General features: G+C 60.7%; 114 protein-coding genes, 1 tRNA gene and 1 pseudogene (2 of these 116 cut by a window edge). 53 read left to right on the top strand and 63 right to left on the bottom strand.

The genetic code is table 11. The annotated features are described in order from the left end of the window. On the top strand, window positions 1-773 hold the end of the coding sequence (locus FHT73_RS18395) for a GumC family protein (RefSeq protein ID WP_183713624.1). It extends 904 nt beyond the left edge of the window; 773 of the gene's 1,677 nt are visible here — the last part of the coding sequence; its start codon lies off the left edge, out of view; the stop codon is at window positions 771-773. A 214-nt stretch (window positions 774-987) separates the two neighbouring features. Continuing rightward, window positions 988-2,970: a nucleoside-diphosphate sugar epimerase/dehydratase gene (locus FHT73_RS18390; protein WP_112609177.1), complete on the top strand. Its 1,983-nt coding sequence runs from the start codon at window positions 988-990 to the stop codon at window positions 2,968-2,970. Window positions 2,971-3,057: 87 nt separating this feature from the next. On the opposite strand, the gene FHT73_RS18385 is transcribed toward FHT73_RS18390, so the two are convergent. Then, entirely contained in the window at window positions 3,058-3,906 is an 849-nt protein-coding gene (locus tag FHT73_RS18385; RefSeq protein WP_210290398.1) for a glycosyltransferase family 25 protein, read from the bottom strand. A gap of 260 nt (window positions 3,907-4,166) precedes the next feature. Here FHT73_RS18385 and FHT73_RS18380 point away from each other — a divergent pair, with 260 nt between their 5' ends. The 6 genes from FHT73_RS18380 (at window position 4,167) to ugpC (ending at window position 10,102) form a co-directional block, all read left to right on the top strand. Then, window positions 4,167-4,499, top strand: coding sequence for a hypothetical protein (locus FHT73_RS18380; protein ID WP_112609179.1), 333 nt, complete (start codon window positions 4,167-4,169; stop codon window positions 4,497-4,499). A gap of 206 nt (window positions 4,500-4,705) precedes the next feature. Next, a complete protein-coding gene (locus FHT73_RS18375; RefSeq protein ID WP_112609181.1) occupies window positions 4,706-5,863 on the top strand; it encodes a Gfo/Idh/MocA family oxidoreductase in 1,158 nt (385 codons plus the stop codon). Window positions 5,864-5,876: 13 nt separating this feature from the next. Next, window positions 5,877-6,764, top strand: coding sequence for a sugar ABC transporter permease (locus FHT73_RS18370; protein ID WP_015338449.1), 888 nt, complete (start codon window positions 5,877-5,879; stop codon window positions 6,762-6,764). Continuing rightward, window positions 6,761-7,618, top strand: coding sequence for a carbohydrate ABC transporter permease (locus FHT73_RS18365; RefSeq protein WP_041677164.1), 858 nt, complete (start codon window positions 6,761-6,763; stop codon window positions 7,616-7,618). The genes FHT73_RS18370 and FHT73_RS18365 overlap by 4 nt, the downstream gene beginning before the upstream one ends. A 37-nt stretch (window positions 7,619-7,655) precedes the next feature. Continuing rightward, a complete protein-coding gene (locus FHT73_RS18360; protein ID WP_112336821.1) occupies window positions 7,656-8,885 on the top strand; it encodes an extracellular solute-binding protein in 1,230 nt (409 codons plus the stop codon). 83 nt (window positions 8,886-8,968) lie between these two features. Further along, window positions 8,969-10,102, top strand: coding sequence for a sn-glycerol-3-phosphate ABC transporter ATP-binding protein UgpC (ugpC, locus tag FHT73_RS18355; protein ID WP_112399702.1), 1,134 nt, complete (start codon window positions 8,969-8,971; stop codon window positions 10,100-10,102). A 193-nt stretch (window positions 10,103-10,295) separates the two neighbouring features. Here the strand turns inward: ugpC and FHT73_RS18350 are convergent, their stop codons facing one another. The 3 genes from FHT73_RS18350 to FHT73_RS18340 are packed head-to-tail and all read right to left on the bottom strand — an operon-like array spanning window position 10,296 to window position 13,385. Next, window positions 10,296-11,411, bottom strand: coding sequence for a D-TA family PLP-dependent enzyme (locus FHT73_RS18350; protein WP_183713621.1), 1,116 nt, complete (start codon window positions 11,409-11,411; stop codon window positions 10,296-10,298). Window position 11,412: 1 nt separating this feature from the next. Continuing rightward, on the bottom strand, window positions 11,413-12,888 hold the full coding sequence (locus tag FHT73_RS18345; RefSeq protein ID WP_183713618.1) for a M81 family metallopeptidase: 1,476 nt from the start codon (window positions 12,886-12,888) through the stop codon (window positions 11,413-11,415). 11 nt (window positions 12,889-12,899) lie between these two features. Further along, the gene (locus FHT73_RS18340; protein ID WP_183713686.1) at window positions 12,900-13,385 is read right to left on the bottom strand and encodes a hypothetical protein; all 486 of its coding nucleotides are present in this window, start codon (window positions 13,383-13,385) and stop codon (window positions 12,900-12,902) included. Between the two features lie 275 nt (window positions 13,386-13,660). On the opposite strand from FHT73_RS18340, the gene FHT73_RS18335 reads away from it, so the two are divergent. The 3 genes from FHT73_RS18335 to FHT73_RS18325 all read left to right on the top strand — a co-directional run bounded on the left by FHT73_RS18335 (window position 13,661) and on the right by FHT73_RS18325 (window position 17,417). Then, the gene (locus tag FHT73_RS18335; RefSeq protein ID WP_015338456.1) at window positions 13,661-14,524 is read left to right on the top strand and encodes a MurR/RpiR family transcriptional regulator; all 864 of its coding nucleotides are present in this window, start codon (window positions 13,661-13,663) and stop codon (window positions 14,522-14,524) included. Window positions 14,525-14,694: 170 nt separating this feature from the next. Further along, window positions 14,695-15,471, top strand: coding sequence for an SDR family oxidoreductase (locus FHT73_RS18330; RefSeq protein WP_183713614.1), 777 nt, complete (start codon window positions 14,695-14,697; stop codon window positions 15,469-15,471). 26 nt (window positions 15,472-15,497) lie between these two features. Next, window positions 15,498-17,417, top strand: a complete 1,920-nt coding sequence (locus tag FHT73_RS18325) for a family 20 glycosylhydrolase (RefSeq protein WP_183713610.1) — start codon at window positions 15,498-15,500, stop codon at window positions 17,415-17,417. A 217-nt stretch (window positions 17,418-17,634) separates the two neighbouring features. Here the strand turns inward: FHT73_RS18325 and FHT73_RS18320 are convergent, their stop codons facing one another. Then, a complete protein-coding gene (locus tag FHT73_RS18320; RefSeq protein ID WP_112336816.1) occupies window positions 17,635-17,817 on the bottom strand; it encodes a hypothetical protein in 183 nt (60 codons plus the stop codon). A gap of 356 nt (window positions 17,818-18,173) precedes the next feature. On the opposite strand from FHT73_RS18320, the gene FHT73_RS18315 reads away from it, so the two are divergent. Further along, window positions 18,174-18,440: a DUF982 domain-containing protein gene (locus FHT73_RS18315; RefSeq protein WP_183713607.1), complete on the top strand. Its 267-nt coding sequence runs from the start codon at window positions 18,174-18,176 to the stop codon at window positions 18,438-18,440. 56 nt (window positions 18,441-18,496) lie between these two features. Here FHT73_RS18315 and FHT73_RS29725 read toward each other — a convergent pair whose 3' ends face one another. From FHT73_RS29725 to FHT73_RS18305, 3 genes are all read right to left on the bottom strand, one after another. Continuing rightward, window positions 18,497-18,625: a hypothetical protein gene (locus FHT73_RS29725; protein ID WP_015338462.1), complete on the bottom strand. Its 129-nt coding sequence runs from the start codon at window positions 18,623-18,625 to the stop codon at window positions 18,497-18,499. A gap of 193 nt (window positions 18,626-18,818) precedes the next feature. Then, window positions 18,819-18,903, bottom strand: a tRNA-Leu gene (locus FHT73_RS18310). 92 nt (window positions 18,904-18,995) lie between these two features. After that, a complete protein-coding gene (locus tag FHT73_RS18305; RefSeq protein WP_183713683.1) occupies window positions 18,996-20,417 on the bottom strand; it encodes a phosphomannomutase in 1,422 nt (473 codons plus the stop codon). 189 nt (window positions 20,418-20,606) lie between these two features. On the opposite strand from FHT73_RS18305, the gene FHT73_RS18300 reads away from it, so the two are divergent. Then, window positions 20,607-21,035: a BA14K family protein gene (locus FHT73_RS18300; protein WP_112609197.1), complete on the top strand. Its 429-nt coding sequence runs from the start codon at window positions 20,607-20,609 to the stop codon at window positions 21,033-21,035. A 17-nt stretch (window positions 21,036-21,052) separates the two neighbouring features. Here the strand turns inward: FHT73_RS18300 and FHT73_RS18295 are convergent, their stop codons facing one another. Continuing rightward, complete coding sequence (locus tag FHT73_RS18295; protein WP_183713604.1) at window positions 21,053-21,346, bottom strand: SelT/SelW/SelH family protein; 294 nt, start codon at window positions 21,344-21,346, stop codon at window positions 21,053-21,055. Window positions 21,347-21,572: 226 nt separating this feature from the next. Here FHT73_RS18295 and FHT73_RS18290 point away from each other — a divergent pair, with 226 nt between their 5' ends. Continuing rightward, entirely contained in the window at window positions 21,573-22,307 is a 735-nt protein-coding gene (locus tag FHT73_RS18290) for a type 1 glutamine amidotransferase (protein ID WP_112609199.1), read from the top strand. Between the two features lie 84 nt (window positions 22,308-22,391). Beyond that, window positions 22,392-22,847: a GFA family protein gene (locus tag FHT73_RS18285; RefSeq protein ID WP_183713601.1), complete on the top strand. Its 456-nt coding sequence runs from the start codon at window positions 22,392-22,394 to the stop codon at window positions 22,845-22,847. A 2-nt stretch (window positions 22,848-22,849) separates the two neighbouring features. On the opposite strand, the gene FHT73_RS18280 is transcribed toward FHT73_RS18285, so the two are convergent. The 4 genes from FHT73_RS18280 to FHT73_RS18265 all read right to left on the bottom strand — a co-directional run bounded on the left by FHT73_RS18280 (window position 22,850) and on the right by FHT73_RS18265 (window position 25,689). Continuing rightward, window positions 22,850-23,149 carry a CcdB family protein gene (locus FHT73_RS18280; protein WP_183713599.1) on the bottom strand — a complete coding sequence of 100 codons (300 nt, stop codon included), beginning with the start codon at window positions 23,147-23,149 and terminating at the stop codon, window positions 22,850-22,852. Beyond that, the gene (locus tag FHT73_RS18275; RefSeq protein WP_112609205.1) at window positions 23,149-23,379 is read right to left on the bottom strand and encodes a type II toxin-antitoxin system CcdA family antitoxin; all 231 of its coding nucleotides are present in this window, start codon (window positions 23,377-23,379) and stop codon (window positions 23,149-23,151) included. The genes FHT73_RS18280 and FHT73_RS18275 overlap by 1 nt, the downstream gene beginning before the upstream one ends. A gap of 59 nt (window positions 23,380-23,438) precedes the next feature. Further along, the gene (lepA, locus tag FHT73_RS18270) at window positions 23,439-25,271 is read right to left on the bottom strand and encodes a translation elongation factor 4 (RefSeq protein ID WP_112336797.1); all 1,833 of its coding nucleotides are present in this window, start codon (window positions 25,269-25,271) and stop codon (window positions 23,439-23,441) included. Between the two features lie 106 nt (window positions 25,272-25,377). After that, complete coding sequence (locus FHT73_RS18265; protein WP_183713596.1) at window positions 25,378-25,689, bottom strand: hypothetical protein; 312 nt, start codon at window positions 25,687-25,689, stop codon at window positions 25,378-25,380. Between the two features lie 204 nt (window positions 25,690-25,893). Between FHT73_RS18265 and FHT73_RS18260 the strand changes: the two genes are divergently transcribed. Then, window positions 25,894-26,466 (top strand): XRE family transcriptional regulator, encoded by a 573-nt coding sequence (locus FHT73_RS18260; RefSeq protein ID WP_183713593.1) that lies wholly within the window; start codon window positions 25,894-25,896, stop codon window positions 26,464-26,466. Window positions 26,467-26,483: 17 nt separating this feature from the next. Next, window positions 26,484-27,005, top strand: a complete 522-nt coding sequence (locus FHT73_RS18255) for a GNAT family N-acetyltransferase (RefSeq protein ID WP_183713591.1) — start codon at window positions 26,484-26,486, stop codon at window positions 27,003-27,005. A gap of 2 nt (window positions 27,006-27,007) precedes the next feature. Here FHT73_RS18255 and FHT73_RS18250 read toward each other — a convergent pair whose 3' ends face one another. Next, window positions 27,008-27,613, bottom strand: coding sequence for an HAD-IA family hydrolase (locus FHT73_RS18250; protein WP_183713588.1), 606 nt, complete (start codon window positions 27,611-27,613; stop codon window positions 27,008-27,010). A 149-nt stretch (window positions 27,614-27,762) separates the two neighbouring features. Here FHT73_RS18250 and FHT73_RS18245 point away from each other — a divergent pair, with 149 nt between their 5' ends. Further along, window positions 27,763-28,788, top strand: a complete 1,026-nt coding sequence (locus tag FHT73_RS18245; protein ID WP_183713586.1) for a histone deacetylase family protein — start codon at window positions 27,763-27,765, stop codon at window positions 28,786-28,788. Window positions 28,789-28,886: 98 nt separating this feature from the next. After that, the gene (locus FHT73_RS18240) at window positions 28,887-29,801 is read left to right on the top strand and encodes an EamA family transporter (RefSeq protein ID WP_183713583.1); all 915 of its coding nucleotides are present in this window, start codon (window positions 28,887-28,889) and stop codon (window positions 29,799-29,801) included. Window positions 29,802-29,855: 54 nt separating this feature from the next. Here the strand turns inward: FHT73_RS18240 and FHT73_RS18235 are convergent, their stop codons facing one another. After that, window positions 29,856-30,440, bottom strand: a complete 585-nt coding sequence (locus FHT73_RS18235) for a TetR/AcrR family transcriptional regulator (RefSeq protein ID WP_183713580.1) — start codon at window positions 30,438-30,440, stop codon at window positions 29,856-29,858. A 139-nt stretch (window positions 30,441-30,579) separates the two neighbouring features. Here FHT73_RS18235 and FHT73_RS18230 point away from each other — a divergent pair, with 139 nt between their 5' ends. Further along, window positions 30,580-31,137, top strand: a complete 558-nt coding sequence (locus FHT73_RS18230; protein ID WP_183713577.1) for a DUF308 domain-containing protein — start codon at window positions 30,580-30,582, stop codon at window positions 31,135-31,137. Between the two features lie 159 nt (window positions 31,138-31,296). On the opposite strand, the gene FHT73_RS18225 is transcribed toward FHT73_RS18230, so the two are convergent. After that, window positions 31,297-31,764 carry a truncated hemoglobin gene (locus tag FHT73_RS18225; RefSeq protein WP_183713574.1) on the bottom strand — a complete coding sequence of 156 codons (468 nt, stop codon included), beginning with the start codon at window positions 31,762-31,764 and terminating at the stop codon, window positions 31,297-31,299. A gap of 253 nt (window positions 31,765-32,017) precedes the next feature. Here FHT73_RS18225 and mbfA point away from each other — a divergent pair, with 253 nt between their 5' ends. Together mbfA and FHT73_RS18215 are read left to right on the top strand one after the other, a co-directional pair. Next, complete coding sequence (mbfA, locus tag FHT73_RS18220; RefSeq protein WP_015338476.1) at window positions 32,018-33,001, top strand: iron exporter MbfA; 984 nt, start codon at window positions 32,018-32,020, stop codon at window positions 32,999-33,001. A 120-nt stretch (window positions 33,002-33,121) separates the two neighbouring features. Beyond that, on the top strand, window positions 33,122-33,310 hold the full coding sequence (locus FHT73_RS18215; RefSeq protein ID WP_183713571.1) for a hypothetical protein: 189 nt from the start codon (window positions 33,122-33,124) through the stop codon (window positions 33,308-33,310). A gap of 120 nt (window positions 33,311-33,430) precedes the next feature. Here the strand turns inward: FHT73_RS18215 and FHT73_RS18210 are convergent, their stop codons facing one another. Together FHT73_RS18210 and FHT73_RS18205 are read right to left on the bottom strand one after the other, a co-directional pair. Further along, window positions 33,431-34,030, bottom strand: a complete 600-nt coding sequence (locus FHT73_RS18210; protein WP_015338478.1) for a transglutaminase-like cysteine peptidase — start codon at window positions 34,028-34,030, stop codon at window positions 33,431-33,433. A gap of 235 nt (window positions 34,031-34,265) precedes the next feature. Next, entirely contained in the window at window positions 34,266-35,075 is an 810-nt protein-coding gene (locus FHT73_RS18205) for an alpha/beta hydrolase (protein WP_183713568.1), read from the bottom strand. A gap of 277 nt (window positions 35,076-35,352) precedes the next feature. Here FHT73_RS18205 and infC point away from each other — a divergent pair, with 277 nt between their 5' ends. The 6 genes from infC to pheT all read left to right on the top strand — a co-directional run bounded on the left by infC (window position 35,353) and on the right by pheT (window position 40,706). Next, a complete protein-coding gene (infC, locus tag FHT73_RS18200; protein ID WP_181476247.1) occupies window positions 35,353-35,889 on the top strand; it encodes a translation initiation factor IF-3 in 537 nt (178 codons plus the stop codon). 321 nt (window positions 35,890-36,210) lie between these two features. Beyond that, window positions 36,211-36,414 carry a 50S ribosomal protein L35 gene (gene rpmI / locus FHT73_RS18195; RefSeq protein ID WP_012759782.1) on the top strand — a complete coding sequence of 68 codons (204 nt, stop codon included), beginning with the start codon at window positions 36,211-36,213 and terminating at the stop codon, window positions 36,412-36,414. Window positions 36,415-36,451: 37 nt separating this feature from the next. Further along, entirely contained in the window at window positions 36,452-36,856 is a 405-nt protein-coding gene (gene rplT / locus FHT73_RS18190) for a 50S ribosomal protein L20 (RefSeq protein WP_112336785.1), read from the top strand. Window positions 36,857-36,887: 31 nt separating this feature from the next. After that, on the top strand, window positions 36,888-37,145 hold the full coding sequence (locus FHT73_RS18185) for a hypothetical protein (protein ID WP_246712147.1): 258 nt from the start codon (window positions 36,888-36,890) through the stop codon (window positions 37,143-37,145). Window positions 37,146-37,183: 38 nt separating this feature from the next. Further along, a complete protein-coding gene (gene pheS, locus FHT73_RS18180) occupies window positions 37,184-38,266 on the top strand; it encodes a phenylalanine--tRNA ligase subunit alpha (protein WP_183713565.1) in 1,083 nt (360 codons plus the stop codon). Window positions 38,267-38,282: 16 nt separating this feature from the next. Further along, window positions 38,283-40,706: a phenylalanine--tRNA ligase subunit beta gene (gene pheT / locus FHT73_RS18175; protein ID WP_183713562.1), complete on the top strand. Its 2,424-nt coding sequence runs from the start codon at window positions 38,283-38,285 to the stop codon at window positions 40,704-40,706. A gap of 250 nt (window positions 40,707-40,956) precedes the next feature. Here the strand turns inward: pheT and FHT73_RS18170 are convergent, their stop codons facing one another. The 4 genes from FHT73_RS18170 to FHT73_RS18155 form a co-directional block, all read right to left on the bottom strand. Beyond that, window positions 40,957-41,316 (bottom strand): nuclear transport factor 2 family protein, encoded by a 360-nt coding sequence (locus FHT73_RS18170; RefSeq protein ID WP_183713676.1) that lies wholly within the window; start codon window positions 41,314-41,316, stop codon window positions 40,957-40,959. A gap of 93 nt (window positions 41,317-41,409) precedes the next feature. Continuing rightward, on the bottom strand, window positions 41,410-43,497 hold the full coding sequence (pbpC, locus tag FHT73_RS18165; protein WP_183713559.1) for a penicillin-binding protein 1C: 2,088 nt from the start codon (window positions 43,495-43,497) through the stop codon (window positions 41,410-41,412). Window positions 43,498-43,506: 9 nt separating this feature from the next. Continuing rightward, on the bottom strand, window positions 43,507-49,029 hold the full coding sequence (locus FHT73_RS18160) for an alpha-2-macroglobulin family protein (protein ID WP_183713556.1): 5,523 nt from the start codon (window positions 49,027-49,029) through the stop codon (window positions 43,507-43,509). Between the two features lie 255 nt (window positions 49,030-49,284). Beyond that, entirely contained in the window at window positions 49,285-50,280 is a 996-nt protein-coding gene (locus FHT73_RS18155) for an aldo/keto reductase (RefSeq protein WP_183713554.1), read from the bottom strand. A gap of 129 nt (window positions 50,281-50,409) precedes the next feature. Between FHT73_RS18155 and FHT73_RS18150 the strand changes: the two genes are divergently transcribed. Continuing rightward, entirely contained in the window at window positions 50,410-51,303 is an 894-nt protein-coding gene (locus FHT73_RS18150) for a LysR family transcriptional regulator (protein ID WP_183713552.1), read from the top strand. Between the two features lie 55 nt (window positions 51,304-51,358). Here the strand turns inward: FHT73_RS18150 and FHT73_RS18145 are convergent, their stop codons facing one another. Then, window positions 51,359-51,853 (bottom strand): ferritin-like domain-containing protein, encoded by a 495-nt coding sequence (locus tag FHT73_RS18145; protein ID WP_112336778.1) that lies wholly within the window; start codon window positions 51,851-51,853, stop codon window positions 51,359-51,361. Between the two features lie 165 nt (window positions 51,854-52,018). Here FHT73_RS18145 and FHT73_RS18140 point away from each other — a divergent pair, with 165 nt between their 5' ends. Next, window positions 52,019-52,636, top strand: a complete 618-nt coding sequence (locus FHT73_RS18140) for a hypothetical protein (protein WP_183713549.1) — start codon at window positions 52,019-52,021, stop codon at window positions 52,634-52,636. On the opposite strand, the gene FHT73_RS18135 is transcribed toward FHT73_RS18140, so the two are convergent. Next, window positions 52,626-53,069, bottom strand: a complete 444-nt coding sequence (locus FHT73_RS18135; RefSeq protein WP_112609235.1) for a GNAT family N-acetyltransferase — start codon at window positions 53,067-53,069, stop codon at window positions 52,626-52,628. The two genes, FHT73_RS18140 and FHT73_RS18135, sit on opposite strands and share 11 nt — an antisense overlap. Before the next feature lie 13 nt (window positions 53,070-53,082). Beyond that, window positions 53,083-54,014, bottom strand: a pseudogene (locus FHT73_RS18130) (aldo/keto reductase). Between the two features lie 272 nt (window positions 54,015-54,286). On the opposite strand from FHT73_RS18130, the gene FHT73_RS18125 reads away from it, so the two are divergent. Then, the gene (locus FHT73_RS18125; protein WP_183713545.1) at window positions 54,287-55,273 is read left to right on the top strand and encodes a Gfo/Idh/MocA family oxidoreductase; all 987 of its coding nucleotides are present in this window, start codon (window positions 54,287-54,289) and stop codon (window positions 55,271-55,273) included. Window positions 55,274-55,338: 65 nt separating this feature from the next. On the opposite strand, the gene FHT73_RS18120 is transcribed toward FHT73_RS18125, so the two are convergent. Further along, window positions 55,339-55,725: a GtrA family protein gene (locus FHT73_RS18120; RefSeq protein WP_183713542.1), complete on the bottom strand. Its 387-nt coding sequence runs from the start codon at window positions 55,723-55,725 to the stop codon at window positions 55,339-55,341. Continuing rightward, window positions 55,722-56,735, bottom strand: a complete 1,014-nt coding sequence (locus tag FHT73_RS18115; RefSeq protein WP_183713540.1) for a glycosyltransferase — start codon at window positions 56,733-56,735, stop codon at window positions 55,722-55,724. The genes FHT73_RS18120 and FHT73_RS18115 overlap by 4 nt, the downstream gene beginning before the upstream one ends. Before the next feature lie 220 nt (window positions 56,736-56,955). Here FHT73_RS18115 and FHT73_RS18110 point away from each other — a divergent pair, with 220 nt between their 5' ends. Next, window positions 56,956-58,809 carry a hypothetical protein gene (locus tag FHT73_RS18110; RefSeq protein ID WP_246778830.1) on the top strand — a complete coding sequence of 618 codons (1,854 nt, stop codon included), beginning with the start codon at window positions 56,956-56,958 and terminating at the stop codon, window positions 58,807-58,809. An 83-nt stretch (window positions 58,810-58,892) separates the two neighbouring features. Here the strand turns inward: FHT73_RS18110 and FHT73_RS18105 are convergent, their stop codons facing one another. Next, entirely contained in the window at window positions 58,893-59,120 is a 228-nt protein-coding gene (locus tag FHT73_RS18105; RefSeq protein WP_112409757.1) for a homogentisate export protein, read from the bottom strand. Between the two features lie 238 nt (window positions 59,121-59,358). Between FHT73_RS18105 and xseA the strand changes: the two genes are divergently transcribed. Further along, complete coding sequence (xseA, locus tag FHT73_RS18100) at window positions 59,359-60,975, top strand: exodeoxyribonuclease VII large subunit (RefSeq protein ID WP_183713534.1); 1,617 nt, start codon at window positions 59,359-59,361, stop codon at window positions 60,973-60,975. Continuing rightward, the gene (locus FHT73_RS18095; protein ID WP_183713531.1) at window positions 60,975-61,565 is read left to right on the top strand and encodes an NAD(P)H-dependent oxidoreductase; all 591 of its coding nucleotides are present in this window, start codon (window positions 60,975-60,977) and stop codon (window positions 61,563-61,565) included. The genes xseA and FHT73_RS18095 overlap by 1 nt, the downstream gene beginning before the upstream one ends. Window positions 61,566-61,638: 73 nt before the next feature. On the opposite strand, the gene FHT73_RS18090 is transcribed toward FHT73_RS18095, so the two are convergent. The 5 genes from FHT73_RS18090 to FHT73_RS18070 all read right to left on the bottom strand — a co-directional run bounded on the left by FHT73_RS18090 (window position 61,639) and on the right by FHT73_RS18070 (window position 64,543). Next, complete coding sequence (locus FHT73_RS18090; RefSeq protein WP_183713528.1) at window positions 61,639-62,892, bottom strand: aminopeptidase; 1,254 nt, start codon at window positions 62,890-62,892, stop codon at window positions 61,639-61,641. 93 nt (window positions 62,893-62,985) lie between these two features. Next, entirely contained in the window at window positions 62,986-63,459 is a 474-nt protein-coding gene (ybaK, locus tag FHT73_RS18085) for a Cys-tRNA(Pro) deacylase (protein ID WP_183713526.1), read from the bottom strand. A gap of 28 nt (window positions 63,460-63,487) precedes the next feature. Then, window positions 63,488-63,715, bottom strand: coding sequence for a toxin-antitoxin system HicB family antitoxin (locus FHT73_RS18080; protein ID WP_183713523.1), 228 nt, complete (start codon window positions 63,713-63,715; stop codon window positions 63,488-63,490). Window position 63,716: 1 nt separating this feature from the next. After that, window positions 63,717-64,142, bottom strand: a complete 426-nt coding sequence (locus tag FHT73_RS18075) for a putative toxin-antitoxin system toxin component, PIN family (protein ID WP_183713519.1) — start codon at window positions 64,140-64,142, stop codon at window positions 63,717-63,719. A 50-nt stretch (window positions 64,143-64,192) separates the two neighbouring features. Further along, on the bottom strand, window positions 64,193-64,543 hold the full coding sequence (locus FHT73_RS18070) for an ArsC family reductase (RefSeq protein WP_183713516.1): 351 nt from the start codon (window positions 64,541-64,543) through the stop codon (window positions 64,193-64,195). A gap of 154 nt (window positions 64,544-64,697) precedes the next feature. Here FHT73_RS18070 and FHT73_RS18065 point away from each other — a divergent pair, with 154 nt between their 5' ends. Further along, window positions 64,698-65,219: a MarR family transcriptional regulator gene (locus tag FHT73_RS18065; RefSeq protein ID WP_183713513.1), complete on the top strand. Its 522-nt coding sequence runs from the start codon at window positions 64,698-64,700 to the stop codon at window positions 65,217-65,219. A gap of 129 nt (window positions 65,220-65,348) precedes the next feature. After that, window positions 65,349-65,501 carry a hypothetical protein gene (locus FHT73_RS18060; RefSeq protein ID WP_183713510.1) on the top strand — a complete coding sequence of 51 codons (153 nt, stop codon included), beginning with the start codon at window positions 65,349-65,351 and terminating at the stop codon, window positions 65,499-65,501. 6 nt (window positions 65,502-65,507) lie between these two features. Here the strand turns inward: FHT73_RS18060 and FHT73_RS18055 are convergent, their stop codons facing one another. The 3 genes from FHT73_RS18055 to FHT73_RS18045 all read right to left on the bottom strand — a co-directional run bounded on the left by FHT73_RS18055 (window position 65,508) and on the right by FHT73_RS18045 (window position 69,113). Beyond that, complete coding sequence (locus tag FHT73_RS18055) at window positions 65,508-66,569, bottom strand: succinylglutamate desuccinylase/aspartoacylase family protein (protein WP_183713507.1); 1,062 nt, start codon at window positions 66,567-66,569, stop codon at window positions 65,508-65,510. Window positions 66,570-66,687: 118 nt separating this feature from the next. After that, window positions 66,688-67,869: an MFS transporter gene (locus FHT73_RS18050; RefSeq protein ID WP_183713504.1), complete on the bottom strand. Its 1,182-nt coding sequence runs from the start codon at window positions 67,867-67,869 to the stop codon at window positions 66,688-66,690. A 269-nt stretch (window positions 67,870-68,138) separates the two neighbouring features. Then, window positions 68,139-69,113, bottom strand: coding sequence for a quinone oxidoreductase (locus FHT73_RS18045; protein WP_183713501.1), 975 nt, complete (start codon window positions 69,111-69,113; stop codon window positions 68,139-68,141). 58 nt (window positions 69,114-69,171) lie between these two features. On the opposite strand from FHT73_RS18045, the gene FHT73_RS18040 reads away from it, so the two are divergent. Together FHT73_RS18040 and FHT73_RS18035 are read left to right on the top strand one after the other, a co-directional pair. Beyond that, window positions 69,172-70,086, top strand: a complete 915-nt coding sequence (locus tag FHT73_RS18040; RefSeq protein WP_246712148.1) for a LysR family transcriptional regulator — start codon at window positions 69,172-69,174, stop codon at window positions 70,084-70,086. A gap of 89 nt (window positions 70,087-70,175) precedes the next feature. After that, window positions 70,176-71,816, top strand: coding sequence for a SulP family inorganic anion transporter (locus tag FHT73_RS18035; protein ID WP_183713498.1), 1,641 nt, complete (start codon window positions 70,176-70,178; stop codon window positions 71,814-71,816). 8 nt (window positions 71,817-71,824) lie between these two features. Here the strand turns inward: FHT73_RS18035 and FHT73_RS18030 are convergent, their stop codons facing one another. Further along, window positions 71,825-72,442 carry a 2'-5' RNA ligase family protein gene (locus FHT73_RS18030; RefSeq protein WP_183713495.1) on the bottom strand — a complete coding sequence of 206 codons (618 nt, stop codon included), beginning with the start codon at window positions 72,440-72,442 and terminating at the stop codon, window positions 71,825-71,827. A 215-nt stretch (window positions 72,443-72,657) separates the two neighbouring features. On the opposite strand from FHT73_RS18030, the gene FHT73_RS18025 reads away from it, so the two are divergent. Both FHT73_RS18025 and FHT73_RS18020 read left to right on the top strand, forming a co-directional pair. Next, a complete protein-coding gene (locus FHT73_RS18025; RefSeq protein WP_183713492.1) occupies window positions 72,658-72,795 on the top strand; it encodes a hypothetical protein in 138 nt (45 codons plus the stop codon). 139 nt (window positions 72,796-72,934) lie between these two features. After that, window positions 72,935-73,498, top strand: coding sequence for a methylated-DNA--[protein]-cysteine S-methyltransferase (locus FHT73_RS18020; protein ID WP_112609267.1), 564 nt, complete (start codon window positions 72,935-72,937; stop codon window positions 73,496-73,498). Window positions 73,499-73,544: 46 nt separating this feature from the next. Here the strand turns inward: FHT73_RS18020 and mug are convergent, their stop codons facing one another. After that, the gene (gene mug, locus FHT73_RS18015) at window positions 73,545-74,126 is read right to left on the bottom strand and encodes a G/U mismatch-specific DNA glycosylase (protein ID WP_183713488.1); all 582 of its coding nucleotides are present in this window, start codon (window positions 74,124-74,126) and stop codon (window positions 73,545-73,547) included. A gap of 129 nt (window positions 74,127-74,255) precedes the next feature. Further along, window positions 74,256-75,767, bottom strand: coding sequence for an FAD-dependent monooxygenase (locus tag FHT73_RS18010; protein WP_246712149.1), 1,512 nt, complete (start codon window positions 75,765-75,767; stop codon window positions 74,256-74,258). 315 nt (window positions 75,768-76,082) lie between these two features. Between FHT73_RS18010 and FHT73_RS18005 the strand changes: the two genes are divergently transcribed. After that, the gene (locus tag FHT73_RS18005) at window positions 76,083-76,523 is read left to right on the top strand and encodes a hypothetical protein (protein ID WP_112336759.1); all 441 of its coding nucleotides are present in this window, start codon (window positions 76,083-76,085) and stop codon (window positions 76,521-76,523) included. Between the two features lie 134 nt (window positions 76,524-76,657). Here the strand turns inward: FHT73_RS18005 and FHT73_RS18000 are convergent, their stop codons facing one another. After that, the gene (locus tag FHT73_RS18000) at window positions 76,658-77,551 is read right to left on the bottom strand and encodes an NAD(P)/FAD-dependent oxidoreductase (protein ID WP_112413414.1); all 894 of its coding nucleotides are present in this window, start codon (window positions 77,549-77,551) and stop codon (window positions 76,658-76,660) included. A 231-nt stretch (window positions 77,552-77,782) separates the two neighbouring features. On the opposite strand from FHT73_RS18000, the gene FHT73_RS17995 reads away from it, so the two are divergent. Next, window positions 77,783-78,430 carry a TetR/AcrR family transcriptional regulator gene (locus FHT73_RS17995; RefSeq protein WP_112399659.1) on the top strand — a complete coding sequence of 216 codons (648 nt, stop codon included), beginning with the start codon at window positions 77,783-77,785 and terminating at the stop codon, window positions 78,428-78,430. 142 nt (window positions 78,431-78,572) lie between these two features. Here FHT73_RS17995 and guaA read toward each other — a convergent pair whose 3' ends face one another. From guaA to FHT73_RS17975, 4 genes are all read right to left on the bottom strand, one after another. Continuing rightward, window positions 78,573-80,135, bottom strand: a complete 1,563-nt coding sequence (gene guaA, locus FHT73_RS17990; protein ID WP_183713485.1) for a glutamine-hydrolyzing GMP synthase — start codon at window positions 80,133-80,135, stop codon at window positions 78,573-78,575. A 162-nt stretch (window positions 80,136-80,297) separates the two neighbouring features. Further along, window positions 80,298-80,939 (bottom strand): 5'-methylthioadenosine/S-adenosylhomocysteine nucleosidase, encoded by a 642-nt coding sequence (locus tag FHT73_RS17985; protein WP_112336756.1) that lies wholly within the window; start codon window positions 80,937-80,939, stop codon window positions 80,298-80,300. Further along, window positions 80,936-81,397, bottom strand: a complete 462-nt coding sequence (locus tag FHT73_RS17980) for a PaaI family thioesterase (protein WP_112336852.1) — start codon at window positions 81,395-81,397, stop codon at window positions 80,936-80,938. The genes FHT73_RS17985 and FHT73_RS17980 overlap by 4 nt, the downstream gene beginning before the upstream one ends. Window positions 81,398-81,636: 239 nt before the next feature. Further along, window positions 81,637-82,434, bottom strand: coding sequence for an alpha/beta hydrolase (locus tag FHT73_RS17975; RefSeq protein ID WP_183713482.1), 798 nt, complete (start codon window positions 82,432-82,434; stop codon window positions 81,637-81,639). Between the two features lie 328 nt (window positions 82,435-82,762). Here FHT73_RS17975 and FHT73_RS17970 point away from each other — a divergent pair, with 328 nt between their 5' ends. After that, window positions 82,763-83,440 carry a GntR family transcriptional regulator gene (locus tag FHT73_RS17970; protein WP_183713480.1) on the top strand — a complete coding sequence of 226 codons (678 nt, stop codon included), beginning with the start codon at window positions 82,763-82,765 and terminating at the stop codon, window positions 83,438-83,440. A gap of 21 nt (window positions 83,441-83,461) precedes the next feature. Here the strand turns inward: FHT73_RS17970 and FHT73_RS17965 are convergent, their stop codons facing one another. The 9 genes from FHT73_RS17965 to FHT73_RS17925 all read right to left on the bottom strand — a co-directional run bounded on the left by FHT73_RS17965 (window position 83,462) and on the right by FHT73_RS17925 (window position 93,910). Next, window positions 83,462-84,550, bottom strand: coding sequence for a DUF1513 domain-containing protein (locus FHT73_RS17965; RefSeq protein WP_183713476.1), 1,089 nt, complete (start codon window positions 84,548-84,550; stop codon window positions 83,462-83,464). A 3-nt stretch (window positions 84,551-84,553) separates the two neighbouring features. Next, entirely contained in the window at window positions 84,554-85,765 is a 1,212-nt protein-coding gene (locus tag FHT73_RS17960) for an imelysin family protein (protein ID WP_246712150.1), read from the bottom strand. Next, window positions 85,765-87,324 (bottom strand): di-heme oxidoredictase family protein, encoded by a 1,560-nt coding sequence (locus FHT73_RS17955; RefSeq protein ID WP_183713664.1) that lies wholly within the window; start codon window positions 87,322-87,324, stop codon window positions 85,765-85,767. The genes FHT73_RS17960 and FHT73_RS17955 overlap by 1 nt, the downstream gene beginning before the upstream one ends. A 45-nt stretch (window positions 87,325-87,369) precedes the next feature. Beyond that, window positions 87,370-88,659, bottom strand: coding sequence for an imelysin family protein (locus FHT73_RS17950; RefSeq protein ID WP_183713473.1), 1,290 nt, complete (start codon window positions 88,657-88,659; stop codon window positions 87,370-87,372). A gap of 254 nt (window positions 88,660-88,913) precedes the next feature. After that, window positions 88,914-90,203, bottom strand: coding sequence for an RsmB/NOP family class I SAM-dependent RNA methyltransferase (locus FHT73_RS17945; RefSeq protein ID WP_112609283.1), 1,290 nt, complete (start codon window positions 90,201-90,203; stop codon window positions 88,914-88,916). Between the two features lie 206 nt (window positions 90,204-90,409). Then, window positions 90,410-90,778 carry a septal ring lytic transglycosylase RlpA family protein gene (locus tag FHT73_RS17940; protein WP_015338531.1) on the bottom strand — a complete coding sequence of 123 codons (369 nt, stop codon included), beginning with the start codon at window positions 90,776-90,778 and terminating at the stop codon, window positions 90,410-90,412. Window positions 90,779-91,175: 397 nt separating this feature from the next. After that, on the bottom strand, window positions 91,176-92,048 hold the full coding sequence (locus FHT73_RS17935; RefSeq protein ID WP_183713661.1) for an SDR family oxidoreductase: 873 nt from the start codon (window positions 92,046-92,048) through the stop codon (window positions 91,176-91,178). Then, the gene (queG, locus tag FHT73_RS17930; protein ID WP_183713471.1) at window positions 92,048-93,205 is read right to left on the bottom strand and encodes a tRNA epoxyqueuosine(34) reductase QueG; all 1,158 of its coding nucleotides are present in this window, start codon (window positions 93,203-93,205) and stop codon (window positions 92,048-92,050) included. Before queG ends, FHT73_RS17935 begins: the two co-directional genes overlap by 1 nt. Before the next feature lie 12 nt (window positions 93,206-93,217). Next, window positions 93,218-93,910, bottom strand: coding sequence for a glutathione S-transferase family protein (locus FHT73_RS17925; RefSeq protein ID WP_015338534.1), 693 nt, complete (start codon window positions 93,908-93,910; stop codon window positions 93,218-93,220). Between the two features lie 151 nt (window positions 93,911-94,061). On the opposite strand from FHT73_RS17925, the gene FHT73_RS17920 reads away from it, so the two are divergent. Continuing rightward, complete coding sequence (locus FHT73_RS17920; protein WP_112336748.1) at window positions 94,062-94,859, top strand: undecaprenyl-diphosphate phosphatase; 798 nt, start codon at window positions 94,062-94,064, stop codon at window positions 94,857-94,859. Between the two features lie 68 nt (window positions 94,860-94,927). On the opposite strand, the gene FHT73_RS17915 is transcribed toward FHT73_RS17920, so the two are convergent. The 7 genes from FHT73_RS17915 to dnaN all read right to left on the bottom strand — a co-directional run bounded on the left by FHT73_RS17915 (window position 94,928) and on the right by dnaN (window position 100,050). Continuing rightward, window positions 94,928-95,092 (bottom strand): hypothetical protein, encoded by a 165-nt coding sequence (locus FHT73_RS17915; RefSeq protein WP_015338536.1) that lies wholly within the window; start codon window positions 95,090-95,092, stop codon window positions 94,928-94,930. A 288-nt stretch (window positions 95,093-95,380) separates the two neighbouring features. Beyond that, window positions 95,381-96,361 carry a complex I NDUFA9 subunit family protein gene (locus FHT73_RS17910; protein ID WP_183713468.1) on the bottom strand — a complete coding sequence of 327 codons (981 nt, stop codon included), beginning with the start codon at window positions 96,359-96,361 and terminating at the stop codon, window positions 95,381-95,383. A 112-nt stretch (window positions 96,362-96,473) separates the two neighbouring features. After that, a complete protein-coding gene (locus FHT73_RS17905) occupies window positions 96,474-96,761 on the bottom strand; it encodes a DUF1330 domain-containing protein (protein WP_075856622.1) in 288 nt (95 codons plus the stop codon). A gap of 27 nt (window positions 96,762-96,788) precedes the next feature. Further along, on the bottom strand, window positions 96,789-97,481 hold the full coding sequence (pyrF, locus tag FHT73_RS17900) for an orotidine-5'-phosphate decarboxylase (protein WP_183713465.1): 693 nt from the start codon (window positions 97,479-97,481) through the stop codon (window positions 96,789-96,791). A gap of 1 nt (window position 97,482) precedes the next feature. Further along, the gene (locus FHT73_RS17895) at window positions 97,483-98,070 is read right to left on the bottom strand and encodes a histidine phosphatase family protein (protein WP_183713462.1); all 588 of its coding nucleotides are present in this window, start codon (window positions 98,068-98,070) and stop codon (window positions 97,483-97,485) included. Window positions 98,071-98,089: 19 nt separating this feature from the next. Further along, window positions 98,090-98,683 carry a phospholipid N-methyltransferase PmtA gene (gene pmtA, locus FHT73_RS17890; protein ID WP_183713459.1) on the bottom strand — a complete coding sequence of 198 codons (594 nt, stop codon included), beginning with the start codon at window positions 98,681-98,683 and terminating at the stop codon, window positions 98,090-98,092. A 248-nt stretch (window positions 98,684-98,931) separates the two neighbouring features. Then, a complete protein-coding gene (gene dnaN, locus FHT73_RS17885; RefSeq protein WP_112399709.1) occupies window positions 98,932-100,050 on the bottom strand; it encodes a DNA polymerase III subunit beta in 1,119 nt (372 codons plus the stop codon). A gap of 252 nt (window positions 100,051-100,302) precedes the next feature. Between dnaN and rsmI the strand changes: the two genes are divergently transcribed. From rsmI to FHT73_RS17855, 6 genes are all read left to right on the top strand, one after another. Further along, window positions 100,303-101,211, top strand: a complete 909-nt coding sequence (gene rsmI / locus FHT73_RS17880; protein WP_112609293.1) for a 16S rRNA (cytidine(1402)-2'-O)-methyltransferase — start codon at window positions 100,303-100,305, stop codon at window positions 101,209-101,211. After that, window positions 101,204-101,584 carry a YraN family protein gene (locus tag FHT73_RS17875; RefSeq protein WP_183713456.1) on the top strand — a complete coding sequence of 127 codons (381 nt, stop codon included), beginning with the start codon at window positions 101,204-101,206 and terminating at the stop codon, window positions 101,582-101,584. Before rsmI ends, FHT73_RS17875 begins: the two co-directional genes overlap by 8 nt. Window positions 101,585-101,686: 102 nt before the next feature. Then, window positions 101,687-102,682, top strand: a complete 996-nt coding sequence (locus FHT73_RS17870) for an endonuclease/exonuclease/phosphatase family protein (RefSeq protein ID WP_183713453.1) — start codon at window positions 101,687-101,689, stop codon at window positions 102,680-102,682. 98 nt (window positions 102,683-102,780) lie between these two features. Further along, the gene (locus FHT73_RS17865) at window positions 102,781-103,284 is read left to right on the top strand and encodes a cupin domain-containing protein (RefSeq protein ID WP_183713450.1); all 504 of its coding nucleotides are present in this window, start codon (window positions 102,781-102,783) and stop codon (window positions 103,282-103,284) included. A 92-nt stretch (window positions 103,285-103,376) separates the two neighbouring features. Beyond that, a complete protein-coding gene (gene gshB / locus FHT73_RS17860; RefSeq protein WP_112399642.1) occupies window positions 103,377-104,324 on the top strand; it encodes a glutathione synthase in 948 nt (315 codons plus the stop codon). Window positions 104,325-104,516: 192 nt separating this feature from the next. Next, window positions 104,517-106,049 (top strand): YifB family Mg chelatase-like AAA ATPase, encoded by a 1,533-nt coding sequence (locus FHT73_RS17855; protein ID WP_183713447.1) that lies wholly within the window; start codon window positions 104,517-104,519, stop codon window positions 106,047-106,049. Between the two features lie 99 nt (window positions 106,050-106,148). Here the strand turns inward: FHT73_RS17855 and cysK are convergent, their stop codons facing one another. Next, on the bottom strand, window positions 106,149-107,117 hold the full coding sequence (gene cysK, locus FHT73_RS17850) for a cysteine synthase A (protein ID WP_112336737.1): 969 nt from the start codon (window positions 107,115-107,117) through the stop codon (window positions 106,149-106,151). 374 nt (window positions 107,118-107,491) lie between these two features. Between cysK and FHT73_RS17845 the strand changes: the two genes are divergently transcribed. From FHT73_RS17845 to FHT73_RS17835, 3 genes are read left to right on the top strand one after another with little or no spacing between them, the layout of a single operon-like run. After that, window positions 107,492-108,049: a cysteine hydrolase family protein gene (locus tag FHT73_RS17845; RefSeq protein WP_183713444.1), complete on the top strand. Its 558-nt coding sequence runs from the start codon at window positions 107,492-107,494 to the stop codon at window positions 108,047-108,049. A gap of 24 nt (window positions 108,050-108,073) precedes the next feature. Further along, window positions 108,074-108,706, top strand: coding sequence for a LysE family translocator (locus tag FHT73_RS17840; protein WP_112609305.1), 633 nt, complete (start codon window positions 108,074-108,076; stop codon window positions 108,704-108,706). Next, window positions 108,706-109,332, top strand: a complete 627-nt coding sequence (locus FHT73_RS17835) for a hypothetical protein (RefSeq protein WP_183713441.1) — start codon at window positions 108,706-108,708, stop codon at window positions 109,330-109,332. Before FHT73_RS17840 ends, FHT73_RS17835 begins: the two co-directional genes overlap by 1 nt. 2 nt (window positions 109,333-109,334) lie before the next feature. On the opposite strand, the gene FHT73_RS17830 is transcribed toward FHT73_RS17835, so the two are convergent. After that, a complete protein-coding gene (locus tag FHT73_RS17830; protein WP_015338553.1) occupies window positions 109,335-109,637 on the bottom strand; it encodes an NIPSNAP family protein in 303 nt (100 codons plus the stop codon). Beyond that, window positions 109,634-110,517 carry the 3' portion of a DMT family transporter gene (locus FHT73_RS17825; protein ID WP_183713438.1) on the bottom strand. The gene runs 31 nt beyond the window's last position, so 884 of the gene's 915 nt are visible here — the last part of the coding sequence; the start codon falls outside the window, past its right edge; the stop codon is at window positions 109,634-109,636. Before FHT73_RS17825 ends, FHT73_RS17830 begins: the two co-directional genes overlap by 4 nt.

Genomic DNA, 110,517 nt, shown 5'->3' with positions numbered 1-110,517 from the left:
AGGTGCTCTCAGCCGAAAAGGCTGTCGAGACCTACCGCGCCGACAACGATATGGTGGCCGTCGAGGGCAATCTGATTTCCGACAAGCGCCTGACCGCGCTGAACGACCTGCTTATCACCAGCCAGCAGAAGACGATCGAGGCGAAAGCCCGAGCCGATGCAGCCGGAAAGCTCAGTTTCGAGGAAGTCGTCTCCAACAATCCTTCGTCGGGGGTGACGTCGACCGCATTGAGCAGTCTGCGGCAGCAATATGCGACGATGGCAGCCAATGTCGGAAGCCTGCAAAGCCTGCTCGGCGCCCGCCACCCGCGCCTGCTCGCCGCGAAGTCCTCGCTGGAAAGCCTCGCCGCGGAAATCCGGGCGGAGCTGCAACGGCAGATGACATCGGCCCGCGCCGATTACGAGCAGGCGCAGAAGGCCGAGCAGGATATCGCCAAGGAACTTGCCGTGCAGAAGGCCTCGCAGGTCAACACCTCGGGCAAGCTCGTCAGCCTGAACGAGCTGCAGCGCAAGGCGACCGCGGCGCGCGATCTTTATGAATCGCTTCTGAAACGGTCCGGACAGGCGAGCGATGCTCACGATCTGTCGCAGAGCAATATCCGCGTCATCTCCGAGGCGGAAGCGCCACTGAAGGCCGATGGGCCGAGCCGCAAGGTGATGATGGTGGCCGGTCTTATCGCCGGAGCGATCTTCGGTGCCGGTCTCGGCATGGCGTTTGCCATTCTCATCGGTCTGTTTCGGCATCCGATTATCCGCAGCTATTTCGGCAAGTGACCGCCGTTCCATCTTTTCGTTTCGGCGGCTTTTTCAGCATTGAGGATGCAATTGCGCGCCGACTGTTCTAAATGTAAATCGGCGCTGCAGATGATCGGATCTTGCTAATGGAAGCGCGATCTGCTCATTACGCGTTGTATGATAATTTGTGAGACAATCTATGCGAGAAAAGCGGTGCGCTGCTCCGATGACTGGCGCCAGGGAAAACTGACCGATGGTGCCCGCGGATAAACTCGTTCTGCCGTTTCTGGCTTTGCCGCGCTCTACCAAGCGCGCGCTTGCGCTGCTGGTCGATGCCAGCCTATGCGTGCTGACGGTCTGGTTTGCTTACTGTCTCCGCCTCGACGATTGGGTCATTCTCGAAGGCGTCGAGTGGCTGCCGGCCATCGTCTCCCTTCTGCTCGCCATTCCGATCTTCATCGTTCTCGGCCTTTATCGTGCGATCTTCCGCTATGCCGGTCTTTCGGCGTTCGTGACGGTCGTCAAGGCGGTGGCGATCTATGCGCTCGCCTTCATGACGGTTTTCACCGCGATCAGCGTGCCGGGCGTGCCGCGCACGGTCGGTATCTTGCAGCCGCTGCTATTGCTGATCGCGATCGGCCTGTCGCGCATGTGGACGCGCTACTGGCTCGGTAACGCCTATCAGCGCCTTCTCAACCGCAATCAGCTTGGCAAGGTGCTGGTCTACGGCGCGGGTGCTTCCGGGCGCCAGCTTACAGGCGCCCTTGCCAACAGCGCCGAACTGAACGTTGTCGGTTATCTCGACGACGATCGCAATCTGCACGGCAGCATCATGGGCGGCCTGCCGATCTACGATCCTGCCGATCTGCCGGCGCTCGTTGTCTCGGGCGAGATCAAGGGCGTATTGCTCGCCCTGCCGAACGCCACGCGGCAGCGGCGCAACGAAATCCTCGAAGACATGCGCAAGGCCCGCGTCACCGTGCGGACCATGCCCGATCTGACGGCGCTTGCGCAGGGCCGCGTCGCGGTTTCGGATCTGCGTGAGCTTGACATCGAAGACCTGCTCGGCCGCAACGTGATCGCTCCCGACCGCGGCCTGATCGAGAAGAACATTCGCGGCAAGGTCGTCATGGTCACCGGCGCCGGCGGCTCGATCGGCAGCGAACTCTGCCGCCAGATCCTGAAGAACGGCCCGTCCGCCCTGCTGCTGATCGAGCAGAGCGAGTTCGCCCTTTATGCCATCCATGGCGAACTGGAGAAGACGGCCGCTTCCGCCGGTTATGCCGATATACGGATCATTCCCTTCCTGGCGTCCGTGCGGGATGGCCAGCGGATGAGGCAGATCATGCAGGCCTGGCGGCCGAAGACCGTCTATCATGCCGCCGCCTACAAGCATGTGCCGCTCGTCGAATACAATCCCGCCGAAGGCATCCGTAACAATGTGCAGGGAACGCAGATAGCGGCCGAGGCTGCGCGCGATCATGGTGTCGAAAATTTCGTCCTCATCAGCACCGACAAGGCAGTGCGCCCGACCAACATCATGGGTGCGAGCAAGCGGCTGGCGGAAATGGTGCTGCAGGCTATGGACGCCGATCGCAAACCCGGCACCGACAGTACCAATTTCGCCATGGTGCGCTTCGGCAACGTGCTAGGCTCCTCCGGTTCGGTCGTGCCCCTCTTTCGTCAGCAAATCCGCGACGGCGGGCCGATCACGCTCACGCATCCCGATATCACCCGTTATTTCATGACAATTCCCGAGGCGTCGCAGCTTGTGATCCAGGCGGGCGCGATGTCGGGCGGCGGCGACGTATTCCTGCTCGACATGGGCGAACCGGTGCGCATTGCCGATCTCGCACGCCGCATGGTGGAACTGTCCGGTCTGACCGTGCGGGATCAAGACGAGCCTGACGGCGATATCGAGCTCGAAATCACCGGCCTGCGGCCGGGCGAGAAGCTCTATGAAGAGCTATTGATCGGCGACAACCCGCAGCCGACCAGTCATCCGCGCATCATGCAGGCCAAGGAAGACTTTCTCCCATGGCCGGAGCTGTCGAAGCGGCTTGCCGCACTTGAGGCGGCGCTGGATGAAAACGACATTCCTCTGGCCAGAACTCTGCTGCAAAATCTCGTTTCCGGCTATACGCCAAGCAGCGAAGTGGTCGATCTGGTCTATCGTGAGCGCGAGACGGATCTGACGGTCGACCAACCGAACCTTGATAACGTCGCGCAGCTATAGACGCGTGCCCTGTCACGATACCGGCGCCTCCTGGAGCAATTCCAGGAAAAGTGCGCAGCGATTTTCCGGTCCGGCTTGGCGCCGCTGCTACCGCTTCGTCGCGATGGCGTAGTACCAGCGGCGCACCTGATCGCAGGTGCGGAACCAATGTGCCGTCAGCCGCAACAGGGGGTGCCGCTTTACGGCGCGGTAATGTACGCGCTTGCCGATCGTGGTATCGGCGCGATGGGGGCTGAAGTCGACAAGATTTTCAAAGGTCGTGAATGTCTCGACGCCGGTGGACCAACCGCGTTCCAGGGCGACGTCATAGGGAAGAAGCATGGGCTTCAGCGTCGTCAGCAGCTTCTTGGCAGCCTTGCGGTTGACGATGTAACAGGCAGCTGAGCCCTGCGGACCATGCATGCAGCGGCCGACAACGTCATTTTCACTGGTTCCGTGGATCGGTTTGAAGCCGACGAGACGATGGTTAACGAGTTTGACGAGACGGGCGCCTTTAGCGCCGTCCATCGCCGCGATCGCGCGCGGTATCAGCCTCTCGTTGAGCTCGACATCATCTTCGATGATGATCGCCATCCTGTCGCCGCTGGCGACAAATTGCTCGAGGGCGATGAGATGGCTGCGATAGCATCCGTATTCTCCCGGCAGGAGCTTACGGCCGTTATGATACATGAATGAAGGTGGGTGGAAATCGACGCGATCCGCGTCAGCGATGACGCGGCCGTCGACAGCGGGAATGCGGGTAATATGCAGATCGAGTTCGACAGCCTGCTTGCAGAGCCGCTCCCACCGATCACGCGAGCGATCGAGGTTGATGACATAGATGGAAACCTGCTGAGCGATATCGTCAGCAGTCCCGGGATCAGGGAAGGGAGGAACACGATTAGTCTGTTCGAGAATGACTGTTACTCCTGCAAACAGAAATCGCGGCGACTGCAACTGAGATGACAATTTCCGTACTATATAACATGCTTATGACTTGTCGCAAACGGCTGCCGCACGTCTGTGTTGTATTTGCAGATAAAAGCATTTTTTTTGGTGTAACGTAGCGTGAATGGCCGGCCGCGGCTGGAGGGAAGCCGCCGCTTATGCGCGATTTTGGTCCTAGAACCCGTTGGCGCATGACTGCGGCCCCACTATATCTATTGTATGCGGCGTATGATCGTTGCGCTCGCATCTGCAAAGGAGCGTAGCAGTTCATGTGGGTCAAATCGAAAATCGCCATTGCTGTCCTGTCCTTTGCAGCCTTGATGCCGGCGGTCGCCCTTGCCGACAATCCGCTCCTGCCCAAGCCATATGTCGCTCCCGTCTATCCTTACAAGGACCTTCCCGGAGTTACTGCGCCCAAAATGGCTGATGACGAGAAGTTTCAATGTCATACTGCCACTGTCTACGCGGATTATTTTCACGAAGGACCATTCTATCGTGGCCTGCCGCGCCTCGGTTACGTTTGTGATCAGAATGGCGTCATTTCCAGCAGCACCAGAAAACCGAACTACCAATATTGGCAGTATAACGGCCCGGACAGATAGGTCGCAGGCACTTTGCCGATTTAAGCAGCAGCGTTGAGCGCCATCGCAATCAAAGCGAGCGTGGCTTGCGCGTCAATGTCGCGCAAGTTTTGTCATTTTCTGAAAATAAATTTCATGTTTCTCGTAAAATGCGCGAACGTCGTTGACGAATGCGAAAATTTGTCCCAAGCTTACGAAAATAAATTACGTAATGGGAACTCAAAAGCATGCGCGTTGGAATCATTGGGCTGGGATTCCGCCTGGGCTACCTGGGCTATGTCTTCAAGGCGATCGATGAGAGCTTCGAGATTGCCGGCTATGTCGATCCGGCGCCGGCGGGCCTGCTCGGTTTGACCGAACGGGGCATATCGGCGGGGAAGGCCTATGCGACGCCCCAGGAGCTGATTGCCAACGAGAAGATCGATCTCCTGATGATCGGCTCTCCGAACCACATGCATCTCGATCACATTCGCGTCGGCCTCGAAGCCGGCCTCAAGATCTTCTGCGAAAAGCCGATCGTCACGACGATCAAGGACAGCATCGAGCTCGCCCGCCTGATGGCGAAATTCGGCCATGAGCGCTTGAACGTGGGCCTGGTGCTGCGTTATTCGCCGATGTACCGCGATCTCCTGGCCGCTCAGGCCGAAGGAAAGCTCGGCCATGTGGTTTCGATCGAGGCGGCGGAGCACATCGAGCCCTATCATGGCGCCTTTTTCATGCGTGACTGGCGCCGCTACGAACATTATTCCGGCAGCTTCATGCTGGAAAAATGCTGCCACGACCTCGATCTCTACAATGGTGTGGTCGGTGCGCGGCCGGAGCGGGTCGCAAGCTTCGGCGGCCGCAAGAGTTTCATTCCGGAAAACGATCCGGCACGGGAAGGTATCAACGATCTTGAGCTCTTCCATCGCAAGCCGAGCGGCTGGATGGGATCGGACAAGGTCTTCGACAGCGACGGCGATATCATCGATTATCAGGTGGCGATCGTCGAATATGCCAATGGCGTCGGCATGAACTTCCACACTAATCTGAACGTGCCGGACCAGTTCCGCCGTTTTGCCATCATGGGCTCGCGCGGCATGGCCGAAGGTGATTTCATCCGCGGTTACTTCAATGTCCACGAGATGCTGACCGGCAAAAAGGTGATCGAAAACACTTACGCGGCCACCACGCTTTCGCAGCATTATGGCGCCGACGAGCAGATGGCCGCCGATATCATCGCGCACGTCAAGACGGGCCTGCACCTGCCTGTGTCGACCCAGAATGCGCTGGAGGCAGGCATTCTCGCGCTATCGATGGACGAGGCGCGCATGAAGAGAGCTGTCGTCGATCTCCGACCGATCTGGGACGAGTTCGACGAAGCGCTTCATTCAAGAGCCGCCTAGGGAGGGGCGCGGGATGGGTGTTCAACGCAGCACGGTCATCTTCGCCTGGCTCCTGCTTTTTCCGGCTCTCCTCTATGTCACCGTCATCGTCGCCTATCCGCTGGTCGACACGATAATCCTGTCCTTCACCGATGCGTCGTTGAAGAAGGTGACGAATTGGGTTGGGTTCGAGAACTACGCGAAGATCTTCAACGACACTTTCGCAGGCGTCATCGTCCGCACCTTCATCTGGACCTTCTTCTCCGTGTCGATCAAGATGATCATCGGCACTTTAGGGGCCGCGCTCCTGAACTCGGCCGTTCCGGGCCGCGCGCTCTTCCGCGTGCTGACCATGCCGCCCTGGATCGTGCCTATGGCGATCGGCATCTTCATGTGGGGCTGGATGTATAATGGCCAGTTCGGCATGATTTCCGGCCTGCTGCAGCGCTTCGGCATCGTTGACAGCCCCGTCGCGTTCCTGGCCTATGGCAGTACGGCCTTCTGGGCGACGATTGTCACTGACGTCTGGATCGGTGTGCCCATGGTTACTCTTTACATGCTGGCGGCCATGCAAGCGATTCCGCACGATCTCTATGAGGCGGCCTGGACTGATGGCGCCGGCCGCTTCTATCGCTTCCGCCGCATCACGCTGCCGCTGCTGGTGCCGTCTCTGGTCACCATGTCGATGCTCTCGCTGATCTCGACCTTCAATTCCTTCGACATCATCTGGATCCTGACCCGCGGCGGTCCGAACGGCGAGACGACGACGATGATCATCGACACGTATCGAACGGCGATCGGCTCCTACAAATATGGCGAGGGCGCTGCGCGTGCGGTGCTGATCTGCATCTTCCTGTCGCTCTTCTGCCTTGCCTATTTCCGCCTGACCAGCCGCTTTTCCACGGGAGCCAAGCAGCGATGAGCCACCCTTCGATGATCCATCGCTACAAGTGGTATGAGCTTATCGGCATCTATGCCGGAATCCTGCTCTTTCTGGCTTTCGTGCTGGCGCCCTTCATCGAAGGGTTCCTGGTGTCGCTGAAGCCGCTTAGCCAGCTCTTTTCGTCGCCTTACCGCTTCATCCCCGAGAACGGCTCTTTTACGGCCTATCGCACGATGTGGACGAGCGTGCCGGGTTTCGGCTGGTATATCTTCAACTCGTTTCTGGTTTCCGGATCGATCACCATCATCGTGCTGATCCTCGTCGTGCCGGCCGCCTACGCCTTCGCCCGTTTTGAATTCAAGGGATCCGGCCTGCTGCTGGGCGCGTTCCTTGCGGTCAAGATGTTTTCCGGCGCCGTGCTGCTCATCCCGCTGTTCCGGCTCATGCGTTCCTTCGGTGTGCTGAACACCTATTTCGCCATGATCGTGCCGGGTGTGGCCTTCATCATTCCCACGGGAATCTGGCTGCTGCACACCTATATCCGCCGCATTCCGCGCGAGCTGGATGAGGCGGCCTATGTGGATGGCGCAAGCCAGCTCTATACGCTGCGTCGCGTCATCTTGCCGATCGCCATGCCCGGCATCGTCGTCGTTGCGATTTCCTCGTTTATCGAGGCCTACGCGCAGCAGTTCATCTATGCTCTTACCTTCAATTCGAAGACGGAATACATGCCGCTGCCGGTTGGGCTCTTTGCCTATTTCGGCCGGCAGGAGGTCGTCTGGAATGAACTCATGGCCGCAAGTTTCGTCGGCATCGCGCCGGCTCTGGTCGTGATCTTCTTCCTGCAACGGTATCTCGTCAGCGGTCTGACCGCCGGCGCGGTGAAGCAATAAAATCAAATCAACCACCAGAGAGAACGGGAGCTTAAACGTGACATTCCATTTCAAGACAGGGCTTCTCGCCCTTGCTTTGCTCGGCTCCACCGCGCTTGGCGCCGTGAACGCCCAGGCGGCCGACAAGGAAATCAGCTGGATCTATTGCGGCGACAGCATCGATCCGATCCATGTGAAGTATATCAAGCAGTGGGAAGACAAGAATCCGGGCTGGGCCGTCAAGCCAGAGCTCGTCGGCTGGGAATTGTGCCAGGATAAGGCGACAACACTGGCTGCAGCCGGCACGCCGGTCGCCATGGCCTATGTCGGTTCCCGCACGCTCAAGCAGTTCGCTGACAACGATCTGATCGTTCCGATCCCGATGACGGACGACGAGAAGAAGGCCTATTATCCGGGGATCGTGAATACGGTCACCATCGATGGACAGCAGTGGGGCACGCCGATCGCCTTCTCGACCAAGGCGCTCTATTGGAACAAGGACCTCTTCAAGAAGGCCGGCCTTGACCCCGAGAAGCCGCCGACCACATGGGCCGAGGAAATCGCCGACGCCAAGGCGATCAAGGAAAAGACCGGCATTCCCGGATACGGCCTCTCGGCCAAAACCTTCGACAACACCATGCACCAGTTCCTGCATTGGGTTTACACCAACAATGGCAAGGTGATCGACGGCGACAAGATCACCCTCGACAGTCCCGAAGTTCTGGCAGCTCTCCAGGCCTACAAGGACATCACACCTTATTCGGTCGAAGGACCGACGGCCTACGAGCAGAACGAAATGCGCGCTATCTTCCTCGATGGCAAGGTCGGCATGCTCCAGGCTGGTTCCGGCGCTGCCTACCGCCTCAAGGAAACGAAGATCAACTGGGGTGTGGCACCGCTGCCGCTCGGCCCGTCGGCCAAGGGTCCGGGCACGCTGCTCATCACCGACAGCCTTGCCGTCTTCAAGGGGTCTGGCGTTGAGGACAAGGCGATCGAATTTGCCAAATTCATCACCTCTCCCGGCCCGCAGGGCGAATACGAACTCCAGGGCGGTGCCGGCCTCACGCCGCTACGCCCGTCTCCGATGGTTGACGAGTTCGTCAAGAAGGACCCTTCCTGGAAGCCGTTTATCGACGGCATCGCCTATGGTGGTCCGGAGCCGTTGTTCAAGGACTATAAGGGCTTCCAGAACGCCATGATCGCCATGGTCCAGTCAGTCGTGACCGGCCAGGCCCAGCCGGCGGATGCGCTGAAGAAGGCCGCGGCCGATCTCGAGCAGTATAAATAAGTCTGCAAGTAACCGGGCCGCGCGCATCGCGCGCGGCCTTTGGAGCCCTGCCCGCCCCTGGCGGCGCCGCGCGGAGACAGAGTTTGGGAAAGCTGCACCTTAATCAGGTCAAAAAATCTTACGGTCATTTCGAGGTCATCAAGGGCGTGGAGCTCGACGTCAATGACGGTGAATTCATCGTTTTCGTCGGCCCCTCCGGCTGCGGCAAGTCGACCTTGCTGCGCATGATCGCCGGTCTCGACGATGTGACCAGCGGCGACATCAAGATCGATGGTGCCCGCGTCAACGATCTGCCGCCCGTCAAGCGCGGCATCGCCATGGTCTTCCAGTCCTATGCTCTCTATCCGCACATGTCGGTGTTCGAGAACATCGCCTTCCCGCTGCGGGTGGAGAAGATGGCGGAGGACAAACTCAAGGCCAAGGTCGAGAATGCTGCCCGCATCCTGCACCTCGATAAACGCCTGCAGGAAAAGCCGGGCCAGTTGTCCGGCGGCCAGCGCCAGCGTGTCGCCATCGGCCGCGCCATCGTGCGCGAGCCGAAGATCTTCCTTTTTGACGAGCCGCTATCGAACCTCGATGCTGCGCTGCGTGCCGATATGCGCATCGAGCTCGCGAAGCTGCACCGCCAGCTGCAGGCAACCATGATCTATGTGACGCATGATCAGGTCGAGGCCATGACCATGGCCGACCGGATCGTCGTCTTGAACGCCGGGGAGATATCGCAGGTCGGTGCGCCGCTGGAGCTCTATCATAAGCCGGCCAATACCTTCGTTGCCCGCTTCATCGGCAATCCGAAGATGAACTTCCTGCCTGTCACTTGCACTGGCGTCAGCGATGCGGGTGTGGAGGTGGACTACAAGGGACAGAAGGCCCTGCTGCCGGTGACGCCGCGTCCCGGCTTTGCCGGCAAGCCGCTGACACTCGGCGTCCGCCCGGAGCATGTCCAGCTCGGGGACGGCGATCTGACGTTGACAATCGTGCCGACGGTCGTGGAGCGGCTCGGCGCTCAAACGGTCGCCTATGCCACAGCTGATGGCATCGATGAGAATTTCTGTGCGACGCTCGAGGGCAGTGCGGCTATCCGCATGGACGCCCCGCTCAAGACCGGCATCCGCCTCGGCGATTGCCATCTGTTTGACGAGAATGGCCAGGCCTTCGAGCGGCGGGTGGAACTGGCCGAAATCGACATGGACCTGCTGAACCGGGCCGCCTCCTGACGGGAGGTGGCCCAAGAAGCAGCCATCCGCCCTCTTGGTTCGAGGCTCCGGCCCCCTCGACAAGCTCAGGAGCCTGCGCACCTCACCATGAGGGCTAGCCTCGTGGCCCGGTCGCATAGCTTGCTCCACCCTCATCCTGGGCCCGTCGAAGGACGAGGGTGGCCCCGATGCGACCCGCCAGTGGCAGATCGCCTTACCAGACCAAACCGCGAGCGGCCACCTCTTCGACGCGCGTCACCACGCCATCGCGATGGAACACCATCTGGTCGAAGAGATTGGAAACGACGCAGGTATGGTTCGGGATAATGCGGATCTTGTCGCCGATCTCAGGACGAGGGCCGATGCAGTTCGATAGGTCGATGACGCCATGTTCCTCCGATAGCCCCTTGATGACGGCTTCGGGATAGCCGACCACCTGGCCATAATCGGCAAAACCAAGAAGGTCTGAGGTCAGAGCCTTGGAGCCGGCATCTATGACGGCACGGTCTTCGGTCGGGCGCGAAACGACGGTGGCGAGAATGTGCATGGCGCAATCCTCTTCCCGGCAATGGCCCGCACGCACCATGGAGCGGTCATTATAGATATAGGTCCCGGCGCGGTGCTCGGTGGCGGCCGTGACGAGATGCGCCTCGAAAAGGCTCGGCGTGCCGCCATTGCTGACGATCGGGCATTCGATGCCATCATTCTTCAGCAGCGCTACCGCTTCAACGAGGAAAGCCTGTGTCGCGGCGGCGTCGTTCGGCTTCGGATAGTTCATCAAGCCGCCGAAGACGAGACCGGGCTTGCCGGCTATATGCTTGCCGAGAGCGGCTGCCTGCGCGGGCGATTGCACACCGCAGCGCGCGCCGCCGGTATCGCATTCCACCAGCACGGTCAGCGGCTTGCGGACGGCGAACCAGTCGGAGAGTCCGTCAACCGTCACCATGCTATCCGCCACGACCTTGAGGCCGGCAATGCGGTCGTTCAAAGCCGAAAGCCGTGTCAGCTTTTCCGCCCCGAGAATATTGAAGGTGATCAGAATATCCTCGAAACCTGCCTTGGCGAAGACTTCCGCCTCGGTGATCTTCTGGCAGTTGATGCCCTTTGCGCCGGCGGCGACCTGGGCATGCGCCAGTGCAGGGATCTTGTGCGTCTTGATATGCGGGCGGAAATTCAGTCCATGCGCATCCATATAGGACTGCACGCGGGCAATGTTCGCTGCCAACCGGTCTTCGTCGATGATTGGGCGAGGCGTCGAGAGTTCTTCGATCCGGTCGCCTGGCTTGGGGCTGATTTCCAAGGCGATGTCGTGAGCGATACTGGAAGCCATGTCAGGCGTCTTTCCGTTCTTCTGCAAAGGGGTCCGCCACCATCGGCCAGATATCCTTTCGCGCGCGGCGGTAGGGCGTGCGCGCCGGATTGTTGGGATAAGGCGTTCCCGCGGAGCAGTAAAGGATCTGCGATGCGATCTTGGAGAAGGATGCGTAGAAGTGATTGGTCGATTTGATGACCAGGATCTTCTTCGTTCCGGGATCGATGCCCATGACGGAAAACAGGCTCGGATCGAAGCTCTGCGCGCGCGTCGAGTTCAGGATGATGTCGATACCGTCGAGCTGAATGTGCGCGGCATCGCCAAAAGGAGCGAAGCTCTCGCCGAAACGCATTTCGGCATTCGGGACGATACGAACGATCTTGACGAGACCGTCGATCGGATTACCCGTGCCCGGCGCGGATTTCGCACCGAAGCGCAATGGAATTTCCGCACCTTCGCCGGCCGCCATGCAGATCTGAACGGCCATTGGGTCCCAGATCGTGCCGATCGCCGTATCGGTGGCGCCGCAGTCGAGCAGTTCCTGCAGGATGACCGTAGCATCACCTGCCGTGCCGCCGCCGGGATTATCCCAGAGATCGGCGATGACGACGGGCCCTGAGGCAGCGGCCATCGCCTCGCTCACCGCCTGTTTCTCATCGATCTGCGGCATGATGAAGGTGCCGCGCTTCGAAAAGAGTTCCAGGCCAAGATCGCGGGCGATTGCAGAGCCTTTATCCGGCTTATTATCGGTGACGACGAGCAGCTTTGTGCCCATTTCGGGCACGTCGCCCGCCATGAAGCCGTGAATGACGGAGATGGACAGAATGTCCGCATCGCTCTTTTCCATCGTCATGATCTTGTCGACGAAGGAGCGCATGGGGTCGCGCGAGGTCGGAAACACATCGATCATGCGGCAGTCGAAGACGGACATGACTGGCTTGACCCGGCCTTCCAGCGTATCGATGGCGATCCGCCAGAGGTCCTCGGCGCGATCGACGAAATCAGTATGCGGGAATTCCTTGAAATAGACGAAGAAATCAGCGGCTGCGCGACGCTTCGCCGTCAGATGGCTGTGGGGATCGAGCTCGGCGCACACCAGGATATCAGGCCCGACGATCTCGCGCACGCGCGACAGGAAATCACCCTCCGTATCCTCATAACCGTCCGCAACCATGGCGCCATGCAGCCCGAGAACGACGGCATCGACAGGCATCGCCGCGCGCAATTGCTCGAGAATTTCGTCGCGCAGTTCCTCATAGGTACGGCGATTGACAAGCCCGGCAGGGTCGGCCCAGGTGGCGGTGCCCTCGATCACCTCCCAGCTCTTTTCCGCCGCAATGCGACGACCGACGGTGATCGGCGCCGTACACAGCGTCGGCGTTTCCGGATGCATGCCGGGCGGCGCATAGAGAGAGGCTTCGAAAGCGCGCCGATCAACGCAGATGGGGGAGAAGGTATTCGTCTCGGTCGCAAGGGCCGCGGTGAAAATGCGCAACGCTGTCGCCTCTATTCCATGGGATTCGGCAGGTAACCGGTAAAGCCGCAGATCTTCCAGTGTCCCTCATGCAGGCGGCAATAATAAAGTGTCTGCCACCTCAGAACGTCGATGCCGCCGTCCGACTTCTTCAGGCTGCCGTCGAACTTCTTGCGCACCAGCGCCATATCGCCTTCGATTTCGATGTCTTCGAGCGTCGTGGTGGTGAAAATGGCCGTGCGCGGATCTTCCGCGAAGGATTGCGTGGCGAAGTCGCGCGCCTGGCGCAGCCACTCGTCACGATAAGCCGACAGCGTTGGGAAGGCGAGACGCCATTTATCAGGGCTGACCTCGCGCTTTCCGTCGATGCCGATGAAGCCTTCCTCGACGAAATCACCCGCGACCTTCGACCAGTCGGCGGTAAGAAAAGCATCGATGTCACGCGGAACGAGCATCTCCCAGATCGAATGCCTGGCGGTATCGCTGGCAGGGAAGGGATTCTTGAAAGGATCACGCATAGTATCCGCCGTCATTTAAATTCTTTTCATAATTTGCGATTTTCACTGGTCAAATTCTGCTTTCTATGGTCATTTGTCAACGTATCAAGAAAATAATTTGCAGGAACCGCATGCTGGCCATCACATGTCACGGTTCCGACGAAATGGGAACGATTGACAAGCCGCATCTGTGCCCGCGCCAGTCCACAGGCGCCGGCGGGATCGGGAAGATTGAGATGGATCGTGTCGCCGACTACGTGTCAAACGTGGGTGAACCAGCGACAAAGGGGAGGCTGATGGATATCTTCACGACCATGCAGGACGAGAGGGGCCGGCTTTCGCAATCGGAAATCCGCATCGCCGATATCGTCCTCAATGATTTCGAATTCGCCGTCAATGCTTCCATCATCGAGCTGGCGGGCAAGGCGGATGTCTCGCCGCCGACGGTGACGCGCTTCTGCCGTCGTCTGGGCTGCGAGAGCTTTTCCGATTTCAAGGTGCAGCTCGCGCGCACCGCCTATGTGGGCATGCGTTATCTGAAGCCGGAGCCAAAGAGCATTGCCCCGGCCGACGTCGCACAGGACATTATTACCAAGGCGCAGAACGCACTCTTCCTGCTGCATCGCGGTCTGGACGTTGCGGCGATCGAACGGGCGGCAAACCGGCTTGCCGGCGCCGAGATGATCTATGCCTTCGGTTCCGGCGGCAATTCCTCGATGATCGCGACCGAGCTGCAGAACCGCCTGTTTCGGCTCGGCCTTCGTATTACCGCGAGCTCCGATCACAGTATGCAGCTGATGATGGCGGCGGCCGCCAAGCCGACGGACGTGTTGATCGGCTCGTCCTTCTCAGGCCGTAACGCCGAGCTGGTGCGCGCCTTCACGCTGGCGCGCGAAGCCAAGATTCCGACCATAGCGCTGACGCAGAGCAATAGCCCGGTCGCCCAGGCCGCGGAAATCACATTGCCCGTCGATCTTCCGGAAGGTGACAATATCTATCGGCCGACATCGACCCGCATCGCCTATCTCGCCGTAGTGGACATTCTCGCCAGTCTGGTCGCCTATCGCATCCAGCCGCAGGCTACGGTGACGCTGCGTCGCATCAAGCAGCAGCTCGTCGCTCACCGCGATGGCGACGATCGCCAGCTGCTGGGGGACTAGAGCATGTCGCGCAAAAGTGTGCAGCGATTTTGCGACAACGACATGCGCAAAATCAAAGACCTAAAGCGCGGGAAGCGAATCTGAAAGATCGCGACGCGCTTTAGACTGGAGCTACCGGCAAACAACAATGAGCGGCAACCTCCGCTCGGGAACGAACTAGAGGAAACCATATGAGCAGATCCGTTGCCATCGTCACAGGGGCGGCCGGCGATATCGGCCGTGCCATCGCAAAACGCCTGGCAGATGACCATGACTTCATCCTGCTCGTTGATATCGACGAGGCGGCAGTGCAGACGGCGGCGCAGGCTCTCGGCCCTGCGGAACGTTTCATGCCATTCAAGGCGGATATCACCAGCGACGGCGATGTTGCCGCCATGGCCAAGGCGGCATCGGGATTGGGTGGATTGAGGACGCTGGTCAACAATGCCGGTGCTGCTCGCGCCGTCAGTCTTCATGATACGACGCCTGCCATATGGCGCGCCGACAATGCCCTTAATCTAGAGGCGGCTTTCCTCTGCTTCCGCGCCGTCGAGGACATGCTGAAGGCGTCGAAGGGGTCGGTCATCAATATCGCCTCCGTCAACGGCATGGCCGTCTTCGGCCATCCGGCCTATAGCGCCGCCAAGGCCGGGCTCCTGCATTTCACCCGGCTGGTTGCCGTCGAATACGGCAAGTTCGGCATCCGCTCGAATGCGGTCGCGCCCGGCACCGTTCGTACACAGGCCTGGGAAGTCCGCGCCGCAGCCAATCCCAATGTCTTTGAAGAGGCGAAGCGCTGGTATGCGCTGCAGCGCGTCGTCGATCCCGTCGATGTCGCCAACGCCGTCTCGTTCCTCGCAAGCCCGCTCGCCGCGGCGATCACGGGCGTGTGCCTGCCTGTTGATTGCGGCCTGACGGCGGGGCAGGCGGAGCTCGCCCACACCTTCTCTCAGTCCGAACATTACTGACGCACGCTGGTAAAAAGGGGAACATTATGCAGCCGTCCTCCTATCATCTCGAAAACACCTGGTCGCCCGAAGGCGGGAAGCATGGTCGATTGACACTGACCCTCTTCAATTTCTCGGATGCGCCTCTTGAGAATTTCCGTCTCGCCTATACGACCCTGACGCGCCTCGTTGATCCCCAAGCCTGCGACAACGCCGTCTTCGTCCGCCGCAATGCCAATTTTCATGAGTTTGCGCCGCCGGCCGGCCTCTCCATCGCACCCGGAGGAAGCTGGACGTTCACCGTCTCGGCACTTCACCGCATAGCGCGCCATTGCACCGACGGCGCCAAATCCGCCTATGTAACGCTCGAAGACGGCACTCATGTCACCATCTTCACTTCGGATCTGTTGCTCGCCGATCGCGTCAGCGAGCCGCCGCCGGTGCTGCTGCCGGAAGGCAGGCTTGAGCTTCCCTACGCGATCCAGCCGTGGCCGGCAGAGATCGACGTCAAGCCGGGCGAAGATTTTCCGGTTGCGCTCTACCCGGCCGAGGGTTCTGATGCCGCGAGCATCAAGGCGCTGGCTGCGGCGCAGGCGCTCTTCCGCCGCCTCTTTCCGTCCAATCACATCCCCTTCAGCCTTATTGCGGCGCCACAGGGCAGGGCGCTGCGGTTTGTCGAACGGCCGGCACTGGCCCGGGAAGCCTATGAGCTTTCCTTCTCCGGGGATGAAGTGGTACTTTCCTTCTCTGCCGAGGCAGGCCGCCTCTACGGTCTGACGACGCTGGCACAGCTTCTCGATGGCGCACGGCGCGAGCCCGGCAAGTTTCGCTTTCCGGTCGCGGGCTCGATCGCCGACCGGCCGCGCTATGGCTGGCGCGGCTGCCATCTCGACGTCTCCCGGCAGTTTACGCCAAAGGACGACGTCCTGCGCTTGCTCGACATTCTCGCCTGGCTGAAGCTCAATATCTTCCACTGGCATCTGACCGATGACGAGGCCTGGCGGCTGGAGGTCCGCGCCTATCCGCAGTTGACCACCACGGGCGTGCTGCGCGGGCCGGACGAGCCGCTGCTGCCGCAGCTTGGCAATGCTGCCGAGCCGGTCGGTGGCTTCTATTCGCAGGATGATGTTCGCGAGATCGTCGCCCACGCCACGGCGCTCGGCATCGAGGTGATCCCGGAAATCGACATTCCCGGCCACAGCACCGCCACCCTCGTCGCCCTGCCTGACCTGACGGACGGGCAGGAGGCTCCTGACAGCTATCATTCCGTTCAAGGCTTCCCGAACAATGCGCTGAACCCCGCCATCGAGCTGACCTACGAGTTTCTCGCCAAGGTCTTCGACGAAATGGTCGAGCTCTTTCCGTCCGAATATATCCATATCGGCGGCGACGAAGTCGCCAATGGTTCCTGGCTTGCTTCACCGCTTGCACGCAAGCTCATGGAGCAGGAGGGCATATCGGGGACGTTCGCGCTGCAGTCCTATTTCCTAAAGCGCATCAAGGCCATGCTTACCGAGCGCGGGCGCAAGCTTGCCGGCTGGAACGAGGTCGCCCATGGCGGCGGCGTCGATCCGGAAGGCACTTTGCTCATGGCCTGGGAAAAGCCGGAGGTCGGCATCGATCTGGCGCGCGAAGGCTATGAAGTCGTGATGACCCCGGGCCAGGCCTATTATCTCGACATGGTGCAGGCCGATGCCTGGCAGGAGCCGGGCGCGAGTTGGGCGGGCACGGTGCCGCCGGCACATACCTATGCCTACGAGGCCGAGGGCGATTTCCCGGATGAGCTGAAGCACCTGATGAAGGGCGTGCAGGCCTGCATCTGGCAGGAGAATTTCATCTCCCGCGACTATTTCAACCGCCTCGTCTTCCCGCGCCTGCCGGCCATCGCCGAGGCAGCCTGGACGCCCAAGGCGCAGAAGGACTGGCTACGCTTTGCCGCCATCGTGCCGCTGAGCCCGAAGCTTTAAGGCATGTCGCGCAAAAGTGTGCAGCGGCTTTGCGACAACGACATGCGCAAAATGAAAGACCTAAAGCGCGGGAAACGAATCTGAAAGATCGCGACGCGCGGCTCCGTCCTGCGATCACGCTCCAAGCCGCCGAAAGAGATTTTCGGCGGTTTTTTCGCGTCTGCGACGCATTGAGGTGGTGGCTGCGAGGGGGTGGCATGGGATTGCGGCCCGCAGATTAGCCGGCCCGCAGGTTCGCCATATCGGTCGGGAAGAAGCCTGCCCAGGCCATCACGGTCACAGCTGTGATGACGAGCAGATACCACATGGTGACGAAATCTCCGGCCAGCCGCCGGTTCAATGCGGCGAAGAGAAGAGCGACGCTGAAAGCAAGCCAGAGCAGATTGTAGACGTGGTCCATTTTGTTGTTCCCCTTATTCGTCTCACCTCCCTGCTTCAAAAGTTAACCAGTTGGAAGCGGGGAAGCTAGCGCCGTAATGGGATGGAGGTTTGCGCACAGCGCGAAGCGCAGGAGGAGTGATCGGCGCCAATGCATGGCAAGAAGCTTTCGGTGAGCGCGCCGGATCCGATGAGGCTCAAGAAAAACTGGCGGCAGATCCGCGGCCGGGAACATCTCGCCGCCGCTGCCGTTATCGCCTCATGGCGTCAGCGAGGAGTTGATTTCATGCATTATTCTAGGACAGCGGCCGCATGGGACGGTACTGGATCGCTTCTGATTGCAGCATTGGTCGCGCTCAACATTTAGGAGGCGTGACGATGGAATATGGCGATTGGAACAATCCCGTCATAGTCGATCTCGGCGGCGCCGGGCATTATGCGATCATAACCAGCGCGCTCGATGCAGCGAACTGCATGAGTGAGGAATGGCCTGTTGTCAGCGGACCTGTTGTGGATGAGGCTGTGCTCGTATGCCTCGATGCCGTACTTGGAATGGCCTCCGCCGAGGAATCGCGGAAGGCTTTTCTGGAGGCGGCGCAGGAGGCGGGGCTTAGCGTCAGGCCGGATCTTGGAAGCCTTCATTAGATCGATATGTACCAGAGGGCGCGACGACGCGGCCAGGCCACCCAAAGCGGGAGCGCTCAGATCATCCAAAAGATCAGGCTGAGAATCACGATCACGGCGAGGATGAAACCTATTATCCTCCCGAGCCCTTCATTGACGTTGCCGTTGCCGACGATCAGATCGTACCAGTCGCTCTTGTGGTCCATCGAACATCCCTCAGGGTTTGCCCCATTAGGTCGCTCTCTTCCTCGGTAGTCAATGATTTAAAGATGGCTTCGGAGAGGCTGCCGCCATGTTTCAAAACCAGCCGAACGCGCTTCCGGCGAACCGGAATGCGTATCGAAAGCATCTGTTATGTTTTGAAATCTTTGAGAAATCTACGTTTCTCAAGAAAGGAAATGGTGCCCAGAAGAGGACTCGAACCTCCACGCCTCGCGGCACAGGTACCTGAAACCTGCGCGTCTACCAATTCCGCCATCTGGGCGACGGACACGCATGTAAGGGGGTGGCCGTCCGGTGTCAACAGGGTTTTTGAAGTTTTAGTGTCAATCGCGAAAAAAGCGGGTGAAGCCCGGGTCAAGCCCGGGCTGCGGCCCATGCGCTGATCAGGCCAAGTCCCTGTTCCAGCAGGGCCTTTGCCTCGCTTTCCCTCGATGCTTCCACATAGCAGCGCATTTCAGGCGCATTGCCGGAGGGGCGGAAATGGATGATTCGGTTATCCACAAGTGTCACCCGCAGGCCGTCGATGTCGCTTTTCGAGGCGACCGCCGCGATGGGCTCCAGGAAATCCGCAAGATTGGCATCGGAGGCGCGCAGATAGGCCATCAGCGCTGCGCTGGTTTCCACGGGGAAGTTCTCCAGGCGGTCGGCGGCTGCAAAGGGCAGGCGGTAGCTACCGGCGACGGCCGAGAGCGGATTGCCTGCCTTGGCGGCGGCATAAAGCGTAGCGAGAATCGGAAGGAAGCTGTCGCGGGTCGGCAGCGGCTCGAAGGGTTTTCCCTCGACGGTGAAGCGGCTGGCTGTCAGCGTGCCGCCATTGGCCTCAAAGCCCATGACATTGGCCTTGCCCGCCGCAATGGCCTCGTCCATGCCGGCGATCACATAGGGGGAACCGACGCGGGTACGAGTGACGGCATAGGAGCCGGCGGCCTCAATGCCCGAATTGGAGGTAACAGGCGTAACGACCACTTGTGCACCGAGGAAATTTGCGGCGATGAGGCCGAGCAGATCGCCGCGCAGCGGCTCGCCGGTTTCGTCCGCGACCAGCGGCCGATCGCCGTCGCCATCGGCGGAAACGATGGCATCCAGCCCGTGTTCCGGTGCCCAGGCTTTCATCAGGCGGATCGTCTCGGTCGAGACCGCTTCCGTATCCACCGGAATGAAGCTCTCGGAGCGGCCGAGCGGCACGACGCGGGCGCCGTAATGGGTTAGCACCTCACCGAAGAGATCACGCGCCACCGTGCTGTGCTGATAGATGCCGATGGTGAGGCCGGCGAGGCTGCCTGCTGGCAGCAGGCCCTTGTTGCGCTCCAGGAACAGCGCCTCAGTCTCCGCCGTGCGGCTTTCCGCCTCGGCGGGGGTTTCGTCGAGTGGGGAATTGCCGATCGCAAGCGCTTCCTCGCTGATCGCCACCTCGTCGCGCTTGTCGATCTCGCCGTCCGGCCGGTAGAATTTGATGCCATTGCGGTCGGCTGGGATATGCGAGCCGGTGATCATCAGTGAGGCCGCCTTCAGCTGCAGGCCGTAAAGCGCCAGCGCCGGCGTCGGCAATGTGCCGCAGTCGATCGGCGTCAGGCCAGCCCGCTTCAGCGCGCCGATGCAGGTGGCGGAGATCGCCGGGCTCGATTCGCGGAAGTCGCGGCCGACGAGGATGAAATCGCCCGGTCTGGCATGGCCGTTTTTCAGCAGATGGCGGGCAAAGGCCGTCGCATAGAGCGCCGATGCCCGACCGGTGAGGTCTGCGGACAGGCCGCGAAGGCCGCTGGTGCCGAATTTCAAGCTGCTCACTGGCAATCTCCCTTGCAATGGTTGGGCTGTTATGGCGCAAGCGGCGGCAGCGATCAACTCATCGTGGGTCGAAGCGTTCCGGTTGCGGCGGCACTGGTTTTGCCATCGTCATGACCCCAACTAAGATAAGAGGTGTGGCGGCCCGCCATAGGTTAGCAGCGTGCGGAACAGGAGCATGTCATGGCTGTTTTTCATAGGATCGCGTTTGGCTGCGTCCTCGCGCTTGCCTCGCTGTCGCAGGCGGATTTCGCTGGCGCCGCTTCGGATTCCCGGAAGCTGATTACGCCGCCGCGCACCAATACCGTCATCTGCGATTCCCGCGGCTGCTTTGGTTTCGGACAGCGGCAGTTCTACACCCGGCCCGGCCAGCCGCTTCCCGTCACACCGCCCTATACCGGAGGCCTCAATCGCGATGACAGCCCGCGCGTTCATATCCTCCCGCGCGAGACCTCTGCACCGCCGCCAAGGGCACTCTATCCTTCGCCGGCCCAGAAGCTGAGGCAGCACCAGACTTGGTGTGCCGAGCGCTATCGCACCTATAATCCCGGCACCAACAGCTATACGACGATCAATAATGGAACCAAGCCCTGCCGTTCGCCCTTCGACTGATGCCTGAGCAGCAGAGCCTAGCTTTCCAGCGATCCGCGATCGGCATGGCCGAGATCGCGCTCGGGGTCGATGATATCCCGCACCCGCTGCTTCAACTCCTTCGGCCCGGGAAAGCCGCCGTCGCGCTTGCGCTCCCATAACAGCTCGCCGTCGATGCGGATTTCGAAGACGCCGCCGGTGCCGGGGATCAGCGCCACTTCGCCTAGACTGTCGGTAAAGGTCTGCAACAGCTCCTGCGCCATCCAGCCGGAGCGCAGCAACCAGTTGCATTGGGTGCAATAGAGAATGGTGATGCGGGGCTTGTCGCTCATCGTCCTGATCCTTCGTTGTTTGCTGAGATTTAGGCTCAACTTTAGTCTGCTGCAAGCCAAAGCAATTCCAGGAAATGTGCCAGGCGGTTTCCGTTAGGAATTGCGCCGGGATTAGACGGCCGGAGTCGTTCGGCATTTCCGTGGAATGTAGACGCGCTCTGGCCACTTGCCTCTCCCGCCGCCTCATGCTCATCTCCGGTGGTAACATCGCTCGGGAATCAACGGTATGCGCGTCGCCATCATCGAGAATATGAAGAACACCCCGCTCGGCGCGCTTGGCATTGCGCTGGAGGAGGCTGGAGCCGAGATCGGTTGGTTCCGCCCCTGGAGCGGCGAGGCCCTGCCGAAGGAAACGTCATCCTGGGATGCGCTGGCCGTGCTCGGTGGCGAGCAGAGCGCCCGCGATGACGACACCCATCCCTATCTGCCGGAGCTGGCGGGGCTGATGCGCCGTTTCGAGGGTGAGGATAAGGCCGTGCTCGGCATCTGCCTCGGCAGCCAGATCCTGGCGCGCGCCTATGAGGCGGAAAACCGTCTCGGCACCGCCCATGAATTCGGCTGGAAGACGGTCGGCCTCACGGAAGAGGGTAAGGCAGACCCGCTGCTGGCCGATGTCGGCGACGAATTCACCATCTTCGAATGGCATGGCGACACCTTTACCTTGCCTGATGGAGCCACGCGCCTTGCCGCCAATGGCGTCACGCCGAACCAGGCCTTCCGCATCGGCCGCGCCACCTATGGCACGCAGTTCCACTTCGAGGCCAATGCCGCCGTGGTGGAGCGCTGGCGCGGCGAATTCAGGGAAACGATCGAGCGCAAGGAGCCGGGCTGGCTCGACCGCTATCCGGAGCTCGTCGCCAAGCATTCCGCAGCGGCTGAGACGGCCGGCCTTGCGATCGCGCGCGCCTGGGTGCGGACGATCAAGGTGCAAGCAGAGCTTCCGCAGGCGGCAGAGGCCTGAGCATCGGCGATGATCGGGCACATCCGATCAATCAGATGGCGATGTGTTATACACTGGCAGTTTGAAATAGGAGGAAATGACATCATGAGTGCACTGGAATTACCATGCGAAGGCGGTTGTCGTTGTGGACAGGTGCGGCTGAAGATCAGCGCCAAGCCGATACTCACCATGGCCTGCCATTGCACCGGCTGCCAGCGCATGACGGCCGGACCCTATTCGCTGAGCGCCGCCATACCCACGGAGGGTTTCGAGGTGACTGAGGGCGAACCCGTCATCGGCGGCTTGCACGGCGATGTCATCCATCACTATTTCTGCCCGCATTGCATGAGCTGGATGTTCACGAAGCTCGAAGGGGTCGATTGGTTCGTCAACGTCCGCGCCACCATGCTTGATAACGTCAGCTGGTTCACGCCTTTCATGGAGACCTGGACGAGCGAAAAGCTGCCCTGGGCGACGACGCCAGCCAAGCACAGCTACGCCGCAGTGCCGGCGATGGAAGAGTATGAGGGTTTGACGAAGGAATATATGGCTGCGAACTAAGATCAGAAGCCTTGAAAAAGAAAGTCGGTTGCGGCGGTAATCTGATCGCCGTGCGAACTTAGATCAGTAATCAACTCTCCGATTTCGGCGAGCGGTATCGCCGCCATAAGCTGGGTCGCCATGATATAAGTCTCGTCGGCGATAGTGAATTGCGGGTTGAGCCTCGCTATTGGCGTCAACACATCTTCCGCGCGAAGCAATGGAGCCATTATCCGCGTGCTTAGCCTATCCAGTAAATCAGCTTGAAGATCGAGTACGAGAGTTCGACTCTGCCTCAGACCATAGACGCGGAATCTTGCCATCAGAACTGCCGATATTTTCCAAACGGCAGGCCATGTTTTTCAACGTAGGAATTGGCTTGTTCGATTGCCTCAGCATTTTCCATAAGCCATAGTCGTTCGCGCTCAACCTTGATGGCGCGCGCTATGCCGTCTTCTGCAGCACGTGAGATATTGATTTTCAGGCCACGTGCCTCTGAAACGAGCTTCTCGTCGAGAGATAAATTTGCAGCTTTTCGTGCGGTCTGGGTCATGAGGAACTCCTCAAATTATGCACAAATTATATGCGCATAATTTGTATTTGATAAGAGCCTCACTCATCCCCCATCTTCAGCGCGGCGATAAACGCTTCCTGCGGGATTTCGACCTTGCCGAACTGCCGCATGCGCTTCTTGCCTTCCTTCTGCTTGTCGAGCAGCTTGCGCTTGCGGGTGGCGTCGCCGCCGTAGCACTTGGCGGTCACGTCCTTGCGCAGTGCCTTCACCGTTTCACGGGCGATGATGCGCCCGCCGATGGCGGCCTGGATCGGGATCTGGAACATGTGCTGCGGGATCAGGTCCTTCAGCTTCTCGCACATGACGCGGCCGCGCTTTTCGGCGGCGGAGCGGTGCACGAGCATGGAGAGCGCATCGACCGGTTCGGCATTGACGAGGATCGACATCTTGACGAGATCGCTCTCGCGATAGTCGGTCAGACTGTAGTCGAAGGAGGCATAGCCCTTCGAAATCGACTTCAGGCGGTCGTAGAAGTCGAAGACGACTTCGTTGAGCGGCAGGTCGTAGGTGATCATGGCGCGGTTGCCGACATAGGTCAGCTCGGTCTGGATGCCGCGGCGGTCCTGGCAGAGCTTCAGGATCGAGCCAAGATAATCGTCCGGCGTCAGGATCGTCGCCTTGATCCACGGCTCGCGGAATTCGGAAATCTTGACGACGTCGGGCATGTCTGCCGGGTTGTGCAGCTCGATCTCCGTGCCGTCGGTCATGGTGAGCTGGTAGACGACGGAAGGTGCCGTCGCGATCAGGTCGAGATTGAATTCGCGCTCCAGGCGCTCCTGGATGATTTCCAGGTGCAGCAGGCCGAGGAAGCCGCAGCGGAAACCGAAGCCGAGAGCGGCGGACGATTCCATTTCGAAGGAGAAGCTGGCGTCGTTGAGGCGCAGCTTGCCCATGGCCGAGCGCAAGTCCTCGAAATCGGCGGCATCGACCGGGAAGAGGCCGCAGAACACGACAGGCTGTGCCGGCTTGAAGCCCGGAAGAGCCTCGGCGGTCGGGCGTTTGTCCTCGGTGATGGTATCGCCGACGCGGGTGTCGGCCACTTCCTTGATCGAGGCAGTGATGAAGCCGATTTCGCCAGGGCCGAGGCTGTCGACGGCGACCATCTTCGGCGTGAGAACGCCGACGCGCTCGATCTGGTACTTCGCGTCAGTCCCCATCATGCGGATGGTCTGGCCCTTGGTCAGCGTGCCATCGATGATGCGCACGAGAACCATGACGCCGAGATAGGTGTCGTACCAGCTGTCGACCAGCAGCGCCTTCAGCGGTGCCTTTTCGCCGCCCGGGCTCTTGGGCGCCGGCAGCTTGTGGACGATGGCTTCGAGAACGTCAGGAATGCCGAGGCCGGTCTTGGCCGAGATCAAAACGGCGTCGGAGGCATCGATGCCGATGACCTCTTCGATCTGGTCCTTGATGCGGTCGGGTTCGGCCGCCGGCAGATCGATCTTGTTGAGGACGGTGACGAGCTCGTGATTATTGTCGATCGCCTGATAGACGTTGGCGAGCGTCTGCGCTTCTACACCCTGAGAGGCGTCGACAACAAGCAGCGAGCCCTCGCAGGCCGACAGCGAGCGCGAGACTTCATAGGCGAAGTCGACATGTCCGGGCGTGTCGATCAGATTGAGGATATAGGTCTCGCCATTGTTGGCCTTGTAGTGTAGGCGCACGGTCTGAGCCTTGATGGTGATGCCGCGCTCGCGCTCGATCTCCATATTGTCCAGCACCTGCTCCGACATCTCGCGTTCGGCAAGGCCGCCCGTCGTCTGAATCAGGCGGTCGGCCAGCGTCGATTTGCCATGGTCGATATGGGCCACGATCGAGAAGTTGCGGATGTGCGAAAGCGGAGTGGTGGAATTGGTGCTCATGCGCGCCATATAGCAGCGCCGCCCCGCGCCGCAAAGCGGAAAAGCGGGGTTCTGATGAGGTTATCTATCGCTAGGCTTGCGCCTGCAAACGTTTCGGCTGGTACCTGAGATGTCTTCAGTGTCCCTTGAGGAATCTGAACTTCGCAGTCAGCTGCCCGGTCTCAATCAAACCGTTGATGTCGCTTTGATTGATACGGCCACTTGCAACTCCATCCGCCAACCGGCTGCACAACGCGCCCGGAAGTCTTTCCTGCGTCACGCTCATGTAGGCCGTAGCATGCTCTTTAAACTTGGCGTTCGACAATTCGACGCGCTTCACGCAACCGGCTATTGCTCCATCGCGATTATTTTTAACATCGTCTTGAACTGTTGTGCAGCCGGACAACCCCGCCAGTGCGGCCAGTGAAACTACGTAGAACAATTTCATTTGAATCCCCCAACTCTTTGATGCGTTCATGAGCGAGCGACCTTGTGCCAAGCTTGAGTTGTAGGGCGTCGGCAAATTAGTTGAAAAGTAGTGCTCACGCTCGGGAACATGTCGCCTTCGCAATCAACGACTCATGATGCTTGATTCCATCATCAGAACGTGTATTTCTCATATAGTAGAATTTTGAAATGAGAGACACAGAGAATGGCGGTTGATGATCTGGAAATGGCGATCGGCGCGCGTATCAAGGAGCTGCGCATCGCCCGGGGCCTGACGCTGGATGAGCTTGCCAATGCCTCGGCCGTCAGCCGTGCCATGATCTCGCGCATCGAGCGGGCGGAGGCGAGCCCGACGGCCTCGCTGCTGTCGCGGCTTTGCGCAGCGCTTGGCCTTTCGCTCTCGGCCTTCTTTGCCGAAGAAGACGAGGAGGTGTCGCCGCTTTCCCGCCATGCGCAGCAGGCGATCTGGCGCGATCCTGGAACCGGCTATGTCAGACGTGCCGTCTCGCCGCCGGGCACGGGCTCGAAGGTCGATGTCGTCGAGGTTATCTTCCCCGCCGGCGCGCGCGTCATCTTTCCGCCGAACACGGCAAGCCTCGCGATGACCCAGCACGTCTGGCTGTTCGAGGGCGAGATGGAGGTGATGCATCGTGATGTTACCCATCGCCTGATGCCAGGCGATTGTCTCTTCATGGGCGTCGGCGACGGCCACGCTTTCCGCAATCCCGGCGAGGTGCCGGCGCGCTACAGCGTCATCCTCGATCGCGGCCGTTCATAACATCCAAGGATCTCTTCATGCCTGATATTCGTCTTCTCTCCGCCGCCGAGGCTCGTGCTGCTCTGCCGGATCTTTGCGATGTGCTCGCCGATTGCGTCAATGGCGGCGCTTCCGTCGGCTTCATGCAGCCTTATGGGGCGGCCGACGCATTGCCGTATTGGCAGGGCGTGGCCGACAGCGTCGAAAGTGGCGCGACACTGCTTTTCGCCGCCGCAATTGAAAGCAGAGTGGTCGGAACGGTGCAGGTCGGCGCCGCACAGATGCCGAACCAGCCGCATCGTGGCGATCTAAAAAAACTGCTGGTGCACAGCTCCGCGCGAGGCAAGGGGCTTGCTCGGCTGTTGATGGAAGCCGCTGAGCGCGAAGCCGCACGTATCGGCAAGACCTTGCTGGTGCTCGACACGGCGACGGGCAGCGACGCCGAAGCCATCTACCCCCGCCTCGGCTGGGAGCGCGTCGGCGTCGTCCCCGATTACGCCTTGTGGCCGCAGGGCGGGTTGTGCGACACGACCATCTTCTACAAGCGGATTTCCCTGTGATTTCAGCGCGAAAAGGCCGCGAGCGCATCTTCCAGCTTCGAGCCTGGCGCCCAATGCATTGCTTTCCAGCCGAAATGCCGGGCGGCTTCGATATTGGCGGGGTAATCGTCGATGAAGACGATGTCGCCGGGCGCGATGCCGACGCGCTCGGTCGCCAGCCGGAAGAACTCCGGCGCCGGCTTCTGGTAACCCAGCATCGCGGAATAGAAAATGCCGTCGAAATAGTCGGAGAGCCTGAGATTCTCCATCAGATAGGCGGCGCGCATATGCTCCTGATTGGTGGCGAGGAACATCTTCGTTCCCCCGGCCCTCAGTGCGGCGAGGTCCTCGAGCAGGCCGTGGTCCAGGCGAGAGTCATTCTCGAACCAGTAGTCGATCAGGGTTCGGGCGCTAACGTGGGGCGCAATCTTCCCGAGAACCTCAGCAAGCCTCGGCTCGAGCGCATCGCGGCCGGTGACGATGTCAGGCCAACAGGTTTTGAAGAATGCCTCTTGCAGCGCCTCAAGCCGCAAGCCCAGATCGCGCTCCAGATAGGTGAACAGCGGCAGTCCGTCACCCGGGCGGCCATGCACCAGCACGCCGTCGACATCGACCATCAGGAGTTTCATACCGCCGCCTCCAATTCCTCGAACGTGGGCGGAAGGTGCAGTTGTTTGCAGCAGCATTCAAGGCCACATCCCGCTCTTTTTTCCGGGGCGCGATGCATGTAAGCCTTCGTGTCATCTGCAGAACAATGCCGGCGATGGAGGAGGGGACGATGCGCGTCATTTATTCGGAGGATCACAAGCTGAGGGATGCCAAGACCGAGCTGCATGACGGCCAGCTCGTCACGCCCTTCGAAGCGCCCTTCCGCGCCGAATGGATCCTGGCCGCCGTGAAGGAAGCCGGCTTTACCGATGTGGTTGCGCCTGAAGCCCATGGGCTGGAAACGGCGCGCAAGGTGCATGATCCGGCCTATCTCGATTTTCTCGGTGTGGTCTGGGAGCGCTGGGTCGCCGCTGGTTACAAGGGCGAAGCGATCGCCAACTCCTTTCCCGTCAGGCGCACCAGCCAACGCGTGCCTAACAATATCGTCGGCATGATCGGCCATTATGCCAATGCTGCCGATACCTCCATCACCAAAGGCTCCTATGAGGCTGCGCTCGCGTCCATGCGCTGCGCCCTGACCGGCGCCGATTGGCTGCACGCCGGCAATCGCTTCGCTTTCGCCCTCTGCCGCCCGCCCGGCCATCACGCCGGCATCGATCTCTTCGGCGGTTATTGCTTCATAAACAATGCCGGCGTCGCGGCGCAGCGCCTGCGTGATCATGGCGCCGCCAAGGTTGCCGTGCTCGATGTCGATTTCCATCACGGCAACGGCACGCAGGACATATTCTACCGGCGCGGCGATGTTTTCACGGCGTCGCTCCATGGCGATCCCATCCATGCCTTTCCCTATTTCCTCGGCCATGCCGATGAGAAGGGCGAGGGCAATGGGTTGGGCGCCAACCGCAATTACCCCATGCCGCGCGGCACGCCATGGGAAGTCTGGTCGGCGGCGCTCGATGATGCGCTCGCCCGCATCAAGCTATTCGGCGCGGAGGCGATCGTGCTGTCGCTCGGCGTCGATACGTTCGAGCGCGATCCGATTTCCTTCTTCAAGCTGACCTCGCAGGATTTCGTCCGCATGGGTGAGCGCATCGCGGCCGCCGGGCTGCTCGTCCTCGTCTGCATGGAGGGCGGTTATGGCGTGCCCGAAATCGGCCTGAACGTCGCCAATGTGCTGAAAGGTCTCGAAGCCTGAGCGGCTTTTGCATCAAAGCGCCTGATCGCAGGATGAAAAGTTTGAATTTGTCAGCATAAGTCTAAGCTTCTAAAAAGCCTCGCCGGGTGGGAGAGGTTATGGAACAGAAGCTTGTCGAGAGTGGCACGGATGGCGGCTCGGCCTCGATGCCGCATCCGGATGTTGCGCCATCGACCGGTGGCATTGCCGCCGGCGTGCTGATGTGCGTCATGTCCATGTCGTCAATCCAGTTCGGCTCGGCGCTGTCCTCCCCGATCATCCATGCCTATGGGCCGGCGGGCGCGACTTGGCTGCGGCTCGTCTTCGCCTCCATCGCGCTGGCAATCATCGTCCGGCCCAAGATCATGAGCTACAGCCGCTCGCAATGGCTCGGCGTGCTGGCGCTCGGCACCGTATCGGCGCTGATGACGACCTCCTTCTTTTCGGCGATTGCCCGCATTCCCCTAGGCCTTGCCGTCGCTATCGAGTTTCTCGGGCCGTTGCTGGTCGCGACCCTCGGCTTCGGGCTCAGCCGCCAGCTTCTCTGGCCGATCCTTGCGGCAATCGGCGTTCTGCTGCTGGCCTATAATGGCGAAGAGTGGGTCGGCAATCTTCCCGGCATCCTCTTTGCCATCGGCGCCGGAGCGGGATGGGCCTGCTACATTCTTTTGACGAAGAAGGTCGGCAATGCCTTTGAGGGACTCGAGGGTCTTTCCATGTCCCTGCTGATCGCAGCGGTCGTCTCCACGCCCTTCGGCTATGCCTCTGCGGTCCCTAATCTGACGGCCTTCGGCCTTCTTGAAATAGCCGGCTTGGCGTTGCTCGTGCCGCTGCTACCCTATGTGCTGGAAATGGTGGCGCTCAAGCGCATGCCAACATCTTCCTTCGGCATCCTCATGAGCCTCGAACCCGCCATCGGCGCCGTTGCCGGGTTTGTCATTCTGTCGCAGCCGATGACGCCGTCTCAGATGTTCGGCACCGCGCTCGTGGTTTCCGCGAGTATCGGGGCGACCGTTTTCGCCACGAAAGCCTGAGACTGGTGGGCGTAAGCCGTCGTCGCTTTGAGTTTGGTCCCGGCAACTTCTCCGTCAATCCGGGGCTTGAAGCCTGGCGATCTGGGGTGCGACGATTGCGATGAACAGTCCTGGATCGCCGAAAGCTCTCGCCGAGAGCATTGCCCCATGAACCGAGGCCATCAGGATTTGCGCCTCTTCCTCGGGTTGCTTGTCCAGCTGGAAGAAGCCATTCTCGGTTCCAGCCTGCAGCACCGACGCAAGCCATCCGGCAAGGCTATGAAAATGGCCACGTACCTGGGATGCGACATCCTCCGGCAGCATCTGCATCTCGCTGGCGAGCATCGCACAGACGCAGAAGGGCAGCGAGGCGTCCCGAATGCATGAGTGCCAGTAGCTCACATAGGCCTGCAGCTGTTCCGCAGGGCTCGAGATCCCTTCGCGCAAAGACTTCAGACCCGTTTCCGTCTGCTGCCTGTAACGGCCCACGAGCACCGAAACCAGTTCGGCCTTTGTTGGAAAGTGATGGTGGATGCTCGCCTTCCGGATACCGATCGCGGCGGAGATGTCGGCATAGCTGAAGCCGTTGTAGCCTCCGGCCACGATAAGAGACTGCGCGATGTCGAGAATTTTTTCTGAAGTCGAAGCTATTGATTTCATGTCGCTGCCTACCTTTTGGTAGGCGGATTGTCAAGAGTGCCACACCACTTCTGGCTCTCACGAAACCGTGTTCGAACCCGCGTTGACTCGGTGAGTTTGTCTCCCTACTAGTAGGTAGTCAAATACAAGGAGCCTCCCGATGCAAAGCCGCATTTCACCCCAGCCCAACTGGCTGCAATCCTACTATTTTACACGTGCCCTGTTCTCGATCGCCTGGATTGCAGCCGCGATCCTGCTCAGTGCAAACCCGCCATCCGTCGCGTTTCTGCTCGTTATCTATCCTGTGTGGGATGCCCTCGCCAATCTGGTCGACGCCCGGGTTAACGGCGGCCTGAAGGTCAATCCGTCCCAAACGTTAAATGTTTTCGTCAGCATCATCACGGCGCTCGCCGTTGTGGTAGCCACCGACAATAGCACCTATGCCGTTCTGGCCGTGTTTGGGGCTTGGGCGATCCTCTCGGGCCTGCTGCAACTCTACACCGGCGTAAGGCGCTGGCGTATCTATGGCGCTCAATGGGTAATGATCTTGAGCGGTGCGCAGTCGGCGCTTGCCGGCGGTTTCATGCTCAGTCGATCCCTCGGCACCGTCGCGCCGACAATTCTGGATATCGTTCCCTATGCGGCATTCGGAGCCTTCTACTTCCTGCTTTCTGCAATCTGGCTTGCGGTCGCAGCCTATCGCAAAGCACATGCATAGGTGCTGCCTGATCTGGCGGCGGGTTTGAAGCGGCTTGCCGCCGTCAAGAGAATCGTATCGATCACTCATGCCGCAGTTGATGCCGACGAAGTTCCGAACTTCATCGATCGCGTGCCCGTCGGCATCTGCTGTCGAATTCCGTATTTTCGCCGGCCTGCCTTAAGCCGTCGTCCTCGCGGGATCGTCCAGCGCAGGATTATAGAAGAGCGAGAGCGTCAGGCTCTTGGCGATGCGTTCGGCTGTCGCCATGAACCAGGTTTTGGCCTCCGCCGAAGGTGCGATGTCGCCAAGCGTTTCGGAGAAAAGCGCCAGCCACTCAGGAAAGAGATCGGCGCTCATTCCTCCGACGCCGAGATGCGCCTGCACCGGTTTGCCGCCATAGGCGCCGTTCTTGAAGGCGACGGAGGACCAGAAGCGTTTCATCTTCTCCATATGATCCGGCCAGCGTCCGGCAAGGCGTCCCTCGAAGACTGGCCCGAGCCGCGAATGTGACTGAACGCGTCCATAAAATGTATCGACCAGCCTGTCGATGAAGGCAGCATCGATGCCTATGCGTGCCATTTCCGCCTCGGCTTTCTCGCGAATGCCGGCGAGGTGAGCTGCGCGGGCTTGTCGTTCCTGTTCCATAATAGTCTCCTGGCTCGGGCTAGACATCGCCGCAAGCCGCATCTGTCTGCATCTATGTAAGCAATTTGCCGGCCACGCCAAGCGTCATCGGAATGTTGCGGCAATCTGTCAAACCATCTCGCGATTGCTGATGTTGTCGCGATAAACCGTGAATTCTTCGGCGCGCAGCCCAGACGGCAACACATCCGCGCTTGACCAGCGCAATCACTGACTTTAGATTTAGAATAATTCTAAAGTCATAAGGTTGCCCCCGATGCTGCTCGGCCTGTTTCGCCCGTCCAAACGTCCTTTCACCTCGCTTTCCGAACAGGAGATCCTCGCGATCGCCATTGCGGCGGAAGAGGATGATTCGCGCATCTATCTTGCCTATGCAGATACGCTCCGTCCGCACTATCCTGAGTCCGCCAAGGTTTTCGAGGATATGGCCGAGGTCGAGGACAGCCATCGCAAGACGCTGATCGATATGCATCGCCGCCGCTTCGGCGAGCGTATCCCGCTGATCCGGCGCGAGCATGTGCATGGCTTTTACGAGCGCAAGCCGGATTGGCTGCGCAAGAACCTCTCCCTCGATGCCATGCGCAACGAAGCCGAGGCGATGGAGCAGCAGGCCTATAATTTCTATGTCGAGGCGGCCAAGCAGGTCTCCGACGCCTCGACACGCCAGCTTCTCGGCGATCTTGCGCTTGCCGAGCAGGGCCACGAAGACGTCGCCCGCATGCTGGGCGAGAAGCACACGCCGGAAGAGGTCAAGCACGAGGAGGATGCACAGGCACGCCGCCAGTTCGTGCTGACCTACGTGCAGCCGGGTCTCGCCGGGCTGATGGACGGTTCCGTCTCGACGCTCGCACCGATCTTCGCCGCCGCCTTTGCCACGCAGCAGACATGGCAGACCTTTCTTGTCGGCCTGTCGGCGTCGGTTGGCGCCGGCATTTCGATGGGTTTCACCGAGGCGGCCCATGACGACGGCAAGATCTCCGGCCGCGGTTCGCCGATCAAGCGCGGCCTTGCCTGCGGCATCATGACGGCGCTTGGCGGCCTCGGGCACGCCTTGCCCTATCTCATTCCGCATTTCTGGACCGCGACGATTACTGCGGCCGTGGTTGTTTTCTTTGAGCTCTGGGCCATCGCCTTCATCCAGAACAAGTATATGGAAACGCCGTTTCTGCGGGCTGCCTTCCAGGTCGTCCTCGGCGGCTCGCTTGTGCTGGGTGCCGGCATTCTGATCGGAAATGGGTGAGGTAGGGCGAGGACATTCTCAGATCACGAAATGTTAAAAGTCGGAACGCCTTCCACTGCCATCGGTTAGCAATACGAGGCCGCTCTTGGCCTCGTATTGCTAACCAAAGGAGATAATCCAATGGCAAACCAAGGTGGAACTCACGAGCAGCATGTGAAGGCTGGCCAACAGAGCCACAAGAACATGGACAACGATAATACGAGGAATGCTTCGGCGAGCGGCTCCCGCGAGCAGCACTCTGGCGGCTCGCGCGGCGGCACGCATGAGCAACACGTCAAGGCAGGCCAGCAGAGCCATAAAAACAGCTGACATTCGTGCTGATGACCAATTCGCCCCTTGCATGAAAGTAAGGCGCGTTTTCATACATGATGAAAAAACGAAAGGCCGGTCCGAGGGGCCGGCCTATCTGCGTTTGACAGTTTGGCTTTCTTACTTGACGGCGCCGACGAGGACGTCGTTGCCGTTCTCGATGGTCACCCAGCGGCCGGCATTGAAGCTCGCTTGGCGCTTCAGGTACGAATAGGGGGTCTGGTTCCAGACCTTGATCTCGTCTTCGAGATTGTCGAGGATGAAATCGCCCTGCTTGGTGCGCAGCGTCAGCACCGCATGTCCCTCGCCATCGGGCTTGCGTACGACCGTCATCAGCAGATTGGATGCGGAAATGCCGCTCTGCATCAGCATTCTGCGCTTTAGAAGGGCAAAATCCTCGCAGTCACCGGCGGTTTTCGGATATTCCCAATATTCCTCCTGCCCGTAGACTTCCATGTCTGTCGCTGGATGGATGGTCTTGTTGACGCGCAGGTTGACCTGATTGACCAGCGCCCAGGCGGCGGCGTTCATGTCGACAGGGCCGATATTGCGGGTCGGGCCGCACTCGTCGGTATGTCTCTGACAAAAGTCGTAGTGCCCGATCGGCTGGGAGGTCACGTTGCCGACGGTCATCGAAGCGCCCTGCTGAGGTGCTGGCATCGCCGCCGACGACATCGCAACTATAGCAGCGAAGGCAATCAACAAGCCCTTTATACGCACGCCCACTATCCTTGTATCGTCCCTGCATTTGTTAACAAATTGTTAATGTAGGGGGGTGCGCGAAGTCAATCGTTACTTAAGTGTTAACGCGGGAACCGGCTCATATGGTTAATTTCGGCACAATCAAGGGAATAGCTGCCACAATCCTCTGCTGCCTGCGATTATGCGGCCGCGCGCATGCGGCGGCGGCCAAAGGAGGCCGCGCACTAAGAGGCCTGCAGGTATCTACTTGTTTTTACGGCGTATTATGCAGCGCCAATGTCTCGGCCACGGCGAGCATGCGCTCCAGATCCTGCGGTCGCGACAGGCGGTGATCGCCATCGCGCACAAGTGTTAACACCACATCGTCGGCCGGCAGGTGCTCGACCAGCTTTAACGAATGCGAAAAAGGCACGTCGGCATCCTCCATGCCCTGCAATATATGTACGGGGCAGCCGGTCTCGATGATGCCGGTGAGCACGCGATTGGCTCGGCCGTCCTCGATGAGCGCGCGGGTGAAGATGTTCGGCTCGGGGCTATATTTCGAAGGCTCGTCAAAATAGCCGCGCTCTGCCAGGGAGCGCCGCTCGACGTCGGAAAGATTGGGTTCGATGAGGTCGATGGTGAAATCGGGCGCGGGCGCGATCAGCACGAGGCCTGCAATAGTGGGTGCTTTCTTGCGCTTGCGCAGTTCCTGGATGGCCCTGAGCGCGATCCAGCCGCCCATCGAGGAGCCGACGAGAACGATCTTCTTCGGCTTGGTATGGTCGATGACGGCAAGCGCCTCTTCCAGCCAGCGCGAAATCGTGCCGTTGGTAAACTTGCCGCCGGATTGGCCGTGACCGGAATAGTCGAAGCGGATGCAGCCGATACCGAGCCGCGCGGCCAGCGCATCCAGTTCCAGTGCCTTGGTTCCGCTCATATCGGATCGATAGCCGGACAACCAGACGAAGCTGACATTCCTGTCGCCCTTACCGGCTGCGCGCTGAATGACGGCGATCTGGCGCTCGCTGTCGCCCGTGCCAACGGGAAGAAAGATCGGTCGGATAGTTGCGGTCTCGGACATGGAAAGCTCCCGGATTTTCTGCCCTATAAAACAGATTCGCGCTCGCGTGACCTGAAAAATCCTCGATCTTTTGGCTGGGCTCTCTATATAAATGCGCAGGATACTGTGTCCTTCGCGCATCTCGCGCTTCCGCGACACTCTATTGACACGCGGGAGGTGCTTTTTTCCTGCTGTCATGCTATTGACTTCAACACAGCTTTTACGACATTTCCGTCAGTTGCGCCGACGGGGAGCGAGAGGCTGCAGCTATCCGAAACAATTCGTGGAGAATACGACCATTCGCAGACCCTTTAAAACCGATGCGCCCGTAAAGGACGGGCCACGTTCCAACAGGGAAATTCGCGTTCCCAAAGTTCAGCTCATTACAGCTGACGGCCAAAATTTGGGCGTTGTGCCGATCGACCAAGCATTGAGAATGGCAGAGGAGGCCGGTCTCGATCTGGTGGAAATTTCCCCCAATGCTGATGCGCCTGTGTGCAAGATCCTCGACCTGGGCAAGCTGAAATATGCCAACCAGAAGAAGGCCGCCGAAGCGCGCAAGAAGCAGAAGATCGTCGAAGTCAAAGAAATCAAGATGCGTCCCAACATCGACACCCATGATTATGAGGTGAAGATGAAGGCGATCGGCCGTTTCTTTGAGGAAGGCGACAAGGTGAAGGTGACCTTGAAGTTCCGTGGCCGCGAAATGGCCCACCAGGAACTCGGTATGAAGCTTCTTCAGCAGGTCAAGGAAGATACGCTCGAGATCGCCAAGGTGGAGGCCGAGCCCAAGCTCGAAGGCCGCCAGATGATGATGGTGCTTGCGCCCAAGTGAGGCGCAAGTCGGAGTAGAGAGGCCGGAGCCGTCCCTTGGACGGCTTTTTCCTTTTGTGCGGCATGGGCCTGCCTGTCATCGATCTGCAAAGATTCCCGCATTGGCACCGTTGCACTCGAAGGCAAGTGCGGTTATAAGCGCGCGTCCGAACTGACCGGCAGGGCATGCCGTGGCAGTTCAGAATGCTGGTGGAGCGGTTCGTCACCGTATCCGCCGTTCAACAACAAACGCTCCGGCACCTTGTTGCAGCCCGGTCAGTTCCGGATCTGTGGGAAGGGCTTTTAAGCAAAGCAGGCCAGGAAGCATCGAAGGAGTAGCAAAATGCCCAAGATGAAGACGAAGTCCTCTGCCAAGAAGCGGTTCAAGATCACCGCATCCGGCAAGGTCAAGGCAGCCGCTGCTGGCAAGCGCCACGGCATGATCAAGCGTAGCAACAAGTTCATTCGCGATGCCCGCGGCACCATGGTTCTCGCAGAACCGGATGGCCGTAAGGTTATCAAGAACTACTTGCCGAACGGTCTCTAAGACTATTCGTAACGCTATAGACTAAGGAGATCATGAAATGGCACGCGTAAAAAGAGGCGTTACCGCCCACGCCAAGCACAAGAAGGTTCTGAAGGCAGCCAAGGGCTTCTACGGCCGTCGCAAGAACACCATCCGTACCGCCAAGGCCGCCGTCGATCGTGCAAAGCAGTACGCTTATCGCGACCGCAAGGTTAACAAGCGCAACTTCCGCGCCCTCTGGATCCAGCGCATCAACGCTGCCGTCCGCGAGCATGGCCTGACCTATGGCCGCTTCATCGACGGCCTGACCAAGGCTGGCATCGAAGTTGACCGCAAGGTTCTTTCCGACATGGCAATCCATGAGCAGGAAGCTTTCGGCGCGCTCGTCGTCGCTTCGAAGAAGGCACTTGAATACCTCAAGGAAGCCGGCACGAAGAACGAGTTCGAAGCAGCCGTTAACTAACGCTGCCTCGCACGTCTTTCGTAAATTCATTATGAAACCCGCGCTGGCGAAACCGGCGCGGGTTTTGTGTTTTGCAGCATATGCTTTTCCATCGTGTCAGGCTGTCTTGTTGGGCGAGGCTCGAAAATGGGTCGCGCGTCGGGCGACAAATACCGAGGACCGTATTCTTGGCGTGTTTTTGTCATTTGCCCGGTTGATTGGCCGCTTCCACATGGGTAGTGATCTGCAGCGCCTCATCGTTGCCACAAGCAGTCTGATGTGGGCGTTCATCCATTATTCCGCGGAATGAGCGGCGTTCCAAGCCCGCAGCCCGCAAGGCAGGATCAGATGACGGAACTCGTAACACTCGAAACCCAACTCATGGCCGAGGTGGCTGCGGCGAACGACGAGCAGGCGATCGAAGCGGTCAGGGTTGCCGCGCTCGGCAAGAAGGGCTCGGTTTCGGAACTGCTGAAGACGCTGGGCTCCATGTCGCCGGAAGAACGGCAGACACGCGGCGCAGCAATCAACGCGCTGAAGAACGCCGTCACCGACGCGATCAACGCCCGCAAGAGCGAGCTGCGCGATGCGGCTATCGAGGCGAAGCTGAAGGCCGAGACCGTCGATGTCAGCCTGCCGGTCCGCTCCTCGCCGACTGAGCGTGGCCGCATCCATCCGATCAGCCAGATCGTCGACGAAATCACGGCCATCTTCGGCGATATGGGCTTCTCGATCGCCGAAGGCCCCGACGTCGAGACCGATTATTATAACTTCACGGCGCTGAATTTCCCGGAAGGGCACCCGGCCCGCGAAATGCACGATACCTTCTTCTTCCAGCCGGATGAAAAGGGTGAGCGCAAGGTGCTGCGCACGCACACCTCGCCGGTGCAGATCCGCACCATGGAAGCGCAGAAGCCGCCGATCCGCATCATCATCCCCGGCAAGACCTACCGCCAGGATAGCGATGCAACGCATTCGCCGATGTTCCATCAGGTCGAAGGCCTCGTCATCGACAAGACGGCGAACGTCGCCAATATCCGCTGGGTACTCGAAGAGTTCTGCAAGACCTTCTTCGAGGTCGACAATGTGACGATGCGCTTCCGCCCGTCCTTCTTCCCATTCACGGAACCCTCTTTCGAGGTCGATATCCAGTGCGACCGCTCCGGTCCCATCGTCAAGTTCGGCGAGGGCACCGACTGGATGGAAATCCTCGGCTGCGGCATGGTGCATCCGAACGTGCTGCGCCATGGCGGCCTCGATCCGGACGAATATCAGGGCTTCGCCTGGGGCATGGGCCTCGACCGCATCGCCATGCTGAAATACGGCATGCCCGACCTGCGCGACTTCTTTAACGCCGACGTCCGCTGGATGAACCATTATGGCTTCCGCCCGCTCGATATGCCGACTTTGTTCGGCGGTCTGAGCGCGTAAGGAAGGGATAAAGCACATGAAATTCACACTCTCCTGGCTGAAAGAGCACCTGGAAACCGACGCCACGCTCGACGAGATCTGCGCCCGCCTGACGATGATCGGGCTGGAAGTGGAAGAAGTGGACGACAAGGCCGCGTTTAAGCCCTTCGTCATCGCCAAGGTTCTCTCGGCCGAAAAGCACCCGCAGGCCGATCGCCTGAAGGTGCTGATGGTCGACACGGGTAGCGGTGCGCCCGTTCAGGTGGTCTGTGGCGCCCCCAATGCGCGCGCCGGCCTCGTCGGTGCCTTCGCGGCCCCCGGCACCTATGTTCCCGGCATCGATGTGACGCTCGCCATCGGCAACATTCGTGGCGTCGAGAGCCGCGGCATGATGTGCTCGGAAAAGGAACTGGAAATCTCCGACAGCCATGACGGCATCATCGATCTGCCGGAAGATGCGCCCGTCGGCACGAGCTTTGCTGCCTATGCCGGCCTCGACGATCCGGTCATCGAGATCAACCTCACACCGAACCGCCCGGATTGCACCGGCGTCTATGGCATCGCCCGCGATCTCGCCGCCTCCGGCCTTGGCACGCTGAAGCCCCGCCTCACGCCAACGTTTCCTGTCCAAGGTGAAACGCCGACCGAACTCAAGATCGAGCTCGACGATATCAGCCTTTGCCCGGGCTTTGCGCTTCGCCTCGTGCGTGGCGTCAAGAACGGCCCGAGCCCGAAGTGGATGCAGCAGCGCTTGCTCGCGATCGGCCTCCGTCCGATTAGCGCGCTGGTCGATATCACCAACTACATGACTTTCGACCAGGGTCGGCCGATGCACGTCTTCGACGCCGCCAAGGTCAAGGGCAATTTGGTTGTCCGCCGCGCAAAGGAAGGTGAAACCGTGCTGGCGCTGGACGAGCGCGAATACAAGCTCAACCCCGGCAACGTCGTCATCGCCGATGGCAACGGCGTCGAGTCGATCGGCGGCATCATGGGCGGTGAACATTCCGGCTGCGACGAGAACACGACCGACGTGCTGATCGAATCGGCACTTTGGGACCCGATGAACATTGCCAAGACGGGCCGCAGCCTCGGCATCATCACCGACGCGCGCTATCGCTTCGAGCGCGGCGTAGATCCGGAATATATGGTGCCCGGCCTTGAGCGCACCACGGAGCTGGTGCTTGCCTGCTGCGGCGGCACGGCTGCCAAAGCCCGCGTCGAAGGCTACAAGGGTTATGAGGCGAAGGTTATCGATTTCCCGCTGTCGGAAGTCAGGCGCCTGACCGGCCTCGAAGTTTCGGCCGATGAGAGCAAGTCGATCCTGACGAAGCTCGGCTTTTCGGTTTCCGGTTCGGGTGAGCGTGTCTCCGTCGCGGTACCCTCCTGGCGCCCTGATGTCGATGGCAAGGCCGATCTTGTCGAAGAGATCATGCGCATCCACGGTGTCGATAACATCAAGCCGCAGCCGCTTAGCAGCCACGCCGCCGTCAACGGCAAGATCCTGACGACGCTGCAGATCCGCACGCGCACCGCCAAGCGCGCGCTGGCATCACGCGGCATGCTGGAAGCCGTCATCTGGTCCTTCATCTCGGAAGATCAGGCCAAGCTCTTCGGCGGCGGCTCCAATGCGCTGAAGCTTGCGAACCCGATCGCCGCAGACATGTCCGACATGCGTCCTTCGCTGCTGCCGGGCCTGCTGTCGGCCGCGCAGCGCAATGCCGACAAGGGTTATGGCGACGTCGCGATCTTCGAAGTCTCGGGCACGTATGAGAACGACACGCCCGAGGGCCAGCGACGCGTTGCCGGGGGTATTCGCCGCGGCACGGCATCGCTTGCCGGCGCCGGCCGCATGTGGTCGAACGCCACCAGGGGCGGCGGCAAGCCCGTCGATGTCTTCGACGCCAAGGCCGATGCTCTGGCCGTCATCGAGGCCTGCGGCCTGCCGATGGGCAATATTCAGATCGAGCAGGGCGGCCCGGCCTGGTATCATCCCGGCCGCTCCGGCACCATCAAGATGGGTCCGAAGGTCGTGCTCGGCTATTTCGGTGAATTCCATCCGAAGACGCTGGAAGCGCTCGACGTGTCGGGCGCTCTTGCCGGCTTCGAAGTCTACATTGATGCCATGCCCGAACCGAAGAAGAAGGCGACCCGCACCAAGCCGGCGCTGGAGCTTTCTCCCTTCCAGGCCGTCAAGCGCGACTTCGCCTTCGTGGTCGACAAGTCGGTGGAAGCCGGCGCCATCATCCGCGCCGCCGCCGGTGCCGACCGCAAGCTGATCACCGGCGTTAACGTCTTCGACATTTTCGAGGGTGCGTCGCTCGGCGAAGGCAAGAAGTCCATCGCCATCGAGGTGCAGATCCAGCCAGCAGAGCGCACGCTGACCGACGAGGATTTCGAGGCGCTGACCCAGAAGATCGTGGCGAACGTCACCAAGTCGACGGGTGGGGTGTTGAGAGCGTAATCGGCTGCGGCCGAGTTCGCGGAGGGTCTGTCACCCCCTCTGTCGCTGCCGCGACATCTCCCCCACAAGGGGGGAGATTGGTAACTCGCGGAACTCCTCTGCCTCAATCAAATATCGAAGCTGCAGACGCTGAAGCTCTTAGATTTGGAAGAGCGTGCGGCATACTTCCAACGATCTCCCCCCTTGTGGGGGAGATGTCACGAAGTGACAGAGGGGTATCAGGGGCACGGCCTCCTCGATGCCGCCTCACCTACCGATGCAGATGATAAACCTTGTTCACCACACTCCACCGGCCATCGATCTTCACCAACGACAGATAATCCGAAAACCGCATGCCGGCGAATTCGTCAACGACTTTGACGCTGGCCGCATCGCCTTCGATGTCGATCAACTCGATCTCCATCAGCGGTATGGTTCCGAGCGGCGCACTGCCTTCCTCGACGATCGCGGCAATGAACTCATCCCGCGTCATCCATTCCACCGCGCCTTGATAATTGCCGATGATCGCTGCTCGCGGATGGAAGGCCTTGCGCAGCGCCGGTTCGTTCGCGAATGCCATGCCATCGACGTAGAGATGAACAACCGCGCGGATTGCCTGCTCTTCCGACATCTTGTCATTCCTCGTTTGCGTCATGTCTAACATATCATAGACACCGCCGACTGCCAAAACGCTGGCACCATGATCGCAATGATTTGACGGCGTCTATTCCACGAAGACGCGCACGCTTGCCGCGCGCCCGGCGGCATCGATGACGGTTAGCGTCGAATAGCCGGCGCCATCGGGTGTCCATTGGTTCGTGCGGCGGCGCGACATGTCGGGCAGCGGCTTGCCGTTGGCGAGCCAGCGGAACGGCGCCCTGCCGCCCTGCAGCTTCAACGCCAGCGGCATGATCTGATCGTTGCCGCCGCTGGCGCCGAGATCGACGCGTGCACCTTCCGGCGGATAGACGATCTGAGGCGCCGGCTCGCGGCTGGAGGCCGCCAGCAACCCGGCGGCGGTCACGGAAAAGCGTCGCTGACTGATCGGCAGCTCGGTCGGCGCGATGCGCACGGCGCCCATCGGAGCGGCAGGGAAGGGGGTTATGGCAACGCCCGATTTGGCGAAGGCCTCGAACAGGATGGGTGCGGCCGAAACATAGCCTGCCAGCCCCGGTACGGCGCCATTGTCCGGACGGCCGACCCAGACGCCGAGCACATGCGTGCCGTCATAGCCGATCGACCAGGCATCGCGATTGCTGTAGCTGGTTCCGGTTTTATAGGCGATGCCGAGCTGCTTGCTGCCGCGCGGGGCAATGATGCCGGAGAGAATGTCGGTGATGTTCCACACCGCGATCGGCTCCATCAGTGGCTCGCCGTCGATCGGTCCCGGCTCGTCCTGCACGCCATCGCCGATCCGCATGGCCTTGCCGCGATTGGCAAGGCCCGCATAGAGCTGCACGAGATCCTTCAATGTCACGCCGACGCCGCCGAGGCCGATGGCAAGGCCCGGAGCTTCGTTCGGCGGAAGTTTCGGCTTCACCTCGGCGCGGCGGAAGCGCACCAGCAGCCGCGTCGGCCCGACCGCGTCGAGCAGGCGCACGGCCGGTACATTGAGCGACAGCTGCAGCGCCTGGCGCACGCTGACATCGCCCTGGTAGCTCATGTCGAAATTGCGCGGGCGATAGCCGTAGAAGTCGGCGGGGCGATCCTCGATGATCGTCTCCTGGGCCACATAGCCCTGCTCGAAGGCGAGGCCGTAGATGAAGGGCTTCAGCGTCGAGCCGGGCGAGCGCAGCACGCGGGTCATGTCGACCCAGCCGGCACGCGAGGAATCGAAATAATTGGCCGAGCCCACTTCACCGATGATCTCGCCGGTCTTGGCGTCGGCCATGATCATGGCGACAGACACCTTCGGCCCAAGCCGCTTTGCCGCCGCATCCGCAACGGCTTCCAGGCCCTGCTGCACATCGCGTCGCAATGTCGTCTTGTGCTTGATGACGCCGGGCTGCTTACGAAGCGCCAGCTCCGCCAGATGAGCGGCATAGGCCGGCAGTTGCCGGCGCTGAGCAGGAATTGGTGAAAGCGAGGCGCGCTCCGCTTCGCCTTCGCCGATCACGGTAGCCACGGCGGCACGCTCGAGCACGCGATGGCGGGCAGCCCGGGCGGCGGCGAGATTGCGGTCCGGCCGGCGCTTTTCCGGAAGTTGCGGCAGGGCAACGAGAAGGCCAGCCTGCGCGACCGTCAGATGCTTCGGCTCCTTGCCGAAATAGGCAAGGCTTGCGGCGCGCACGCCCTCCAGATTGCCGCCATAGGGGGCATGGGTCAGATAGAGATCGAGGATCTGTTCCTTGGTCAGCCGCCGTTCGATCTGAATGGCACGGATGACCTGCAGGAGTTTCGCCGTCATCGAGCGCTCACTGCGGGGCTCGATCAGGCGCGCCACCTGCATGGAGAGTGTCGAGCCGCCCGAGACGATGCGGCCATGCGTGACGAGCTGCAGAAAGGCGCGGCCGATCGCCATGGGATCCACACCGTGATGATCGTAGAAGCGCCGGTCCTCATAGGCGACCAGCATACGCAGAAATTGCGGATCGACATCGGCAACGCCGGTCTTCAGCCGCCAGCGCCCCGCGGGCGTGGCGAAGGCGCGCAGGAGATCGCCGTTGGCATCGAGCACTTCGACGGACACCACGCGGGCATTGTCGAGCGGCGGCGGATAGGCGTGGTCTGCGGCTTCCAGTCCAAAGACCAGAGCCACCGCCGTCAAGACGGTGGCTCCAAAGCCGATCGCAATTTTCCACCGCGCCTTCATGGCTGCTTCTTACTGCTGGGCGCCCAGCACCTCCATGCGACCCATCGCCGTGCGGGCCGAAAACTGGGGACGATACATGTCCTCGACGCTTGCGGCCGGATGATCGTAGACACCGGGGGTCACGGCGCGCACGACATAGGCGAAGGTCATGTCGCGATCTGCCCCGGAATTCTGATCGAAGGCAGCGACGAAGCGGTCGTTGCGGAATTCGACATGAGCAGGCTGAATGTCGCTGAGCCAGTCGAAGTTCGAAAGCTGGGCGCTGTTGACGATGCTCGGATTGTCGATCTCAAAGCCTGCCGGCAGGAGATCGGTCACGAGGATGCGCTGCGGCCAGTCGTTATTTTCGGTCACGTGCAGCACGACCACGTAGCGTTCGTTCTGCTGTGCCTGGCTGACATTCGCCTCCTCGCCGTCGAGCGTGTAGTACTTGCGCTCGATCTTGAAGCCGTTGCCACCGGCCGGCAGCTGTGCCACCGGAGCCGCGACGGTGGTCACGGCAGTCGACAGCGGCTGGCGCGTCGTATTGGTGACGGTCAGCGGGTGGCCCATCAGGGCGTCGCCGCTCATCTGCGCCATGTAGGTGCCACTATGGGCAGCGCCGTTGACATCGAGCGTCAGGCCGTCATCGCCGTTCTGCAGGGCGCGGGCGGCGAGCAGCATCCAGGTCTGCTCCTGGGTGCTGGTATATTTCCGGCTCTGCCAATCCTTGGCGACGACGCTCGCGAGTTCCGGAATGATCGGCGGCACGGGGCGGCTTTCGGCGGCCAGCGCCAGTACGGCGGCGCCGTCGCGCAGCGACGAGCCGTAGTCCGAGCGGACGAAGCTGACCTTTGTCACCGCCGCCTTTTGCGACATCTGCAGCGAATCCACGAAGATGTTGCGCGAGCGCTGAGCATCTCCATAGAGCGCCAGAGCGGAGGCCAGATGTGCTTTGGAAAGGGGCGTCGGGAAGTCGTTCAGCATGGTGTCCGCATAGTAGCGCAGATCGCTGATCGAAGCCTTCTTGTTGCGCGCCAGCACGTAGAGCGCATAGGCGATCTCGTTGCCGTTATCCTTGACGTTGGTGTTGGCGCTGAGTGCGTTCTGAAGATTTTCGAGACCCTGCACCATGGCCTGATCCGGCACGTTGTACTTCTGCTCGCGGGCGCGGGTCAGAAAGTCCATGACATAGGCGTCGAGCCAGAGATCGCCGGAGCCCGGACCCCAGAGGCCGAAGCTGCCGGTCGAGGACTGGTAGGACAGTTCGCGATAGATCGAATCCTGCACGCGCTTCTGGATCTCGGCGTCATTGGCCAGGCCGTTCTTGATGGCCATGTCGCTGAAGTAGAGCAACGGCATGGCGCTGCTCGCCGTCTGTTCCGCGCAGCCATAGGGATAGTGGCTGAGGCTCATCAAAAGCGCCGGCACGTCGAAGGCGCTGGAACGGCTGACATTGACGCTGACCGAGGCGCCGGGCAGCACGCTGTCGGCGAGAAGGTCGGCATTGACGGTCAGACTCTTGCCTGGCGCAAGCGCAATGACACGCCGTTCGGTGACCGGCAGCTGCGACGGGCGAACGGGAATATCGACCGATTGGTCGAGTGACATGCCTGATGCATTCGAGAGCTTGATCGAGATCGTGCCGTCGCCTGGCTGTCCGCCGGTCAGTGGCAGGGTGATGGCGTATTTGCCGCCGGTCTGCAGGTTGACCTTCTGCTGCGTGGCGCTTGCATCCATGGTCACGGCGCTGTTGCCTGTTACCGCGAGGGTGTATTCGCCGGCTGGTGCGTCCGTGTTGGCGACATCGAGACGCAGATTCGCCTTGTCTCCCGGTGCCAGGAATTTCGGCAGGCTGGCGGTGACGACGACGGGATCACGAATGATCACGTCCTGTGTCGCGTGACCGACGCCGGCCTTCGACCAGGCGACTGCCATCAGCCGTGCCGTGCCGTTGAACTGCGGAATATCAAAGCTGACATTCGCCTTGCCGTTGGCATCGAGCTTGATCGGACCGGAGAAGAAGGCGATCAGTTTTTCCTTCGGCGGGCTCGCCTGCAGGGCTGCCTGTCCGCCGTCGCCTCCGGTACGCAGCTTGCCCGTCGCGCCGAGCGAGCCATCGATGAGGCGGCCGTAAATATCGCGGATTTCGAGGCCGAGCTGGCGTTGGCCATAATACCAGTCATCCGGTGCCGGCGGCTGGTAGCGCGTGAGATTGAGGATGCCGACATCGACGGCGGCAATCGTGACATAGGCGTCCTCATTGGCGCCTGCACCCGCAACCTGCAGGGCGATGTTGAGCGGTTGGCGTGGCAGCGTCTTCTGCGGCGCATCGATCTTGATCTGCAGCTTGCGCTCGCCGGGATCGACGGGGGCCCATTTGATGCCGATGGCGCGCATCGGCATGCGGCTTTCCTGGGCGTCGCCGGGGCGGAAAAGAGTGGCCGTCAGATAGGTGCCGGCGCCCCAATCCGCCGTTACGGGAACGTCGACTTCGCCGCCTGTCGCGCCGATATCGGCATTGGTGACCGAGATCAGCGTTTCGGAGCCTGCCGTTACCATCAGCTGACCGGCATAGCGCGAAGTGACCTTCAGTTTAGCCGTGTCGCCGACATGGTAGCTTTCCTTGTCGAGTGCGATCTCCAGCGCATCCGGCGTTTCCGTCGAGGTGGAGGCGACATACCAGCCGGCATTGAACTCGACGCTCGATTCCGGGCCGTTCGCATCGGCGGTGGAGACTTCGAGGCGGTAGCGACCCCAGGTGACCGGCATGGAAATCGCCGCACCGTCCGTCGTGGCGTTGACCGTGCCGACCGCCACCTGCTTGGTGGATATGATAGGCTCGAACTTCCAGCTGCTGCCGTCGCGATACCATTGATAATTGCGCTCGACGCTCAGCAGCTTCCAGGTCAGGCCCTGCATGGCCTGCTTCTGGCCATTGGCATCGACAACGATGACATGGAAGTTGCCGACGGAATTTTCACCGAGATCGCCGTCGAATTCCGGCTTGATGCCGATGCGTGGGCCATCCGCCTTGACGGGCAGCGTCAGTGAGCGCTCGACAGCGCGGCCGCCGGCTTCCTGCATGCGCACCGTAATATTGGCGTTCAGCAGCTGCGTGGTCGAAGGTGTGTCGTTGATCGTGACATTGAAGGTCGTCTTGCCGTTCTCGTCCAGCGCCTGCAGGTCTTCGAGCGGCACTTGCGTGCTCTCGGCCTTGCTGTCACCGCTGCTGCTGTCATCGTCATCATTGCTTGCGTTTGCCTTGCCTGCACCCTCATCGGCGAGGCCGAACTGATAGCCCTTGAAGGCATCGCTCTGGCGCGTCGGCTTCAGCGTCACTTCGCCTTCGAGGTTGAGGCCGGCGGCCGGCGCACCATAGAGATAGCGTCCATCGACATTAACCGGAGTCGGCTGACCGACTTCGATCTCCTTGGCGTCACTCTTCATGTCGAATTCGATGCGATCCGGCACGAAGTCGTCGACGAGGAAGGTTTGCGAGCCGATGGAGGAGCCCTTCGGGTCGGTGTAGATGTTCATCGTCCAGGTGCCGCGCATCGAGGTCTGCTGCAGCGGCAGATCGACATTATAGCCGCCGAGCTTGCCGCCGTCGGTGACGATGCGGCGGTCCTCGACGCCGTCCGGCCGCAGGAAGACGAAGGTGACCGGCAGGTTTTCGACCGCCGTCGAGCTGACGTCGCGGGCAAGGGCGGAAGCATGCACCGTCTCGCCGGCACGGTATATGCCGCGTTCCGTCCAGGTCAAAAGGTCGATCGCGCCCGGTGCGGTTCTACCGGCAACGCCGCGGTCGGAAAGATCGAAGCCGGCGCGGGTCATGTCGAGGAAGACATAATCCTGATCGCCGTTTTGGGCGGTGATGACGGCCGGCGTCATACCCGCCGTGCCGCGCATCAGGCCGGCGCTGAAAATCGCCCGGCCGTTATCGTCGGTTTTGGCCGTGCCGAGGATTTCGTTGTTCTTGGCAAGCAGCTGCAGCTGAATGCCTGCGAGCGGCTTGGCGCCGCCGAGCGAGCGGCCGAAGACGTTCAGCCCGTCGGTGCCGGCATAGGTGGTGAGGCCGATGTCGGAAACGACGAACCACTGTGTCGCCTGCGGGTCCCATTCATGGCCGCCGCTCTCGGCCGCAACCGCCGTCAGCACATAGACACCGGGTTTGCGCTTCGGCAGCGCCTCGTCCACAGGGAAGCTGGTTGCGACTTCCTTGTTGAGTTCCTGCTTGATCTCGATGGAGCCCTGCCAGACCAGTTCGCCATTGGTGTCCTGGATGGTCTGGGCGCTGTAACTGTCCACCTGCGTCAGGAACTGCGAATTGTTCAGAAGCTGCGCAATATTGCGGTCGCCGATGCGATAGAGTTTGAGATTGGCCGTAGTGGCATTGACCGAAATGATCGGGATGCCGCGGCGCGCGGTCGAAGGCAGGACGAAATTGTCGCCCGTAAAGCGCAGCGAAGCCGTGCGATCCTTGACGTAGATATCGACATTGACCTGCGAGGCGAGGTTTTCATCCACCGAGGAGGGCAGGCCGGCGCGCAGCGAAATGCGGTAGTGCTGGCCGAATTCCAGCCCTTCGACGCAGATCTGGTTGTCCTTGGCGTCGACGCCCTTTGGTGCTGCCCCATTGAGGGTGACGAAGGGGGTATAGTCGACGCCGCTCTTCACCAGCTTTTCGGAGAACTGCACGCAGGCGCGCGGCGATGCATTGTCGTTGTCGAGCGTGTTGCCGGTCACGCGGAAGCCCTGGCGGGCCAGAAGATCGTTATAGGCTGCCTGGACGGCGGCCGAGCTGACGAGATTGAGACTTGCCTTGTAAGCGCTGAGCGCGGGGCGATAGTTCTGCGCATTCTTCAGCGCCTCGGCAAGCACCGCCAGCGCATCGGCGCGGCTGCTCGTCGTGCGGGTCAGCTGATAGCCGTTGAGTGCGGCATAGGCGGCGCGCGTAGCGACAGACGTGTCGTTCGTGATCGTATTGGCGGCGCGCGCCATCTCGACCCACAGGTCGCCATCGTCGGGGCTGAGCGAGAGCGCACCCTGGAAGGCGTTCAGCGCATCGTTGACATTGCCCGAGGTCAGTTCGATGCGGCCGAGCGCAATCAGGCTTTCGACGCCCTGGCCCTTCAGTTCATTGCCGAGCGTCAGCGTGTTCTTTGCATCGCGCGCGCTTTGGACGAAATTGTCGGAAAGGAAGGAAAGGGCGGGGGCTGCGCCGATATCCGGCTCGCTGGTGGCCGCCGTCTCGACGATCTTGCCGGCGATCGCGCCGGGGAAACTATTGAGCTGATTGAAGTCCGACTTCATGAAGCACCACTTCACCTTCGGATTGTAGGTGAAGGCCTTGCAGGACTTGTCGCCGATGCAGGAGGCGGAGCACTGGTCCAGCGTCACATTCTGCTCCGTGCGCAGATCAAAGCCGAAGTAGTCGCCATCCTTCGTGGTGACCACCTGGCGCTTGACGTCAGCCGCCAGCGAAGGGGTCAGAGAGGCAAAAGTGGCAAGAAGAAAAGCAGAGAAGCCGATAAACGCGCGCCTAGACATAAGTCCTCCCCACGCTGCCCGTTTTTGATGGCGGCAATCTTCAAATTTCGGACCCGTTTGTCAACCGAGCGTCGAGCTTCTGAATGAGCTTCGCGTCCATGACGATCAACTTAGGAGTTTGAAAAAGCCCGCAATTCAGGCAATTTGCATGTTCGGCCACTCCCTTGAGGATGCTTCAATTTTCTTTTCGGTCCCAAAATAACATCGGCCTTTATGGCCGATGTCGTCGCTTGGGCGGAAGAGGCGGCCCATTTGTCATATATTCGTCATCGCCAATGCGGCATCCGAATACCGCTTTCCAGTGACGGTCTCGGGCGTGATGATATCACCGAGTTCCTTCACCTCCTGTGCTGAAAGAACGATATCGGCAGCCGCGGCGTTCTGCTCGAGATGATGCAGCTTGCGGGCGCCGGGGATCGGCACGATGTCGTCACCCTGGTGCAGCACCCATGCGAGCGCCAGTTGTGCCGCGGTGACACCCTTTTCTTCGGCCAGTGCCTGAAGTTTTGCGACAAGCGCCGCGTTGGCATCGAAATTCTCGCTCTGGAAACGCGGAAGCGAGCGGCGGAAATCGTCGGCGGCGAGATCGTCCGCCTTTTGGATCGCACCGGTCAGGAAGCCGCGGCCGAGCGGGCTGTAGGGCACGAAGCCGATGCCGAGTTCGTGGCAGGTGGCAAGCACTTCTTCTTCCGGATCGCGGCTCCAAAGCGAATATTCGCTCTGCACGGCGGCGATCGGATGCACCGCATGGGCGCGGCGGATGGTGGCGGAGCCTGCTTCGGAAAGGCCGAGTGCGCGCACCTTGCCCTCCCGCACCAGCTCGGCCATGGCGCCGACCGTATCTTCGATCGGCACATTCGGATCGACGCGATGCTGGTAGTAGAGGTCGATGACATCGGTGCCAAGTCGCTTGAGGGAGGCTTCGGCAACTTCCTTGACATGCTCGGGCCGGCTATCGACGCCGATCATGGCGGCGGGGCCCGATTTCGTGTGATCGAGCTTGAAGCCAAATTTGGTGGCGATGACAACGCGGTCGCGCACAGGCTTCAGTGCCCGGCCGAGCAGCTCCTCGTTGGTAAATGGGCCATAGGTTTCGGCGGTGTCGAAAAAGGTAACGCCGAGATCGACAGCGCGATGGAGCGTCTTGACGGATTCGGCTTCGTCAGCGGCGCCATAGGCAAAGCTCATGCCCATGCAGCCAAGTCCAACGGCAGAAACGGTGAGATCCTTGCCAAGCCTGCGGATTTTCATGGTGTGTTCCTCTTGAGACGTATGGGAGCGGCAGGGTTTGTGTCCCCTGCCTACGAGCCCAAGGTAGGGCTCTGGATAATGAATGAAAATCCATGCAAATTCTTACAGGCTGTTCTATAATTTAGATCAATGAACCGGACACAGCTCTCCCAACTCGCGGTTTTTGCCGCCGTCGCCGCCCATCGCAGCTTCCGCGCTGCCGGCAAGGAACTGTCGATCGCGCCGTCTGCGGTCAGCCATGCCGTGTCCAGCCTCGAGGAAAGCCTCGGCGTGCGGCTGCTTGCACGCACCACGCGCAGCGTATTGCCGACCGAGGAAGGTCAGGCGCTGCTTCAAAGGCTGGCGCCGGCTCTGGAGGAAATCGATATTGCATTGGAGGATACGCTTGCGACCCGTGGCCGCCCGGCGGGGACGCTGCGCATCACTGCCCCGCGCTTTGCTTCCGATCTTCTCATGGCGCCAAGGCTGGGTGACTTCCTCAATACCTACCCGGACATCACACTGGAGATCGCCAACGAGGACGGCTTCAGCAATATCGTCAAGGAGGGCTATGATGCCGGCATCCGGCTGGCGGAGAGCATCGAAGGCGACATGATCGCGGTCAAGGTCTCGCCTGACATCCGCACCGTCATCGCCGGGTCGCCGGCCTATTTCGAGAAAAATCCGAAGCCTCTGCATCCCCGCGACCTCGTTCATCACCGCTGCATCAAGCGGCGATTTACCGATGGCTCGATCTATCGCTGGGAATTCGAGAAGGATGGCCACGAGCTCGTCGTTGCCGTCGATGGCCCACTGATCGTCATCGAGGATAGGCTCGGGGTTCTGGCGGCCGTCAACGGTGCCGGCCTTGCTTATCTGTTCGATATCCGCGTGCAGCAGGAACTGGCCGAGGGCAAACTCGTCCGCGTACTCGAGGATTGGTGCCCGCCCTATCCCGGCTTCTGCATCTATTATCCGAGCCGCCGCCAGATGCGCCCGGCGCTCAGGGCCTTCATCGACTTCTTCAAATATACGGGACCGTGAGGGGCGGCGGCGGGGACCGGTCCGCCGCCCCATCCTTGGGGGCAGGCAAGCGATGTCAGGCGGCGGCCTTCTGATTGGCTGCGGTCATCGCCAGCTTCGAGAGGTTCTTGTCGGCATTTCCCTCTTCCTGCAGCGTCTGGTCGAGCAGTTCGACGACCTTCTTCTGGCCGAGCGTGTTCGCCCAGGTGCGCAACGTTCCGTAGCGGGCGATCTCATAGTGCTCGACGGCCTGCGCCGCCGATATCAATCCGGCATCGAGAGCCGGCGTTCCCTTGAATTCCTCGATGATCTCCTCGCCTTCGGCAATGATCCCCTGGATGGCTTCGCAGGTCTTGCCCTGGGCGCGCTTGCCGATCAGGTCGAAGATCTGCTGCAGGCGTTCGACATGGCCTTCGGTTTCCTGCAGATGCTTTTCGAAGCCGGCCTTCAGATCCGGCGATTGTGCCTCGCGCGCCATCTTGGGCAATGCCCGCACGATCTGCCTTTCGGCATAGTAGATGTCTTTCAGCGTGTCGTAGAAAAGATCTTCCAGCGTTTTTTCCTTCGGCATTGTTTCTCTCCATATTCGGGAACCCGATTTTCAAGGGCTTGCCGCAGTCAGCGGCCCTTACGAAAGTCGGCGCGGGTCGAATTGTTCCCGTTGCTGACGGATTCGGGTGGCGATCCGGTTTAAAGTCGGCTGAAATGCAGCGATGGCGAGGAGGCTTTTCAAGCGATGAGAAAACCGGGATCGATGAAGGGGCTTGAGGATCTCGGCCGCGTCAGGCTATCGAAGAACTTCTTCTTTCGCGATTTCCTGCATTCGGAAATATCAGATTTCTATCGCATCCCCAATATTCCGGAGGATCCCGATCTGGCAATCGAGGCCGGACGCCATCTTTGCGGGGAATTGCTGGAGCCGCTGGAGGCGACCTTTGGCCGGCTACATATCCGCTCGGGCTATCGCTCGCCGGAGGTCAATGCCTTCGGCAACCGGAACGGGCTGAACTGCTCGACCAATCCCCATACCGCCGCGCACCACATCTGGGATATGCGCGATCTCGACGGCTGCATGGGGGCGGCCGTCTGCATCGTCGTGCCCTGGCTGATCGATCACCATAGCCACGAAGGCGATTGGCAGAAACTCGCCTGGTGGATCCACGATCATCTGCCCTACGCCTCGCTCTGCTTCTTCCCGAAGCTCTGGGCCTTCAACATCCAGTGGCACGAGCGGCCCAAGCGAACCATCCAGAGCTATGTCAGCCCACGTGGCATGCTGACCAAGCCAGGCATGGCCAACTGGGAGGGCGACCATTCCGCCCATTATGAGGGCTTTCCCAAACTTAGAAGCTGATGCGATAGCGAATATGCCCGTCGCTCTTAACGTAGCTGTCATAGAGCTTGCGGGCGGTCGCATTTCCTTCTTCTGTGTGCCAGTAAAGCCGTGCCCAGCCGTTTTTCTTGCACAGCGCGACGAGATCGTCGAGCAGCGCCCGGCCGACGCCGTGGCCCCTGGCACTTTCATCGACGAACAGGTCTTCCAGATAGCAATCGGGTGCGCGCACCCATGTGCCTTCATGCGTGAGGCTGAGGGTAAAGCCCTTTACCTCGCCATCGACTTCGGCCACGCGCATGAAGATCGCCGACGCCGGATCGAAGACCCGGCGCCACGTCGCATCGGTGATGTCGGGCGCGACGGTGACGCCGTAGAAGGCCAGATAGCCGTTCCATAGCGCGCGCCAGCGCGCTTCATCGTCGGGTCTGGCGTCTCGGATCGTCACGGTCATTGGCTTGTCTCTCTTATTCGCCGGCTGCGTCGAGCAGGCGCATGGCGTCATCGGAAAGCGAAAGCTTCGCCGAATTGATGAGCGCGTCTAGCTGGCTGAGGCTGGTCGCACTGGCGATCGGGGCGGTAACGCCACGCTTGCGCAAGAGCCAGGCAAGCGCGATCTCGGCGGGCTTCGCGCCGGTTTCGGCCGTGACCTTGTCGAGCGCTGCGAGAATCCGCAGGCCCTTGTCGTCGAGATAGGCGGCAACCCGGTTCTCGCGTGCCCGTCCCTCCGTATCCGCCTTGGTGCGGTACTTGCCGGTCAGGAAGCCGGCCGCGAGGCTGAAATAGGTGATGACGCCGATGTCTTCCCTGACGCAAAGATCCGCCAGCGGCCCCTCGAAGCTGTCGCGGGCGTAGAGGTTATATTCGGGCTGGAGCACGTCGTAGCGCGGCAGGCCGGCCTTGGCGGCAGCATCGAGCGAAGCCTGGAGCTGCGTCGCGTCGAGGTTCGAGCAGCCGACATGGCGGATCTTGCCCTGTTCCTTCAGCTTGGCATAGGCGGCAAGCGATTCCTCATGCGGCGTCTCGGGATCCGGCCAGTGCGAGAGATAAAGGTCGATGTGATCGGTCTGCAGCCGCTTCAGCGAGGCTTCCGCCGCCTCGATGATGTAGTCGGCCGCCCCATCTCCGATCCGACCTTGGTGATGATGATGGCCTTGTCGCGCGAAACGCGGCTCTGCTTCAACCACTTGCCGATAATCTCTTCGGAATCGCCGCCCTTATTGCCGGGAACCCAGCGGGAATAGACATCGGCCGTGTCGATCGTGTTGAAGCCGGCATCGAAGAAGGCGTCGAGCAGTGCGTAGGAGGTTTTCTCATCGGCCGTCCAGCCGAAGACATTTCCGCCGAAAACAATGGGGGCGACAAACAGATCGGTTCGTCCAAGCTTGCGCATGTCCATGATATCACTCCAAATCACTTGAGGGGCAGCTCGGCGAGCAGGCGCCGGCGCGAAGGGACAGCGCAGGCTAACGACCTTTGCCGACAAAGACCACTAACGATTTCTTTATTTATGGGCGAAAGACACTTAGCCGAACAGCGTTGCGCCCGTTGCGACCGCCGCTTAAGGTCAGCGCCGCTGCTGCGGCGTCGAGTCGCCAGCTCTGATTTTCGATTTTACCGGTTCCTGTGGCGCGGCCAGCGTCTGGAATGCGATGCTTAAGGAGAGAGATCATGCTGCGTTTCGGAATTCTGTCGACGGCCAAGATCGGTCGCGATCTGGTGGTGCCGGCCATCCAGGATGCGGAAAACTGCGTCGTGACTGCCATTGCCAGCCGCGATCTCGCCCGTGCCCGCCAGATGGCCGACCGCTTCTCCGTGCCGCATGCTTTTGGCTCCTATGAAGAGATGCTCGCCTCCGACACGATCGACGCCGTCTATATCCCGTTGCCGACTTCCCAGCACGTCGAATGGACGATCAAGGCTGCCGATGCTGGCAAGCACGTGCTCTGCGAAAAGCCGATCGCCCTCAAGGCGGATGAAATCGACAGCCTGATCGCCGCGCGCGACCGCAACAAGGTGCTGGTGACGGAAGCCTATATGGTTACCTATGCACCGGTCTGGAGGAAAGTTCGCTCGCTGCTCGCCGATGGCGCCATTGGCCGCCTGCGCCACATCCAGGGCGCCTTCACCTATTTCAACCGCGATGCCGGCAATATGCGCAATATCCCTGCGCTCGGCGGCGGCGGCCTGCCCGACATCGGCGTCTATCCGACGATCAGCACCCGTTTCGTCACCGGTCGCGAACCCCTGCGCATTCAGGCAGTCACTGAGCGCGACCCGGAATTCGGCACCGACATCTATTCCAGCGTCAAAGCGGATTTCGGCGACTTCGAACTGAGTTTCTACATCTCAACGCAGATGGCGAACCGTCAGGTCATGGTCTTCCACGGCACTGAGGGTTTCATCGAGGTGAAGTCGCCCTTCAATGGCGATCGCTATGGTGCCGAAGAGCTGGAGCTGACCAATCGCGGTCATTCGGAATCGAAGATTTTCCGTTTCCCCGACAGCCGCCAGTACAGGCGCGAGGCTGAAGCTTTCGCCTCTGCCGCGCTTGGTCAAGGCGCCGAGGTCGTGTCGCTGGAAAGCTCGAAGCTCAACCAGAAGGTCATCGACGCCATCTACCGCGCCAGCGAGAAGGACGGCTGGGAACCGGTCTGAGGGTTTCCTTATTTTCTGACGTAATTCCGGACGGAAAACCGCTGGACACTTTTCCTGGAATTGCTTCAGGAATTTTGCCGGTGGCGGAAGACGAAGCGCGAATAGCCGAAGAAGCTGAATGCCGTTGCCGCCGCCGATGCCAGCGTCAGCGCGATGATCGGCCGCAATGACGGCTCGGTCATCAGCAGCGAGCTGAAGAGGGTGTAGTTCAGCAGAGCCGAGGTCAGCCCGACCGAACCGTAGCGGAAGCCCTCCGCCGCAAGCGAGCGGTCGGAGCGGCCGAAGGTGAAGTTGCGGTTGAGTACCCAAGTGGCAAGCAGCGCGCTCGGGATCGATATGGCGCGGCCGACGAAGGGGCCGAAGGGCGTGAACCAGAGCAACAGATGCAGCACGCCGGCATCGACCACGAAGCCGACACCGCCGGCGATCAGGAAGCGAAAGAGCTTCTTCATGCAGCCTTGGCCCTTTTCTTCCGGCTTCCCGGCTTGTCGATCTCAGCCATGTAAACCGTCCTGTCATCTTCGCTTTCGCGCGAGGAGGGCCTGGGCAGGCTCATATAGTGAATGCGCAACTGTTCGGCGCGGGCGCGCGCCACGGAATCGAGGATGATACCGGCTGTGAACAGCATGAAGGCGATCATTGTCAGCGCCAGGGAGAGCATCCAACTCGGCATGCGCAAGACCTGTCCGGTTTCGAAATATTCGATGAAGACCGGAATGGAGAAACCAATGCTGAGCTCCATCGCAACGGCGCTCAGGATGCCGAAAAAGGCGAAAGGCCGCGTTTCCTTCATCAGCATCGCAAACATCCAGAGGATCTTGCCACCGTCGCGGAAGGTGGAAAGCTTCGAATGCGAGCCTTCCGGCCGCCGACCGTAATCGAGTTCCAGTTCGCTGACGGGCAGCTTCAGCCTGGAGGCATGAACCGACATTTCCGTCTCGATCTCGAAACCGCCAGACACGGCAGGAAAGCTCTTGACGAAGCGGCGCGAGAAGCAGCGGTAGCCGGAAAATATATCGGTGAAATCGGCGCCGAAGATGCTGCGATAGAGCCAGTTGAAAATGCGGTTGCCGAAGGCATGGCCCTGCCGGCCTGCGTCGTTTCGAACGTTGCGACGGGTGCCGACCACCATGTCGGATCCCTCGGTCAGCAACGTGCGGATCAGCTCTTCTCCGTCTTCGGGCGCATAGGTGCCGTCGCCATCGGCCATCAGATAGATGTCAGCTTCGATATCGGCGAACATGCGGCGCACCACATGTCCCTTGCCTTGCCGGCGCTCGCGCACGACGGTCGCGCCGGCCAGCATGGCATGCAACGCGGTGCCGTCTGTCGAATTATTGTCATAGACGTAGATCACAGCCTGCGGCAGCGCCTTGCGGAAACCGCGCACGACCTCGCCGATCGTTGCGGCTTCATTGTAGCAGGGCAGGAGGACGGCGATATTCAGCTTCTCATTCGACATGGTCTTGGCCGGTTGCTGCGTGTGAAGTCAAGTCGAGGCCCGATTGACGATCCGGGCGAGAGCTTATCCCGCTGGCTGTTAATAAGACCCTATGACTGCCCAATAAAAAAGGCGGGATACCGTGCGAAAAACATTATCGTGATAAAAGCGGCTGTAGGCAGCGGCTTTACTTTTTTTTGATCGGCAACCGTTAGCGTATCGCCCCGACTATCCTTCCAACATGAGGTTCATCGAGATGGCGCAAACGCTGGCAATGCCGCCCGAGGCAACCGGAACGGCAGAGAAGAAGGCACCCCTGCGCTGGTCTCATCCTGCTCTCGCTGCGCTCGTCTATGCCGCCATCGTCATCGTCGCGCAGCTCATCATTCATCGCAACCTCGCAGACTATGTCGGGCCTGATAATGACGACGCCATGCGCCTTGTCGAAGTGCGGGATTTTCTCGCCGGCCAGGGCTGGTTCGACATGATGCAGTACCGTCTCGGCCTTGCGGGCGGGACACTGATGCACTGGTCGCGCTTCATCGATCTGCCGATCGCAAGCCTCATCCTCTTCTTCCGGATGTTCCTTTCACCGGAAGGCGCCGAGGCGGCCGCGCTGACGGTATGGCCCCTCATGCTCGTCCTGCCGTTGATGTTCTTCATGGGTCTTGCAGGTCGGCGCATCGCCGGCGTGGAGGGCATGCACTTCTCGCTGATCCTAACTGCGCTGTTCGTCCTGCTTTCGCCGCGTTTCGTGCCAGGGTCCATCGATCACGACAATGTTCAGCTCGGCCTCGTCGCGCTTACCGTCGCAATGCTCGTCGACGAAAACTATCGCCCTCGCAATTTCGCCATTGCTGCTATCGCCCTTGCCATCCAGCTGGGTATCGGCGCGGAGACAACGCCCTTTGTCGCCGTCGCCTGCATGTCGGTTGCCTGTTTGTGGGCCTGGAAAGGCGAGATATTTGCACCCGCTGCCAAGGCCTTTGCCCTGACCCTGACGATCGCCGTCAGCGCCGCCTTCTTCTCGCTGGTGCCGCCGCGTCTTTACTCGATGGTCACATGCGACAATCTCTCGCTCGGCTTTTACGGCATCACCAGCGCAGGCTGCGTCGGGCTTCTCCTGTCGTCCATTTTTACCAGCCGTCTCTCCCGGCCCTGGCGCATTGCAATTCTCGCGGTCAATGGCGCATTCGTGTTTGCGATAACCGTCGCACTTGCTCCGCAATGCCTGCGCAATCCGCTTTCCGATCTGGACCCCATGCTGGTGGATTTCTGGCTCAGCAGGGTGACCGAGGCACAATCGATTATCTCCGTGGCCCACCGTCAGCCGGATACGCTCGGCGTCTTCTACGCAACGGGTCTTCTGGCGATGCTCGTCTGCGCCTTTCGTATCCTGCGAGGCACCCGGCCGAGCCTCCACGCAATGCTGATGGCGCTGATCGCGATTAATTGGGTGATCACGCTGGTGCAGGTACGCGGCACAGAATTCGCCAATCTCCTGGCCATACCGCCACTGGCATTGATGATCGCCGAATTGCGAAAAAACTACATGGCCGATCCCAGAAATCTGCGTGCGATCCTGCTCTATGCGGGGACGTTATTAGCCTCTGTCCCAGCCGTTTGGGCCGTGGGCGGCGCGCTTGCAAGCAAGGGGGTCGTCAATGGTCTTATGGTCGCGGCGCCAGTTAAGGCGGAGGAGACTGCCAACTGTATATCCCAGCAGGCCCTGCGACCGATCGCGGGTCTTGCGCCGGGGGTGGTCGCGGCGGCCTCCAACCTGGGAGCGCCGCTTCTGCGCTTCACCCCCCATCGCACCCTCTCCGGTCCCTATCATCGCGATCCTGATGGAATGATGGCCGAGCTGCTTATTGGCCTTGCGGAGCCGCAACAGGCAGAAGCGCTTTTGCGTGAGGCAAAGGTGACGATTGTCGCCTTCTGCAAGGGAGATCCGCAGGTAGAGCTGGTGAGTGAGCGGGCGCCGAAGGGGCTTTATGCGCAGCTGAGCGCCGGGCATGTCCCGGCTTATCTGGAGCCGATTGCGGCGCCGGCGGAATCGGATGTGCAGTTCTTCCGTGTCACGCCGCAGAATTGAGCTGAAGCCGTTCAGCTCTGCGCGGAATCTCCAAACCACGCCATTACGAGCGGGAAGCCGCAGAATACTCTTTGATATTGTGTCTAAGCCCGGCGCTGTTCCAGCATATCGGCGGTCATGAGATAGCCGATAAAGCCGAGATTGTAGCCGCCGAGCGCGATAAACAATATCGTCAGCGGCGGCGGAACGATCGATATCGCAACGGCCGCCATGAAGGCGATGCTCACCAATGCCACGCCGAGCAGGGCGCCGATCGTCGAGCGCTGCAGGCCGGCGGCAATTCCGATGATCGTGGCGGTCACGAATATCATCGCTCCATATCCTTTTTACTAAGAACCAGTTTGCACAGGTTTACGCGCGGATGGCTAAGAAAGGCTTTGTCGGTAAGGTTAACGCTTGATGAAGCAATACGCTCCACGCCCTTTGTGGGACATGTAAAGGAGGCGGCAGTACCTCAAGTATGCGCACAATCCTGTCGTTCGATCGATTCAAACTTAAGCGGTATGCGCAAGGCTCCGCATTTTCCGCGACATCGGCTAGAAAGAGGACATGAGCAGCTTTTTTGAGAATGATTCGCCCTCGAACCTGACGGAATACTCCGTCTCGGAACTATCTGGATCGATCAAGCGCACGGTCGAGAATGCGTTCGACCAGGTGCGTGTGCGCGGTGAAATTTCCGGCTATCGCGGTCCCCATTCCTCGGGCCATGCCTATTTCGCGCTGAAGGATGATCGCTCGCGGATCGATGCGGTGATCTGGAAAGGCACATTTTCCAAGCTGAAATTCCGCCCTGAAGAGGGAATGGAAGTCATTGCAACAGGCAAGGTGACGACTTTCCCGGGCTCGTCGAAATACCAGATCGTCATCGAAACCTTGGAGCCTGCCGGGGCAGGCGCATTGATGGCATTGCTGGAGGAGCGCAAGCGCAAGCTCGGTGCCGAAGGCCTCTTCGATCCCGAGCGTAAGCGCAGGCTTCCTTTCATGCCCAAGGTGATCGGCGTCGTGACGTCGCCGACCGGCGCCGTCATTCGCGATATCCTGCATCGCATCTCCGATCGTTTTCCCGTGCACGTCCTCGTCTGGCCGGTGAAGGTGCAGGGCGACGGCTCCGGCGATGAAGTGGCCAACGCCATACGCGGCTTCAACGAGTTTGCGCCTGGCGGCCCGATCCCGCGCCCCGATGTGCTGATTGTCGCGCGCGGCGGCGGCAGCCTCGAGGATCTCTGGAGTTTTAACGACGAGGCTGTGGTGCGCGCCGCAGCCGCGAGTGAGATCCCGCTGATCTCGGCTGTCGGCCACGAGACAGACTGGACCTTGATCGACTATGCCGCCGACGTGCGCGCCCCGACGCCGACAGGTGCGGCGGAAATGGCCGTGCCTGTTCGGGCCGAATTGGAGGCGCAACTCGCAAGCCTTGCAGCCCGGCTGCAGGGGGGGATGACGAGACAGATGGATCAACGGCGGCAGGCCGTTCGCGCGCTGCTGCGCGCCTTGCCTTCCCTCGACCAGATCCTCGCTTTGCCGCGCCGGCGCTTCGACGAAGCGGCCGCCGGCCTTGGCCGCGGGCTGGAGCTGAACACGCTCAACAAGCGCCGCTCCTTCGAGCGCACGGCGTCGCATCTCCGACCCGATATTCTGTCGAATCGGATCGCCGAGCGCCGCCAGCAATTGGGCGAACGGATGACTCGGGCCGAGCGGACCATCGAGCGCATGCTCGACCGGTCGCGTGCCCGCATCGAGCGAGCCGATGCCGTCTTTGCCACTTTGCCATCGCGCCTCGAAGCGCAGACGGGCAGGGCGCGTGATCGCCTCGGCAATCTCGTCCGTCACGCCGATACGGCCATCCGTCATCAGCTGACCCGCGCCCGCAGCGAACTTACGGCGCAGGAGCGCATCCTGCAGTCGCTCTCCTACAAGAATGTTCTGAAGCGCGGCTATGCCGTTGTGCGCGACGAGGATGACCGCCCGGTTTCGCTGGCGGCAGCACTTTCGGTGGGTGCGGCCATTTCGATCGAATTCGCGGATGGCCGGATCGGTGCGGTCACCGGCGACGATGCCACGCCGCCTTCGTCTTCATCCACGTCATCAGGCGCTACGCCTGCGAAGAAGCGGGCAACCAAACCGGCAGAACCTGCCACTCCACCGAAGCAGGGAAGCCTCTTCTGATGCGCATCCTGCTGGTGCTGGCTCATCCCCTGGAGGATAGTTTTGCCGCCGCTGTGGCCAAGCTTGCGCAGGAAACGCTCGTTGCTCGCGGTCACCAGGTCGATCTGCTCGATCTCTATCGCGAAGGCTTCGACCCATGTCTATCCGAAGCCGAGCGGCGCGGCTATTTCGACCAGCCCTATGATACCTCTGGCGTCGATGCCATGGTCGCACGGCTGCAGGCGGCGGAGGGACTGATCCTCGTCTTTCCGCAATGGTGGTTCAATTTCCCGGCGATCCTCAAGGGCTTCTTCGATCGCGCCTTTGCGCCCGGTGTTGCCTTCACCCACGATGCCGCCGGCGGGCGTATCGTGCCGAAGCTCACCAATATCCGCCTGTTCTGGGCGCTGACGACGACTGGCTCGCCCTGGTGGATCGTGCATTTCTATATGGGCAATCCGGTGCGGCGCCTATTGAAGCGCGGCATAGCTGCCTTCTGCGCCAAGCGGCTGAATTTTCGTATGCTGGCGCTGCATGACATGGACCGCGTGACCGATGCCGGGCGCAAGGCGCATCTCGAACGCGTGAAGCGAGCGCTGGCGACGATCTGATCTCACGATTTCCAAAAAAATATGCCGCGGCAGGAATACCGCGGCATGATCGCATTCGAATATCCGAACTTGGTTATGCCCATTCGCCCTTGCGCATGACGGGCACACGCGAGCCATCGGCATTGATGCCGTCGATATCGACCTTGTCGGAGCCGATCATCCAGTCGATGTGGATCAGGCTGGAATTGCCGCCCTGCGCCTTGATCTGCTCCTGGCTGAGCTTGGCGCCGTCGATGAAGCACTTGGAATAGCACTGGCCGAGCGCAATGTGGCAAGAGGCATTTTCGTCGAAGAGGGTGTTGTAGAACAGGATACCGCTCGCCGAGATTGGCGAGGAATGCGGCACCAGCGCCACTTCGCCGAGCCGGCGGGCGCCTTCGTCGGTGTCGAGCACCTTGTTCAGCACTTCCTCGCCGCGCGTTGCCTTGGCCTCGATGATCCGCCCGCCTTCGAAGCGGACCTGGATATTGTCGATGAGCGTGCCCTGATGCGACAGCGGCTTGGTGGAGGAAACATGGCCTTCGACGCGCAGCGCATGCGGCGTGGTGAAGACCTCTTCCGTCGGGATGTTCGGGTTGCAGGTGATGCCGTTCTTGGCGGTGGAAGCGCCGCCGTGCCATTCATGGCCGTCTGCCAGACCGACTGTCAGATCGGTGCCCGGTCCCTGGAAATGCAGGGCGGAAAAACGCTGGCCGTTCATCCAGGCCGAGCGCTTGTGCAGATTGGCATTGTGCTCGGCCCAGGCCGCGATCGGATCTTCGACATCGACGCGCGAGGCGGAAAAAATCGCCTTGGCGAGCTTGGCGACTGCGATTGCCTCCGGGTCGTTCGGGAAAACCAGTTTTGCCCAGGACGGGTTCGGGTAGGAGACGATGTTCCAGTTGGTGTCGAAGTTCGAGATCTTTTCGAGCGCCGGCTTATAGGCGGCCGAGTTGGCGCGGTTGGCACGCGCGACCTTGTTGGGGTCCTGGTTAGACAGGAGCATCGGATTGTCGCCGGCAATCGCGAGGCGTGCCGTATTGTTGGAGAAGGCCTTGGCCATGCCTTCATAGAGCCATGTGGCGGCGCGGTCGAAGCTGGCATCATGGCCGTATTCATAGCGCACGAGCGTGGTCTCTTCGTCGGAGTAGAAGGTCGAGACGAGGCCGGCGCCGGCCTTGTAGGCTTCGCGCGTGATCAGCCGAACCAGCGGCATCGCCGCGACCGGCGCTGTCATCAGCAGATCCTGGCCTGCCTGCAGCTGCAACCCGACCCTTACGGCTACTTCCGCAAGCTTTTCCAGCTTGGCGTGATCGACGGGATGATGGTTGGGGATGGCTAACGTCATGACAAAACCTGCTTGGCTGATCTCGAAGATGGTCTGAAGACTTAGACCGGTTTGCGGCGAAATTGAAGGCGCTTTGTCCGATCTTGCAGATCGTCAGGCAATCAGGGAAGCAGCCTTGGCTTTGAGAGTGGTCAAGGCATCCTGCGGACTGAGGCGCACCTGCAGCCCGCGCTGGCCGCCGTTGATATAGACGTACGCTTCGGTCATAGCCTGCGCCTCTACGGCGGTCGGCACAAGCTTCTTCTGGCCGAAGGGGCTGATGCCGCCGACATGATAGCCCGTCAGGCGCTCGGCATCTGCAGGCTTCATCATACTGGCCGATTTGCCACCGAAGGCCGCTGCGAGCTTCTTCATGCTGACTTCGTGGTCGGAGGGCACGACGGCGCAGACCGGCTTGCCGTCCACCTCAGCCATCAGTGTCTTCAGCACGCGATGCGGCTCTTCTCCAAGCGCCTCCGCCGCCTGCAGGCCGACACGCTCCGCATTCGGATCGTAGTCATAGGCATGCACGGTGAAGGCAACCTTCGCCTGGGTCAGCACTTGCGTGGCGCGGGTGGTTTTGGACATGGGAAACCGATATATTCTGCAGTGAAACTTATCCGCGTTCGGAGTGAGCTTGATCCAGCTTTTCTAGAATTTCGATACCGCGAGTTTTGTCACCCTTGGCCGCTCTGAGCCGAAATCGCGTCTCCGCATCGAACTCCGTGAGCGCTTTTGTCGTCAGTTCTTCGAAAAGCTTGTTGAGGCTCGTGCCGCGGGATGCAGCGAGGGCTTTCAGCCGTTCGTGCTGGTCGCTTGGAAGACGAATGGTCAGCGTGCTCATATCAAGACTTCCTCCTAATAAGGAACTCACCTGCTGTAAGAATTTCCAGCTGCGGAAATAGCAATTCTGCTTGGGCTAAATCTTTCTTATTTGCTGTTATCAATGCCGAAGCGCCGCCACCAACCGCGAGTTCGATTAAATGATTGTCTCCTTCGTCGCGCAAGTTTGGACGCCATAAATAATATATGGGGACCCACAGGCAGCTTGAAAGGAACGCATCGAGAAGAGCTGTGCGTTCTTCTTTCGATATGAATCGATCATCGAAAAGGGCATCTCTTCCGCAAACGTCCTCGTATTCCGCAAACAAGGCATTGCTGATCAGTGGAACCAGATGATCTTCAAGACACAGGCGGATGACCTGTCGCGGCGCGCCATCGGCATTCATGATCGCGGAAACGAAGATGTTCGTGTCGATGACAACTTTCATTGAAAAGTGATAGCATATACGCTATCACTTTAAAAGGGCGTCACGGCCGGTCAGGCCTTGAAGAAGTCTGCATAAATATCCGGCTTGAATCCCACCAGCAACTTTCCGTCCGCTTCCAGCACCGGGCGCTTGATCATCGAGGGCTGCGCCATCATCAGCGCAATGGCCTTGTCCTTCGAAAGATCGGCGCGGTCCGTTTCCGGCAGTGCCTTGAAGGTCGTGCCGGCGCGGTTGAGCACGACTTCCCAACCGGCTTCCTTCGTCCAGCGCTCCAGATGATCTCGGTCGATGCCGGCTGTCTTGTAGTCGTGGAAATCATAGGAGATGCCATGGCCCTCGAGCCAGGTCCGGGCCTTCTTCATCGTGTCGCAGTTCTTGATGCCGTAAATGGTGATCGTCATGTCGAATCCGTCTTTTGCTGTCTGATAGCGCATACCATGCGAACAACGGCGGATGAAAGCCGATCTCGGGGCGAAGCCGTTCTCTCTTCCGTTGCAGTCGCCACACATCATCCTGTAAATATGCAGTGTGCATATTTATGGCGCGGGTTGGAGCATGGCGACGGACAAGGAAATATTGCGGCTGGAGAATCTTTTCGGCGCCATGAGCCTCGCTCTCGTGGACAAGATGGAAAAGGCCTTCACGGATGAAACCGGCCTCGGCCCGAGCGCAATCGCCGCCATCGTTCAAATCGGCACTGAGCCTCGCCTGACAATCGAGACCTTGCGTCGAATGATCGCGCTCTCCCATTCCGCCACCGTGCGCCTCGTCGACCAGTTGGTCGCGTCCGATCTCGTCCTGCGGGCCGGCGGTGTCGACGGCGATAAGCGCGCTCGCTCGCTGCAGCTGACAAAAAAAGGCCACCTGCTTTTTGACAGAAGCCTCTTCGCCCGCCGGGCCGTCATCCATCGGGCTTTTGGCGTTCTCAATTCGGAGGAGACGGCTGAGTTCGGCCGCTTGGTCGAAAAGCTGCTGCCGGCCTTGGTCGATCTCGGCGATGACCAGGACGTGGTCTGCCGCGTTTGCGATCAGGGCGCCTGTGACCAGGATCGCTGCCCGATTGCCTTCATGACATAGGCGCGGGTAGGGTCTTGACATTTTTATCATATATATGCACACTGCATACATATATCTCGAAAGGCGATGGTTCCCGCCTTCGATGATCTGAACATTGCCTGCATCAATTCGATCGGAGGCATGATCGTGATGGAAAATCGTTCAATTCTTGCCCGGCTAATGGGTATCTGTCGTGCTGCTCTTGCAAGCACATCATATCGCGTGGGTCGCTTCGGCATTCTTCTACGGGAATCGGCAGCGATCGCCTTCACCATGCGCTGCAAGGTGATCGATCGCCGCTAAGAAAAATCAATCCTCAAGTGTTCCCGGCTTGCGGGCGACGGAACTCGGCTTATCAGCGCCGATCTTCATAAGATCGCCGCGCCGGCGCACCAGCCGGTCCGATACGCGGGTGACGATCAGACCTGCTTGCGGCGCGCGGACGTCGATGGTCCCGTTCTCCATGCCCGGCGTGGTGATGATGGTCGCGAGCAGATCGCCCTCTTGGACGCGCTCGCCGATATTGCGATGGAAGAGCACGGTGCCTGCCTTTGGCGCGCGGATCATCTCGACATTGTCGAGCGGCACGGCCGGGCCATCGAATGCAGGAAGTGCAACGCTGTCATCACGGACTGCGCCGCGCGCGGCCAGGAAGCGCCAGAGCCCTTCGGCATCGTTCTTTGCCATCTCGGGATAGACATCGCGGGTGCCGCGCAACTCGACCGTCACAGAGAGCTTGCCCAGCAGCCTTGCCTTCTTTTCCCCCGGCACTTCGTATTTCCAGGCGAAGCTGACGGCCTCCTCGAAGGCTGAGCTTTCGCCATCCGACAGCAGCACGGCATCCATCTTCAGCGCCGCGGCAAGATCGGCGGCTTCGGGCCAGAATGCCTCGTCGATATAGGCATATTGCAGGGATTCGTCATCGCAATGCAGGTCGATCACCAGATCGGCACCAAGCGCCATATGGATCAGCTGGCGCTTCAGCCGGTCGACGGCGGGGTAGCGTTCCAGATTTTCGATGAGGAGATCGCGGTCGCGCAGCGAGATCAGCGGAAAGTCACGGTTGAAGTTGGTGCGCGAGCCCAAGTCGAAGCGCCCTTGCATCTCGCCGAAATGCGATTGCGCCGCGCCGATCGGATTGGCATGCGGCACCACGACGATATCGCTGAGGATCGCGCCTTCGGCTTCCGCTTTCCGAAGCCGCTCGCAGAGGAAATGCACCAAGGCCGTGCCCGGCAGCTCGCCGGCATGCAATGCGGCCTGAATGTAGATCTTCGGGGTATCCGTCTTGTTGCCGGAAAAATGCAGGACGGGCAGCCGCCAGGCGATCCCCGGAGTGTCGCCTTCGATGACGATTTCGGTGATGTTCATGGGCGCGCCTCCTGCTGATGATAATCAGAGACCCATATCAAGCCCTGCAGGCGGTCCGCAACCGTTTGTCGCCACATGCCAGAATCAGGATCGGGGACAAACAGCGCCAAAACAGCTTTCAGCGGCTGCCATTCCTGCGCAGGCAGAAGCTCAGGAGCAGGCTGAGCAGCACCGCACCAACACCGAAGGAGAAGGGTGCCGCATAGCCGAGATGATCCGCGAACAGGCCGGCGATCGGGCCGGTCGAACCGAGCGACACGTCGAGAAAGATCGAATAAAGCCCGAGCGCGACGCCGCGATTCTGCGGCGGGATGCGCTCCATGGCCTCGTTGCCAAGTGCGGGAAAGACGGGCGCGAAGCCGGCTCCGGCAAGAGCCGCGCCGATGATGGCAACGGTCGGAGATGGCGCAAAGGCAAGCGCAGCCAGGCCGACGATCTCGATGACAAGGGAAATACGCACCAGCGGCAGGCCGCCGAAGCGTGCGACTGCCTGGGCAAGACCCAGTCGCACGCCCATGAAGGCAAGGCCGAAAGCGCTGAGCGCAAAGGAGGCGCCGTCCCAGCCGCGGCTATGGAAGAATAGCGCGACGAAGGCCATGACGACGCCGAAGCCGCTCGAGGCAAGCGCAAGCGCGACGCCGTACGGTGCAACGCGGCTCAGCACCTGGCCCGTGCCGATGCCCTTTTCCTTGACGCCGGGGACCGGCGGCCGCGTTTGCGCTAGCATGAAGCCGGCAACCGCAAGGATGATGGTGACGACGCCGATGGCGAAGAAGCCGTATTGCCCCTGCAGCCAGGCGCCGAGCGGGGCGGCGAGCGCAATGCCGCCGTAGGTGGCAATACCATTCCAGGAGATGATGCGCACGGTTTCCCGCGATCCCATCAGGCCGATCGCCCAGGTGATCGCCGCCGTGCTCACCCAGCTCTCGCCGATGCCGAGCGCCAGCCGGCCCGCAAGCAGAAGAGCAAGGCTTGCCGCCGGGACTTGGATCGTAAAAGTGGAAGCGATGGTGAGTGCGCCCGACAGACCATAGGCCAGGAAGCCCAGGAAGACCGAACGGCGCGGCCCGTATTGATCGCAGAGCCGGCCGACATGGGCGCGGCTGACGATGGTCGCCACATATTGCGTGCTGACGGCGATGCCGGCCCAAACAACGCCGAAGCCGAGGCTGCTGTCGACATAGGTCGGCAGAACCGCAAGCGGCAATCCGATGGCAAGGTAGCCGAAGAATGTCAGCGCGACGATCGAGATGAGAGACAGGGTCGAGGTGGACCGGATGGTCTGGGAAGCAGTGTTCACGGGATATCGCCTGCGGGCACCGGCAGCGGTGTCCATGCTGTTTGCCACGAAGGAAGCGGATTCGGATCGGATAGCAGTGACGGCGAAGGCCCGAGGGCCGTGCGTCGCCATGGGTAATGGCTATCAGGCAACAGCAGGCGAGGTCAACGAATTGCTGCCTTGCAGCAAAGCCCATTGACGGGATGAATTGATTGTGCCTGGACGATTGTCCATGGGGCGTGCCAGCGGTGTAAACCCATTCTTCCCGAAGGAAGAATGGGCAGAAGGCATCACATCGTTAGTATGACGCTGGCTGTCGTTCTTCCTGCTTCGAGGTCGACATGGGCTCGGGCGGCATCCTTCAGCTCGTATTCCGCGCCGATCGGGTTGACGAGCCCGGCCTGCAGTGCGGCTATAAGCGCCGTGGCGCCTTCGCGGTAGAGTTCGGGATCGTTGGCATAAGCCAACACGCTCGGACGCGACAGGCCGATCACGCGGGGCGCGGTCAGCTCCTCTATGTTGATCGGCGGAATGGCGCCGCTGACCTGCCCGAGGCTGGCGACCATGCCGAAGGGGCGCACCGCAGCAAGCGTCTGTGACAACATGGTCCCGCCGATCCCGTCGACGGCAAGATGGACGCCACGGCCATCGGCGATGCGGCGCGTTTCCTCGACCCAATCCCCGGATGTATGCAGGAGAACTGCGTCCGCACCTGCTTCATGGGCGATGCCGACTTTGGCTTCGGATCCCACGGTAGCGATGACCTTCGCGCCAATCTTCTTGGCAAGGCGTGTGACGAGTTGGCCGAGCCCGCCGGCTCCCGCGTGCACCAGCACCCACTCGCCCGCCTTCACGGGATAGGTCTTTTGCAGCACCATCTGCGCCGTCAGTCCGCGCAGCATCGTGCTGCCGGCAACGCGTTCGCTGACACCATCGGGTAATTTCACCAACCGGCTTGCAGGCAGCGTGCGCATCTCGGCATAGCTGCCGATCGGATGACCGATATAGGCGACACGGTCGCCGACCTTCAGATCGCCGACATCGGCACCGAGCGCTTCGATAATGCCTGCACCCTCAAAGCCCAACACATTGTTGCCGGGTTGCAGCGGGTAAAGCCCGGAACGGACATAAATGTCGACGAAATTGACGCCGGAGATGCTTTGGCGGATCAGCGCCTCGCCGGGGCCGGGTTCGGTAGCTGGGAGATCGACGGCTTTCAGGACTTCAGGGCCGCCGGGGCTGGTAATGGCAATCGCTAGGGGCATGGGGAAATCTCCTTTCGGACAATTTTTGACCATGAATCGCTGTGCGAATAAATTCGGTATGAACTCACCATATCTGTGCAATAATGCACCGATGATCGACTGGCAGGACCTTCACCATTTCGCCGCTCTCGCGCGAACCGGCTCCCTCTCTGCGGCGGCGCGCGAGTTGGGTGTCGACCACGCAACTGTCGGCAGACGTATTGCGGCGTTGGAGTGTGCGCTTGATCTGCGCCTCATCGATCGGCGGCCACGCACCTCGCCGCTGACGGCTGACGGTCGTGCCATCGCCGAACTGGTGGCGGGTATGGAGGAAAATGTCGAGGCGATCAGACGCTATTCGAAAAGTGCCGTGTCTGGGCTTTCCGCTGCAGTCAGGGTCAGCGCACCGCCGTCGATCGCTGCCCATCTCCTAGCGCCGAAAGCCGCGCTGTTTCATACCCATCATCCGAACATCACGCTGACCATTGCCGGCATTGCACGCAGCGTCGCGCTCAATTACGGCGAGGCTGACATCGCCGTGCGCATGATCAGGCCGGAGGAAAGCGATCTCTTGGTCCGGCGTATCGGCGCCATGCGCTTCGGTCTCTACGCGATCCCGCCCTTAGCGCAAACGCCAGAGGAGGACTGGGTGTTCATCGGCTATGATGCGGCGATGGAGCATCTGACCCAGCAAACCTGGCTTCGCAGTCTGCTGAATGGTCGTCCGATCGTCTTCCGCGCCACCGATGTTTTCGGCCAGCTCGAGGCCGCTCGTGCCGGACTGGGGGTCGTGGCACTTCCGAGATTTCTAGGCGATCGCGAGGCAGGATTGGTGCGCCTGCCGGCGGAGATCCCATCACCGACGCGCGACCTCTGGCTCGTCATCTATCCCGATCTCCGTCGCTCGCCTGCCATCCGTGCGGTTATGGACTTCGTGGCGGATGTGGTCGGTCAAAGTTGCCCGTTGCGGGACGCCTCGGACAGCTCCGTATAAGTACCGATTCCAACCCGTATTTTTCTGTTGCGGCCTCGTGGCGAATCTCTATCCATAGACGGATGGACCACACTTACGGTCGGTGATCGATGACGAAGCTGGGCAGTTGGTTCCTGGTGGACAGGGCGGATCTGGTCGCGGGCATATCGGTTGCCGGACTGATGCTGCCGGAAGCGGTCGCTTACGCCGGCATCGCCGGCCTGCCGCCGCATCGTGCCATCCTCGCCGGTATCGTCGGATGTCTCATCTATGCCATATTCGGCCGCAGCCGCTTCGCCATCGTCTCCCCCACATCCTCATCCGCTGCCATTCTCGCCGCAACATTGGCCGTCGTGCCGGGTGATGCGACGATCAAGGCGGGGCTTGCCACGGTTGCCGTGGCGCTCGCCGGCATTCTTTTCGTCATCGCCGGTACCTTGCGCCTTGGCGGCATCACCGGTTTCATCTCGCGGCCGGTCCTACGCGGCTTCGCACTCGGATTGGCGATCACCATCATCCTGCATCAGCTGCCGATCTTCGTTGGTGTGGCTGTGCAAGGCTCGAATATCCTGGCTTACGCGGCCGCACTCTTCGGCGCGATCCTCCAGTGGAATCCGATCAGCGTCGCCGTCGGCGTGGTCGCGCTGGTGGCATTGCTGCTCTTGAAGCGATTGCCGGGCATTCCCGGCGCTTTCTTTGTGCTGGCCGCCGGCATCTTCGCCTCCTATCAGTTCGGCTTGGAAGGCCATGGGGTCAAGCTGGTCGGACCGATCGAGATACTGCCGCAATGGCCGTCGCTGCCGGACGCCGACTGGACCGCCTATTCCCGGCTGGTACAATTCACCGTGCCCCTTGTCCTCATCCTCTTTGCTGAATCCTGGGGTACGATGCGTGCACTCGCCCTGCGTTATGGTGAGACGCTGGAGATCAATCGCGAGCTTGGTGCGCTGGGTGCAGCCAATATCGCCAGCGCCGTCGTTCAGGGCATGCCGGTCGGCGCGGGTTTTTCCGCAGGCTTCGCCAGTGAGGCGGCGGGGGCAAAGACGCGGGCGACAACCGTCTTTGCCGCCATCGGCCTCGCGATCCTGATTGCCTGTGCCGGACCGCTGGTGGCGCTTCTGCCGGAGCCGGTGCTGGCTGCGGTCGTGATCGCTGCTCTGACCCATGCGCTCGACCCCAGCCCCATCCTGCGGCTGCGCCGTCTGCGTCGCGATTTCTACGTGGCACTAGGCGCCGCCGTCGGCGTGCTCGCTTTCGGCGTGCTCAATGGCATGCTGCTGGCAATCGCCCTTTCGCTCGCTGCCATGATGCATCGCCTGGCATCCCCGTATATCGCCCGTTTGGGACGGCTCGACAACAGCCATGACTTCGTCGATGTCAGCAGGCATGACGACGCCGCCGAGATACCGGGCATCGCCATCTGGCGCCCCGGCGAAACCCTGTTTTTCGGCAATGCCGATACGATCTTCGGCGACATATTGTCCGGCAGCCGCAGCCAAGTCGGATTGCGGGCCGTCATTCTCAGCCTGGAGGAAAGCTCCGATATCGACAGCACGGCGATGGACGCCTTGATGGAGTTCGACAGCGCCATGCAGCGAGCCGGCCTCCGCCTACAGTTTGCTCGGGTGCATGACCGGGTTCGCGATCTCATGATGGTCGCGGGCGTCGCCGATGTCGACAAGCGCTGCAGCTTCAGCGTCGATGATGCCGTCGCGGCGGTGATAGCTGAAGGGAAACCTCCAAAGGCGTGAGCGCCCGCTCAATCATGCAAAGTCCAATAGCAGAGATGATCGTGCCTGGCCTCTCCCTGCAGGCTGTTGATGAGGACGAAGTCCCTGGCGGTCCAACTCACGGGTTCCTCGAGCATGATGTCGGGAACGAGATGTCCCTGATAGAGCAGCGTCATATGCGGTTCGACGGAGCTCTCCTTGGCTGGCGTAATGCCTGTGAGCCGCATAGCATCGGCCAGTTCCTGATGGAGCGCCTTCAGTTCGGCGTTTCCGTCCTTGCTCCAAAGGACAAGTGGGCGGTTGTCGCCATTGCCGAAGCTGACTGCTCGATCGAAGACGACGGGAAAGGGCGGCTTCCTCACCCGAGAGGCAGCTTCCATCGCCGCAAATGCCATTTCCTCGGGCAAGCAGCGAAACGAGCCGATCGGGTAGAGCGTCACATGAAAGAGATCGGCCCGACGCGGCTTCGTGGAAAAGCGGTGCTGCCGGCGAAGATGTCCTGCAAGCTCATGACTGCGTGCAGCAATTGCCGCATCGGGCAGGAGGGCGAAATAGAATTTATTGATCGGCCCTTGATCGATTGGCGGCGGTGTTCGCGTATGCGCTCCGCCCGCAAGATAGAGTGAAAGCTGCCCATTGTTCTTCATGGTCACTTCAAAGCGCGTATCGCTTTGTCCTCCTGCTTTTTGACCGCAAAACGATAGGATAAAGCAGTTGCTAATTCAAGAACAAAACAAGAACAAATCTTGAAGGCTTTCCGTCGCAAGCGTTACCAAAAAAGCGATCGAATAAAAGGACGACCTGATCTGTTCATCCCAGGTTCGGGCATGCGTGCCCATTTTCACTCAAAGGAATCACGATCATGTTCAACAGATCAGTCTTTGCGGCCGTTGTTTTCGCTCTCATCGGCTTTGGTATCGCTTCCTGCTCGACATCCGGCGAGCGCAATAGTGGCGGCGGCATGACGCTGAACGCGCCTCCAACCGGCGGCGGATATTGATATCCGCGCTCGCGATTGTCTCAGAGCCGCGCCGCCGACATCAAAACGGTGGCAATTCTCCTTCCTCGCAAGAAACGGGTTGAATTCGACGCTTCCGAGGCCGATTTTCATGGCAAGTGGAAACACGGGAGGTTTCGTCATGAACGAGACAAGCCAGAATTACCTGATCTTCGAGACCGCCGGCGGCTTCTGCGGCATTGCCTGGAATGATGTCGGCGTGCTGCGCTTTCAATTGCCGACGAAGGATGCGGGCGCGACCGAGCGTCTGCTTCGGCGCCGCCTGCCGAATGCGCAGCCCGGGACCCCAAGCGCGGACATCGCGGCAGTGGTTGCCAAGGTGAAGCGCTATTTCGCGGGCGAGGAGATCGACTTTTCCGACGTCACGCTCGATCTCGGCGAGCAGGATGCCTTTTTCAGGCAGATCTACGATGCCGCCCGGCAGGTCGGCTGGGGCCACACGACGACCTACGGCACATTGGCCAAGCAGCTCGGCGCAGGGCCGGAAGCTGCGCGCGATGTCGGGCAGGCTATGGCGAAGAACCCGGTGGCGTTGATCATTCCCTGCCATCGCGTTCTGGCGGCTGGCGGCAAGATCGGCGGCTTTTCCGCGCCGGGCGGTTCCAACTCCAAGGCTCGCATGCTGGAGCTCGAAGGCGTTCAGCTCGCGCCGCCAAAACCGGTGCAGCAGTCGTTGGGGTTTTAGGCCACAAAGCGGCCCGAGGATTAAGCAAGATGGACCGGGAGGGCGGTTACTGAGTGAAACCGCTCTCCTGTTCAATCGCCAATTTCACCTCGCGATAGTGCTCTGTCAGTTTCGCCAGATCGAAGGCCCTGTTGAGGCCGCTCGGGTTCGGTAGCACCCAAATCGAAGCGCCCGCAAATTTTTCCGCTTGCCGCCCCCATTCGACATTGGCCCGGAGGCTGATGGCGACATAGGCCGCTTTGCCGAGAAACGCCAGATTAGCCGGCGCAAACTTCCTGATCTTTTCTTCGAGCACTGGAGCGGCGGCAATATAATCGCTCCTTTTCAGCTCGCTGGCGCTTTTCGTCGGGCGGGAGACCGCCGATGTCAGGCCGAGGCCATATTGCAGCATCTCGCGCTCTTCCTCCGCCCGCAGCAGGCGAGGGGTGAAGCCGGCAAGGTGCAGGACCCGCCAGAAGCGGTTGCTGCGGCTCGAGAAGTTATGCCCGTCGCGATGCGCTGTAAGCGCGGGGTTCAGCCCGCAAAAGACCACGGAAAGATGAGGTGCCAGGATTTCGGCAAGCCCGCTCACCTGCTCTGCTGTTTCGGTCGGTTCATTCATGGTCTTCGTTGAGGCATCATCCTGCATGTCGGATTTCCTGCGAAAGCGGCGGCGAGCGCGCCGCCTTCGTCACGCTAGCCGATAAGCGCCCGGCCGGCCAAGGGATAAGAGGCCTGATCCGCCCTTGCCTGCCCGAATCCTGCCGGCCTTCACGCATCACACAACAGTGGGCGGGCCGAACCACGTGGTCAGCGCCTCCGGAAGCTCCAACTGCGTCTCCTCTCCAACCCAGGCAACATATCCATCCGGCCGTATCAATACCGCAGTGGGTGCATCAACCGCGCCGATCGCTGGAAGCTCCCACGGCCCGGCATATTGGGCGTTGATCGATTGCACCCGATCCGCCCAAGGGGCGATATCGAAGCTCTCGGGCACGCCGAGATTGAGCAGCAAAGGCTGGCCTCCGTGCAGCAGGTCGAAGAGCCGCAGCGGACCATGGGCGGCGGTGAGGTCAAGATCGGGCATGCGGCGGCCGAGCAGCGGATGTCCCTCGCCAAGATCGTAGTGGATATCCAGGCCGGACATCATCGCGGCGTAGCGCCGGCGCGGCTCGTCCATGGCGAGGCATTCGGCCATGGTCTCCCGGAGGATCTGCGTGCGGTCGTCGGGGCGGCGGAGCGCGACCGAGACCAGGATATTGCGCAGCACCCGGGCAGCGATCGGATGACGCTCGGCGTGATAGGTATCGAGCAGGCTTTCCGGCGATATGCCCTTGATCACCTGGGCCAGTTTCCATCCGAGGTTTACGGCATCCTGCACACCGATATTGAGACCCTGTCCGCCATCCGGGGGATGGATATGCGCGGCGTCCCCGGCGAGCAGCACACGGCCCTTGCGATAGGATGCTGCCTGTCGCACTGCATCCGTAAATCTCGAAATCCAGTGGGGGTTATGCGCACCATAATCGGCGCCAAAGACGGCGATAAGAGCGTCGCGGAGATCGCTGAAGCTCGGCTCGCTCGAGGTTCTCAACTGCCGCTCCGTCAGCATCACGCCGATCGGCCCTGTCTTAGGATAGATGACCTTCCCGTCGCGGATTTCGTATTCGAACCTGCCGAGGGAATGCATGCCGAGCGCATCATGACGAATGCCCAACTCCGGCTCCTCGGTCATGTCCACCTCGGCGATCAGATTGCTGACGGTCGCATCCCATCCGGGAAAATCGATGCCGGCTGCCTTGCGGATCAGGCTGCGCCCGCCGTCGCATCCAACGAGATAATCCGCTCGCAGCGTCGTCCCGTTGGACAATTGAACATCGACGCCACCGTCGTCCTGCGCGAAGCCGGTAACTTCCATGCCGTAGTGGACCGGCACGTCGAATTCGCCGACCCAGTCGGCGAGGATGCGCTCTATGTGTTTCTGGCGCAGCCCCAGGCCATAATTGTGTCCGGTGGGAAAATCGCTGATATCGAGGCGCACCGAGGCGAAACTTGCCACCTGCGCTATATGTCCTTGTGAAAGGAACCGATCGGCAATGCCGCGCTGGTCGAAAATTTCGATGGTGCGCGCATGTAGCCCGCCGGCGCGCCAGCCGACAAGCTCCTGATTGGCACGCCGCTCGATGATCGCGACGTCTATGCCCGCCAAGGCCAATTCGCCCGCCAGCATGAGCCCTGTCGGACCGGCGCCGGTAATAACCACCGCATGTTTCGTAACAGTCATGTTCATGTCCATGCTCCGCTTTTCGGTTTGTGCCGGCATTTGTACGGGAGGAGCCGGGTCTTGACGCAAGTCCCTTGTGCGCCACATATGTAGACTAGAGAGAGCGAATATCTGCTCTCGTGGTCGAATATTGACCTGCGAAATCCCTCACGAAACGGCTGCCTCCCCATCCCATAAGATATTTGATCCGCGCCCTAACGCGTTGTTATTGCGCGCTTTGGAACCAAAGGTCGTGCGAGATCGTTTACCCCTGACTTTGACACGACGCTGACGTCGTGCCCGGCCGGCTGGGTAAGCGGCGTATTTGAGGAGCAGCTCATCATGAATATTTCATCTGGATTTCGGTCGGTCGCGGTTGCCGCCATCGCCGCTGCAGGAATTGGCTTCGCCAGCGCGGCACATGCCGATAGCGGCACCATCCGCTTCTCCGTCTACAAGGCGGCTTTCTTCGTCGGCGGCTCCGGAGGCGAGGGCACCTTGACCTTCCACGGCAAGCGCTATCCAATCTCGATTGGCGGCATTTCGGGCGGTCTCGCCTTCGGTGCCTCCAAGACCTATTTCCAGGGCACTGTGCGCAATATCCGCCGCGCCCGGGATGTGGCCGGCGTCTACGGCGCTGCCGGTGGCGGTGGCGCGGTGGGCAAGGGCGCCCAGATGATCGTCATGACCAATGACAAGGGTGCCAAACTCGAGCTCACGGGCAGGCAGGTCGGCCTGCAGGTCAATGCCGATATCAGCGGCTTGAGCGTCACAATGAAATAAGAGCGCGTTCAGCTCTGATAATTATTGCCCGAAGGCCTGATCTGCAGGAATGGCGATCAGGCCTTCGTTGCGAAGCAAGCTACCCATGAGGGCGAAGTCGATCGCATTCCGCGGGTCTTAGGGAATCAATGCTCTCAAGCCAGCATCGACTGTTGGGCGAAGATCCCCGCCATCGTGCCTTGCCATGATGCCGTGGTGACCGAGGGGATGAGGGGGTTGGTGAGGTCCCCTGCGGCGTAGATGCCGGGCATGCTGGTTTCACGGCGCTCGTCGACCTTGAGGACGATGCCGAGGGGCGTGGCGGCCGTGGCGAGGCCTAGTGGTTCATGCAGGCTTGCAGACGGCTTGTTGCGCGGATGGGCGAACAGGATGTCGACCGCGACATCGGGGCCGGTATCGAGCTTGACGGTGGCGCCATGGACCCCGTGACGGGCGATTTCAGTGATCCGACCATCGATGATAGGTGTGTTGCGACGCTCCAGATCGGCCCGGATATCGGGCGGAATGTCGTGACCATCGGCGAAGACCGTCAGCTTGTTGGTCCAGTCGTGGAACAGCCTGACCTGATTATGCGACTGCGGGCCGGACCAGACGAGGCCCCAATGTTGGCCGGCGACTTCAAAGCCGTCGCAATAGGGGCAGGGCACGATGGACGTGCCCCAGCCTTCGGAAAAGCCCGGAACAGCAGGCATCTGGTCGGTGATGCCATAGCTCAGGATTAGGCGGCGCGCCCCAAGGCTTTCGCCATCGCCAGTGAGGACGGAGAAATCGTCGATGGTGCCGGAGACGCCGTCGGCCCGGGCATTGACCAGCTTGATCGTGGGATAGCGCGCCAGTTGCTGCCGCGCCTCGGTCAGGATGTCCAGCGGCGGCTTGTGATCGTGGCCGAGCATACCATGCGAGTGGCCGGCGAAGCGATTACGCGGCAGGCCGGTATCGAGAACGGTGACCTTGCGGCGGGCACGGCCGAGCTGAAGGGCGGCTGCGAGGCCAGCAAAGCTGCCGCCGATGATGATGACGTCATCCATGGTGATGGACTCCTTGTTGTGGATGGAAGAGGATGGGCCGGACTTGGCGGGGCCGGGGCGCGGGCGATGCCGATGGCGGAAAGCGCCGCGGCCAGCTTCAGCAGGGTTCGTCGCTGCATGGATCTCTCGCAGTTCAGGCCGTCGATCGTCCGACAAATGCGCTTGCGTATTTTAGATACTACATGGTATCGTAATTCAGCCATTACGATACTGTCAAGGACCATAATTGTCGTGAACGAAAACAGTCAGGGCCGGCGCGGGCGGCCCGCCAACGAGACGCTTGGCCAAACCATAGTCGTCGCCGCGGGCGAACTCTTTGCAGAATTGGGTTTTCAAGCGACGACATTGGACAAGGTCGCCCAGCGAGCGAAGATATCCAAGCTCAGCATCTATCGCCACTTCGAGAACAAGGAGGCGCTGTTTGGCGCGGCGTTTGCGGCCCGCTGCCAACAGTTAATACCACAGGCCCTTTTTGAAGGCGTCGACGGTTCGGCGGAAGATCAGCTCATGGCGGTGGGATCGTCGCTGCTTCGCACGCTGTTGCGCCCTGACGTCCGCAATGTCGAAGCCATGGTCATGGCCGATATGACAAGTCAAAAGTCGTTGAGCAAGCTCCATTACGAAGCCGGCCCCGCCCATATCATCGCCCAAATCGAGGCCCTGTTACGTCAGTTGCACGCGAAGGCGGTTCTGAACGTGCCCGATCCTCTCCGGTCCGCCCGCTTGTTTGCCGCGCTTTTCAAAGGCTCCGATCTCCTGATTATCGCACGCTTCGATGAGGCGAGAGCAGAGGACGACAACGAGATCGAATCCTATTGCCGGTCGGCCGTCGCCATGTTCATCGCCGCGCACGGGGGCAACGACCACGCGGGGGGATAGCCTAGACGGGCCGTGAAGGACGGTGACGCAACCAATAACGCCCGCTTTTTTGGGCGACGCCATTCAAGCGCCGCTCAAATGGACGAAGCAGGCGCGGCAGCGAAAATTGGCGCTTAGACTGCGCGATCACCACCGTTCCCCCTCACTCCCATTCGATCGTGCCGGGCGGCTTCGAGGTGACGTCGTAGACCACGCGGTTGATGCCGCGGACTTCGTTGATGATGCGGGTCGCGGCGCGGCCGAGGAATTCCATGTCGTAGTGATAGAAATCCGCGGTCATGCCATCGACGGAGGTGACGGCGCGCAGCGCGCAGACGAATTCATAGGTGCGGCCATCGCCCATGACGCCGACGGTCTGGACCGGCAAAAGCACGGCGAATGCCTGCCAGATGGCATCATAGAGGCCGGCCTTACGGATTTCATCAAGATAGATCGCATCGGCTTCGCGCAGGATTTCCAGCTTCTCGCGGGTGATGCCGCCTGGGCAGCGGATGGCGAGGCCGGGGCCGGGGAACGGGTGGCGGCCGATGAAGCTGTCGGGCAGGCCGAGCTCCTTGCCGAGCGCGCGCACTTCATCCTTGAAGAGTTCGCGCAGCGGCTCGACGAGCTGCATCTTCATGCGTTCCGGCAGGCCGCCGACATTGTGGTGCGACTTGATCGTGACCGAAGGGCCGCCGGTGAAGGAAACGCTCTCGATGACATCGGGATAAAGCGTGCCCTGGCCGAGGAAATCGGCGCCGCCAAGCTTCTTGGCTTCATCCTCGAAGGTTTCGATGAAGAGCCGGCCGATGATCTTGCGCTTGGTCTCGGGATCGGAAACACCCTCGAGCTCGCCGATGAAGCGGTCGGAAGCATCGACATGGATCAGATGCAGATTATAGTGCTCGCGGAACATGGCAACGACGTTTGCCGCCTCGTCCTTGCGCATCAGGCCGTGGTCGACGAGGATGCAGGTCAGCTGATCGCCGACAGCCTCGTGGATCAAAAGCGCGGCGACGGAGGAATCGACGCCGCCTGACAGAGCGCAGATGACGCGCTTGTCGCCGACCTGATCGCGGATCGCCTGCACTGCCTTGGCGCGATAGGCTGACATCGACCAATCGCCCTTGATGCCGGCGATGTTGTGGATGAAGTTGCCGATGAGCTTGGCGCCATCGGGCGTATGCACGACTTCCGGGTGGAACTGCACGCCGTAATATCTACGCTTCTCGTCGGCGATGAAGGCATAAGGCGCGTTCGAAGACGTGGCGACCACCTCGAAGCCATCAGGCAGCGCGGTGACGCGATCGCCGTGGCTCATCCAGACCTGATGGCGCGAACCGTTTGACCACAGACCTTCGAAGAGGGCGCAATCCTTATCGACTTCCAGGAAGGCGCGGCCGAATTCGCGGTGGTGACCGCTCTCGACCTTGCCGCCGAGCTGCATGCACATGGTCTGCTGGCCGTAGCAGATACCGAAGACCGGGATGCCGCTGTCGAAGATGATCTGCGGCGCCCGCGGCGAGCCTTCGTCCACGGTCGAGGCCGGACTGCCGGAGAGGATCACGGCCTTCGGCTGCAGCCGCTTGAAGCCGGCTTCGGCGGATTGGAAGGGGACGATTTCGCAGTAGACGCCCGCTTCGCGCACGCGCCGTGCGATGAGCTGCGTCACCTGGCTGCCAAAATCGACGATGAGAACGGTATCTGGATGTGCTGTCTGGGTCATGGCGAGCCTTTAATGAAAAGCGCTTTCCCTGGCAATCGGGCAAATCACACAAACGGCGATTTTATTGTCCCGATTGTCCTACATTCTCTGTCTTTTCTCGTAATTCCGGACGGAAAACCGCCATGCACTTTTCCTGGAATTGCTTCAGTGGTTTCCAGTCCCTCAAAACCAGAATACGCCGTCTTCGAGCGCCGTAAACAGCCCATCGACCGCGTAGGAGAGTTTGCGGTCGATCACATGCAGATATTCCGTCCAGTCGGAAATGTGCTGAAGCTCGACCTTTCCGTCGGAAATGCCACGCAGGCCGATCAGCGGCAGGCCATAGGTTTGGCAGGCGCGCAGCACGGCGAAGGTTTCCATGTCGACCATGTCGGTGCCGATGCGTTCATAGGCTTCGGAGCCGGAGACGATGTTGGCGCCCGTCGAAAGGCTGCCCTCGGCAATGGTAGGAATACGTAGTGGCAATTCGATCGTTGCAGGCAGATCGAGGAAGGGCGTGCGGCCCTTCTCGAAGCCGAGCGGCGAGGCATCCATATCGCGGTAGGAAACCGAGGTGACCTGGTAGACCTCCGTCTGCTCCAGTTTGGCGGAGCCGGCCGAGCCGAGCGACACCACGAGATCGGGAAGATCGCCCTGCGCTTCGAGCTGCGCGAAGGCGCGGGTGAGCACAATCGCGGCCTCCACCGGGCCAACGCCCGTCATCAGCGGATCGATGCGCGAGCGCAGGAAGGGTCCATATTCGGCCTCGGCGGCCATGACGAACAGGATCGATTTGCCCGATACCCGCTTCAATTCGAATTTCATCCGCTAATTCCCTCTCTGCCCCGGATGACCATCATCGTTCCCGTCATCGAGGCGATCAGCTTGGCCGGTCCGTCGCCGATGGCATAGCCGCGGCCGTCAGCGACGATGATCGTCGTGCCAGGCTTGGTGACATCGCCCCGAAACAGGAAGCGCTCGCCGCGCCCGGGCGACATCAGGTTGACCTTGAATTCAATCGTGAGGATCGACGCGGAGGGATCGATGACGCTGTAGGCCGCAAAGCCGCAGGCGGAATCCAGCGCGGCGGCAATGATCCCGGCATGTAGGATTCCGTGCTGCTGTGTCAGCTTCACATCGAACGGCAGCTCGATTTCGACCGTACCATGCTCGACGCGCGTCAGTTCCGCACCGATCGTTGCCATCGCCGCCTGTCGCGCGAAGCTCGTTCTGATGCGGGTCCGAAAATCGCCGCCGGTCCCCGTGTCATCTGCCCCTGTCATGCCGTCCCCTTCTTTCGCGGGTGCGAAATTGGCATGGAGAGGCCATTTGGACAAGGGTTATCCGGTGGAAAAAGGAAAGCGCCCCAAGCTGCTGCGCCGACATCGAATTTCCACGATCAACTCGCTGTGCTACCTGACACAAGGAAGCTTGTCGTGAGGACACAGATGACCACGATTTGGCAATTCGCGGCCGCCGATGAGAGCTGGATGCGGACGCAGCTCGCTGCCGATCTGGTCGATCAGTGCCCGGCGGCTTCCAAGATCAGATGGGCAATCGGATCGGGGTGCGAGATCAGCGAGAGGTGGCTTGCCTTCACTTCGATGGTCTTCGCGCCCATACGCTTGGCCATGAAGCGTTCCAGATCCGGATTGATCGTTCTGTCTTCGGTGGAAACGGCATACCAGCTTGGCTTGCTGCGCCAGGCGGCCTGAGTGGTCTTTCCGGTCAGCAAAGCCTTCTGGAAGGGCTGCTGCACGGCATAAAGCACTTCGGCCTTGGCCTTGGGCAGGTCGCCGGCGAAGTCGCGCAGGAAGGCTTCCTCGGTGAGCCGTCCTTCGTCGCCGTCGAAGACGATACCGGCCGAGGCAGGGGGCGTCGGATATGTCTTGGCGAGCGCCGTATAATCTTCGCCGGCATCCGGTGCGCGGGCTGCGACATAGACGAGCGCCGAAACCTTCGGATGAACGCCGGCTTCCGTCACTAACATGCCGGAGAAGGAATGGCCGACAAGGACGGTCGGGCCGTCCTGGCGGTCGAGCACGCGCTGTACCGCCGCGACGGCTTCGGGGAGAGTCGTCAACGGGTTCTGCACGGCCGTGCAGTTCAGCCCCTTGGCCTGCAGCCGGGCGATGACCTCCGTCCAGCAGGAGCCGTCTGCGAAAAGTCCATGCGCAAGAACGACGTTGCGGGCCTTCAATGGCGCGGAGGTAGCCGCACCCGTGGTCGAGCTGCTGGCGGCCATGCCACGCGTGGACATGAGGGAGGCGGCGGCACCGGCAACAATGGCGGTCGCGAAATTTCGTCTGGTCATCATCATCGTGATACCTATCGTTTAGAGATAAATTAGCACCAGAAAGCCGTCGTGCCGGATGCCGGAACGGTATAGCTTCTGAAGTTTTTGTATGTCTCGGGGACGGCATCTGCCCGGATCCTACGGATCAAAAGCCCCTCTGCATCCCGATTCAGCGTCAAGCTTGCTTTGTGTATGCAAAAGCAAGCTCAATGCCTATCTTTGTATTCTTTGTATCGAATTCCGTCAATAATTGTATGTGTAACGGTTGCGTGATAGATAAATTGTATGCAAATCTTGGATTGAGGTGATATTTTGCATACAAGTCGCAACGGATGTCGGAGAATTGGGAACGATGGATGGATTAGATGGTGCGGCCGACGATCGCGAGTTGTTGTCCGACCGCATTCGCAACGCGCTGGAAGATGAGATCGCGACCGGCAAGCTTGAGGCGGGCGCAGCACTGGACGAACAGCAACTGGCCGATCGTTTCGGTGCCTCGCGCACGCCGGTTCGCGAGGCACTGAGGCAGCTGTCGGTAAGCGGTCTGGTCGAAATGCGAGCGCGGCGCGGGGTGGTCGTTGCCCGCATGACGCCTGAACGCATCATGGATATGTTCGAGACGGTTGCCGAAATCGAATCGATGTGTGTAAGGCTCGCCACTTATCGCATGACGCCGCTCGAGCGCAGCCACCTGATCGAACTGCACGATGCGTCTGAAACGCTTGTGAAAACAGGCGATTTCGATGCTTACGATGTGTTCAATCGCGCCTTCCATGAGGCGATCTATCACGCCACCCACAACAGCTTTCTTGCCGAACAGGCGATCATGATCCGCAATCGCCTGGCGGCCTTCCGCCGGGCTCAATTGCAGCAGGAGCAGCGGCTCGAGCGATCGCGGGCGGAGCATGAAGCCATTATGCAGGCGATAGCCGAGGGAGACGGGGAAATGGCGTCGCGGCGCATGCGGGCACATATGCTCAATGCAGCGACGGCGTTGCGGCGCTTCATCGAAGCCAGCAAGCTTATTTAGGCAGTCCAGCCAAAGTCCGGATCAGCCGCGGGCGATGCGGACGATGTGCTGGTCCCAGGCGACATCGTTGTGTTCGCCCAGAAAGTTGCCGTCATAGGACGAGACGGCAAAGCCATGTCGGGCCGGTGCGATGCCCGCCGCATCGGCGATGCTTTCCACCTTCAGCACTTTGCCGGTCTTCGCATCCAGCGTCACCGAAGTCCCTTCGACCGGCGATGTGACACCAACGAGATTCTCGGCACGGTTGACTGCGATGGCGCCGACATAATTGCCAAGCGCCCGCGTCGTGTCGTCGGGCAGGGTAACGAAACTCAGGTCCTCGCCCCTGGCGAAATGGCCGACAAGCGGCGGCAGGTCGTTGCGGTGGCCTTCGTACTGGCAGGCGAACCAGACGCGGCCGCTGGCATCGATATCGACATGCCGGGTCGAGACCTGGGCATATTGCGACGGCAGCGTATGCTTCTCGATCAGCCGGCCGCTAGCAGCGTCGATCAGCGTCAGTGACGGTTCCATATGGTCGAGGTTGAGCTTGGCGCGGCCGAAATCCGGATGGGTCTCGATGCCGCCATTGGCGACGATCAGGAACCGGCCGTCATCGGAAACCGTCATGTCATGCGGGCCGACGCCATAGGTCTCGTATTCGCCGATGCGGGCGAAGCGGTTGCTGCCGTCATAGAGCCCGATGATACCGCGATTATTGTCGAAATCGTTCTCGCTGGCATAGAGCAGCCTGCCGTCTGGCGAAAACGTGCCGTGCCCGTAGAAATGTCGGCCTTCTCTAGCGGAAATGACGATCGGCTCGGCCTTGTTCCAGGGATCGAAAATCATCGCGTAAGTGCCGGGCCGGCGCGCGAAGGCGACAGTCTTGCCGGTCGCCTTCGAAAAGGCCATGCCGTGGGCGCGGGCGGGCAGCGCGACCTGATCGATGATGCGCCCCTGTTCGGTCACCGTCGCCACTGCAAAGGAGCCGTCGGCGGCGCGGATGCCGGAGGCATAGACCGCATCGGCCCGCTCCAGCGCCATCAAGGCACTGGGCTTGAGCGCCGCAAGGAAGGTCAGTCCCGCTGCCTTGACGAAGGCCCTGCGATCGATCAAGCCGCTGCGCATCATGTTCTAGTCTCCGTCGGCGAAGGAGAAGCCGGCCGAAAGACCGATGGCACCGCCATACTCATCGCTGAAGCTGGTGGCGAGATCGCGGCTGACGGCGAGCAGCTTGTCGATCTTGGCGCGCTCAGCGTCGTTGCCGATGGCCGCCTCGATATCCGGATTGATCGTCGGTGCCGTCGTCGCAAGCTCGTTCAGCAGGCCGTCGATCTTGGTGGCAACCGCGCGCTTGTCCACCGGCAGCAGGCTTGCCATGTCGGCTTTTTCCCAGAGCGTCTTCAGGCCCTCGATATTGCCCGTGAACGAGGTCCACGTATTGGCCGAGCGCCAGTAGATCGCCATCTTCGGCCGCGCCGTTGCCGGATCGCCTTTGTAGAAGGTTTCCAGCCGCTGGTCGCGAACATTGGCCGCGCCATGTACGAGGATGCCAAGCAATGCGGTGACGGCCTCCTTGTTGTCCATGAAGTCATTGCTGTCCTTGCCGGGAAACTTCCAGGATTTCTGCACGCCATCTGGCGCATCCCATTCGTCGGCGATTTCCTTGGCGGTGTTTTCGATATTGCCGGCGACAGCCGCTCCATAACGGCAACGGAAGCTCTGTTTATCCTTCCCGAGGACATTGGAGCCGTTGCCGAAGAGTACATATTCCAGTGCCGTCATGCTCATCAGCGCCACGCTCTTGCCGGCGACGGCCTCGACGGTTGTGTCCTGCTCGTCCGCCTTGGCGATCAGCGCCTGCACCTGCTTGAGGCCGACACCCTTGCGGTCGGGATAGAAGAGGATGTGCTCGAAGCGGTTCTTTTCGATGATAGGGCCGGTATCGACGATCTCGATGCGCGACCAGCTCTTCACAGTGTCACCGAAAGCCGATTTGGCGCCGGAAAGGGTGGCGTCCGCGGGATCGGCGCACAGCGCCTTCATCGCGACATTCAGTTTCGAGGCGGAGTCGTGCATGGCACGGTAGCCAGGACGGATGACGTCATCCACCGCTTTCTGCAGTACGGCCGGCACCGCCGCCTCGTTCAGGCCGGCGCCATTGGTTGTCGCATCCTCAGCATGGGCAGGCAACGCCGCAACGGCAAGCAGCAGGCTGGCGGCCAGAGCAATTCCAGCAAAAGTGAACAGCGGTTTTGCGTCCGGAATTGCGTGAAAACAATGGGACGGAGCATTTGCGTGACTCCGTTTAGAACGGAAATGCTCCGGACGTTTCCAGTGGCGCATCAGAGGGACTCCAGAAAGTTGATGAGGGCTTGCCGATCGTCCTTCGATAGACCGGCGAATGCATTGCGGGCTCTTTCCGCCTCTCCTCCATGCCAGAGGATGGCTTCGGTCAATGTGCGGGCGCGGCCGTCATGCAGATAGGCCTGCCGGCCGCTCACCGTCTGTGTCAGGCCTATACCCCAGAGCGGCGGCGTGCGCCAATCGCGGCCGGATGCCACGCCCACCTGCTGTCCATCCGACAAGCCTTCGCCCATGTCGTGCAGCAGGAAATCGGAGTAAGGCCAGATCAGCTGGAACGCCTGCGGCGAAACCTTACCGTCGCTGCCCTTCAAGTCATCGCGCGTCACGAATTTCGGCGTGTGGCAGGCGGTACAGCCGGAGCGATAGAACATGTCCTTGCCGTGCAGCACGGCGGGCTGGCTCGTCGAGCGGCGGGCGGGCACGGCAAGATTTTCGGAATAGAAGGTGACGAGCGGAAGCACCGGGTCCGGCGCTTCTGTGTCGCCCAGGCGCTTCTGCACGCCGGTCGGCATGGTCAGACATTGCGGTTCTTTGGCGGTGCAGTCGCCGTACGGGTTCGGTCGGTCTGGCGTCGAAATGCCGATATCGGCGGAAAAGGCGTCGGCCACCTGGTCGCGCACGGTTGCATTCTGGGCCTTCCAGCCGAAACGCCCGAGCGCGAGTTGACCCGTGCGATGATCGCGGACGATGGCGGGGCGGCCGCGAATGCTGGTGCCCTTCTTATCGTCCGGGTCGGCATTGGCGAGAATATCGGCATCCGGGATGGCCTCGACCAGGCCGAGGCCGATCATCGGCGGCGCGATGCGCGCTGAAAGCGTGGTGTTGACGTCCATCGGCCCGTAGGCGAGATCGCTGACGCCGTAATGCGGCTTGCGCAAGGTCACGGTCTCGCCGCCGGCAAGCGTCACCGTCTCCTCGCTATAACTCACAGTCACCTTGCCTTCGGCGGCGAGCCCGGGGACGGCAAGATCCTGCAGCTGTGCCCCATAGGTCGAATCCGGGAAATTGAGCGCATGATGGTCCCTGACCACCTGCTTCTCTTCCGGCGTGATGGCGGCCCTTGCCAGGCGCAAGACCATCGAGGTCGCGGCCGCGCCTGCTTCCTCCGGCGGATGGCCGCGCCCGTCGCGAATATGGCAGCTTTGGCAGGAGCGGGCATTGAACAGCGGCCCCAGCCCATCGGAGGCCTGGGTGGAGGAGGGGGCGGAGACCCAGAGCTTGCGGAAAAGCGCATTGCCGAGATGAAAGTCCTGCCCCTGCGCCTGGTCTAGCTTGGCCGAGGGTTGGGAGAAGATATCGCGCGTGACCTTGTCGATCGAGGTCAGGCCGCCGCCCTGCATCGTTTCATAAGGTTCGGCCTTGAGAAAATTGCTGGTCGCGCGGGTCACGTCGCGCACGCGCTTCAACTCCTCAGCGGAGAGGTCGGTGCGGTTACTCGGAAAATCTAGGATGTCCGCGGCGGCGAGCGTGATGGAAAAAACCAAAAAAGCCGCAGCGATGGCGGGCAAAAAGGCGCGATTGGCCGGAATGCGTGTCATGGGTGTCGGGGCGGCAACGCCTTGTCGCGCTGCCACCCTCCCTTATTACTTCTTCTTGAAGACGGAGTTCGGATTGTCCAGGCTGTCCGAACCTTCGAGCTTGATCGTGCCGAGATCGAGAGCAGCGATGACGCGCTGGATGCTCTTTGTCTGGTCGAGTAGGCCGTCAATCGCCTTCTGAACCGTCGCGTTTCCTTCCTTGTTGCCCTCGCCGATCATCTGATCGTATTTTTCAACCGTCTCGCCGCGATGCACCAGCGCCTTCATGGCAGCAAGTGTCGCGTCGAGCTTGCCTTCCATTTCCTTGTCGAGCGCCGGATCCTTGGCCTTGACCAGATCGTGCAGTGACGGCCCCTTCATCTTGGTGCCGTCGGCGCGGGTGTAATTGCCGTTGTAGGCAGACGCGATGCCGACGGCATCGCCATTGTGCTCGTTATAGGTATTGTCGGAGAAGCAATCCTGCTCTTCTTCCGGATCGTGCAGCAGCAGGCCGAGCTTCATGCGCTCGCCGGCAAGCTCACCGTAGGAGAGCGAGCCCATGCCGGTCAGGATAGCGGTGAGGCCGGCCTTCGGATCGGCTTCGACATGCTTGGTGGCTTCGCCGTCCGGCGCCCACTTGTCCGTCATCTCCTGAAGGTCCGAAACCAGCAACGTCGAGGCGGACTTCAGATATTCGGCACGGCGGTCGCAATTGCCATGCGTACAATTCTTCAGATCGTAGTCGGTTGCCGGACGCTCGCCCGCACCGGCATCCGTGCCGTGCAGGTCCTGGCCCCACAGAAGGAATTCGATGGCGTGGTAGCCGGTCGCGACATTGGCTTCGATGCCGCCGGCCTGATGCAGTGTGGCCGACAGGAATTCCGGCGTCAGATGCGATGCGTCGATATCCTTGCCGTTGATCTTGATCGTCTTGTTGGCGATGACATTGGCGACATAGAGCGCATTCTCATCGCTTTCCGTGCCGTAGGAGGCGTCGACATAGTCGATCAGGCCTTCGTCCAGCGGCCAGGAATTCACCTTGCCTTCCCAGTCGTCGACGACCGGATTGCCGAAGCGATAGACTTCCGTCTGCGCATAGGGAACGCGAGCCTTGATCCAGGCCGCACGTGCCGCCTTAAGCGTCTTGTCGCTGGGGTTGGCGAGCAGGGCGTCGATCGCCTTGTCGAGTGCTTTCGCCGTCGTCAGCGAGTCCTGATATTTGGCATGTGCCAGTTCCGCATAGTGCTTGAGAACGGCTGCCGGTTCGGGAGTTGCCGCAAGGGCGGGAAGGGTGGATGCAGCAGTCGCGATAACGGCCACCGCGAGCGCGGCGCCAATTTTGTTCTTTAGTTTCATGTTCCTCTCCTGTGACAGCGGGGGCACCGTCAAAACTTGGCAATTTGTCTCATGTATGAAAAACAAACTTGTGTCAAACACTCTAGTTTAGAACGATTTTAAGGCGAGGAACCCCGGGTGTACGGCGACAAGCGAAATGAATTTGCCTTCAAATGGCAGGCATAGGCCGCTTGAGAGGTTGTCGGCAGGGCGGTGCAAGCAGGGCTACGACAGGACAACCGGCCGAGCGCAATCGCTAGTCGATCGCCGCCAGCTCACATCTTCCGTTGCAGACGGCTGAAGAAGAAGCCGTCGGTATCGGTGGAGGCTGGCGTCAGCGTAATGGTCTTGCCATCCGAGGAGCGGGGCTTTGGGGCATCCTTCCCGAACAGCTTCCCCCATGAGCTCAGGGTCTCCACGACTTCGAAGTCCGGATTCTGGGCGGCGAAACGGTTTACCTGTGCTTCATTCTCTTCCGGCAGCACCGAACAGGTGACGTAAAGCAGCGCGCCGCCGGGGCGGACGAATTCGCCGGCTTGCGCCAAGGCTTCCTGTTGCTGGCTGATGCGCTCGTCGAGGTTCTTCTGCGTCAGCCGCCATTTGGTATCGGGACGGCGCCGCCAGGTGCCGGTCCCGGTGCAGGGAGCGTCGACCAGAACCTTGTCGAACTTGCCGCGCAGTTGGAGCAGGCCGTTGCGGTCGTCATGGACCTGGACATTGCGAGTGCCGGCTCGTTTCAGGCGCTCGATGATCGGCGCCAGCCGTCGCCGGTCGCTGTCATAGGCATGGACCTGGCCCTTGTTGTGCATCGCGGCCGACATGGCGAGCGTCTTGCCGCCGCCGCCGGCGCAATAGTCGAGCACCTGATCGCCTTCTTCAGGCAGAACCAGATCCGCGACGATCTGCGAACCTTCGTCCTGCACCTCGAACCAGCCTTTCTGGAAGGAGAGCTCGGCCGTGACGTTCGGCAGGCGTGACGCACCTTCGCCGGCCGGAATTCGGATGCCGAACCGGGCGATTTTCGATGCCTGGCCGCCAGCGCGTTCCAGCGCTTTCACGACCTTCGCGCGATCGGCCTTCAGTGCATTGGCGCGGAGGTCGAGCGTCGGACGTTCGGCGAGAGCTTGCGCTTCCGAAAGCCAGCCATCGCCGAAGGCTTGGCTGAAGGAGGGCTCGACCCATTCGGGAATATCGCCCTGGATGTGACGGGGCGCATCTTCGAGCTTGCGGGCCGCAAAAGCGGCCAATGTTTCGGCGCTCGGCGCCTCGGGAGCAAATTTATCACCGTCGAGCTCGGCGGCCAGCGCCTCGGGCGTCAAGCCCCATTGGCGGAAGAGTACAGCATGGGCAAGCGCGGACGCACTGTCGTCTTCCATCAGCCAGGCATGCGAAAGCCGCATGCGCAGGGCGTCATAGACGATGTTGCCGATCGCGGCTCTGTCGCCGGAGCCGGCGAAGCGATGGGCAAGGCCCCAATCCTTCAGGGCATCGGCCACCGGTCGCTTGCGCGCTTCGATATCGGCAAGAACTTCGATGGCCCCCTGCAATCGGCCGCCCAGACGCATTCACACTCTCCTACTCGCGCATGACCCGGAACCCGTTGGAGCTCATCTTGGGAATCTGCGCCCTACCAAAACCGCTGACGCCTCGCCGATCCGCGCAGACAATGCCCATGGCGGCGGATTTTGAGACGTCTCAATCGCGTGGTAGCCGCGATTGGCCGAGAGAGCAAGCGTCATGCCGATTTGCCGGTAGTTCCGGCTTCCGGCGATTACTTCGAGGCGACGACCTCGTAACAGACCTTGGCGGTACCCGAAGCGACCATGCCGATGTTCTGTGCGGCAGCGCGGGAGAGATCGAGAACACGTCCGCGAATGAAGGGCCCACGGTCGTTGATGCGAACGACGACGCTGCGGCCATTGTGCTTGTTGGTAACCCTGAGACGCGTGCCGAAGGCAAGCGAGCGGTGGGCTGCAGTAAGATTTCTGGAACTCATGCGTTCCCCGGAAGCAGTCTTGGAGCTTCCCCCGTACCATGAAGCGCCTCCGCAGCCAGCGGATGCAAATGCCGGAGTCGAAACGACAGCAATGGAGGCGGATATAGTTGCGGCGATTGCCAAAGAACGTGCGATTTTCTTCAAACCGATTTTTCCCTCAAGCTATTGAACTTGCGCCCTGGGTAGGCGGCGGGGCTTAAATCAGGCCAAAAATGGCGAAAAAGTGCCACTTTCGATCACGGAATGTTACATTCTGTAACATTCGTGATATTGGGGGAATACTGGGACTATTCAGCGGATTTGCTTGATCGTGGAAAAAACCCAATAAAATCAGTTAAAAATGGAATGAATTTTCTCGAAGGCGCCTGGTGATGTCAGGCATCACAAAAATCGGAAAAATAATTTTCCGACTTTGCCATAATCGCTGCCGCATTTGTGCAATTTTAGAGGTCGTTAACCATAAATGCGGAGCAAATTGAACTATAGTGCCTGGCTAAGTAGGAATTTTCATGCGATCTCACCTGGCGTGGAGAGCGATTTCTCAGCCGCGCCACGCTCCCGAGGACCATAATTCGGCGAGCGACATGCGATACTCTGGGTAGCGGAACTGGAAGCCGAGCGCGCGCAATTTCGCGTTCGAAACGCGCTTGTTTTCCCCGTAGAAAGAGCGCGCCATCGGCGTCAGTTCAGCCGTCTCGAAAGCCTGTTCCGGTGGCGGTTCGACGCCCATCAGGCGGGCGGCTTCGACGATGACATCCTGCGGCGGTGCAGGCTCGTCGTCGGTGACATTATATATGCCGCCGAGCTTGCGGTCGGACAGGAAGCGGGCGCAAGCGCCGATATCCTCGACGCGGATGCGGTTGAACACCTGGCTCGCCTTGATGAGCCTCCGGGCGGTTCCCTTTTCGAGATTGCAGAAGGCATTGCGGCCGGGGCCGTAAATGCCGGAAAGGCGGAGTACAGCGACGGGAAGGCCGAGCCGGATGCCGACGCGCAGCCAGCCGTCTTCCGCTTCTACCCGCTCGACCGAGCGGTCCGCGACCGGATGCAGCGAGGTCTGCTCGCTGACCCAGGCGCCCTTGTGGTCGCCATAGACGCCGACGGTCGAGAGATAGCAAATCCATTCCAGCTTCGGCATCAGCGCCTTGAGATTGAGCTGCGCCAGCCGCAGCAACGGATCGCCGGATTTGCCCGGCGCGATCGATTGCACCAGATGCGTAGCGGTCTGCATCGTCTCGGAGAGAGCCGGATCGATCGTTTCACCGTCGAAGACGAAGGCTTCGATGCCTTCCTTCGTTAACAATGCCGCCTTGTCGGCGGAGCGGGTCGTGCCGGTGATGCGAACGCCGGAACCGGCGAAGGCCTTGGCGATGGCCGTTCCGGAATAGCCGCAGCCGAAAATCATCACATGCATCACGATACCCCTGCCAGTTTCCATTCGGCGCGAACTTCTTCGTCTGCCTCGTCATGTCTTTGTGCCGCAAACGCATGGAATTCGCCAGCCGTCATCAGTCGCGATAGCGCCCAGACCGCCATGCCGCGCACGGTGGGCGAGGGATCTCCGGCCAGTTCGCGACATTTCTCTATAAAGGAGCGATCGCCCGAATTGCCGGCGGCGATGAGTACATTGCGGATGAAGCGGTCCCGGCCGATGCGCTTGACCGGCGAGCCGCTGAAGAAAGCACGAAAAGCCGCATCATCCAGATTGAGCAGGAGGGCGATCGACGGTTCCTTGAGATCCTCGCGCGCCACCAACTTCATCTCCGAGGCGGCGCTTGCGAACTTGTTCCAGGGGCAGGCGGCAAGGCAGTCATCGCAGCCAAAGATGCGGTTGCCGATCAACGGCCGAAGCTCGGGATCGATCAGACCCTTGTGCTCGATGGTCAGATAGGAAATGCAGCGCCGTGCATCAAGCTGATAAGGCGCCGGGAAGGCAGCGGTCGGGCAGGCATCGAGACAGGCCCGGCAGGAGCCGCAATGGTCGATCTCGGGCTCATCCGGCTCGAGTTCGGCCGTGGTGAACATCGATCCGAGAAAGAGCCATGAGCCGAAGGCGCGGCTGACGAGATTGGTGTGCTTGCCCTGCCAGCCGAGACCGGCGGCCTCTGCCAGCGGTTTCTCCATGACAGGCGCCGTATCGACGAAGACCTTGACATCCTCCTTCGAGCGCGCCGCGAAGCGGGTGGCGATCTCCTTCAGCCTACCCTTGATGATGTCGTGATAGTCGCGGTTTCTGGCATAGACGGAGATCGCCGCCTTGTCCTGCTTTTCCAGAATGCCGCGTGGATCCTCGTCGGGGCCGTAATTCAGGCCGAAGACGACGATGGAGCGGGTCTCGCTCCAGAGCACGCGCGGATCGCTCCGGCGGTCGCGGGTCTCTTCCATCCAGCCCATCGTGCCGTGATAGCCCTTGTCGAGAAACTGGCCGAGCCGCACGGCAGCTTCGGGAGTGGCGTCCGGCCTGGTAATGCGACAGAGATCGAAACCATGGGCACGCGCTTCCTCTCGCAAGAAAGCGGTCAGTGTGTTTCTTCGCTTGTCAGCTTTTTCCGCTTCGCGATCACCGGGCATATCGAGCCCTCGTCAGAAATCCAGATCGGCATAGTGCGAAACTGGTGTGACTCCACGCACACGCTCCGCCAGGATCGGCCGGAAGGATGGGCGCGACTTCAGCCGCTGATACCATTCCTTGGCGACAGGCGATTCCGTCCAGTCGATCTCACCCAGATAGTCTAGCACGGAAACCGAGGCTGCGGCGGCGAGATCGGCGTAGCTCAGGCGCTCACCGGCCAGCCACTGCCGCGAACCTGCAAGCCAGGACAGATACTTCATGTGCTGGCGGATATTGCCGCGCGCCATGCGCATGACCTTGGAATCGGGTGCGCCACCGCCTTGCTCGGCGGTCATCTGCAGCTTGAAGACGCGCTCGCGCGTCAGCGGCCGCGTCACATCCTGCTCCATCTTCTGCATGAACCATTCCGTCAGCCGGCGGATTTCGGCGCGCTGGAACGGATCTTCGGCCAGAAGCCGACGATCGCGCTTCAGAACACCATGCGTCTCGTCAAGATATTCGGAAATGACCGAGGCGCCACAGAGCGCCCGCATGCTGTCATCGACATAGACAGGCAGGGTGCCGGCGGGGTTCAGTGCCAGGAAATCGCGTCGCTTTTCCCAGGTCTGTTCCTCGATCAGCTCCGTCTGATAGCCATATTCCGTCAGGATCAGACGAACGAACCGGGAGGAAGATGACATTGGGTGATGATACAGCGTCGGCATTGGTACTCGGGTGTTTCTAATTGATGCTACGGAAGTCTTTTGGGTCGCGATTCTGCGGCCCTAGTCATTTGTCATCGGTTGAAGCTATAGGATCTTGGCCTAGTTTGCACAAGCGAATCGGGCCGCCCTGCCGTTAGACAAAGGACACGATATGGCTGAACAAATTGTTATCGCGTTGGTTTTAGGCCTTGTGGAGGGGCTTACGGAGTTCATTCCGGTCTCCTCGACGGGCCATCTGATATTGCTTGGACATTTTCTCGGCTTCAAATCGGCCGGTACTTTTGAAGTTTTGATCCAGCTCGGCGCGATTCTCGCCATTCTGCTTGTCTATTTCAATCGTCTCGTCCAGATCGCCAAGGCGCTGCCCGTCAGCGTCAAGGCTCGTCACTTCGTTCTGGCCGTCCTCTTCGGCTTTCTGCCCGCTGCCGTTATCGGCGCACTGGCGCATGATTTCATCAAGACGGTGCTGTTCGATTCGCCGAAGGTCATCTGTATCTCGTTGATCCTCGGCGGCATCGTCCTGCTCGTCATCGACAGGATCGAGTTCAAGCCGAAATACACCAGCGCCTACGAATTTTCCTGGCCGATGGCGGTCAAGATCGGCTTCTTTCAGTGCCTGGCGATGATTCCGGGAACGTCGCGCTCCGGTTCCACCATCGTCGGTGCCCTGCTGCTCGGCGCCGACAAGCGTTCTGCCGCTGAATTTTCCTTCTTCCTCGCCATGCCGACGATGGTCGGCGCTTTCACTCTGGATTTGTGGAAGAGCCGCCATGATCTCAGCTTCGCCGATGGTCAGCTGATCGTCATCGGCTTCTTCATGGCCTTCATCTCGGCGTTGCTCGTCGTGCGCGCGCTGCTCGACTTCGTATCCCGCCGGGGTTACGCCCCCTTCGCATGGTGGCGAATTGCCGTCGGCACGATCGGTCTTATCGGTCTCTATTTCGGCTGAGACCGCTCGTTCGCGCTGATATCCTGGAAAAATGAAGGCCGGTCAAAACCGGCCTTTTTCATACCCGATCAGTTCCGGGAGGACGTGTCGATGGAACCCGTCGTGCAGGGGTCGACGCCGTAGGTCGGCGCACATTCGCCCTTGATCGAGGCGATGCTGCCGCGGGCCACGAAGGAGCCTGCGAGAATCACCAGTGCCGCGCACGCAAACAAAAGCGCGATAGACTTGCCCATCGAAGAATGCCTTTCCGCAGAAGTGTGAAGCGCGCCGCGAACCGGTTCATTGTCCAAGCCTGAGACGCGCGGCTGTGTTAGTCAGTGGAATGAGCAATAGCAATAAATGTTCATATTAAATTTGACGTTAATGCTACTATTTCCAGACTGCGTCTTTTGAGCAACGCCAAGCTGTGAATGGCGCTGCTCTGCCAGCGTCTTAAAGTACGATTCTGTCTTCGCGGGGCAATAAAAAACGCCGCTCGGCAAAGCCGGGCGGCGGGTGAATTTCGTGGAACGGCCGAATCGTCAGGCGGCTTTGCCCGAGCCGGTAAACTGGCCCTGCGGGCGGTAACGCACCAGATAAGACGGCAGCACGGAGACAAGCAATGTCGGCAGCAGGCCGACGCCCTTCAAAGTGCGTCCTTCCGCTTCCGCCTGCTTCGAAACGACGTTGTCGCTCTTCAGCAGCGTTACCTGGTCGGCGGTGATCGGCGGCTTGATGAGCGGCACCAGCGACGCGACCGAGCCGATCAGCGAAGCCAGCCCGAAGGGGATGGAGACGAATGACTTCTTCCGATTGATGACGGCAAGCGTGGTCTCGAGACATTCGCGGAAAGACAGGATTTCGGGGCCGCCGAGCTCATAGGTCGTACCGGCCTTCAGCTTGCCGTCGACGCTCCGCGCAACGGTCTCGGCGATATCCTGCACATAAACGGGCTGGAACTTCGTCTTGCCGCCGCCGATCAGCGGTAGGAACGGCGCGGTGCGCGACATGTCGGCGAACTTGTTGAAGAATTCGTCTTCCGGCCCGAACACGATCGAAGGGCGCAGGATGATTGCATCCGGCTTGATCGACAGAATGGCGGTTTCGGCGCGAGCCTTGGTTCGGGCATAGGCCGAAGGCGAGTTGGCGTCGGCGCCCAGTGCCGAAATATGCGTCAGCGAGGCACCGGCGTTGCGGGCGGCTTCCGCAATCGCCTTGGCGCCGAATTCCTGTACGGCATCGAAGGTATTGCGGCCGCTTTCAGCAAGAATGCCGACGCAGTTGACGACATGCTGCGCGCCTTCGACGGCGCGGTCAATGGAATTGCGGTAGCGCACATTGGCCTGAACGATCGAAATCTGGCCGAGATTGCCGAGCGGCTGCAGGAAGCCGGCAAGATCGGGACGGCGAACGGCGACACGGATGCGATAGCCGCGCTTGGCAAGCGCGCGCACGACGTGCCGCCCGATGAAACCTGATCCTCCGAACACGGTAACGAGCGGCGGGAGGTTGGACAGGGTCATGGCAGGCTCCTCGAAAGGCTTGGATTGGGCTTATCTGGTTTCGTCTTAGCCGATCCGCGCGCCGAGGTGAAGTGCTATCGCGCTGCATTGCAGCGTCGGCTTTTCAAGGGAGTTAGACGCCTTCGACGACGACCATTTCAGCGTCTGCCACCTGCTGGCGGATTTTGGCGGCGATCTGATATTCGGGCGAATTGTAGCAATCGACGGCATGCTGCAGCGACGGAAACTCGATCACGACGTTGCGGCCGCGTGCCTGTCCCTCCAGCGGGGTAAACGCTCCGCCGCGGGCAAGGAAATTCGCGCCGTATTTCTCGAAGGCGGGCTTCGCGGCAGCAACGTAATCCTTGTAGCGCTCGGGGTCGCGAACATCCACGCGCGCAATCCAATATCCCTTTGGCATGTTTTCCTCCCAGCTTGCTTCTGTATCTTAGAGTGCGGCGCCCATCTCGGCGAGGATGGCGCGAGCGGCCTCCTTTGGATCGACCGCCTTGACGATCGGTCGTGCGACGACGAGATGGCTCGATCCGGCCTTGATGGCGTCTGCCGGCGTCATCACCCGCTTCTGGTCGCCCTTGTCGCTGCCGGCCGGACGGATGCCGGGGGTCACCAGCGCCATATCCGGCCCGATGATCTTGCGGACCGCGGCGGACTCTTCCGCCGAACAAACGATACCGCCCATGCCCGCGAGATGCGCCTGTTCGGCCCGGCGCAGCACCAGCGTATGCGGATCATATTCATAGCCGGCGGCGATGAGATCGCCTTCGTCCATCGAGGTCAGCACGGTGACGCCCAGCAGGCAGAGGTCTGACCCTTTGGCCGCTTCGACAGCCGCCTTCATGGCTTTCGGATAGGCGTGCAGCGTCAGCATCGACATGCCCATCTTGACGATATTCTCCACGCCGGAGGCCACCGTATTGTCGATGTCGAGCAGCTTCATGTCGAGGAAGATCTTCTTGCCGCTGGCGGCGAGATCGCGGGCGAATTCCAGGCCGCCGGCAAAGGCGAGCTGATAGCCGATCTTGTAATAGAGGATGTCATCGCCGAGGGCGCCGACCACTTTTTCGGCCTCCTGAAGGTTTGGAACGTCCAGTCCAACGATCAAGCGGTCGCGTGCGGTCATATCAAGCCCATCCCATCCAGTCTTCCATGGGTGTCCAGTCGCATGAGACGGCGCGCTTCGCAAGATCGAAACAGAAAAGATTGCCGCCGCCCGGTGGTTGATCGCCCTGCCGTGCGATCGGCTTCCCCTCCAGATGGCATTTCAGCAGCGTGCCGACGCCGCCATGGCCGACGAAGGCGATCGGCACGTTCGGATCGTGGCGCGCAAGAACGGCCTCGACATTGGAGACGATCCTCGCCTGCGCATCGATGGCGCGTTCCCAGCCCTTGAAGCTCTCATGCGGATTGGCAAAGAACCAGTCCGCCGCTTTTTCGAACTCCGGCGGCGGCAGAAAACCTGTGGCGCTGCGATCGTTTTCATGCATGGCTTCGAGGACCTCGATCGGCGCACCGCTTGCCGCTGCCAAGGCCTCGGCCGTTTCGATTGCCTTGCGCTCGCCGCTGGAAACGATCAGGCCGAGCTTGCCAGCCCAGGGCCGTCCCGCCGCCATTCGCGCCCGCTCGGCGCCAATGTCGGACAAGCCCCATTGCGGCACCGGCACATTCGGGTCGATCCGCACCTGTGGGTGCGTAACATAAAGAGCGTACATGGATTTCTCAGCGATTGCTTCAGCCGCGGCTATAGACCCAGAGCTGGGCCGGCGGAATGTTGCGGACGATAAAGTCGTAATGTCGGATATGATAGCGATCCGGCTTGGCGATGATCGGCGAGACCGGGCCGTAGGAAATCTGAACCACCGGCCGGCCGGGCGGAATGCGATCCAGCAGGCTCTCGAGAAGCGCGACGCGCGCCTTCATCGGGAAATTGAGGAGGGGAATGCCCGAGACGACGGAATCGAACTTCTGGCCGCGAAGCACGCCCAGCGTTTTATCGAGATCGAAGGCGTCGCCATTGATGAAGTTGACGCCGGGGTAACGACGGACGAGATGATTGTAGAAATCGGTGGAATATTCGATGGCAACGAGATTTTGCGGCTCGACGCCGCGTCCGAGGATCGCCTTGGTGATCGCTCCTGTTCCCGGCCCAAGCTCCAGCACGGGCAGCCCTGATTGCGTGTTGATGACGCCAGCCATCTTGCGAGCCGTAATCGACGAAGTAGGAACGATCGACCCCACGGTCTTGGGTCCCTGCATCATGCCTTTGAAGAAGCGAATCTCCTCATCGAATTTCTTGCCCAGCCGTTCCTTGAGACGCAGCGCCATGCTCTCCCCCCATCAGATGTTACCGTCGCGACTTACATATTGCTTCTCTAGATCTTGCAACCGAATGACGCAATAACAAGAGAAAATGTCGCAATCGACAAAAGACCAAATAAAAGCGCCCTTGCATTGGATAAACGCAGAAAGGGCGCTTTGGTTTCCCTAGAGCCGGATGAGACATCCGGCTCTAAAATCAAAGAAGTGGAGCATGATATCGTCCGAAAACCGCTCACACTTTTCGGCATCATGCTCTACACGCGCATCGGCATCAGCACATAAAGCGCGTCGTCGCCGGCCGTGTCGCGAATGAGCGTCGGCGAGCCGGCATCGGCCAGCAGGAATATGGCTGCATCGCCGGAAAGCTGTGCGGTAATATCGAGCAGGTATTTGGCGTTGAAGCCGATTTCCATCGGGTCCATCTCGTAGCCGACGGCAACTTCTTCCGTAGCGCTTCCCGAATCCGGGTTGTTGACCGTGAGGAGCAGCTGGCCGTCAGACAGTGCCAGCTTCACGGCGCGGCCACGCTCCGAAGAGATCGTCGATACACGGTCGACGGCCTGGGCGAAAGTCTCGCAATCGACCCGCATTTCCTTGTCGTTGTTGGCTGGAATAACGCGCTGATAGTCCGGGAAAGTACCGTCGATCAGCTTCGAGGTCATGACGATCGAGCCGATCGTCAGGCGGATCTTGGCGTCGGAGACTTCAACGGTGACCATCGCGTCCGGCGTGTCCACGAGCTTCTGCAGTTCTCCCACAGTCTTGCGCGGGATGATGATCCCAGGCATGCCTTCGGAGCCCGAAGGTGCGCTGACATCGGCGCGCGCTAGGCGATGGCCGTCGGTGGCGACAGCCCGGAGCTTCAGGTCGCCGCCGCTTTCGATCGTGTGGAAGAAGATACCATTGAGGTAGTAACGCGTCTCCTCGGTGGAGATCGCAAACTGCGTGCGGTCGATCAGCATCTTCAGATCGGACGCCTTCAGCTTGAAGGAATGGCTGAAGCTGCCGGCGGTGAGATCGGGGAAATCGGATTCCGGCAGGCACTGCAGCGAGAATTTCGAGCGGCCGGAAGCGACCGTCATCGAGCTGCCGTCGGGATTGGTGGCGAGAAGCACTTCCGAACCATCGGGAAGCTTGCGCACGATGTCGTAAAGCAAATGCGCGGGAACCGTGGTGGCGCCGGCCTGTTCGACATTGGCGGGCGTTGCCTCGGTGATTTCGAGATCGAGGTCGGTCGCCTTCATGTCGAGGTTCGTGCCGTCGGCTTTGAGCAGCACGTTGGACAGGATCGGGATCGTGTTGCGACGCTCGACCACGCGATGCACGTGGTTCAGCGACTTCAGGAGGTTCGACCGCTCTATTGTAATACGCATGGATGCTACCGCTTTCGACCGTGACTTGCCGGGCGGCCCGAGGCGCCCGAGCGACATGTTTTCGGACAAGGCCCGAAAGATTGGACAGGCAACTTGGCAGACTTCTCCATCCGAATGCAAGAGGCATAGGCGATTTGTCGGGCGCCAATTCGCCATTTCGTCGGCAATGCTCCACAGGAATTGCACCGCTCTTGCCGTCCGTGCGCGCCTCGCCCATAAAGGCTGCTTATCCCAAGTGAATTCAGGACCGGTATGAACGAAGAGCAATCAGGCGGCGGGACACGCAGTTTCCGCCTGCATAACAATCAGATCCCGGCCCGTCCTCTCGAACCGGCGCTCTATCTCGTCGCGACGCCGATCGGCAATCTCGGCGACATTACTCTGAGGGCGCTGGAAACGCTGGCCGGCGCCGATGTGCTGGCCTGCGAGGATACGCGTGTCACCCGCGTCCTGCTCGACCGCTATGGCATCCAGAACAAGCCCTATGCCTATCACGAATACAATGCCGATGAGGCAGGCCCCCGGCTGCTGCAGGCTCTGGAAGCTGGCCGATCGGTGGCGCTGGTATCGGATGCCGGCACCCCGCTCGTCTCCGATCCCGGTTACCGTCTCGCAGTGCAGGCGATCGAAGCGGGATATAAGGTCGTTCCCATTCCCGGCGCCTCCGCACCGCTTGCGGCCCTCGTCGGCTCCGGCCTGCCCAACGACGCCTTCTTCTTTGCCGGTTTCCTGCCCACCAAGGACAAGGGGCGGCGCGATCGGCTGGCCGAGCTGGCAGGCATCCCCGCAACCCTCATCTTCTTTGAATCGCCGCATCGCATCGCTGCGACTCTTGCCGCCGCTGCCGATGTGCTCGGGGGCGAGCGTGCCGGCGCCGTCTGCCGCGAGCTGACGAAAACCTTCGAGCAATTTCGCCGCGGTACGCTATCCGAACTCGCCGCGTTCTATGATGCCGTTGAGAATGTGAAGGGCGAGATCGTCTGGCTCGTCGGCCCACCGGCGGAAAACGTCGCGGCGGCGGCCGATGTCGATGCCATCCTCGCCGATCTCTCAGGGACCATGCCGACCGCCAAGGCGGCAACGGAGGCTGCGCGCTTGACCGGCTTGCCGCGTAAGGAGCTTTACCAACGCCTGCTCGACATGAAGGAGCGCCATGGCTGATACGAAGCCCGGGTCCGGCGCGAAGCTGAAGCGGCAAAAGGCCTGGCGTCGCGGCCATATTGCCGAATATCTCGCCGCCGCCTTCCTGATGCTCAAGGGCTATCGCATCCTGGCGATCCGCCACCGCACCAAGCTCGGTGAAATCGATATCGTCGCCCGCAAAGGTGATCTCGCTATCTTCGTGGAGGTCAAATCCAGACGCGGCGCGCAGGAGGCGCTCGACGCCGTTTCCTTCTCCTCGCAAAACCGTATTCGCGCTGCGAGCGATCTCTGGCTCGCGCGGCAACCGGATTTCGCCCGTCTCTCGCAACGCTATGACATCGTCGCCATGCTCCCCGGTCGCTGGCCGCAGCATTTTCCCGATGCGTTTTGAGCGCGGCGTTACAGGACCGTCACAAAATCAGCCTATTGCCGGGCGACCAGCGCCTGCGATTTCTCTGCGCGCGCTCCTTATTTCAGTTCGACAGGCCCTATCATGATCCGCAACACCGTCTCCGCCTTCACCCTACCATCGCAGGAAGAGCGAAAGAGCTTCCTTTCGCTTGAAAAGACCCCGGCGGTTCACGCCGAAAAGCTTGCGTCGCTCGCCTGCCTGAATACGGTGCGCGTCGGTGGGGCGGGTGCCAAGGTCGAGGCTTTGGCCTTCCCCTTTACGGTCGCCGCCTGGAACCTCGAGCGCTGCCTGTTTCCCGAGGAAAGCGCTGCCAAGCTGCGCGAGACTGGTGCGCCGCTTGTCCTGCTGTCGGAAATGGATCTGGGCATGGCCCGCACCGAACAGCGCGACCCGACCGCGATCATCGCCGGCGAACTCGACATGAATCATGCCTATGGTGTCGAGTTTCTCGAGCTCAGCCTCGGTTCGGAAATCGAGCGCTCCTACTGCCGCGACGATTTTAATGAGAAGGGCTTTCACGGCAATGCCCTGTTGGCCTCCGTCGCTCTGAAGGATGCTTTCATGATCCGTCTGCCCGGTGAGGCCGTCTGGTTCAACAACAGCAACGAGCAGCCGCGCATCGGCGATCGCTGCGCCGTCGGCGCCATCGTCACGACGGAGGCCGGCCCCATGGTCGCCGTTTCCGTTCATCTCGAAAGTGTTGCCACTGCTGCCTATCGCGAGCGGCAGTTGGCGGCGCTGATCGATGAGGTCGAGGCTTTCGCGCCCGGTCTGCCGATCCTGATCGGCGGCGATCTCAACACCGGCAACCACACCGGCGGCGATTATTCGACGGATACGCTGTTCGCCATGGCCGAAGGCCGAGGCTTCGAGTGCCACGGCGGCCCGCTCGATCAGACAAGCACGCGCCCGAGCCTGATCACACGTTTCCCCGATCGCGCCATGAAGCTCGACTGGTTCATCACCCGCGGCTTGAAGATCGGCGAGAGTCATCTTGTGTCCTCTCTCAACGGCGAGGGCAAGCCGCTCTCCGACCATGATATGGTCGTTTGCACAATCGAAGGTTTTTCCGCCTGATCGCTGCAATCGTTAAAATGCACCTGGTTTCATGAACTTTGCCGTTACCCGTTCCATGCGATGAGATCGCAGACGCTCATGGAATTTTGGGGGATTGCATGGTCTTGAAATTAATGTTGGCGAGCATGGCGGCCTTTGCCGCGCGTGCCGTCCCGGCTGTGGTCGCGCTGCCGCGGTCGAAAAGCTTCGTGGCTGGCGCCAGTGGCGAGATGGAAATGAAGCCGTCGCCGATCGAGCCATCCTGGATCTTGTCGGGCAATCCCGTTGCCCGCATCGCCGAGCATTCGCGCGGGCAGGACGATGCCGCCATGACCGCGCTGTGGGATTGCACGGCGGGCGAGTTCCGCTGGTATTTCGGCTGGGATGAAACCGTCATGATCCTTGAGGGCGAAGTGCATATCACCACGGAAGACGGCGTCGAGCGCACGCTGCATGCCGGCGATGTCGCCTACTTCGCCGGGGGCACTTGGGCGACGTGGCGCATCGATCGCTACCTGCGCAAAGTCGCTTTCTTGCGCAAGCCATTCCCGAAGCCTTTGACCATGGCCTATCGCCTGCGCAACCTCGTCCGCCAGGGCAACACACAGGACCTTGCTGCCTAAGCAGGGCCACCTTGGCGGAAGCCCTTGAATAGCCGTTGCGTTTGGATGCGGGCCGACCTACATCTGTCCGCAAATCCGAGCGAGGGCTGACTATGGCTGGTATCAAGAATGTTGCGGTCCAGATGGACCATGTCCGAAGCATCAACATTGCGGGCGACTCGACCTTCGCCATGAGCCTCGAGGCGCAGAACCGCGGCTACAAGCTCTTCCACTATACGCCGGAGCGGCTGAGTATGCGCGACGGCAAGATCTATGCCTCCGTCGAGCCGATGATCCTGCGCGACGTCAAGGGCGATCACTTCGAGCTCGGCGAGCCGGAGCGCGTCGATCTCTCGACGATGGATGTGGTGCTGCTGCGCCAGGACCCGCCCTTCGACATGGCCTATATCACCTCGACGCATCTGCTCGAGCGCATCCACCCGAAGACGCTCGTCGTCAATGACCCGGCCTGGGTGCGCAATTCGCCGGAAAAGATCTTCGTCACCGAATTCGCCGATCTCATGCCGAAGACGCTGATCACCCGCGATCCGGCTGAAATCCGCCGCTTCCGCGAGGAGATGGGCGATATCATCCTGAAGCCGCTCTATGGCAATGGCGGCGCCGGCGTCTTTCATTCGACTCGCGACGACCGCAATCTCTCGTCTCTTCTCGAAATGTTCGGCCAGCTCTTCCGCGAGCCGTTCATTGCCCAGCAATATCTGCCCGATGTTCGCAAGGGCGACAAGCGCATCATTCTTGTCGATGGCGAACCAGTCGGCGCGATCAACCGCGTGCCAGCCGAGCATGATGCCCGCTCCAACATGCATGTCGGCGGCCGCGCCGAAGCGACCGAGCTGACGGCGCGCGAAAAGGAAATCTGCGCCCGCATCGGACCGGCCCTGAAGGAGCGCGGCTTCCTGCTCGTCGGCATCGATGTCATCGGCGACTATATGACCGAGATCAACGTGACGTCGCCAACCGGCATCCGCGAAGTCAAGCGCTTCGGCGGCGCCGATATCGCCAGCCTGCTCTGGGATGCGATCGAAGCCAAGCGGGCCTGATCGGCAGTTTCCCCACGCTTCCAACTGAACGATCATATCCACCCAGGCATGTCGATAATTTCGACGTGCTGGGTGAAGTTTTTGTTCGTTTATTGTTCTTGTTTCATTCCTCGTCTTATGCCAGATTGCAACCCGAAGTTTGCTGGTCGGGGCACGTAACGGCAAACGGGTTCGGCGACAGGGGAATAGGGCATGGTAGCGCGCGTCAGTACGGTTGCGTTTCAGGGCATTGAGGGCGTACCCGTCGAAGTGCAGGTGATGATCGCGCCCGGCAAGGTGCTGATGCACATCGTCGGCCTGCCGGACAAAGCTGTGGCCGAGAGCCGAGAGCGGGTCCAGGCGGCGCTGCACGCCTCCGGCCTCGCTCTGCCGCCGAAGAAAGTCACCGTCAATCTCGCCCCGGCGGATCTGCCCAAGGAGGGCAGTCACTTCGACCTTGCGATCGCGCTCGGTCTGATGGCGGCGCTCGGCGCGATCCCTGCCGATGCCCTGTCCTCCTACACTGTCATTGGCGAACTCAATCTCGACGGCACGATCGCGCCCGTTGCCGGCGCGCTTCCTGCCGCGATCGCCGCCAATGCCATGGGCAAGGGGCTGATCTGCCCTGCAGAAAGCGGGCCGGAAGCTGCCTGGGCGGGCAAGGAGATCGATATTCTGGCGCCACGCAGCCTGATCGCGCTCGCCAATCATTTTCGCGGTACGCAGGTTCTCTCGCGACCGGAGCCATCCGTTCGTGCCAGTGCCACCAATCTACCCGATCTTGCTGATATCAAAGGGCAGGAAAGCGCCAAGCGCGCCTTGGAGGTGGCCGCCGCCGGCGGGCATAACCTGTTATTCGTCGGGCCTCCCGGCTCCGGCAAGTCGATGCTCGCTTCGCGCCTGCCGTCGATCCTGCCGCCCCTGTCGACGAACGAGCTGTTGGAGGTGTCGATGATCCATTCGATCGCCGGCCAGCTTTCCGGTGGCAAACTCTCCGATCGGCGGCCCTATCGCGCGCCGCATCACTCCGCCACCATGGCGGCGCTCGTCGGCGGCGGTCTGCGTGCGAGGCCCGGCGAGGTGTCGCTGGCCCATCACGGCATTCTTTTCCTTGACGAGTTGCCGGAGTTTTCGCCGCAGGCGCTCGATGCGTTGCGCCAGCCGCTCGAAACCGGCGAATGCGTCATTGCGAGAGCAAACCACCGGGTTTCCTATCCGGCCGGCATTCAGCTTGTGGCAGCGATGAACCCATGCCGCTGCGGCATGGCCGGCGAACCGGGCCACACCTGCGCCCGTGGGCCGCGCTGCGCTTCAGATTATCAGGGCCGTATTTCCGGTCCATTGCTCGATCGCATCGATATCCGCATAGACGTACCGGCAGTCTCCGCCGCCGACCTCATCCGGCCGACATCAGCGGAAAGCAGCGCCGATGTCGCACTCCGCGTCGCACGCGCTCGCGAACGGCAGCGGGAACGCTTCGAACGAGCCGGCATGAAGGACGTCACCACCAACGCCCGTTGCTCGACCGCGATGATCGAAACCATCGCCGAGCCGGACGCCGCCGGCCTGCAATTGCTGCGCGATGCCGCCGAGAAGATGAAATTCTCCGCCCGCGGCTATCATCGCATCCTCAAGGTCGCTCGAACGCTCGCCGATCTCGATGATAAGCCCACCGTCGGCCGCATCCATCTCGCGGAAGCCATCTCCTATCGCATCGCCGGAGAGCGACTGGCAGCGCACGCCTGAAAGTCCTGAGCTGAGGCGACGCTCGATCGTCGCCCGTCCGCCTGAATGAAAAAGGGTGCCGAAGCACCCCTTTCCAAGTCCGAATGACGGTTGGCGCCTTTAGCCGCCAAGTCCCTCGAACAGGGCCGTCGAGAGATAGCGCTCGGCGAAGGACGGAATGATGACGACGATGGTCTTGCCTTCATTTTCGGGACGCTGGCCGATCTTGATGGCCGCTGTGAGCGCCGCGCCGGAGGAGATGCCGACCGGCACGCCTTCGAGCTTGGCGACGAGCCGCGCCTGCTGGAACGCCTCGTCATTGCTGACGGTCACCACCTCGTCATAGACATGCGTATCGAGAACCTTCGGCGCGAAGCCGGCGCCGATGCCCTGGATCTTGTGCGGGCCGGGATTGCCGCCGGAAAGAACGGGCGAATCCGCCGGCTCGACGGCGATGACCTTGATGTCGGGCTTGCGCGCCTTCAACACCTGGCCGACACCGGTGATCGTGCCGCCGGTGCCGATACCGGAAACGAAGATATCGACCTTGCCTTCGGTGTCGTTCCAGATTTCCTCGGCCGTCGTCTTGCGATGGATTTCCGGGTTGGCGGGATTTTCGAACTGCTGCGGAATGATCGCATCCGGCAGCGATGCGGCCAGCTCTTCGGCCTTAGCGATCGCGCCCTTCATGCCCTTCGGTCCCTCGGTAAGCACCAGCTCGGCGCCGAGCAACGCCAGCATCTTGCGGCGCTCGATCGACATGGTTTCCGGCATGGTGAGGATAAGGCGATAACCCTTGGCGGCGGCGGCAAAGGCGAGCGCAATACCCGTATTGCCCGAAGTCGGCTCGATCAGCACGGACCGGCCGGGAGCGATCTTGCCCTGGGCTTCCAGGCTTTCGATCATGGCGACGCCGATGCGATCTTTCACGGAAGCGATCGGATTGAAGAATTCGAGCTTTGCCAAGATGTTGGCCTTGACGCCCTTCTCCTTCGCCAGCTTGTCGAGGCGCACGATCGGCGTATCGCCGATGGTCTCGGTGATCGAGGCGTAGACGCGGCCGCGGCCGGGTTTGCGGGTGTCGGACATGGGTAGCTCTCCCTACATTGGATTTATGCAACGACAATAGGATCAAACGCGTGCGGAAACCAGAGTGCGCACCCGTTCCCTGCGTGAAGCACGTGAGAAAAGAATCTCCCAATGGCCTTCCTTGAGGATGTTTTTTTCAGACGGCGCGCGTGGCGATGAAGGCAGCGGTGGCGGCGAGGCCCCGGCCGGAATGGCTGCAGCGACAAAGGGCGCGCCGCAACAGGCAGGTAGGGCGCTAGCGTCATGAAGCCTTCCTCCTCAGATGGTATCGGCTCTATTGCACTACCTTTGCGTTTTCAAGCGATTGCGCCGATGCAGCGAACATATTACCAAGGTGTTAACGGCCCATCGCAACCGCTTTGCCCAAGGATATCATGTCTTCCGCATTGCTCCTGATCGATCTTCAGAACTCCATCCTGACGGGCCTCGGCACGCCGGATCGCCAGCCGGCTATCGATGCCGCGCTGGAGGCGGTCGTTGCGAAGCTCGCAGCGTTGAAACACAGCGCCCGTGCCGCCGGTATTCCCACCTTCATCGTTCAGCATGACGGCGGCCCGACCCATCGTTTGGCCAAGCGCAGCGAAGGCTGGCAGCTGCGCCGGGAGATCGCACCGGAAGCCGGCGATGTCGTCGTGCACAAGACGAGCTGCGATTCCTTCTTCGAGACTGATCTGGAGGCACGGCTCAAGGGCCGTGGTGTCACTCACCTCATCGTTGGCGGCTGCATGACGCAGTTCTGCGTGGATACGACTGTGCGGCGCGCCGTTTCGCTGGGCTTCGACGCCTCACTGATATCAGACGGACACACCACGGCGGATATGGGCAAACTGAGTTTCGAAGACATTGTCACCCATCACAATATGCTGCTTGACGGTTTCGATGCCGGGCCGCATGAAATCAAGCTGGTCGCATCGACCGAAATCTCCTTCTGAAGCCCTTTCTCCGCCGGAGCCTCCATGCCGCATCTGACCAGCATGATCACCTTTGCCCTGATTGCTCTCGGCATGGTGCTGACGCCTGGGCCGAACATGATCTATCTGGTGTCGCGCTCGATCTCGCAGGGACCAGCGGCAGGGTTGATCTCCCTTGGCGGTGTCGCCTGCGGCTTCCTCTTCTACATGTTCTCGGCTGCGCTCGGCATTACCGCCTTCGTCTTTGCCGTTCCTTTCGCCTACGATGCGCTGCGGCTGGCGGGTGCGGCCTATCTTGGATGGCTCGCCTGGAATGCGCTGAAGCCCGGCGGCCGCTCGGCCTTTCAGGTGCGCGAGTTGCCAAAGGACAGCACCCGCCGGCTTTTCACGATGGGGCTGGTGACGAGCCTGCTGAACCCGAAGGTCGCGATCCTCTATCTGTCGCTGCTGCCGCAGTTCGTCGATCCCGCCGCCGGCAGCGTTTTCACGCAATCCATTGTTCTCGGCTTCGCGCAGATCATTATCAGCGTAACATTCAATGCCATTTTCGCGCTGAGTGCCGGCTGGATCGCGATGTTTCTCACCCAGCGCCCATCCTTTGCCCTAGTGCAGCGCTGGCTGATGGGCACGGTGCTGGCCGGGCTCGCCGTGCGCATGGCTTTCGAGGCGCAGCGTTGATGCGGAACGTTTCGCTGCCGCTCGCCGCCAGCCTTCTGATGCTCGCATCGTTCTGGAGCGCTGCTTCGGCGGCGGAGACGGGAACGCAGACGATCGTCTTCATGCGTCATGGCGAAAAGCCCGAGGCGGGTCTTGGCCAATTGAGCTGCCAGGGTCTCAACCGGGCGCTGGCTTTACCGCCGGTGCTGACAAAGCTCTTCGGCAAGCCGGCGGCGATCTTTGCGCCTGATCCATCGAAGCGAAAGGACGATTCCGGCACTTCCTACGATTATATCCGGCCGCTCGCGACCATAGAACCGACGGCGATCGCCCTTGGAATGCCCGTCGATACCAGCTTCGGCTATGAGGATATCGATGATCTGAAAGGCGAGCTAAAGAAGCCTGCTTATGCCGGCAAGCTGATCTTCGTCGCCTGGGAGCACAAGCAGATCGTCGATCTCGCCCGCCAGCTGATGAGCGAGAATGGCGGCGATGAAAAAGCCGTGCCGAAATGGCATGGTAAGGATTTCGACAGCCTCTATGTGCTGCGCATCGGCGGGGGCAAGGCCGGATCAGGCGTGAGCTTCGAGAAAATGGCCGAAGGCCTCGATAGCCGCTCCGATGTCTGTCCGAATCTGGCTAAATAATTTTAGAACACCGGCCGCATGAAGCTGCGCTCGTAGCTGATGATGCAGCGTGTTTCCTCGCCATAGGCAAGGGCGGCCTGGCATTCCGCATCTTCAGGTATTTTCAGCCGATATTCCTCATAGGCGGCAAGGCTCGGGAAGCTGAAAAGCGCCAAGGCGATGTTATTGGCTCCCTCGTGCGGCATGAAATAGCCGTGATGCGTACCGCCCAGCCGGTTGACCAGCGGGATCCAGAGCTTGGCGTAATGCTCGAACTGGGCGAGCTTATAGGGATCTATGACATAATGCAGGTAGCACGTAATCATTCGGCGGCCCCCTTCGAAAGACCACCGTTTCTATTCCAGGGCAGGGGGAGCGTCCAGCCGAGATTCATGCCGGCAGCAGCCGCGAGAATGATGACTGCGCCGAGGATCTGCGCCGAGCCAAGCACATGGCCGAAGGCAAAGCGATCGACGATGATGGCGGCGATTGGATAGACGAAGGAGAGTGCCCCGGTCAGGTGCGTCGGCAGCTTCTGGATGGCGCCATAGAGCAGCACATACATCAACCCGGTATGCACAATGCCCATGGTGACGAGGATCGACCATCCCCCGATATCCTGGGGTGCGGCGGAAAAATGGGTAAAGGGTGCCAACATCAGAATGCCGGTGGACACCTGGATCAGCGCAATCAGATGCGGCGGCGTGCCCTTCAGCCATTTGGCAGCGATCGCTGCCAGCGCATAGAAGAAGGCTGCGCCCAGCGAAAGCAGGATGCCGATCGCATAGCTTCCCGAACCGGCGGCCTCGGCCGGCTTGCCTTCGACGATCACGACCATGCCGGCGAAGGCGAGGCCTAACCAGAAGAGCTTGGTGAAGGTGATCCGTTCGCCGAGGAACAATGCGCCGAGACCCAGCAGCATGAAAGGTTGCGTATTATAGACGGTTGTGGCGATGGAAATGGAGGCGTGGGAATAGGCGGCGAAAAGCAGCAGCCAGTTGAGGACGATGGCGATCCCGCCACCGACGGCAATGGAAAATGTCCTGAGATTGAGGATGCCTGGGCGCAGCAGGCCCATGGCGCCGCAGATAACGAGCAGCGTCAGCGCGCCGAAGAAGCAGCGCCAGAAAACCACACCGATCACGGCCTGCCCGGACATCAATACGAACCAGCCGATCGTGCCTGAAATCAGCATCGCCGCCGTCA

This window comes from Rhizobium sp. BK098, assembly GCF_014193155.1.
GTDB lineage: Bacteria > Pseudomonadota > Alphaproteobacteria > Rhizobiales > Rhizobiaceae > Rhizobium.
The sequence above is the reverse complement of the archived record's forward strand: the minus strand, read 5'-3'. Positions and strand labels throughout refer to the sequence as shown.

Coding starts and splice junctions, on each gene's coding strand:
- FHT73_RS18390 (WP_112609177.1), top strand. CDS start 988: ATGGTGCCCGCGGATAAACTCGTTCTGCCGTTTCTGGCTTTGCCGCGC.
- FHT73_RS18380 (WP_112609179.1), top strand. CDS start 4,167: ATGTGGGTCAAATCGAAAATCGCCATTGCTGTCCTGTCCTTTGCAGCC.
- FHT73_RS18375 (WP_112609181.1), top strand. CDS start 4,706: ATGCGCGTTGGAATCATTGGGCTGGGATTCCGCCTGGGCTACCTGGGC.
- FHT73_RS18370 (WP_015338449.1), top strand. CDS start 5,877: ATGGGTGTTCAACGCAGCACGGTCATCTTCGCCTGGCTCCTGCTTTTT.
- FHT73_RS18365 (WP_041677164.1), top strand. CDS start 6,761: ATGAGCCACCCTTCGATGATCCATCGCTACAAGTGGTATGAGCTTATC.
- FHT73_RS18350 (WP_183713621.1), bottom strand. CDS start 11,411: ATGGCTTCCAGTATCGCTCACGACATCGCCTTGGAAATCAGCCCCAAG.
- FHT73_RS18340 (WP_183713686.1), bottom strand. CDS start 13,385: ATGCGTGATCCTTTCAAGAATCCCTTCCCTGCCAGCGATACCGCCAGG.
- FHT73_RS18335 (WP_015338456.1), top strand. CDS start 13,661: ATGGATATCTTCACGACCATGCAGGACGAGAGGGGCCGGCTTTCGCAA.
- FHT73_RS18330 (WP_183713614.1), top strand. CDS start 14,695: ATGAGCAGATCCGTTGCCATCGTCACAGGGGCGGCCGGCGATATCGGC.
- FHT73_RS18325 (WP_183713610.1), top strand. CDS start 15,498: ATGCAGCCGTCCTCCTATCATCTCGAAAACACCTGGTCGCCCGAAGGC.
- FHT73_RS18320 (WP_112336816.1), bottom strand. CDS start 17,817: ATGGACCACGTCTACAATCTGCTCTGGCTTGCTTTCAGCGTCGCTCTT.
- FHT73_RS18315 (WP_183713607.1), top strand. CDS start 18,174: ATGGAATATGGCGATTGGAACAATCCCGTCATAGTCGATCTCGGCGGC.
- FHT73_RS29725 (WP_015338462.1), bottom strand. CDS start 18,625: ATGGACCACAAGAGCGACTGGTACGATCTGATCGTCGGCAACGGCAAC.
- FHT73_RS18300 (WP_112609197.1), top strand. CDS start 20,607: ATGGCTGTTTTTCATAGGATCGCGTTTGGCTGCGTCCTCGCGCTTGCC.
- FHT73_RS18295 (WP_183713604.1), bottom strand. CDS start 21,346: ATGAGCGACAAGCCCCGCATCACCATTCTCTATTGCACCCAATGCAAC.
- FHT73_RS18290 (WP_112609199.1), top strand. CDS start 21,573: ATGCGCGTCGCCATCATCGAGAATATGAAGAACACCCCGCTCGGCGCG.
- FHT73_RS18285 (WP_183713601.1), top strand. CDS start 22,392: ATGAGTGCACTGGAATTACCATGCGAAGGCGGTTGTCGTTGTGGACAG.
- FHT73_RS18280 (WP_183713599.1), bottom strand. CDS start 23,149: ATGGCAAGATTCCGCGTCTATGGTCTGAGGCAGAGTCGAACTCTCGTA.
- FHT73_RS18275 (WP_112609205.1), bottom strand. CDS start 23,379: ATGACCCAGACCGCACGAAAAGCTGCAAATTTATCTCTCGACGAGAAG.
- lepA (WP_112336797.1), bottom strand. CDS start 25,271: ATGGCGCGCATGAGCACCAATTCCACCACTCCGCTTTCGCACATCCGC.
- FHT73_RS18265 (WP_183713596.1), bottom strand. CDS start 25,689: ATGAAATTGTTCTACGTAGTTTCACTGGCCGCACTGGCGGGGTTGTCC.
- FHT73_RS18260 (WP_183713593.1), top strand. CDS start 25,894: ATGGCGGTTGATGATCTGGAAATGGCGATCGGCGCGCGTATCAAGGAG.
- FHT73_RS18255 (WP_183713591.1), top strand. CDS start 26,484: ATGCCTGATATTCGTCTTCTCTCCGCCGCCGAGGCTCGTGCTGCTCTG.
- FHT73_RS18250 (WP_183713588.1), bottom strand. CDS start 27,613: ATGAAACTCCTGATGGTCGATGTCGACGGCGTGCTGGTGCATGGCCGC.
- FHT73_RS18245 (WP_183713586.1), top strand. CDS start 27,763: ATGCGCGTCATTTATTCGGAGGATCACAAGCTGAGGGATGCCAAGACC.
- FHT73_RS18240 (WP_183713583.1), top strand. CDS start 28,887: ATGGAACAGAAGCTTGTCGAGAGTGGCACGGATGGCGGCTCGGCCTCG.
- FHT73_RS18235 (WP_183713580.1), bottom strand. CDS start 30,440: ATGAAATCAATAGCTTCGACTTCAGAAAAAATTCTCGACATCGCGCAG.
- FHT73_RS18230 (WP_183713577.1), top strand. CDS start 30,580: ATGCAAAGCCGCATTTCACCCCAGCCCAACTGGCTGCAATCCTACTAT.
- FHT73_RS18225 (WP_183713574.1), bottom strand. CDS start 31,764: ATGGAACAGGAACGACAAGCCCGCGCAGCTCACCTCGCCGGCATTCGC.
- mbfA (WP_015338476.1), top strand. CDS start 32,018: ATGCTGCTCGGCCTGTTTCGCCCGTCCAAACGTCCTTTCACCTCGCTT.
- FHT73_RS18215 (WP_183713571.1), top strand. CDS start 33,122: ATGGCAAACCAAGGTGGAACTCACGAGCAGCATGTGAAGGCTGGCCAA.
- FHT73_RS18205 (WP_183713568.1), bottom strand. CDS start 35,075: ATGTCCGAGACCGCAACTATCCGACCGATCTTTCTTCCCGTTGGCACG.
- rpmI (WP_012759782.1), top strand. CDS start 36,211: ATGCCCAAGATGAAGACGAAGTCCTCTGCCAAGAAGCGGTTCAAGATC.
- rplT (WP_112336785.1), top strand. CDS start 36,452: ATGGCACGCGTAAAAAGAGGCGTTACCGCCCACGCCAAGCACAAGAAG.
- FHT73_RS18185 (WP_246712147.1), top strand. CDS start 36,888: ATGAAACCCGCGCTGGCGAAACCGGCGCGGGTTTTGTGTTTTGCAGCA.
- pheS (WP_183713565.1), top strand. CDS start 37,184: ATGACGGAACTCGTAACACTCGAAACCCAACTCATGGCCGAGGTGGCT.
- pheT (WP_183713562.1), top strand. CDS start 38,283: ATGAAATTCACACTCTCCTGGCTGAAAGAGCACCTGGAAACCGACGCC.
- FHT73_RS18170 (WP_183713676.1), bottom strand. CDS start 41,316: ATGTCGGAAGAGCAGGCAATCCGCGCGGTTGTTCATCTCTACGTCGAT.
- pbpC (WP_183713559.1), bottom strand. CDS start 43,497: ATGAAGGCGCGGTGGAAAATTGCGATCGGCTTTGGAGCCACCGTCTTG.
- FHT73_RS18160 (WP_183713556.1), bottom strand. CDS start 49,029: ATGTCTAGGCGCGCGTTTATCGGCTTCTCTGCTTTTCTTCTTGCCACT.
- FHT73_RS18155 (WP_183713554.1), bottom strand. CDS start 50,280: ATGAAAATCCGCAGGCTTGGCAAGGATCTCACCGTTTCTGCCGTTGGA.
- FHT73_RS18150 (WP_183713552.1), top strand. CDS start 50,410: ATGAACCGGACACAGCTCTCCCAACTCGCGGTTTTTGCCGCCGTCGCC.
- FHT73_RS18145 (WP_112336778.1), bottom strand. CDS start 51,853: ATGCCGAAGGAAAAAACGCTGGAAGATCTTTTCTACGACACGCTGAAA.
- FHT73_RS18140 (WP_183713549.1), top strand. CDS start 52,019: ATGAGAAAACCGGGATCGATGAAGGGGCTTGAGGATCTCGGCCGCGTC.
- FHT73_RS18135 (WP_112609235.1), bottom strand. CDS start 53,069: ATGACCGTGACGATCCGAGACGCCAGACCCGACGATGAAGCGCGCTGG.
- FHT73_RS18125 (WP_183713545.1), top strand. CDS start 54,287: ATGCTGCGTTTCGGAATTCTGTCGACGGCCAAGATCGGTCGCGATCTG.
- FHT73_RS18120 (WP_183713542.1), bottom strand. CDS start 55,725: ATGAAGAAGCTCTTTCGCTTCCTGATCGCCGGCGGTGTCGGCTTCGTG.
- FHT73_RS18115 (WP_183713540.1), bottom strand. CDS start 56,735: ATGTCGAATGAGAAGCTGAATATCGCCGTCCTCCTGCCCTGCTACAAT.
- FHT73_RS18110 (WP_246778830.1), top strand. CDS start 56,956: ATGAGGTTCATCGAGATGGCGCAAACGCTGGCAATGCCGCCCGAGGCA.
- FHT73_RS18105 (WP_112409757.1), bottom strand. CDS start 59,120: ATGATATTCGTGACCGCCACGATCATCGGAATTGCCGCCGGCCTGCAG.
- xseA (WP_183713534.1), top strand. CDS start 59,359: ATGAGCAGCTTTTTTGAGAATGATTCGCCCTCGAACCTGACGGAATAC.
- FHT73_RS18095 (WP_183713531.1), top strand. CDS start 60,975: ATGCGCATCCTGCTGGTGCTGGCTCATCCCCTGGAGGATAGTTTTGCC.
- FHT73_RS18090 (WP_183713528.1), bottom strand. CDS start 62,892: ATGACGTTAGCCATCCCCAACCATCATCCCGTCGATCACGCCAAGCTG.
- ybaK (WP_183713526.1), bottom strand. CDS start 63,459: ATGTCCAAAACCACCCGCGCCACGCAAGTGCTGACCCAGGCGAAGGTT.
- FHT73_RS18080 (WP_183713523.1), bottom strand. CDS start 63,715: ATGAGCACGCTGACCATTCGTCTTCCAAGCGACCAGCACGAACGGCTG.
- FHT73_RS18075 (WP_183713519.1), bottom strand. CDS start 64,142: ATGAAAGTTGTCATCGACACGAACATCTTCGTTTCCGCGATCATGAAT.
- FHT73_RS18070 (WP_183713516.1), bottom strand. CDS start 64,543: ATGACGATCACCATTTACGGCATCAAGAACTGCGACACGATGAAGAAG.
- FHT73_RS18065 (WP_183713513.1), top strand. CDS start 64,698: ATGGCGACGGACAAGGAAATATTGCGGCTGGAGAATCTTTTCGGCGCC.
- FHT73_RS18060 (WP_183713510.1), top strand. CDS start 65,349: ATGGAAAATCGTTCAATTCTTGCCCGGCTAATGGGTATCTGTCGTGCT.
- FHT73_RS18055 (WP_183713507.1), bottom strand. CDS start 66,569: ATGAACATCACCGAAATCGTCATCGAAGGCGACACTCCGGGGATCGCC.
- FHT73_RS18045 (WP_183713501.1), bottom strand. CDS start 69,113: ATGCCCCTAGCGATTGCCATTACCAGCCCCGGCGGCCCTGAAGTCCTG.
- FHT73_RS18040 (WP_246712148.1), top strand. CDS start 69,172: ATGAACTCACCATATCTGTGCAATAATGCACCGATGATCGACTGGCAG.
- FHT73_RS18035 (WP_183713498.1), top strand. CDS start 70,176: ATGACGAAGCTGGGCAGTTGGTTCCTGGTGGACAGGGCGGATCTGGTC.
- FHT73_RS18030 (WP_183713495.1), bottom strand. CDS start 72,442: ATGAAGAACAATGGGCAGCTTTCACTCTATCTTGCGGGCGGAGCGCAT.
- FHT73_RS18025 (WP_183713492.1), top strand. CDS start 72,658: ATGTTCAACAGATCAGTCTTTGCGGCCGTTGTTTTCGCTCTCATCGGC.
- FHT73_RS18020 (WP_112609267.1), top strand. CDS start 72,935: ATGAACGAGACAAGCCAGAATTACCTGATCTTCGAGACCGCCGGCGGC.
- mug (WP_183713488.1), bottom strand. CDS start 74,126: ATGCAGGATGATGCCTCAACGAAGACCATGAATGAACCGACCGAAACA.
- FHT73_RS18010 (WP_246712149.1), bottom strand. CDS start 75,767: ATGAACATGACTGTTACGAAACATGCGGTGGTTATTACCGGCGCCGGT.
- FHT73_RS18005 (WP_112336759.1), top strand. CDS start 76,083: ATGAATATTTCATCTGGATTTCGGTCGGTCGCGGTTGCCGCCATCGCC.
- FHT73_RS18000 (WP_112413414.1), bottom strand. CDS start 77,551: ATGGATGACGTCATCATCATCGGCGGCAGCTTTGCTGGCCTCGCAGCC.
- guaA (WP_183713485.1), bottom strand. CDS start 80,135: ATGACCCAGACAGCACATCCAGATACCGTTCTCATCGTCGATTTTGGC.
- FHT73_RS17985 (WP_112336756.1), bottom strand. CDS start 80,939: ATGAAATTCGAATTGAAGCGGGTATCGGGCAAATCGATCCTGTTCGTC.
- FHT73_RS17980 (WP_112336852.1), bottom strand. CDS start 81,397: ATGACAGGGGCAGATGACACGGGGACCGGCGGCGATTTTCGGACCCGC.
- FHT73_RS17975 (WP_183713482.1), bottom strand. CDS start 82,434: ATGATGATGACCAGACGAAATTTCGCGACCGCCATTGTTGCCGGTGCC.
- FHT73_RS17970 (WP_183713480.1), top strand. CDS start 82,763: ATGGATGGATTAGATGGTGCGGCCGACGATCGCGAGTTGTTGTCCGAC.
- FHT73_RS17965 (WP_183713476.1), bottom strand. CDS start 84,550: ATGATGCGCAGCGGCTTGATCGATCGCAGGGCCTTCGTCAAGGCAGCG.
- FHT73_RS17960 (WP_246712150.1), bottom strand. CDS start 85,765: ATGCGCCACTGGAAACGTCCGGAGCATTTCCGTTCTAAACGGAGTCAC.
- FHT73_RS17955 (WP_183713664.1), bottom strand. CDS start 87,324: ATGACACGCATTCCGGCCAATCGCGCCTTTTTGCCCGCCATCGCTGCG.
- FHT73_RS17950 (WP_183713473.1), bottom strand. CDS start 88,659: ATGAAACTAAAGAACAAAATTGGCGCCGCGCTCGCGGTGGCCGTTATC.
- FHT73_RS17945 (WP_112609283.1), bottom strand. CDS start 90,203: ATGCGTCTGGGCGGCCGATTGCAGGGGGCCATCGAAGTTCTTGCCGAT.
- FHT73_RS17935 (WP_183713661.1), bottom strand. CDS start 92,048: ATGCATGTGATGATTTTCGGCTGCGGCTATTCCGGAACGGCCATCGCC.
- queG (WP_183713471.1), bottom strand. CDS start 93,205: ATGCCCGGTGATCGCGAAGCGGAAAAAGCTGACAAGCGAAGAAACACA.
- FHT73_RS17925 (WP_015338534.1), bottom strand. CDS start 93,910: ATGCCGACGCTGTATCATCACCCAATGTCATCTTCCTCCCGGTTCGTT.
- FHT73_RS17920 (WP_112336748.1), top strand. CDS start 94,062: ATGGCTGAACAAATTGTTATCGCGTTGGTTTTAGGCCTTGTGGAGGGG.
- FHT73_RS17915 (WP_015338536.1), bottom strand. CDS start 95,092: ATGGGCAAGTCTATCGCGCTTTTGTTTGCGTGCGCGGCACTGGTGATT.
- FHT73_RS17910 (WP_183713468.1), bottom strand. CDS start 96,361: ATGACCCTGTCCAACCTCCCGCCGCTCGTTACCGTGTTCGGAGGATCA.
- FHT73_RS17905 (WP_075856622.1), bottom strand. CDS start 96,761: ATGCCAAAGGGATATTGGATTGCGCGCGTGGATGTTCGCGACCCCGAG.
- pyrF (WP_183713465.1), bottom strand. CDS start 97,481: ATGACCGCACGCGACCGCTTGATCGTTGGACTGGACGTTCCAAACCTT.
- FHT73_RS17895 (WP_183713462.1), bottom strand. CDS start 98,070: ATGTACGCTCTTTATGTTACGCACCCACAGGTGCGGATCGACCCGAAT.
- pmtA (WP_183713459.1), bottom strand. CDS start 98,683: ATGGCGCTGCGTCTCAAGGAACGGCTGGGCAAGAAATTCGATGAGGAG.
- dnaN (WP_112399709.1), bottom strand. CDS start 100,050: ATGCGTATTACAATAGAGCGGTCGAACCTCCTGAAGTCGCTGAACCAC.
- rsmI (WP_112609293.1), top strand. CDS start 100,303: ATGAACGAAGAGCAATCAGGCGGCGGGACACGCAGTTTCCGCCTGCAT.
- FHT73_RS17875 (WP_183713456.1), top strand. CDS start 101,204: ATGGCTGATACGAAGCCCGGGTCCGGCGCGAAGCTGAAGCGGCAAAAG.
- FHT73_RS17870 (WP_183713453.1), top strand. CDS start 101,687: ATGATCCGCAACACCGTCTCCGCCTTCACCCTACCATCGCAGGAAGAG.
- FHT73_RS17865 (WP_183713450.1), top strand. CDS start 102,781: ATGGTCTTGAAATTAATGTTGGCGAGCATGGCGGCCTTTGCCGCGCGT.
- gshB (WP_112399642.1), top strand. CDS start 103,377: ATGGCTGGTATCAAGAATGTTGCGGTCCAGATGGACCATGTCCGAAGC.
- FHT73_RS17855 (WP_183713447.1), top strand. CDS start 104,517: ATGGTAGCGCGCGTCAGTACGGTTGCGTTTCAGGGCATTGAGGGCGTA.
- cysK (WP_112336737.1), bottom strand. CDS start 107,117: ATGTCCGACACCCGCAAACCCGGCCGCGGCCGCGTCTACGCCTCGATC.
- FHT73_RS17845 (WP_183713444.1), top strand. CDS start 107,492: ATGTCTTCCGCATTGCTCCTGATCGATCTTCAGAACTCCATCCTGACG.
- FHT73_RS17840 (WP_112609305.1), top strand. CDS start 108,074: ATGCCGCATCTGACCAGCATGATCACCTTTGCCCTGATTGCTCTCGGC.
- FHT73_RS17835 (WP_183713441.1), top strand. CDS start 108,706: ATGCGGAACGTTTCGCTGCCGCTCGCCGCCAGCCTTCTGATGCTCGCA.
- FHT73_RS17830 (WP_015338553.1), bottom strand. CDS start 109,637: ATGATTACGTGCTACCTGCATTATGTCATAGATCCCTATAAGCTCGCC.